This window comes from Geobacillus stearothermophilus ATCC 12980, from assembly GCF_030369615.1.
Lineage (GTDB): Bacteria > Bacillota > Bacilli > Bacillales > Anoxybacillaceae > Geobacillus > Geobacillus stearothermophilus.
Genome location: NZ_CP128494.1, coordinates 1 through 115,343 on the forward strand (window position 1 = coordinate 1; position 115,343 = coordinate 115,343).

General features: G+C 53.0%; 98 protein-coding genes, 14 tRNA genes, 10 rRNA genes, 1 other RNA gene and 3 other annotated features (1 of these 126 running past the window's edge). Of the genes, 119 read left to right on the top strand and 4 right to left on the bottom strand.

Annotation, left to right across the window (positions count from 1 at the left end):
- From dnaA to rrf (QSJ10_RS00060), 12 genes are all read left to right on the top strand, one after another.
- The gene (dnaA, locus tag QSJ10_RS00005; protein ID WP_033014241.1) at positions 1-1,350 is read left to right on the top strand and encodes a chromosomal replication initiator protein DnaA; all 1,350 of its coding nucleotides are present in this window, start codon (positions 1-3) and stop codon (positions 1,348-1,350) included.
- 171 nt (positions 1,351-1,521) lie between these two features.
- Positions 1,522-2,658 carry a DNA polymerase III subunit beta gene (dnaN, locus tag QSJ10_RS00010; RefSeq protein WP_033014240.1) on the top strand — a complete coding sequence of 379 codons (1,137 nt, stop codon included), beginning with the start codon at positions 1,522-1,524 and terminating at the stop codon, positions 2,656-2,658.
- 181 nt (positions 2,659-2,839) lie between these two features.
- Positions 2,840-3,061 (top strand): S4 domain-containing protein YaaA, encoded by a 222-nt coding sequence (gene yaaA, locus QSJ10_RS00015; protein ID WP_033011987.1) that lies wholly within the window; start codon positions 2,840-2,842, stop codon positions 3,059-3,061.
- Between the two features lie 11 nt (positions 3,062-3,072).
- Complete coding sequence (gene recF / locus QSJ10_RS00020) at positions 3,073-4,191, top strand: DNA replication/repair protein RecF (RefSeq protein ID WP_033014239.1); 1,119 nt, start codon at positions 3,073-3,075, stop codon at positions 4,189-4,191.
- Between the two features lie 45 nt (positions 4,192-4,236).
- Positions 4,237-6,159, top strand: a complete 1,923-nt coding sequence (gene gyrB, locus QSJ10_RS00025; protein WP_033014238.1) for a DNA topoisomerase (ATP-hydrolyzing) subunit B — start codon at positions 4,237-4,239, stop codon at positions 6,157-6,159.
- Between the two features lie 153 nt (positions 6,160-6,312).
- Entirely contained in the window at positions 6,313-8,796 is a 2,484-nt protein-coding gene (gyrA, locus tag QSJ10_RS00030) for a DNA gyrase subunit A (protein ID WP_033014237.1), read from the top strand.
- A gap of 346 nt (positions 8,797-9,142) precedes the next feature.
- The gene (locus tag QSJ10_RS00035; RefSeq protein ID WP_033014234.1) at positions 9,143-10,219 is read left to right on the top strand and encodes an HD-GYP domain-containing protein; all 1,077 of its coding nucleotides are present in this window, start codon (positions 9,143-9,145) and stop codon (positions 10,217-10,219) included.
- Between the two features lie 364 nt (positions 10,220-10,583).
- A 16S ribosomal RNA gene (locus tag QSJ10_RS00040) occupies positions 10,584-12,142 on the top strand.
- 322 nt (positions 12,143-12,464) lie between these two features.
- Positions 12,465-12,538: transfer RNA gene (locus QSJ10_RS00045), tRNA-Ile, on the top strand.
- Between the two features lie 8 nt (positions 12,539-12,546).
- Positions 12,547-12,622: transfer RNA gene (locus tag QSJ10_RS00050), tRNA-Ala, on the top strand.
- Between the two features lie 179 nt (positions 12,623-12,801).
- Positions 12,802-15,729 (top strand): 23S ribosomal RNA (locus tag QSJ10_RS00055).
- Between the two features lie 240 nt (positions 15,730-15,969).
- Positions 15,970-16,086, top strand: a 5S ribosomal RNA gene (gene rrf, locus QSJ10_RS00060).
- The 16S, 23S and 5S rRNA genes sit together here with 2 tRNA genes alongside, the layout of an rRNA operon.
- Before the next feature lie 104 nt (positions 16,087-16,190).
- Here the strand turns inward: rrf (QSJ10_RS00060) and QSJ10_RS00065 are convergent.
- Positions 16,191-17,180, bottom strand: a complete 990-nt coding sequence (locus QSJ10_RS00065) for a YaaC family protein (RefSeq protein ID WP_033014229.1) — start codon at positions 17,178-17,180, stop codon at positions 16,191-16,193.
- 127 nt (positions 17,181-17,307) lie between these two features.
- On the opposite strand from QSJ10_RS00065, the gene guaB reads away from it, so the two are divergent.
- The 5 genes from guaB to serS all read left to right on the top strand — a co-directional run bounded on the left by guaB (position 17,308) and on the right by serS (position 23,421).
- Positions 17,308-18,774, top strand: a complete 1,467-nt coding sequence (guaB, locus tag QSJ10_RS00070) for an IMP dehydrogenase (protein ID WP_033014228.1) — start codon at positions 17,308-17,310, stop codon at positions 18,772-18,774.
- A gap of 104 nt (positions 18,775-18,878) precedes the next feature.
- Positions 18,879-20,234, top strand: a complete 1,356-nt coding sequence (locus QSJ10_RS00075; RefSeq protein WP_053532450.1) for a D-alanyl-D-alanine carboxypeptidase family protein — start codon at positions 18,879-18,881, stop codon at positions 20,232-20,234.
- A gap of 129 nt (positions 20,235-20,363) precedes the next feature.
- Entirely contained in the window at positions 20,364-21,248 is an 885-nt protein-coding gene (pdxS, locus tag QSJ10_RS00080; protein WP_033008824.1) for a pyridoxal 5'-phosphate synthase lyase subunit PdxS, read from the top strand.
- A gap of 24 nt (positions 21,249-21,272) precedes the next feature.
- Complete coding sequence (pdxT, locus tag QSJ10_RS00085; RefSeq protein ID WP_033008825.1) at positions 21,273-21,863, top strand: pyridoxal 5'-phosphate synthase glutaminase subunit PdxT; 591 nt, start codon at positions 21,273-21,275, stop codon at positions 21,861-21,863.
- Positions 21,864-21,872: 9 nt separating this feature from the next.
- Positions 21,873-22,093 (top strand) — a binding site (T-box leader).
- A 53-nt stretch (positions 22,094-22,146) separates the two neighbouring features.
- Positions 22,147-23,421, top strand: coding sequence for a serine--tRNA ligase (serS, locus tag QSJ10_RS00090; RefSeq protein WP_033014225.1), 1,275 nt, complete (start codon positions 22,147-22,149; stop codon positions 23,419-23,421).
- 236 nt (positions 23,422-23,657) lie between these two features.
- On the opposite strand, the gene QSJ10_RS00095 is transcribed toward serS, so the two are convergent.
- Positions 23,658-24,944, bottom strand: a complete 1,287-nt coding sequence (locus QSJ10_RS00095) for a glycoside hydrolase family 18 protein (protein WP_053532451.1) — start codon at positions 24,942-24,944, stop codon at positions 23,658-23,660.
- 86 nt (positions 24,945-25,030) lie between these two features.
- On the opposite strand from QSJ10_RS00095, the gene tadA reads away from it, so the two are divergent.
- The 20 genes from tadA (at position 25,031) to rsmI (ending at position 41,542) form a co-directional block, all read left to right on the top strand.
- A complete protein-coding gene (tadA, locus tag QSJ10_RS00100) occupies positions 25,031-25,513 on the top strand; it encodes a tRNA adenosine(34) deaminase TadA (RefSeq protein ID WP_033014223.1) in 483 nt (160 codons plus the stop codon).
- A gap of 53 nt (positions 25,514-25,566) precedes the next feature.
- Positions 25,567-25,831: signal recognition particle sRNA large type (gene ffs / locus QSJ10_RS00105), an RNA gene on the top strand.
- A gap of 210 nt (positions 25,832-26,041) precedes the next feature.
- Positions 26,042-27,724, top strand: a complete 1,683-nt coding sequence (gene dnaX, locus QSJ10_RS00110) for a DNA polymerase III subunit gamma/tau (RefSeq protein ID WP_053532452.1) — start codon at positions 26,042-26,044, stop codon at positions 27,722-27,724.
- A 27-nt stretch (positions 27,725-27,751) separates the two neighbouring features.
- On the top strand, positions 27,752-28,075 hold the full coding sequence (locus QSJ10_RS00115; protein ID WP_375153663.1) for a YbaB/EbfC family nucleoid-associated protein: 324 nt from the start codon (positions 27,752-27,754) through the stop codon (positions 28,073-28,075).
- Between the two features lie 9 nt (positions 28,076-28,084).
- Positions 28,085-28,681, top strand: a complete 597-nt coding sequence (gene recR / locus QSJ10_RS00120; RefSeq protein ID WP_033008839.1) for a recombination mediator RecR — start codon at positions 28,085-28,087, stop codon at positions 28,679-28,681.
- 23 nt (positions 28,682-28,704) lie between these two features.
- Positions 28,705-28,929 carry a YaaL family protein gene (locus QSJ10_RS00125; protein ID WP_033008840.1) on the top strand — a complete coding sequence of 75 codons (225 nt, stop codon included), beginning with the start codon at positions 28,705-28,707 and terminating at the stop codon, positions 28,927-28,929.
- Positions 28,930-29,001: 72 nt separating this feature from the next.
- On the top strand, positions 29,002-29,268 hold the full coding sequence (locus tag QSJ10_RS00130) for a pro-sigmaK processing inhibitor BofA family protein (RefSeq protein ID WP_049625376.1): 267 nt from the start codon (positions 29,002-29,004) through the stop codon (positions 29,266-29,268).
- Positions 29,269-29,520: 252 nt separating this feature from the next.
- Positions 29,521-31,081 (top strand): 16S ribosomal RNA (locus tag QSJ10_RS00135).
- Positions 31,082-31,165: 84 nt separating this feature from the next.
- Positions 31,166-31,239: transfer RNA gene (locus QSJ10_RS00140), tRNA-Ile, on the top strand.
- An 8-nt stretch (positions 31,240-31,247) separates the two neighbouring features.
- Positions 31,248-31,323 (top strand) — tRNA-Ala (locus QSJ10_RS00145).
- 179 nt (positions 31,324-31,502) lie between these two features.
- Positions 31,503-34,430: ribosomal RNA gene (locus tag QSJ10_RS00150) — 23S ribosomal RNA — on the top strand.
- A gap of 230 nt (positions 34,431-34,660) precedes the next feature.
- Positions 34,661-34,777: ribosomal RNA gene (gene rrf, locus QSJ10_RS00155) — 5S ribosomal RNA — on the top strand.
- A gap of 119 nt (positions 34,778-34,896) precedes the next feature.
- The gene (locus QSJ10_RS00160) at positions 34,897-35,103 is read left to right on the top strand and encodes a sigma factor G inhibitor Gin (protein ID WP_033009017.1); all 207 of its coding nucleotides are present in this window, start codon (positions 34,897-34,899) and stop codon (positions 35,101-35,103) included.
- Positions 35,104-35,421: 318 nt separating this feature from the next.
- A complete protein-coding gene (locus QSJ10_RS00165; RefSeq protein ID WP_033014214.1) occupies positions 35,422-36,861 on the top strand; it encodes an aminotransferase class I/II-fold pyridoxal phosphate-dependent enzyme in 1,440 nt (479 codons plus the stop codon).
- A 20-nt stretch (positions 36,862-36,881) separates the two neighbouring features.
- Positions 36,882-37,556, top strand: coding sequence for a dTMP kinase (gene tmk, locus QSJ10_RS00170; protein ID WP_033009015.1), 675 nt, complete (start codon positions 36,882-36,884; stop codon positions 37,554-37,556).
- 37 nt (positions 37,557-37,593) lie between these two features.
- On the top strand, positions 37,594-38,586 hold the full coding sequence (gene holB / locus QSJ10_RS00175; RefSeq protein WP_033009012.1) for a DNA polymerase III subunit delta': 993 nt from the start codon (positions 37,594-37,596) through the stop codon (positions 38,584-38,586).
- A 13-nt stretch (positions 38,587-38,599) separates the two neighbouring features.
- A complete protein-coding gene (locus QSJ10_RS00180) occupies positions 38,600-39,427 on the top strand; it encodes a PSP1 domain-containing protein (protein ID WP_033009010.1) in 828 nt (275 codons plus the stop codon).
- 61 nt (positions 39,428-39,488) lie between these two features.
- The gene (gene yabA / locus QSJ10_RS00185) at positions 39,489-39,806 is read left to right on the top strand and encodes a DNA replication initiation control protein YabA (protein WP_044746534.1); all 318 of its coding nucleotides are present in this window, start codon (positions 39,489-39,491) and stop codon (positions 39,804-39,806) included.
- 62 nt (positions 39,807-39,868) lie between these two features.
- Complete coding sequence (locus QSJ10_RS00190) at positions 39,869-40,618, top strand: tRNA1(Val) (adenine(37)-N6)-methyltransferase (protein WP_044746533.1); 750 nt, start codon at positions 39,869-39,871, stop codon at positions 40,616-40,618.
- A 15-nt stretch (positions 40,619-40,633) separates the two neighbouring features.
- Positions 40,634-41,542 (top strand): 16S rRNA (cytidine(1402)-2'-O)-methyltransferase, encoded by a 909-nt coding sequence (rsmI, locus tag QSJ10_RS00195; protein ID WP_053532411.1) that lies wholly within the window; start codon positions 40,634-40,636, stop codon positions 41,540-41,542.
- 19 nt (positions 41,543-41,561) lie between these two features.
- Here the strand turns inward: rsmI and abrB are convergent, their stop codons facing one another.
- The gene (gene abrB / locus QSJ10_RS00200) at positions 41,562-41,855 is read right to left on the bottom strand and encodes a transition state genes transcriptional regulator AbrB (RefSeq protein WP_033009007.1); all 294 of its coding nucleotides are present in this window, start codon (positions 41,853-41,855) and stop codon (positions 41,562-41,564) included.
- Between the two features lie 394 nt (positions 41,856-42,249).
- Between abrB and metG the strand changes: the two genes are divergently transcribed.
- The 16 genes from metG (at position 42,250) to pth (ending at position 56,970) form a co-directional block, all read left to right on the top strand.
- Positions 42,250-44,199 (top strand): methionine--tRNA ligase, encoded by a 1,950-nt coding sequence (metG, locus tag QSJ10_RS00205; RefSeq protein ID WP_033014212.1) that lies wholly within the window; start codon positions 42,250-42,252, stop codon positions 44,197-44,199.
- Positions 44,200-44,336: 137 nt separating this feature from the next.
- Positions 44,337-45,107: a TatD family hydrolase gene (locus tag QSJ10_RS00210; RefSeq protein WP_033009004.1), complete on the top strand. Its 771-nt coding sequence runs from the start codon at positions 44,337-44,339 to the stop codon at positions 45,105-45,107.
- Positions 45,108-45,304: 197 nt separating this feature from the next.
- Positions 45,305-46,510 (top strand): G5 and 3D domain-containing protein, encoded by a 1,206-nt coding sequence (locus QSJ10_RS00215; protein ID WP_033014210.1) that lies wholly within the window; start codon positions 45,305-45,307, stop codon positions 46,508-46,510.
- Between the two features lie 258 nt (positions 46,511-46,768).
- Positions 46,769-47,332: a ribonuclease M5 gene (rnmV, locus tag QSJ10_RS00220; RefSeq protein ID WP_033009000.1), complete on the top strand. Its 564-nt coding sequence runs from the start codon at positions 46,769-46,771 to the stop codon at positions 47,330-47,332.
- Positions 47,325-48,206: a 16S rRNA (adenine(1518)-N(6)/adenine(1519)-N(6))-dimethyltransferase RsmA gene (gene rsmA / locus QSJ10_RS00225; protein ID WP_033008999.1), complete on the top strand. Its 882-nt coding sequence runs from the start codon at positions 47,325-47,327 to the stop codon at positions 48,204-48,206. The genes rnmV and rsmA overlap by 8 nt, the downstream gene beginning before the upstream one ends.
- A 92-nt stretch (positions 48,207-48,298) precedes the next feature.
- On the top strand, positions 48,299-49,195 hold the full coding sequence (yabG, locus tag QSJ10_RS00230; RefSeq protein WP_033014209.1) for a sporulation peptidase YabG: 897 nt from the start codon (positions 48,299-48,301) through the stop codon (positions 49,193-49,195).
- 182 nt (positions 49,196-49,377) lie between these two features.
- Entirely contained in the window at positions 49,378-49,635 is a 258-nt protein-coding gene (gene veg / locus QSJ10_RS00235) for a biofilm formation stimulator Veg (RefSeq protein WP_033008996.1), read from the top strand.
- A gap of 193 nt (positions 49,636-49,828) precedes the next feature.
- Positions 49,829-50,008, top strand: coding sequence for a small, acid-soluble spore protein, alpha/beta type (locus tag QSJ10_RS00240; RefSeq protein WP_196332690.1), 180 nt, complete (start codon positions 49,829-49,831; stop codon positions 50,006-50,008).
- 224 nt (positions 50,009-50,232) lie between these two features.
- Positions 50,233-51,105, top strand: coding sequence for a 4-(cytidine 5'-diphospho)-2-C-methyl-D-erythritol kinase (gene ispE / locus QSJ10_RS00245; protein WP_033008994.1), 873 nt, complete (start codon positions 50,233-50,235; stop codon positions 51,103-51,105).
- A 55-nt stretch (positions 51,106-51,160) separates the two neighbouring features.
- On the top strand, positions 51,161-51,982 hold the full coding sequence (gene purR, locus QSJ10_RS00250) for a pur operon repressor (protein ID WP_033014206.1): 822 nt from the start codon (positions 51,161-51,163) through the stop codon (positions 51,980-51,982).
- A gap of 47 nt (positions 51,983-52,029) precedes the next feature.
- Complete coding sequence (locus tag QSJ10_RS00255; protein WP_053532409.1) at positions 52,030-52,404, top strand: RidA family protein; 375 nt, start codon at positions 52,030-52,032, stop codon at positions 52,402-52,404.
- Between the two features lie 127 nt (positions 52,405-52,531).
- Complete coding sequence (gene spoVG / locus QSJ10_RS00260) at positions 52,532-52,822, top strand: septation regulator SpoVG (RefSeq protein WP_003247437.1); 291 nt, start codon at positions 52,532-52,534, stop codon at positions 52,820-52,822.
- A gap of 468 nt (positions 52,823-53,290) precedes the next feature.
- Complete coding sequence (glmU, locus tag QSJ10_RS00265) at positions 53,291-54,667, top strand: bifunctional UDP-N-acetylglucosamine diphosphorylase/glucosamine-1-phosphate N-acetyltransferase GlmU (RefSeq protein ID WP_033014205.1); 1,377 nt, start codon at positions 53,291-53,293, stop codon at positions 54,665-54,667.
- Positions 54,668-54,679: 12 nt separating this feature from the next.
- Complete coding sequence (locus QSJ10_RS00270) at positions 54,680-55,627, top strand: ribose-phosphate diphosphokinase (protein ID WP_049624439.1); 948 nt, start codon at positions 54,680-54,682, stop codon at positions 55,625-55,627.
- Between the two features lie 77 nt (positions 55,628-55,704).
- Positions 55,705-56,337 (top strand): 50S ribosomal protein L25/general stress protein Ctc, encoded by a 633-nt coding sequence (locus tag QSJ10_RS00275; RefSeq protein ID WP_033014203.1) that lies wholly within the window; start codon positions 55,705-55,707, stop codon positions 56,335-56,337.
- A gap of 60 nt (positions 56,338-56,397) precedes the next feature.
- A complete protein-coding gene (gene pth / locus QSJ10_RS00280; protein ID WP_053532408.1) occupies positions 56,398-56,970 on the top strand; it encodes an aminoacyl-tRNA hydrolase in 573 nt (190 codons plus the stop codon).
- Positions 56,971-56,977: 7 nt separating this feature from the next.
- On the opposite strand, the gene QSJ10_RS00285 is transcribed toward pth, so the two are convergent.
- Positions 56,978-57,856, bottom strand: coding sequence for an IS982-like element ISGsp1 family transposase (locus QSJ10_RS00285; RefSeq protein WP_289493442.1), 879 nt, complete (start codon positions 57,854-57,856; stop codon positions 56,978-56,980).
- 216 nt (positions 57,857-58,072) lie between these two features.
- Here QSJ10_RS00285 and fin point away from each other — a divergent pair, with 216 nt between their 5' ends.
- The 66 genes from fin to rpoB form a co-directional block, all read left to right on the top strand.
- A complete protein-coding gene (fin, locus tag QSJ10_RS00290; protein ID WP_033014201.1) occupies positions 58,073-58,303 on the top strand; it encodes an anti-sigma-F factor Fin in 231 nt (76 codons plus the stop codon).
- Positions 58,304-58,391: 88 nt separating this feature from the next.
- Positions 58,392-61,925 (top strand): transcription-repair coupling factor, encoded by a 3,534-nt coding sequence (mfd, locus tag QSJ10_RS00295; protein ID WP_033014200.1) that lies wholly within the window; start codon positions 58,392-58,394, stop codon positions 61,923-61,925.
- A 227-nt stretch (positions 61,926-62,152) separates the two neighbouring features.
- On the top strand, positions 62,153-62,689 hold the full coding sequence (gene spoVT, locus QSJ10_RS00300; protein ID WP_033014196.1) for a stage V sporulation protein T: 537 nt from the start codon (positions 62,153-62,155) through the stop codon (positions 62,687-62,689).
- Between the two features lie 320 nt (positions 62,690-63,009).
- A complete protein-coding gene (locus QSJ10_RS00305) occupies positions 63,010-64,566 on the top strand; it encodes a putative polysaccharide biosynthesis protein (RefSeq protein WP_049624442.1) in 1,557 nt (518 codons plus the stop codon).
- Positions 64,567-64,572: 6 nt separating this feature from the next.
- Positions 64,573-66,033, top strand: a complete 1,461-nt coding sequence (gene yabN, locus QSJ10_RS00310; protein WP_033008979.1) for a bifunctional methyltransferase/pyrophosphohydrolase YabN — start codon at positions 64,573-64,575, stop codon at positions 66,031-66,033.
- Positions 66,034-66,045: 12 nt separating this feature from the next.
- Positions 66,046-66,327, top strand: a complete 282-nt coding sequence (locus QSJ10_RS00315; RefSeq protein ID WP_033008978.1) for an RNA-binding S4 domain-containing protein — start codon at positions 66,046-66,048, stop codon at positions 66,325-66,327.
- Positions 66,328-66,689: 362 nt separating this feature from the next.
- Positions 66,690-66,995: a sporulation protein YabP gene (yabP, locus tag QSJ10_RS00320; RefSeq protein WP_033008977.1), complete on the top strand. Its 306-nt coding sequence runs from the start codon at positions 66,690-66,692 to the stop codon at positions 66,993-66,995.
- Entirely contained in the window at positions 66,992-67,624 is a 633-nt protein-coding gene (yabQ, locus tag QSJ10_RS00325) for a spore cortex biosynthesis protein YabQ (RefSeq protein ID WP_049624443.1), read from the top strand. The genes yabP and yabQ overlap by 4 nt, the downstream gene beginning before the upstream one ends.
- 16 nt (positions 67,625-67,640) lie before the next feature.
- The gene (locus QSJ10_RS00330; protein ID WP_049624444.1) at positions 67,641-68,012 is read left to right on the top strand and encodes an FtsB family cell division protein; all 372 of its coding nucleotides are present in this window, start codon (positions 67,641-67,643) and stop codon (positions 68,010-68,012) included.
- Between the two features lie 118 nt (positions 68,013-68,130).
- Complete coding sequence (locus QSJ10_RS00335) at positions 68,131-68,526, top strand: S1 domain-containing RNA-binding protein (protein WP_049624445.1); 396 nt, start codon at positions 68,131-68,133, stop codon at positions 68,524-68,526.
- Between the two features lie 167 nt (positions 68,527-68,693).
- A tRNA-Met gene (locus QSJ10_RS00340) sits at positions 68,694-68,770 on the top strand.
- Between the two features lie 11 nt (positions 68,771-68,781).
- Positions 68,782-68,853 (top strand) — tRNA-Glu (locus QSJ10_RS00345).
- Positions 68,854-69,057: 204 nt separating this feature from the next.
- Positions 69,058-71,535, top strand: a complete 2,478-nt coding sequence (spoIIE, locus tag QSJ10_RS00350; RefSeq protein ID WP_049624446.1) for a stage II sporulation protein E — start codon at positions 69,058-69,060, stop codon at positions 71,533-71,535.
- Between the two features lie 67 nt (positions 71,536-71,602).
- Complete coding sequence (locus QSJ10_RS00355; RefSeq protein ID WP_033014190.1) at positions 71,603-72,343, top strand: vWA domain-containing protein; 741 nt, start codon at positions 71,603-71,605, stop codon at positions 72,341-72,343.
- Positions 72,306-73,289: a serine/threonine protein kinase PrkT gene (gene prkT, locus QSJ10_RS00360; protein WP_033014215.1), complete on the top strand. Its 984-nt coding sequence runs from the start codon at positions 72,306-72,308 to the stop codon at positions 73,287-73,289. The genes QSJ10_RS00355 and prkT overlap by 38 nt, the downstream gene beginning before the upstream one ends.
- Before the next feature lie 90 nt (positions 73,290-73,379).
- Entirely contained in the window at positions 73,380-74,774 is a 1,395-nt protein-coding gene (tilS, locus tag QSJ10_RS00365) for a tRNA lysidine(34) synthetase TilS (protein WP_033008967.1), read from the top strand.
- 11 nt (positions 74,775-74,785) lie between these two features.
- Positions 74,786-75,331, top strand: coding sequence for a hypoxanthine phosphoribosyltransferase (gene hpt / locus QSJ10_RS00370; RefSeq protein WP_012820458.1), 546 nt, complete (start codon positions 74,786-74,788; stop codon positions 75,329-75,331).
- A gap of 94 nt (positions 75,332-75,425) precedes the next feature.
- The gene (gene ftsH / locus QSJ10_RS00375; protein WP_053532831.1) at positions 75,426-77,324 is read left to right on the top strand and encodes an ATP-dependent zinc metalloprotease FtsH; all 1,899 of its coding nucleotides are present in this window, start codon (positions 75,426-75,428) and stop codon (positions 77,322-77,324) included.
- Positions 77,325-77,455: 131 nt separating this feature from the next.
- The gene (locus QSJ10_RS00380) at positions 77,456-78,232 is read left to right on the top strand and encodes a type III pantothenate kinase (protein ID WP_033009019.1); all 777 of its coding nucleotides are present in this window, start codon (positions 77,456-77,458) and stop codon (positions 78,230-78,232) included.
- Between the two features lie 14 nt (positions 78,233-78,246).
- Positions 78,247-79,125: an Hsp33 family molecular chaperone HslO gene (hslO, locus tag QSJ10_RS00385; RefSeq protein ID WP_033014188.1), complete on the top strand. Its 879-nt coding sequence runs from the start codon at positions 78,247-78,249 to the stop codon at positions 79,123-79,125.
- Positions 79,126-79,211: 86 nt separating this feature from the next.
- Entirely contained in the window at positions 79,212-80,138 is a 927-nt protein-coding gene (gene cysK / locus QSJ10_RS00390) for a cysteine synthase A (RefSeq protein ID WP_033014187.1), read from the top strand.
- 118 nt (positions 80,139-80,256) lie between these two features.
- Entirely contained in the window at positions 80,257-81,678 is a 1,422-nt protein-coding gene (pabB, locus tag QSJ10_RS00395; RefSeq protein ID WP_033014186.1) for an aminodeoxychorismate synthase, component I, read from the top strand.
- A gap of 5 nt (positions 81,679-81,683) precedes the next feature.
- The gene (gene pabA, locus QSJ10_RS00400; protein ID WP_033014185.1) at positions 81,684-82,259 is read left to right on the top strand and encodes an aminodeoxychorismate/anthranilate synthase component II; all 576 of its coding nucleotides are present in this window, start codon (positions 81,684-81,686) and stop codon (positions 82,257-82,259) included.
- A 7-nt stretch (positions 82,260-82,266) separates the two neighbouring features.
- Positions 82,267-83,142 carry an aminodeoxychorismate lyase gene (pabC, locus tag QSJ10_RS00405; RefSeq protein ID WP_033014184.1) on the top strand — a complete coding sequence of 292 codons (876 nt, stop codon included), beginning with the start codon at positions 82,267-82,269 and terminating at the stop codon, positions 83,140-83,142.
- Entirely contained in the window at positions 83,139-83,993 is an 855-nt protein-coding gene (folP, locus tag QSJ10_RS00410) for a dihydropteroate synthase (RefSeq protein WP_033014183.1), read from the top strand. The genes pabC and folP overlap by 4 nt, the downstream gene beginning before the upstream one ends.
- On the top strand, positions 83,986-84,345 hold the full coding sequence (folB, locus tag QSJ10_RS00415) for a dihydroneopterin aldolase (RefSeq protein ID WP_287136198.1): 360 nt from the start codon (positions 83,986-83,988) through the stop codon (positions 84,343-84,345). The genes folP and folB overlap by 8 nt, the downstream gene beginning before the upstream one ends.
- A 1-nt stretch (position 84,346) precedes the next feature.
- Entirely contained in the window at positions 84,347-84,874 is a 528-nt protein-coding gene (folK, locus tag QSJ10_RS00420) for a 2-amino-4-hydroxy-6-hydroxymethyldihydropteridine diphosphokinase (RefSeq protein WP_033008956.1), read from the top strand.
- Entirely contained in the window at positions 84,826-85,047 is a 222-nt protein-coding gene (locus tag QSJ10_RS00425; protein ID WP_053532830.1) for a helix-turn-helix domain-containing protein, read from the top strand. Before folK ends, QSJ10_RS00425 begins: the two co-directional genes overlap by 49 nt.
- Positions 85,048-85,062: 15 nt before the next feature.
- Positions 85,063-86,061: a tRNA dihydrouridine synthase DusB gene (gene dusB / locus QSJ10_RS00430; protein ID WP_033014181.1), complete on the top strand. Its 999-nt coding sequence runs from the start codon at positions 85,063-85,065 to the stop codon at positions 86,059-86,061.
- Positions 86,062-86,391: 330 nt separating this feature from the next.
- Positions 86,392-87,876, top strand: coding sequence for a lysine--tRNA ligase (gene lysS, locus QSJ10_RS00435; protein WP_033008952.1), 1,485 nt, complete (start codon positions 86,392-86,394; stop codon positions 87,874-87,876).
- A 507-nt stretch (positions 87,877-88,383) separates the two neighbouring features.
- Positions 88,384-88,500, top strand: a 5S ribosomal RNA gene (gene rrf / locus QSJ10_RS00440).
- Between the two features lie 8 nt (positions 88,501-88,508).
- Positions 88,509-88,584 (top strand) — tRNA-Val (locus tag QSJ10_RS00445).
- Between the two features lie 150 nt (positions 88,585-88,734).
- Positions 88,735-88,810 (top strand) — tRNA-Lys (locus tag QSJ10_RS00450).
- Between the two features lie 14 nt (positions 88,811-88,824).
- A tRNA-Leu gene (locus QSJ10_RS00455) sits at positions 88,825-88,909 on the top strand.
- Between the two features lie 11 nt (positions 88,910-88,920).
- Positions 88,921-88,995, top strand: a tRNA-Gly gene (locus QSJ10_RS00460).
- Positions 88,996-89,010: 15 nt separating this feature from the next.
- A tRNA-Leu gene (locus QSJ10_RS00465) sits at positions 89,011-89,096 on the top strand.
- A gap of 3 nt (positions 89,097-89,099) precedes the next feature.
- Positions 89,100-89,173: transfer RNA gene (locus QSJ10_RS00470), tRNA-Arg, on the top strand.
- 4 nt (positions 89,174-89,177) lie between these two features.
- Positions 89,178-89,251: transfer RNA gene (locus QSJ10_RS00475), tRNA-Pro, on the top strand.
- Between the two features lie 12 nt (positions 89,252-89,263).
- Positions 89,264-89,336: transfer RNA gene (locus QSJ10_RS00480), tRNA-Ala, on the top strand.
- A gap of 204 nt (positions 89,337-89,540) precedes the next feature.
- Positions 89,541-91,099 (top strand): 16S ribosomal RNA (locus tag QSJ10_RS00485).
- 92 nt (positions 91,100-91,191) lie between these two features.
- A complete protein-coding gene (locus QSJ10_RS00490; RefSeq protein ID WP_162489997.1) occupies positions 91,192-91,335 on the top strand; it encodes a hypothetical protein in 144 nt (47 codons plus the stop codon).
- A gap of 157 nt (positions 91,336-91,492) precedes the next feature.
- A 23S ribosomal RNA gene (locus tag QSJ10_RS00495) occupies positions 91,493-94,420 on the top strand.
- 240 nt (positions 94,421-94,660) lie between these two features.
- Positions 94,661-94,777, top strand: a 5S ribosomal RNA gene (rrf, locus tag QSJ10_RS00500).
- A 274-nt stretch (positions 94,778-95,051) separates the two neighbouring features.
- Positions 95,052-95,513 carry a transcriptional regulator CtsR gene (gene ctsR / locus QSJ10_RS00505; RefSeq protein WP_033017268.1) on the top strand — a complete coding sequence of 154 codons (462 nt, stop codon included), beginning with the start codon at positions 95,052-95,054 and terminating at the stop codon, positions 95,511-95,513.
- A gap of 14 nt (positions 95,514-95,527) precedes the next feature.
- Positions 95,528-96,076, top strand: a complete 549-nt coding sequence (mcsA, locus tag QSJ10_RS00510) for a protein-arginine kinase activator protein McsA (RefSeq protein ID WP_033008611.1) — start codon at positions 95,528-95,530, stop codon at positions 96,074-96,076.
- Positions 96,077-96,080: 4 nt separating this feature from the next.
- Positions 96,081-97,172: a protein-arginine kinase McsB gene (mcsB, locus tag QSJ10_RS00515; protein WP_287136169.1), complete on the top strand. Its 1,092-nt coding sequence runs from the start codon at positions 96,081-96,083 to the stop codon at positions 97,170-97,172.
- On the top strand, positions 97,169-99,604 hold the full coding sequence (gene clpC, locus QSJ10_RS00520) for an ATP-dependent protease ATP-binding subunit ClpC (RefSeq protein ID WP_033017266.1): 2,436 nt from the start codon (positions 97,169-97,171) through the stop codon (positions 99,602-99,604). The genes mcsB and clpC overlap by 4 nt, the downstream gene beginning before the upstream one ends.
- A gap of 75 nt (positions 99,605-99,679) precedes the next feature.
- Positions 99,680-101,050, top strand: coding sequence for a DNA repair protein RadA (radA, locus tag QSJ10_RS00525; protein ID WP_033017265.1), 1,371 nt, complete (start codon positions 99,680-99,682; stop codon positions 101,048-101,050).
- A gap of 285 nt (positions 101,051-101,335) precedes the next feature.
- Complete coding sequence (locus QSJ10_RS00530) at positions 101,336-102,430, top strand: PIN/TRAM domain-containing protein (protein ID WP_033017264.1); 1,095 nt, start codon at positions 101,336-101,338, stop codon at positions 102,428-102,430.
- Between the two features lie 21 nt (positions 102,431-102,451).
- Complete coding sequence (gene ispD, locus QSJ10_RS00535) at positions 102,452-103,138, top strand: 2-C-methyl-D-erythritol 4-phosphate cytidylyltransferase (protein ID WP_033008621.1); 687 nt, start codon at positions 102,452-102,454, stop codon at positions 103,136-103,138.
- 14 nt (positions 103,139-103,152) lie between these two features.
- On the top strand, positions 103,153-103,635 hold the full coding sequence (gene ispF / locus QSJ10_RS00540; RefSeq protein WP_033008623.1) for a 2-C-methyl-D-erythritol 2,4-cyclodiphosphate synthase: 483 nt from the start codon (positions 103,153-103,155) through the stop codon (positions 103,633-103,635).
- 106 nt (positions 103,636-103,741) lie between these two features.
- Positions 103,742-105,211, top strand: coding sequence for a glutamate--tRNA ligase (gene gltX / locus QSJ10_RS00545; RefSeq protein ID WP_049624214.1), 1,470 nt, complete (start codon positions 103,742-103,744; stop codon positions 105,209-105,211).
- A 75-nt stretch (positions 105,212-105,286) separates the two neighbouring features.
- Positions 105,287-105,525: a binding site (T-box leader), on the top strand.
- A 57-nt stretch (positions 105,526-105,582) separates the two neighbouring features.
- Positions 105,583-106,260: a serine O-acetyltransferase gene (gene cysE / locus QSJ10_RS00550; protein ID WP_434543312.1), complete on the top strand. Its 678-nt coding sequence runs from the start codon at positions 105,583-105,585 to the stop codon at positions 106,258-106,260.
- A complete protein-coding gene (gene cysS / locus QSJ10_RS00555; RefSeq protein ID WP_033017262.1) occupies positions 106,238-107,647 on the top strand; it encodes a cysteine--tRNA ligase in 1,410 nt (469 codons plus the stop codon). Before cysE ends, cysS begins: the two co-directional genes overlap by 23 nt.
- Before the next feature lie 3 nt (positions 107,648-107,650).
- A complete protein-coding gene (locus QSJ10_RS00560; protein WP_033017259.1) occupies positions 107,651-108,073 on the top strand; it encodes a Mini-ribonuclease 3 in 423 nt (140 codons plus the stop codon).
- Positions 108,073-108,810 (top strand): 23S rRNA (guanosine(2251)-2'-O)-methyltransferase RlmB, encoded by a 738-nt coding sequence (gene rlmB / locus QSJ10_RS00565; RefSeq protein ID WP_033017258.1) that lies wholly within the window; start codon positions 108,073-108,075, stop codon positions 108,808-108,810. Before QSJ10_RS00560 ends, rlmB begins: the two co-directional genes overlap by 1 nt.
- A 3-nt stretch (positions 108,811-108,813) precedes the next feature.
- Entirely contained in the window at positions 108,814-109,326 is a 513-nt protein-coding gene (locus QSJ10_RS00570) for an NYN domain-containing protein (RefSeq protein ID WP_033008628.1), read from the top strand.
- A gap of 36 nt (positions 109,327-109,362) precedes the next feature.
- Positions 109,363-110,046, top strand: a complete 684-nt coding sequence (sigH, locus tag QSJ10_RS00575) for an RNA polymerase sporulation sigma factor SigH (RefSeq protein WP_230581421.1) — start codon at positions 109,363-109,365, stop codon at positions 110,044-110,046.
- Between the two features lie 297 nt (positions 110,047-110,343).
- Positions 110,344-110,526 carry a preprotein translocase subunit SecE gene (gene secE / locus QSJ10_RS00580; protein WP_033017257.1) on the top strand — a complete coding sequence of 61 codons (183 nt, stop codon included), beginning with the start codon at positions 110,344-110,346 and terminating at the stop codon, positions 110,524-110,526.
- 112 nt (positions 110,527-110,638) lie between these two features.
- The gene (gene nusG, locus QSJ10_RS00585) at positions 110,639-111,172 is read left to right on the top strand and encodes a transcription termination/antitermination protein NusG (RefSeq protein ID WP_033017255.1); all 534 of its coding nucleotides are present in this window, start codon (positions 110,639-110,641) and stop codon (positions 111,170-111,172) included.
- 241 nt (positions 111,173-111,413) lie between these two features.
- Positions 111,414-111,839 carry a 50S ribosomal protein L11 gene (gene rplK / locus QSJ10_RS00590; protein ID WP_044746824.1) on the top strand — a complete coding sequence of 142 codons (426 nt, stop codon included), beginning with the start codon at positions 111,414-111,416 and terminating at the stop codon, positions 111,837-111,839.
- Between the two features lie 181 nt (positions 111,840-112,020).
- Complete coding sequence (gene rplA, locus QSJ10_RS00595; RefSeq protein WP_033017251.1) at positions 112,021-112,722, top strand: 50S ribosomal protein L1; 702 nt, start codon at positions 112,021-112,023, stop codon at positions 112,720-112,722.
- 47 nt (positions 112,723-112,769) lie between these two features.
- Positions 112,770-112,933 (top strand) — a sequence feature (ribosomal protein L10 leader region).
- Positions 112,934-112,980: 47 nt separating this feature from the next.
- Positions 112,981-113,481 (top strand): 50S ribosomal protein L10, encoded by a 501-nt coding sequence (rplJ, locus tag QSJ10_RS00600; RefSeq protein ID WP_011229610.1) that lies wholly within the window; start codon positions 112,981-112,983, stop codon positions 113,479-113,481.
- Between the two features lie 54 nt (positions 113,482-113,535).
- Entirely contained in the window at positions 113,536-113,904 is a 369-nt protein-coding gene (gene rplL / locus QSJ10_RS00605; RefSeq protein WP_012820484.1) for a 50S ribosomal protein L7/L12, read from the top strand.
- A 112-nt stretch (positions 113,905-114,016) separates the two neighbouring features.
- Positions 114,017-114,619 carry a class I SAM-dependent methyltransferase gene (locus QSJ10_RS00610; protein ID WP_053532699.1) on the top strand — a complete coding sequence of 201 codons (603 nt, stop codon included), beginning with the start codon at positions 114,017-114,019 and terminating at the stop codon, positions 114,617-114,619.
- Between the two features lie 404 nt (positions 114,620-115,023).
- Positions 115,024-115,343: the 5' end (the start) of a DNA-directed RNA polymerase subunit beta gene (gene rpoB, locus QSJ10_RS00615; RefSeq protein ID WP_053532697.1), read on the top strand. 3,253 nt of this gene lie beyond the right edge of the window; the window shows 320 of its 3,573 coding nt (coding positions 1-320); the start codon lies at positions 115,024-115,026; the stop codon falls past the right edge of the window.

The window sequence follows — 115,343 nt, forward strand, 5'->3', positions numbered from 1 at the left end:
GTGGAAAATATCCATGATTTATGGGATCGCGTGCTTCAGGAAATTGAACGGAAAATCAGCAAGCCGAGCTTTGAGACTTGGCTCAAGTCAACGAAAGCCCACTCTTTGCGTGGTGACACGCTCGTCATCGTAGCCCCGAACGAGTTTGCTAGAGACTGGCTTGATTCCCGTTATTCCCATTTAATTGGGGAAACGATCTACGCCATTACCGGCGAAGAGCTGGCCGTCAAATTTATCATTCCGCCAAACCAGGCTGACGAAGAACTCGAGTTTCAACCGGCCAAAAAACAGCGGAAGCAGTACGAGGAAGCGAATGATTTCCCGCAAAGCATGTTAAATCCGAAATATACATTCGACACGTTTGTCATCGGCTCCGGCAACCGGTTCGCCCATGCTGCATCACTCGCGGTCGCCGAAGCCCCGGCCAAGGCGTACAACCCGCTTTTCATTTACGGCGGAGTCGGACTTGGAAAAACGCATTTGATGCACGCGATCGGCCATTACGTCATTGAACATAACCCGTCCGCGAAAGTTGTCTATTTATCTTCAGAAAAGTTTACAAACGAGTTTATTAACGCCATTCGCGACAACCGCCCGGACGATTTTCGCAACAAGTATCGAAACGTTGACGTTCTGCTAATCGATGATATTCAGTTCTTGGCTGGAAAAGAACAAACGCAGGAGGAATTTTTCCATACGTTTAACACGCTGCACGAGGAAAGCAAGCAAATCGTCATTTCAAGCGACCGGCCGCCTAAAGAAATCCCGACGCTTGAAGACCGCTTGCGTTCGCGCTTTGAATGGGGGCTGATCACCGACATCACGCCGCCTGATTTGGAAACGCGGATCGCCATCCTCCGAAAAAAAGCGAAAGCGGAAGGGTTTGACATTCCGAACGAAGTGATGCTTTATATCGCCAATCAAATCGATTCGAACATCCGTGAGCTCGAAGGCGCCCTCATCCGCGTCGTCGCCTACTCATCGCTTATCAATAAAGAAATCACGGCTGACCTGGCAGCGGAAGCATTGAAGGATATCATTCCGAGCGCGAAGCCCAAAGTGATCACGATCCAAGACATTCAGCGCGTTGTTGGACAGCATTTCAATATTAAGCTTGAAGACTTTAAGGCAAAAAAACGGACAAAATCGGTCGCGTTCCCCCGGCAAATCGCCATGTATCTCTCCCGCGAACTGACCGACTGTTCGCTGCCGAAAATCGGCGACGAATTTGGCGGCCGCGATCATACGACGGTCATCCACGCCCATGAAAAAATATCAAAGCTTTTGCAAACCGACACGCAGCTGCAGAAACATGTGAAAGAAATCCAAGAAAAGCTGAAGCAACTGTGAATAACCGCCGCCGTCTTACGCACAGCTTATCCACATGTGGGCAAGCTGTGCTTGCTTCGCTTTTCTTGGTTATCCACATACCAACAAGCCATACTACTAGTACTACGGTTTTTATTTTTTATATTTTTATAATTTATTTCCGATCACCATTAAAACGAGGAGGAACAGCAAGTGAACATCTCGATTGACCGTGAAGCGCTGACAAGAAGTGTCCAAGATGTGATGAAAGCTGTATCGACGAGAACGACGATTCCGATTTTGACAGGGATTAAACTGACAGCGACGGCCCTTGGGGTGACATTGACAGGCAGCGACTCCGATATTTCGATCGAGTCGTTCATTCCGCTTGAAAAAGAAGGTCGGCTGCTCGTTGATGTCAAAAGGCCGGGAAGCATCGTGCTGCAAGCTCGCTTTTTTGCTGAAATTGTCAAAAAGCTGCCGCAGCAAACTGTCGAGATCGAGACGGAAGACAACTTTTTGACTGTCATCCGCTCAGGCCACTCGGAATTCCGTCTCAATGGCTTAAATGCCGACGAATATCCGCGGTTGCCGCAAATTGAGGAAGAAAACGTCTTTCAAATTCCGGCTGATCTATTGAAGACAATCATCCGACAAACTGTTTTTGCTGTTTCAACATCGGAAACGCGCCCCATCTTGACAGGTGTCAACTGGAAAGTGGAGAATAACGAACTCGTCTGCACGGCGACAGACAGCCATCGTTTGGCGATGCGAAAGGTAAAAATTGAAGCAGGACATGCTGTGTCGTACAACGTCGTCATTCCGGGGAAAAGTCTAAACGAGCTGAGCAAAATTTTGGACGACGGCAGCGCTCCGGTTGATATTGTCATAACGGCCAACCAAGTGTTGTTTAAAGCGGAACATCTTCTTTTCTTTTCCCGGCTGCTTGACGGAAACTATCCGGAAACAGCCCGCCTGATTCCGACAGAAAGCAAAACAACGATGACCGTCAATGCGAAAGAGTTTTTGCAAGCGATTGACCGGGCATCACTGCTTGCAAGGGAAGGGAGAAACAATGTCGTGAAACTGACGACGCTCCCGGGAGGGCTGTTGGAAATTTCCTCGGTTTCTCCAGAAATCGGGAAAGTGACGGAACAGTTGCAGGCCGAATCACTTGAAGGGGAAGAGTTAAACATCTCGTTCAGCGCAAAATATATGATGGATGCACTCCGGGCCCTTGATGGCACCGATATTCAAATCAGTTTCACCGGGGCAATGCGCCCGTTCGTGCTGCGTCCGCTTTACACCGACTCGATGCTGCAGCTCATTTTGCCGGTAAGAACATATTGATGTATGTCGGAAACGCATAAAAGGCGATCTAGTCATGGACGCCGTCCTTTTCGCAATGCCTCCGATGGAGAGGATGGGGACAATTGCGTCCCATTCTCTTCATCGGCTTTCTTTGCGGGCGGGCGATGTTTTCGATAAAATAAAGGAATAGGCGACTTAGAGGAAAGCGAGCGATGAACGGATGGAACAAACGGTGACGATTAAAACGGAAACGATCACGTTAGGACAGCTGTTGAAGCTTGTGCAGTTAATTGATACAGGCGGCGCTGCGAAATGGTTTTTGCAGGAATACAACGTGCTCGTCAATGGCGAAAGAGAGACCCGGCGCGGGCGGAAGTTAAAAGACGGCGACCGGGTGGATGTGGAGCAAATCGGCACGTTTGTCGTTGTACGGGCAGAGTAGGTGAAGATCGGGTGTTTTTAACCGACTTAGTGTTAACGAACTACCGCAACTACGAACATGAAATGGTGAATTTCAGCCAAGGGGTCAACGTCATTCTCGGGGAAAATGCCCAAGGGAAGACAAACATGATGGAGGCCATTTATGTATTGGCCATGGCGAAATCGCACCGCACATCGAACGATAAAGACCTTATCCGTTGGAATGAAGAGTATGCTAAAATAGAAGGAAGAGCGGAAAAACGAAGCGGTTCTCTTGCCCTTGAACTGCTTATCTCAAAAAAAGGGAAAAAAGCGAGATGCAACCATATTGAGCAGCGACGGCTCAGCCAATATGTCGGGCAGTTAAATGTAGTCATGTTCGCTCCGGAAGACTTGAATCTGGTCAAAGGAAGTCCGCAAGTGCGGCGGCGGTTTATCGATATGGAAATCGGACAAGTATCCCCCGTTTATATACATGATTTGGGGCAATACCAAAAACTGTTGCAGCAGCGCAACCACTGCTTGAAGATGATGCAGACGCGCGAGAGGGGCGGCGAGGCGGTGCTTGACGTATTAACCGAACAGCTCGCCGTGCTGGCGGCGAAGATTACGTTGCGGCGCCGCCAGTTTTTATCGCTGCTTGAGCAGTGGGCGATGCCGATCCACCGTGAAATCAGCCGCGGAGCTGAACAACTCGGCATTCGGTATGAACCGTCGGTCGACGTATCAGAAAAGGCAGAATTGTCGAGAATAGTAGAAGCATACTGCGAAACGTTCGCTTCCTTGCGAAAACGGGAAATCGAGCGGGGAACGACGCTTGCCGGCCCGCATCGCGATGACATCGCGTTTATCGTCAACGGAAAAAACGTCCAAACGTTCGGTTCCCAAGGGCAACAGCGCACAACCGCGCTGGCGGTGAAACTGGCGGAAATTGAGCTCATCTTTTCCGAGTTAGGTGATTACCCCATTTTGTTGCTCGATGATGTGCTGTCCGAACTTGATGACTTTCGGCAAACCCACCTCTTAGATGCGATCCGAAAAAAAGTGCAAACTTTCGTGACCACAACGAGCATTGACGGCATTAAGCACGATATCATTCAAGAAGCGGCTATTTATCGAGTCCACTCCGGTTCGGTAGCTGCTCCTTCTTGACCGCAAAACGTTGAACGTTTGCAAAGAAAGCGTAGGTGATCTGGCATGACAATGGAACAACGGGTTGAGCGAGCGTACGACGCGAGCCAAATCCAAGTGCTCGAAGGCCTTGAAGCAGTTCGAAAGCGCCCGGGGATGTACATCGGCTCGACGGGGCCTAAAGGGCTGCACCACCTCGTTTGGGAAATCGTCGACAACAGCATTGACGAAGCATTAGCCGGCTATTGCACGGAAATTCATGTGACGATCGGAAAGGATAACAGCATCACGGTCGCTGACAACGGGCGCGGCATTCCAGTCGATGTGCATGAGGCAACCGGACGGCCGGCTGTTGAGGTCATCATGACCGTTCTGCACGCCGGCGGGAAGTTCGGCGGCGGCGGTTATAAAGTATCCGGCGGCTTGCACGGCGTCGGCGCCTCGGTCGTCAACGCCTTGTCGGAATGGCTGGAAGTTTACGTATACCGAGATGGGAAAATCCATTATCAAAAATACGAGCGGGGCAATCCGTGCACCGATCTGCAAGTCATCGGCGAGACGGACCGAACCGGGACGACGACCCGCTTTAAGCCGGATCCGGAAATTTTTACAGAAACGACCGAGTTTGATTACGAAACGTTGGCCGCCCGGCTGCGCGAGCTCGCCTTTTTGAACCGCGGCTTGAAAATCACCTTGACGGATGAACGGGTTGACAACCGGAAAAGTGAATACTTTTATGAAGGCGGCATCCGCTCTTACGTCCGCCATTTGAATCGGACGCGGGAAGTGTTGCACGAAGAGCCGATTTACATTGCCGGCGAGCGCGACGGCATCGCTGTCGAAATCGCCTTGCAGTACAACGACGGCTATACGAGCAACATTTATTCATTCGTGAATAATATCCATACGCACGAAGGCGGCACGCATGAATCCGGCTTTAAAATGGCGTTGACGCGCATCATCAATGACTACGCCCGCAAACAGCAAATTTTCAAGGACAATGATGCCAATTTGACGGGGGAAGATGTGCGGGAAGGGCTGACGGCCATTGTGTCAATCAAACACCCCTCCCCGCAATTTGAGGGGCAGACGAAAACAAAGCTCGGCAACAGCGATGCGCGCACGGTGACGGACGCTGTCTTTTCTGAACAATTTGAAACGTTTTTGCTCGAACACCCGACCATTGCCCGAAAAATTGTCGAAAAAGGGATGATGGCCGCCCGCGCCCGCCTAGCGGCCAAAAAGGCGCGCGAACTGACGCGGCGCAAAAGCGCGCTTGAAGTCTCCAATTTGCCGGGCAAACTTGCCGACTGCTCGTCAAGAGATCCGTCGATCAGCGAGCTGTATATCGTGGAGGGGGATTCGGCGGGCGGTTCAGCGAAACAAGGGCGCGACCGCCATTTCCAGGCAATTTTGCCGTTGCGTGGGAAAATTCTCAACGTTGAGAAGGCAAGAATCGACAAAATCTTGTCCAACAACGAAGTGCGGGCGATCATCACCGCTCTTGGCACCGGCATTGGCGAAGAGTTCGACATCTCAAAGGCGCGTTATCATAAAGTCATCATTATGACCGATGCGGACGTCGACGGCGCTCATATCCGCACGCTTCTTTTGACATTCTTTTATCGCTACATGCGTCAATTTATCGAGCACGGCTATGTGTACATCGCCCAACCGCCCCTTTATAAAATCGAACAAGGAAAACAAGTGCGCTACGCTTACAACGACCGCCAGCTCGAAAAAATTCTTGCTGAGCTGCCGGAACAACCGAAGCCGACAATCCAACGCTACAAAGGGTTGGGCGAGATGAACCCAGAGCAACTTTGGGAGACGACGATGAACCCGGAAAAGCGAACATTGCTTCAAGTCAGCTTGCAAGATGCCATTGACGCAGATGAAACGTTTGAAATTTTAATGGGCGACAAAGTCGAGCCACGCCGCCAATTTATCGAAGAAAACGCCCGTTATGTGAAAAACTTGGACATTTAGGATGAAAAGAGAGGGATGGGGCCGCCCTCCTCGCTTCTTTTTGCCGACGGGGCCAACCGGGGCGCAAACGAAGCGGCGCCCGCCGTCCGCCTATGTCTGCTCCCTGTAAAGGCAGACCGGGCCGAAGAAGGCTCAAAAGGGAGGTTTATATGAATGGCAGAACATGAACAATCGCGCATTCGCGAAGTCAATATCAGCCAGGAAATGCGCTCGTCGTTCCTTGACTACGCCATGAGCGTCATCGTTTCCCGCGCCTTGCCGGATGTGCGCGATGGGCTGAAACCGGTGCACCGCCGCATTTTATATGCCATGCATGACCTCGGCATGACCGCTGATAAACCGTATAAAAAGTCAGCCCGCATCGTCGGCGAAGTGATCGGGAAATACCACCCGCACGGCGACGCCGCCGTGTATGATACGATGGTGCGCATGGCGCAAGACTTCAATTACCGGTACATGCTCGTTGACGGGCACGGCAACTTCGGGTCGATCGACGGTGATGCAGCAGCGGCCATGCGTTACACGGAAGCCCGCATGTCGAAAATCGCCATGGAGCTGTTGCGCGACATCAATAAAGACACGATCGATTACCAAGATAACTACGACGGTTCAGAAAAAGAACCGGTTGTGCTGCCGTCACGGTTTCCAAACTTGCTTGTCAATGGTTCGTCAGGCATTGCCGTTGGGATGGCGACGAACATCCCTCCGCATCAGCTTGGCGAGGTCATCGATGCGCTGTTGGCGTTAAGCCGAAACCCGGAGATGACCGTTGCCGACTTGATGGAATACATTCCTGGTCCGGATTTCCCGACGGCCGGACAAATCATCGGCCGCAGCGGCATCCGCAAGGCGTACGAAACGGGACGGGGATCCATTACGTTGCGCGCCAAGGCTGAAATTGAGCAGCATGCCAATGGCAAGGAAACGATTATTGTAAGCGAACTCCCCTATCAAGTGAACAAAGCAAAGCTGATTGAACGGATCGCCGAATTGGTGCGCGAGAGAAAAATCGACGGCATCACCGATTTGCGCGATGAATCGGACCGGAGCGGAATGCGCATCGTTATTGAAGTGCGGCGCGATGCGAATGCGAAGGTCGTGTTAAACAACTTATACAAACATACCGCCTTGCAGACGAGTTTTGGAATCAACATGCTCGCCTTGGTGGATGGCGAGCCGAAAGTGTTGAACTTAAAAGAATGTTTGGAGCACTATTTGAACCACCAGAAAACGGTCATCCGCCGGCGAACTGCCTTTGAGCTGAAAAAGGCTGAAGCGCGCGCCCATATTCTTGAAGGCTTGCGCATTGCCCTTGACCATTTGGATGAAGTGATCGATCTCATCCGTCGTTCGCGAACGACAGAAATAGCGCGCGAAGGGTTGATGGAGCGGTTTTCGCTCAGCGAACGGCAGGCGCAGGCGATCCTAGATATGCGCCTGCAACGGCTGACCGGCCTCGAGCGGGAAAAAATTGAACAGGAGTATCAAGAGCTTCTCCGCCTCATCGCTGAGTTGAAAGCAGTGTTGGCTGACGAAGAGAAAGTATTGCAGATCATTCGCGATGAGCTGGCCGAAATCAAAGAGCGGTTTAACGACGAGCGGCGCACAGAGATCATTGCGGGGGCTGTCGAACAGTTTGACGACGAAGACTTAATCCCGCACGAACATGTCGTCATTACGCTCACTCATAAAGGATATATTAAGCGCCTGCCGTTATCGACGTATCGAAGCCAGAAACGCGGCGGCCGGGGCGTGCAAGGCATGCATACAGCCGAGGATGATTTTGTCGAACATTTGCTCGTCACTTCTACTCATGACAACGTGCTGTTTTTTACAAATAAAGGTAAAGTATACCAGGCGAAAGGCTATGAAATTCCGGAATTCGGACGCACCGCCAAAGGGTTGCCGATCATCAACTTGCTTGAGCTCGACAAGGATGAATGGATCAACGCCATGATTCCCATTGAAAATGAGTTTGATAATGAGCTTTATCTCGTGTTTGCGACAAAGCAAGGGATCGCCAAGCGCTCTCCGCTCTCAGCTTTCGCCCACATCCGCAACAATGGGCTCATCGCCATTCACTTGCGCGAGGGGGATGAGCTGATTTCCGTCAAGTTGACGGACGGTAAAAAACATTTGATTATCGGCACGAAAAGAGGAATGCTCATCCGTTTTCCAGAAACGGATGTGCGGACAATGGGCCGCAGTGCGACGGGAGTCAAGGCCATCTCACTCGATGACGGCGATGAAGTCGTTGGCATGGAAATCTTGGAAGACCATCATGATGTTCTTGTTGTGACGAAAAAAGGGTTCGGCAAACGTACCCCAGCTTCGGAGTATCGCGTGCAAAGCCGGGGCGGAAAAGGGTTGAAAACATGCAATGTCACGGAACGGAACGGTCCTGTTGTTGCAGTGACAACAGTCGTCGGCAATGAAGATTTAATGGTCATTACGACAGGCGGCGTGCTGATCCGCATTGCTGTCAGCGATATTTCCAGGACAGGGAGAATTGCCCAAGGCGTCAAGCTCATTCGCCTCTCGGACGAAGACGAACATGAGTGTGTAGCGACAGTTGCCAAAGTGCCAGAGGAAGAAAAAGAAGAGAGAGAGAGGAAGAAGGGCATCCCGCTTAATTGAATGGCGTTCCGCCTGCAGGTGCGGGGCGTCCTTTCGTTTGAAAATGCGTGCGTCTGTTTTTACGGCGAATCGGAAAGCGAAACGCGCTTATTGGGCTTTCCGATTGCGAAAGTGCTGTTATTGCAGCCTATAATAGATGCAACGAAATCGTTTAACATATCCTTGAAGGAAAAGTGGCTCATCCATTTTTGACTGTCGAAGGCAAGCCGTAGGCTTGCCTCCGTCACGCTAAGGCGTGACGGACAGTTGGATGAAATGACCGGTCAAAACGAAAAATGTTAAAGCTTTAAATTGCATCTATATAAATCGTGCTACGATAAAAACAAAAAGACGGGGGGCTACATGGATGGTTCGCGTGAAGCGCTCCCAGCTTCGCGAAGGCTGTGTGCTTGCTGAAGATGTAATCGGCAAAACGAAACGGCCGATTATGACAAAAAACACTATTATTACAACACCGTTGTTGCAAGTGCTTGAAAAATTTCTTGTAGAGGAAGTGGAGATTGAGCCGTTTCTCGCAAACGGCGAACCATTTTCGCCGGGGGATTCGGCCGCGGCGGAGGATCAACGGCCGCTCTCTTTATATTTAGAGACCGTCCGCCAATACAAGACATGGTTTCAATCTTGGCGGTCCGGCTTGCCGGTCGACATCAATGAAATAAGGGAAGCTGTCATTCCCCTTTTTGAACACATGACAGGCTGCAAGCGGGAATTGCTTGCGTTGCACCATTATGCGACAAAAGAGGAATATTTATATCATCACGCCGTCAGTGTAGGATTGCTCGCCGGCTTTTTAGCCATGGAGCTCGGGTATAGCCGCGGGGAATGCCACCAAGTCGTTTTAGCCGGCGTCTTGTCCGACTGCGGCATGGCAAAAATGAGCAAACAAATTTTAACGAAGCCGTCGGCGCTCACTGAAGTGGAGTTCCACGAAGTGAAGCAACATCCGATTCTCGGCTACCGCATGGTGCAGAAGATCACAGCGTTAAGCCATGGAGCGAAGCTAGCCGTTTTGCAACATCATGAGCGAAACGACGGCAGCGGCTATCCGCTCAAGTTAAAAGCGAAAAAAATTCACCCCTACAGCCAACTCGTCGCAACAGCGGATGTGTACCACGCCATGACGTCAGAGCGCTTGTATCGGCGCAAACAACCGCCGCTTCGGGCCATTGAAACGATGTTGCGGCAGCAAGCCGGCAGATTGAGCGCAGACGCCGTCGCTGTACTGTTGAACCGTCTCGTCGGCCTGCAAACAGGAGCCGTCGTCAAACTATCCAACGGTGAGACAGCCGAAGTCATGTCGATTCAGCCAGACGAGCCAACCCGGCCGGTTGTCAAAGCAGCGAGGACGGGACGATTGCTTCTGTTAAGCACTCAACATGATATATATATTGAGGAGGTTTTGCGTGCACCAATGGATGAATAGTCGACCGAAAAGGCCGGTGAAAAACAATCATTTTCTCTTGCTGCTGTTGTTCATTGCCGAAAGAGGAAGCGGATTTCAGCAGGTTTCTCAGCTTGAGAATAACGCATTTCGCATTGTTTTTTGAATTAAATTGCCAACCGTCCAAAAAATACCGTTGCATAAACAACATCAACATGATACAATAAACTTTGCTTGCGCCGGCAACAACGAAATAAAAAAACTATTGACTTTTCATCGCCCATCAGTTATTATGTAATAGCTGTCATCATTAAAGTAAAGATCAAGCTCCTTGAAAACTAAACAAAACGCAAGCGTCATGAAAAAAACTTCGGCTGCATTGGCCGAAGCAAAAGTCAATCAACTTTCTTTGGAGAGTTTGATCCTGGCTCAGGACGAACGCTGGCGGCGTGCCTAATACATGCAAGTCGAGCGGACCGGATTGGGGCTTGCCTTGATTCGGTCAGCGGCGGACGGGTGAGTAACACGTGGGCAACCTGCCCGCAAGACCGGGATAACTCCGGGAAACCGGAGCTAATACCGGATAACACCGAAGACCGCATGGTCTTCGGTTGAAAGGCGGCCTTTGGGCTGTCACTTGCGGATGGGCCCGCGGCGCATTAGCTAGTTGGTGAGGTAACGGCTCACCAAGGCGACGATGCGTAGCCGGCCTGAGAGGGTGACCGGCCACACTGGGACTGAGACACGGCCCAGACTCCTACGGGAGGCAGCAGTAGGGAATCTTCCGCAATGGGCGAAAGCCTGACGGAGCGACGCCGCGTGAGCGAAGAAGGCCTTCGGGTCGTAAAGCTCTGTTGTGAGGGACGAAGGAGCGCCGTTCGAAGAGGGCGGCGCGGTGACGGTACCTCACGAGAAAGCCCCGGCTAACTACGTGCCAGCAGCCGCGGTAATACGTAGGGGGCGAGCGTTGTCCGGAATTATTGGGCGTAAAGCGCGCGCAGGCGGTCTCTTAAGTCTGATGTGAAAGCCCACGGCTCAACCGTGGAGGGTCATTGGAAACTGGGGGACTTGAGGGCAGGAGAGGAGAGCGGAATTCCACGTGTAGCGGTGAAATGCGTAGAGATGTGGAGGAACACCAGTGGCGAAGGCGGCTCTCTGGCCTGCACCTGACGCTGAGGCGCGAAAGCGTGGGGAGCAAACAGGATTAGATACCCTGGTAGTCCACGCCGTAAACGATGAGTGCTAAGTGTTAGAGGGGTCACACCCTTTAGTGCTGCAGCTAACGCGATAAGCACTCCGCCTGGGGAGTACGGCCGCAAGGCTGAAACTCAAAGGAATTGACGGGGGCCCGCACAAGCGGTGGAGCATGTGGTTTAATTCGAAGCAACGCGAAGAACCTTACCAGGTCTTGACATCCCCTGACAACCCAAGAGATTGGGCGTTCCCCCTTCGGGGGGACAGGGTGACAGGTGGTGCATGGTTGTCGTCAGCTCGTGTCGTGAGATGTTGGGTTAAGTCCCGCAACGAGCGCAACCCTCGCCTCTAGTTGCCAGCATTCAGTTGGGCACTCTAGAGGGACTGCCGGCGACAAGTCGGAGGAAGGTGGGGATGACGTCAAATCATCATGCCCCTTATGACCTGGGCTACACACGTGCTACAATGGGCGGTACAAAGGGCTGCGAACCCGCGAGGGGGAGCGAATCCCAAAAAGCCGCTCTCAGTTCGGATTGCAGGCTGCAACTCGCCTGCATGAAGCCGGAATCGCTAGTAATCGCGGATCAGCATGCCGCGGTGAATACGTTCCCGGGCCTTGTACACACCGCCCGTCACACCACGAGAGCTTGCAACACCCGAAGTCGGTGAGGTAACCCGCAAGGGAGCCAGCCGCCGAAGGTGGGGCAAGTGATTGGGGTGAAGTCGTAACAAGGTAGCCGTACCGGAAGGTGCGGCTGGATCACCTCCTTTCTAAGGGGAAAAGCGAAGGCCGCCCGCCTATCGGCGAAACGCGCTGGAGGGCCTGCGAGGAGGCTGTTGCCGCCGCAGCAGGACCGAAGCGTCGCGAGCCGATGGCGGCCGGAGCTAGACAGTACGAAAAGCGGAGGCGAGCGTTTCGCTGCGATGGGCAAATGTTCTTCGCCTGCAAGGGTGCTTGCACCCGGAAGGCGAAGGTTATTTGACCCCGAGCGGCGGCGAGCCGGAGCTAGACAGAATTTCTTGACAAAACCTATCGGTTTGATTATAATGACGCTTGTCGTTTTGTTTAGTTTTGAGGGAACTTTCCCTCCATGGGCCTATAGCTCAGCTGGTCAGAGCGCACGCCTGATAAGCGTGAGGTCGGTGGTTCAAGTCCACTTAGGCCCATCGGTTGCGGGGCCTTAGCTCAGCTGGGAGAGCGCCTGCTTTGCACGCAGGAGGTCATCGGTTCGATCCCGATAGGCTCCACCACTTTTCTTGATTCGTTCCTTGAAAACTAGATAACCGGAAAAGCGGAGGCGAGCGTTTCGCCGCGATGGGCAAATGTTCTTCGCCTGCAAGGGTGCTTGCACCCGGAAGGCGAAGGTTATTTGACCCCGAGCGGCGGCGAGCCGACGCTAGACAATAAGGAAGAAGCCGAGAGCGCTGTAGGTTAAGCTAGAAAGGGCGCACGGTGGATGCCTTGGCACTAGGAGCCGATGAAGGACGGGGCAAACGCCGAAACGCTCCGGGGAGCTGTAAGCAAGCGTTGATCCGGAGATGTCCGAATGGGGGAACCCACTGTCCGTAATGGGGCAGTATCCATGCCTGAATCCATAGGGCATGGAGGGCACACCCGGGGAACTGAAACATCTTAGTACCCGGAGGAGAAGAAAGCAAACGCGATTCCCTGAGTAGCGGCGAGCGAAACGGGAACAGCCCAAACCAAGAGGCGTGCCTCTTGGGGTTGTAGGACCGCTCATTGTGGGAGTGAGAAAGGAACGGGGTAGACGAACCGGTCTGGAACGGCCGGCCAGAGAAGGTGACAGCCCTGTAGTCGAAACTTCGTTCCCTCCCGAGCGGATCCTGAGTACGGCGGGACACGGGAAATCCCGTCGGAAGCAGGGAGGACCATCTCCCAAGGCTAAATACTCCCTAGTGACCGATAGTGCACCAGTACCGTGAGGGAAAGGTGAAAAGCACCCCGGAAGGGGAGTGAAAGAGAACCTGAAACCGTGTGCCTACAAGTAGTCAGAGCGCGTTCATGCGTGATGGCGTGCCTTTTGTAGAATGAACCGGCGAGTGACGATGGCGTGCGAGGTTAAGCCGAAGAGGCGGAGCCGCAGCGAAAGCGAGTCTGAACAGGGCGAAAAGTACGTCGTCGTCGACCCGAAACCAGGTGATCTACCCATGTCCAGGGTGAAGGCCGGGTAACACCGGCTGGAGGCCCGAACCCACGCACGTTGAAAAGTGCGGGGATGAGGTGTGGGTAGGGGTGAAATGCCAATCGAACTTGGAGATAGCTGGTTCTCCCCGAAATAGCTTTAGGGCTAGCCTCGGGATGGAGAGTGTTGGAGGTAGAGCACTGATTGGGCTAGGGGCCCTCATCGGGTTACCGAACCCAGTCAAACTCCGAATGCCAACGACTTATGCCCGGGAGTCAGACTACGAGTGATAAGATCCGTGGTCGAGAGGGAAACAGCCCAGATCGCCAGCTAAGGCCCCAAAGTGCACGTTCAGTGGAAAAGGATGTGGAGTTGCAAAGACAACCAGGATGTTGGCTTAGAAGCAGCCACCATTTAAAGAGTGCGTAATAGCTCACTGGTCGAGTGACTCTGCGCCGAAAATGTACCGGGGCTAAACGTGCCGCCGAAGCTGCGGGATGACCGTTGGTCATCGGTAGGGGAGCGTTCTAAGGGCGTTGAAGCCAGACCGGAAGGACTGGTGGAGCGCTTAGAAGTGAGAATGCCGGTATGAGTAGCGAAAACAGAGGTGAGAATCCTCTGCGCCGAAAGCCTAAGGGTTCCTGAGGAAGGTTCGTCCGCTCAGGGTTAGTCGGGACCTAAGCCGAGGCCGAAAGGCGTAGGTGATGGACAACAGGTTGAGATTCCTGTACCACCTCCTTCCCGTTTGAGCGATGGGGGGACGCAGGAGGATAGGGCGAGCAGGCGGCTGGAAGAGCCTGTCCAAGCCGCAAGGCTGATCCGTAGGCAAATCCGCGGATTGTAAGGCCAAGCGGTGATGGCGACGGAGTCATCCGGAAGTCCCCGATTTCACACTGCCAAGAAAAGCCTCTAGCGAGGGAAGAGGTGCCCGTACCGCAAACCGACACAGGTAGGCGAGGAGAGAATCCTAAGGCGCGCGGGAGAACTCTCGTTAAGGAACTCGGCAAAATGACCCCGTAACTTCGGGAGAAGGGGTGCTCGTTTGGGTGAAGAGCCCGAACGAGCCGCAGTGAAAAGGCCCAAGCGACTGTTTATCAAAAACACAGGTCTCTGCGAAGCCGAAAGGCGACGTATAGGGGCTGACACCTGCCCGGTGCTGGAAGGTTAAGGGGAGCGCTTAGCGGAAGCGAAGGTGCGAACCGAAGCCCCAGTAAACGGCGGCCGTAACTATAACGGTCCTAAGGTAGCGAAATTCCTTGTCGGGTAAGTTCCGACCCGCACGAAAGGTGTAACGACTTGGGCGCTGTCTCAACGAGAGACCCGGTGAAATTATACTACCTGTGAAGATGCAGGTTACCCGCGACAGGACGGAAAGACCCCGTGGAGCTTTACTGCAGCCTGATATGGAATTTTGGTATCGCTTGTACAGGATAGGTGGGAGCCTAGGAAGCCGGAGCGCCAGCTTCGGTGGAGGCGGCGGTGGGATACCACCCTGGCGATATTGAAATTCTAACCCGCACCCCTTAGCGGGGTGGGAGACAGTGTCAGGCGGGCAGTTTGACTGGGGCGGTCGCCTCCCAAAAGGTAACGGAGGCGCCCAAAGGTTCCCTCAGAATGGTTGGAAATCATTCGGAGAGTGCAAAGGCACAAGGGAGCTTGACTGCGAGACGGACAGGTCGAGCAGGGACGAAAGTCGGGCTTAGTGATCCGGTGGTTCCGCATGGAAGGGCCATCGCTCAACGGATAAAAGCTACCCCGGGGATAACAGGCTGATCTCCCCCAAGAGTCCACATCGACGGGGAGGTTTGGCACCTCGATGTCGGCTCATCGCATCCTGGGGCTGTAGTCGGTCCCAAGGGTTGGGCTGTTCGCCCATTAAAGCGGTACGCGAGCTGGGTTCAGAACGTCGTGAGACAGTTCGGTCCCTATCCGTCGCGGGCGCAGGAAATTTGAGAGGAACTGTCCTTAGTACGAGAGGACCGGGATGGACGCACCGCTGGTGTACCAGTTGTCCCGCCAGGGGCACCGCTGGGTAGCTATGTGCGGACGGGATAAGCGCTGAAAGCATCTAAGCGTGAAGCCCCCCTCAAGATGAGATTTCCCACCGCGTCAGGCGGGTAAGATCCCTCGAAGATGACGAGGTCGATAGGTCCGAGGTGGAAGCGTGGCGACACGTGGAGCTGACGGATACTAATCGATCGAGGGCTTAACCTAACAAGAAAAGTGGAGGCCGCCTGCTTATCGGCGAGGCGCGCTGGAGGGCCTGTGAGCGGGCTTAGCCCGCCGCAGCAGGACCGAAGCGTCGCGAGCCGATGGCGGCCGGAACTAGACAGCGAAAAGCGCAGGCGAGCGGCGGCGAGCCGGAGCTAGACAATGAAAAGTGAAAGCGCCGCGGCTTCTTCCCGAAACGGTTATCTAGTTTTCAGGGAACGAATTCCTGACAATCTCATATGGCCTAGTGGTGATAGCGGAGGGGAAACACCCGTTCCCATCCCGAACACGGAAGTTAAGCCCTCCAGCGCCGATGGTAGTTGGGGCCAGCGCCCCTGCAAGAGTAGGTCGCTGCTAGGCGGAAAACAGAGCACCCCATTGTGCATGACGCGCAATGGGGTGTTTTTTATCAACCTGCGCTGGGAAGCCTTTACTCTCGCGTGTTCGTGCAGGTGGGAGGGCATTCAATCATTTGGCTTGGCCCAAAACTTATGCATTAAATATTCGTTTAGCAGCAGGGGCACTTTGTCCGCCGATATGGAAAGAAATTGAAGAATAAAAATGTACGCCTTGCTTGAGTAAGAGTGAAGAAGTTCGCTCCACCACTCTGTTTCGTAGCGGGAGATCATGCTCAAATTGTACAGCAGCAAATAATGGGCATGGATTTCCGGGAGCGCAAAGATTTTTTCCTTCTTCGTTGGGATATGGTATGTTCCGTTCGAATGGAATAAAAATGGCCCTTCCTTAATCGGCGATAGCGGCGATTCCATTTTGAAATAAAGAAATTCCCCTTCCTCCTTGGCGAATGTCAGCTGTTTTTCGTGCCCTTCCTCGCTCATGTACTGGATGAAGCGGAGCTGCGACATATGGTAATGGTCCAAAATCGCCTTCGGAATGGCCAGCATGGGCGGTGAAACCGTATGTACGACCGGCAACGACAATGGCTTTTTTCGTTCGCTTAAACAAAAAAATGTTTCGTGCAGTTCGCAGATTCGTTGCAACAGCATGCCCATGCGAAATTTTTCCCCCGCCTCTTGTTTCACATGAAACATTTTTTCAGAAAAATGAGTGAACAAACCGTTTTTTTGGATTTTGACTTCGTCATCTAAAAATTCATAGCCTTGTTTTTTGCGCTTTCTCGTTGACACTCCATGGGCTAAAACGGATGTCGATTCAGGATAGTCCGGATCGACGGTGAGCAGGCACGCCTTTATCAGCTGCACCATGCCATAAAACAAAAGAACCGGTTTAATGGACAATGGCGACTGCCTGGCGGCGGCATAAAAGTTTTGCCCATGCTCCAAATAATATAAAAATGGATAACAGTTTGTATAACTGCGCTGAACAGCGTCTTCCCGTTGTTGCTGTTTGTAGCATTGCAGCAAAAAGCGCTGGGCGACGTCAGCGGAGCGGAAAATAGAAAAGTTGACAGCTTTACCGGGATTTCCGAACATTTTTACCCCCCCTTGCCATGGAATTGTAAGAAGATAACTGAAAAGTTGGACATTTTTTTGATTCCTTGACAGTAGTTTAACCAGTTGTTAAGCTACTAATAATATTTCCGGACAAGGGGGAGAAAACATGTGGGAAGCGAAATTCGCAAAGGAAGGCTTGACGTTTGATGATGTTCTTCTCATTCCAGCAAAATCGGACGTGCTGCCGCGTGATGTTGATGTCACGACGAAATTAAGCGATACGCTCCAGTTGAACATCCCAATTATTAGCGCCGGCATGGATACAGTAACCGAAGCGGAAATGGCTATTGCGATGGCGCGTCAAGGCGGTCTTGGCGTCATTCACAAAAACATGTCGATTGAGCAACAGGCGGAACAAGTCGACAAAGTAAAGCGGTCAGAGCGCGGTGTTATTACGGATCCGTTTTTCTTAACGCCTGATCATCAAGTGTATGATGCGGAACATTTAATGAGCAAGTATCGCATCTCCGGCGTGCCGATCGTCAACAATGCCGAGGAACAAAAGCTTGTCGGCATTATCACGAACCGCGATTTGCGCTTTATTCAGGATTACTCGATTAAAATTTCCGAGGTAATGACGAAGGAGAACTTGGTTACAGCCCCGGTAGGGACTACGTTAGAAGAAGCGGAAAAAATTTTGCAAAAGCACAAAGTGGAAAAATTGCCTCTCGTCGATGAAAATGGAGTTTTAAAAGGGCTTATTACGATTAAGGACATCGAAAAGGTGATCGAGTTCCCGAATTCGGCGAAAGATGCGAAAGGGAGGCTGATTGTCGGGGCGGCCGTCGGGGTGACGGCGGACACGATGATTCGCGTCAAAAAGCTTGTTGAGGCAGGGGTTGATGTCATTGTCGTTGACACGGCGCACGGCCATTCGAAAGGCGTCCTAGAGACGGTGGCCAACATCCGCCGCCAATACCCGGACTTGAACATCATCGCCGGCAATGTCGCGACAGCTGAAGGGACGCGCGACTTGATTGAGGCTGGGGCGAACATTATTAAAGTCGGAATCGGTCCGGGGTCCATCTGCACGACCCGGGTTGTCGCCGGGGTTGGTGTGCCGCAAATTACGGCGATCTATGACTGCGCGACTGAGGCGCGCAAACATGGCGTCCCGATCATCGCTGACGGCGGCATTAAATACTCTGGCGACATCGTGAAGGCGATTGCCGCCGGAGCTCATGCGGTCATGCTCGGCAGTTTGCTCGCCGGCGTCTCGGAAAGCCCAGGCGAGACGGAAATTTACCAAGGCCGCCGCTTTAAAGTATACCGGGGCATGGGGTCGGTCGCTGCGATGGAGCGCGGCAGCAAAGATCGTTATTTCCAAGAAGACGCGAAAAAGTTTGTCCCGGAAGGCATCGAAGGGCGTGTGCCGTACAAAGGGCCGCTCGCCGATACGATTTATCAGCTTGTCGGTGGCTTGCGCGCCGGTATGGGCTATTGTGGAACGCGGAACTTGGATGAGCTGCGGGAGAAAACGCAATTTGTCCGCATGACGGGCGCAGGGCTTCGCGAAAGCCATCCGCATGACGTGCAAATTACGAAAGAAGCGCCGAACTACTCCGCGTTTTGATCAAGGCTGCGTCCATCAGCCTAACTTTGACGGAGACAGATTCTCCGTCTATTTTTTTGGCCGCCTGTATGTTACAATAACGGTTGTGTGAGGAGGGTTTCGATGTGAAGAGGAAACGAAAGTGGTTGTTTTGGCTGCTGTCTGTTTGTCTTTGCTTAACACTATGGCCGTTTCAACAGATGGCGAAGGCGGAAAGCGCTCCGCTTGACATCCGGGCGGACGCCGCGATTTTAGTGGACGCGAAGACGGGAAGAATTTTATATGAGAAAAACATTGATACGGTGCTTGGCATTGCCAGCATGACAAAAATGATGACCGAGTATTTGCTTCTTGACGCCGTTAAGGCGAAACGTGTCAAGTGGGATCAGACGTATACGCCGAGTGAGTATGTGTACCGGTTGTCGCAAGACCGGGCGCTGTCCAACGTTCCGCTGCGCAAAGATGGCAAGTATACAGTGCGCGAACTGTACGAGGCAATGGCCATTTATTCGGCCAATGGGGCTACGGTCGCGATTGCGGAAATCATTGCTGGGTCAGAGAAAAATTTCGTGAAAATGATGAATGAAAAAGCGAAACAGCTCGGGTTGAAAGATTATAAATTCGTGAATGCGACAGGGTTAAGCAACGAAGACTTAAAAAGATTCTACCTGGAAGGGACAAACTCGGATGAGGAAAATGTCATGTCTGCGCGAGCCATGGCCACCCTTGCCTACCGGCTGCTGAAAGACCATCCAGAGGTGCTGGAAACGGCGAGCATTCCCCATAAAATGTTCCGAGGAGGAACAGAGGACGAAATTAAAATGGACAACTGGAACTGGATGCTACCAGGGCTTGTGTACGGATACGAAGGGGTAGACGGGTTGAAAACCGGCTATACGGAATTTGCCGGCAACTGTTTCACCGGGACGGCGAAGCGGAACGGCGTCCGTCTAATTTCCGTCGTGATGAATGCCAAGGATGCAAGCGGAAAAACGACGAAAGAGGCGCGTTTTAAGGAGACAGAAAAACTATTTAACTATGGATTTCATCAATACTCGCTCCAAACGCTCTATCCGAAAGGGTATCAGCTGAAGGGGAAAGAGACGATTCCAGTCGTGAAAGGGAAGGAAAAAGAAGTTCGCGTCGCAACGGCGAAAAAGCTGTCTCTGCTCATCAAAAATGGCGAGGAAAAACAGTACAAGCCGGTTTATGTATTGGATCAGAAAAAAATGACGAAAGAAGGAAAATTGATCGCTCCGTTGAAAAAAGGAGAGACGGTCGGATATATGACGCTTGAATACAAAGGCAATGACTCGCTCGCGTTCTTAAGCCCGGACATGCAAAAAAACATCCGGGTGCCGCTCGTTACGACAACCGAGGTGGAGAAAGCCAACTGGTTCGTTCTCTCGATGCGTGCGATTGGCGGACTGTTTGCTGATTTATGGACAAGCGTTGCCAAAACGGTGAAAGGTTGGTTGTAACGCTGCTCCCCGGTTAAGGGGAGCTTTTTTCCATTGTGATTTTTGTAAAAATTGAGGTAAAATGAAACGGTGGAATCATCCTTTTGCGTATATAGCAAAGCATAAGGATAGGAACAGGGGGAATCAACGTTGGCATTGACAGGTACAGACCGCGTCAAACGTGGCATGGCGGAAATGCAAAAAGGCGGCGTCATTATGGACGTCGTCAATGCGGAGCAAGCGAAGATTGCTGAGGCGGCAGGGGCTGTCGCAGTCATGGCGCTCGAGCGCGTCCCGGCAGACATTCGCGCCGCTGGCGGTGTCGCGCGCATGGCTGATCCGACGATCATTGAAGAAGTGATGAACGCTGTATCAATCCCAGTCATGGCAAAAGTGCGCATCGGGCACTATGTGGAAGCGCGCGTCCTTGAGGCGCTCGGCGTCGACTATATTGACGAAAGTGAAGTATTGACGCCGGCTGATGAAGAGTTCCATATTGACAAACGGCAGTTTACGGTCCCATTTGTATGCGGTTGCCGCGACTTAGGAGAGGCCGCCCGCCGCATTGCTGAAGGGGCATCGATGTTGCGGACAAAAGGGGAGCCAGGGACAGGAAACATCGTCGAGGCCGTTCGCCATATGCGCAAAGTCAACGCGCAAATCCGCAAAGTTGTCAGCATGAGCGAAGACGAACTTGTCGCCGAGGCGAAACAGCTTGGGGCTCCGGTTGAAGTGCTGCGTGAAATCAAACGGCTTGGCCGCCTCCCGGTCGTCAACTTCGCCGCTGGCGGTGTCGCGACACCAGCTGACGCCGCGCTCATGATGCACTTAGGCGCCGACGGTGTCTTCGTCGGTTCGGGCATTTTTAAATCGGAAAATCCGGAAAAATACGCTCGTGCGATCGTTGAAGCGACGACTCATTATGAAGACTATGAGCTGATCGCCCATCTATCGAAAGGGCTGGGCGGCGCAATGCGCGGCATCGATGTCGCGACACTGCTGCCGGAGCATCGGATGCAAGAACGAGGCTGGTAAGCCGGACAAAGGAGCAAGATCACAATGAAAATAGGTGTACTTGGACTGCAAGGAGCTGTGCAGGAACATGTCCGCGCCATCGAGGCGTGCGGCGCCGAGGCGGTCGTCGTGAAGAAACCGGAGCAGCTTTCGGGACTCGACGGACTCGTGCTCCCGGGCGGCGAAAGCACAACAATGCGGCGCCTCATGGACCGGTACGGATTGATGGAGCCATTGAAGCAATTTGCCGCTGATGGCAAGCCGATGTTTGGGACATGCGCTGGGCTCATTTTGCTGGCGAAACGAATCGTCGGGTATGATGAGCCTCACTTAGGCCTGATGGATATTACGGTCGAGCGGAACTCGTTTGGGCGGCAGCGGGAAAGCTTTGAGGCGGAGCTGTCGATCAAGGGGGTTGGCGACGGGTTTGTCGGCGTCTTCATCCGTGCTCCGCACATTGTCGAGGTCGGCGACGGGGTCGATGTCCTCGCGACATACAATGACCGCATTGTCGCGGCCCGGCAAGGCCAGTTTCTTGGTTGCTCGTTCCATCCAGAGTTGACCGACGATCATCGATTGATGCAATACTTTCTCAACATGGTCAAAGAAGCGAAAATGACGTCAAGCCTTAAGTAAAGTGATCAAGCGAAAGCGATGAGAGGAACAAGCAGCAGACCCCCTTTCTTTCAGAGAGCCGGTGGGTGGTGCAAACTGGCAGGAAGCGCCTGTGAATCCATCCTCGAGCAAAACGTTGAACGCCAAAGCGGGTCAGTAGGCGTTTTCGGTAGCCGCCGTGAACGGCAAAAAGGGAAGGCATCGCAAGCCTTCAATAAGGGTGGCACCGCGGGGTCGCTCCCGTCCCTTTTGGGGACGGGGGCTTTTTTATGTATAATATTGAATGGAAAAGGAGGTAAAAGCCATGCTGGATGTGAAAATATTGCGCGCCCAGTTTGAAGAAGTGAAAGAAAAACTAATGCAGCGCGGCGGAGATTTGGCGAACATCGACCGGTTTGAACAGTTGGACAAAGAACGCCGCCGTTTGATTGCTGAGGTGGAAGAGCTAAAAAGCAAACGCAATGATGTGTCGCAGCAAATTGCCGCCCTTAAGCGCGAGAAAAAGGATGCGGAGCCGCTGATCGTCCAAATGCGCGAAGTCGGCGACCGCATTAAGCAAATGGATGAGCACATTCGCCAACTGGAAGAGGAACTCAACGCCCTGTTGTTATCGATTCCAAATATTCCGCATGAATCCGTACCGGTCGGCCAGTCGGAAGAGGACAATGTCGAAGTGCGGAGATGGGGGGAGCCGCGTTCGTTTTCGTTTGAACCGAAACCGCATTGGGATATCGCCGACCAGCTTGGTCTGCTTGATTTTGAGCGGGCGGCTAAAGTGACAGGAAGCCGGTTTGTGTTTTATAAAGGGTTGGGCGCCCGGCTTGAGCGGGCGTTAATCAACTTTATGCTTGACATCCATCTCGATGAATTCGGCTATGAAGAAGTACTGCCCCCCTATTTGGTGAACCGGGCAAGCATGATTGGAACCGGGCAATTGCCGAAATTTGCCGAGGATGCGTTTCATTTGGACAGCGAAGACTATTTTCTCATTCCGACAGCGGAAGTGCCGGTGACGAACTTGCATCGCGATGAAATTTTATCTGCAGATGATTTGCCGCTTTACTATGCAGCGTACAGCGCCTGTTTCCGCGCTGAAGCTGGTTCGGCCGGCCGCGACACAAGAGGGCTCATCCGTCAGCATCAGTTCAACAAAGTGGAGCTTGTTAAGTTTGTCAAACCGGAAGATTCATACGAGGAACTGGAAAAATTGACACGGCAGGCGGAAACGATTTTGCAGCGGCTCGGGCTTCCGTACCGCGTTGTCGCCTTGTGCACGGGTGATCTCGGCTTTTCAGCAGCGAAAACATACGATATTGAAGTATGGCTGCCAAGCTACGGCACGTACCGGGAAATTTCATCGTGCAGCAACTTTGAGGCGTTCCAAGCTCGCCGCGCCAACATCCGCTTCCGTCGCGATCCGAAAGCGAAACCGGAATACGTGCACACGTTAAACGGCTCAGGGTTGGCCATCGGCCGAACGGTCGCCGCTATTTTGGAAAACTACCAGCAAGAAGATGGATCGGTCATCATCCCAGAGGCGCTCCGCCCATACATGGGCAACCGGGACGTCATCCGTTAAAATCGTTGGTTGACTTTTCCCGGCAGCCGTGTTATAGTGAATGACGTTGGCGACGGAGAAAAAGAGGCGGCGGATGCCGGCCTCGAATGCTTCTCTGCCAAAGCGATAAAGAACAGTACTGACGCGCATAAGAGGAGATTGTCATCTGGAACGGCTGATCGGAATCGCCGTTTCCAGCCCTAAAAAAACCCGCCGGGAGAAAGGCGGGTTTTTTTATCTCTTTGGCGCGGGCGGCCTTATCTTTTGACGACTGCAAACTGGTCGGAAAGGAGCAGCCAGTTTTGCGGGAAATCGAAGCCCAGTTTCCAATAGCTGACTCCGCGCAGGCCAAGTTCTTTCACGAGATTGAATTTTGCCTGAATGGAGCGGGCGTCCTCAAACCATACTTCGTGCTCGCGCCCGTTTTCATCGCGGTAGCGAAAATGCGGCGCCTGCGCCTCGGTGTCGTATTCAATCGCGACGTTATACTTCGCGGCGAGGGCGATGGCCTGCTGCGGGCTGATGGCGCGGGCGTACGGTCCGCCCGGTACGTACGGCAGTGTCCAATCATAACCATACAAATTTTGCCCCATTAAAATCTTTCCGGGAGGCATTTCCGAGACGGCGTACTTGAGGACACGGCGGACAGGGCCGATGGGGGAGACCGGCATCGGCGGACCGCCGCTGTAGCCCCACTCATACGTCATTATGACGACAAAGTCGGCAATTTGTCCATGGGCGCGGTAGTCATGGGCTTCGTACCAACGTCCGCGCTGGGTGGCGCTCGTTTTTGGCGCCAGGGCGGTCGACATCATCCATCCTTCCCGTTCAAATCGCCGTTTCGCTTTGCGCAAAAACGCATTATACGCCTCACGGTCTTCCGGGCGCAAATATTCAAAATCAAAATGGATGTCGCGGAAGCCATACCGTCTGGCGGTGGCGACAATGTTGTCGAGTAGACGATTTTGCAGCGTTTCATTCGTCAAAATAAGCGCGCCCAGCTCGTCGCTGAACTGCCCGTTTTCAATGTTGGCGACAACCATCACGAGCGTGACGCGGTTGGCGCGGGCAATATCCGGAAAGTCGTCAAGCGGCGGCTCTTGCAATGTCGCGTCGCGCCGAATGGCAAAATAAAAGGGACTTAAATACGTTAAATGTGGAGCGGCTTCGCGGGCGCTTGCTTCCAACGCCGGACTGACGGTCGCACCGCGCGGTTCAATATAGGCGTTAAACTCCGCTCTCCGCTTGGCTCCGGGCGGAATGTAAAGACGCTGGCCGACCCGCAATGGCGCATTTAACGAGAGGCGGTTCACTTCCGCGAGACGCTGCATCGGAATGGAAAACCGGCGGGCAATCGACCATAAACTGTCTCCGGGTTGCACCCAATAAAAACGACCGACGATCGGAATCACGAGCGCCTGACCGACGACAAGACGGTCGGGATTTGGCAGCTTGTTCGCCCGAACAATGTCCTCGACCGTCGTTTCATATGCTTTAGCGATCCCGCTTAACGTTTGTCCTCTCTGTACGACATGGATCTGCATCGCTTGACCTCCTAGTTGCGTCTTCATTCTCCATATTTTATGATGGAAAAGAAAGAGAAATGACCGTTTGTGCAAAGGGGTATATGATGAGCAACGATGAGTATTACATGAAGTTGGCGATTGAAGAAGCAAAAAAAGCTGAACGGATCGGCGAAGTGCCGATCGGGGCCATCATCGTTCAAGACGGCCGCGTCATCGCCCGCGCCCATAATTTACGGGAAACGGAACAGCGCGCGATCGCCCATGCGGAGGTTTTGGCCATTGACGAAGCGTGCCGGGTGACCGGCTCATGGAGGCTTGAACGGGCGGTGTTATACGTGACGCTTGAACCGTGCGCCATGTGCGCGGGGGCCATCGTTCTTTCCCGCATTGAGCGGGTCGTATTTGGAGCTAGCGACCCAAAAGGGGGATGCGCCGGGACGTTAATGAACTTATTGCAGGAAAACCGGTTCAACCACCAGGCTGAGGTTGCAAGCGGCGTGTTGGCGGAGGAGTGTGGGGCGCTGCTGAGCGGTTTTTTCCGCCGATTGCGCGAACAAAAGAGAAATGTTGGCGGAAGTTCCAACTAAAATTCGGCCTGTGTACATTGCATTTTCCCTATAAACGCGCTATACTGATAGTGCCGTGCTAAGCGGGGAGGTAGCGGTGCCCTGTACTCGCAATCCGCTCTAGCGAGGCTGAATCCCTTCTCGAGGTTAGTCTGTTGTGAGGCCTGTCTCAAGTAAGTGGTGTTGACGTCTGGGTCCCGCGCAATGGGATTCCGTGAACCCTGTCAGGTCCGGAAGGAAGCAGCAGTAAGCGGATGCTCCCATGTGCCGCGGGGGCGCCTGGGCTGAGCCAACTGCTTGAGCAACGCTCGGGGCAGCTAATCGACAGAAGGTGCACGGCCTTACATAAGCAGCAAGAGGGTGTCCCAAAAGCAATGGGACACCCTTTCTTCATTGACAAGATGCAGAGGCAATTTGCTTCGGCAACACGATCATATTGTATCTCTTTTACATAGAGAGACGATCTTTTGGGACAGCCTCTTTTTATTTTAAAATAGGGCAGAACGTTATATAATAGTGGAGATGAGAGGAAGAGGAGGGCCGTTTTCCGTGGCATACCAAGCGTTATACCGTGTTTTTCGGCCGCAGCGTTTCGCGGACATGGTCGGCCAAGAACACGTGACGAAAACGTTGCAAAGCGCCCTGCTTCAACATAAAATATCGCATGCCTACTTATTTTCCGGACCGCGTGGGACAGGCAAAACGAGCGCGGCGAAAGTGTTCGCCAAGGCGGTCAACTGTGAACAGGCCCCGGCGGCCGAGCCGTGCAATGAATGTCCCGCTTGCCTCGGCATTACAAACGGAACGATTCCCGATGTGTTGGAAATTGACGCTGCTTCCAACAACCGCGTCGACGAAATCCGCGACATCCGTGAAAAAGTGAAATTTGCGCCGACCTCGGTTCGTTATAAAGTGTACATTATCGACGAAGTGCACATGCTGTCAATCGGCGCGTTTAACGCGTTGTTGAAGACGCTTGAGGAACCGCCCAAACACGTCATTTTCATTTTGGCCACCACCGAGCCGCATAAAATCCCGGCGACGATCATTTCCCGCTGCCAACGGTTCGATTTTCGCCGCATCCCGCTGGCCTCCATCGTTTCGCGGTTGAAATATGTGGCGAACGCCCAGGGCGTAGAAGCATCCGACGAGGCGCTGTCGGCTATCGCCCGCGCTGCCGATGGAGGGATGCGCGACGCGCTCAGTTTGCTTGACCAGGCGATTTCATTCAGCGATGGGAAGCTTCGGCTTGATGACGTGTTGGCGATGACCGGAGCGGCATCATTTGCCGCGTTGGCTGATTTCATTGCCGCCATTCATCGGAAAGATACAGCGGCTGTTTTGCAACAGTTTGAAGCAATGATGGCGCAAGGAAAAGATCCGAATCGTTTGGTTGAAGATTTGATTTTGTATTATCGCGACTTGTTGCTGTACAAAACGGCCCCTCATGTGGAAGGAGCCATCCAAATTGCGGTCGTTGACGAAGCGTTCACCTCGCTTTCGGAAGCGATTCCTCTTTCCGATTTGTACGGAGCGATTGAGCTGTTGAACAAAAGCCAGCAGGAGATGAAGTGGACGAACCACCCGCGTCTTCTCCTCGAAGTGGCGCTCGTCAAGCTTTGCCATCAGCCAGCGGCTGCTGCTCCATCGCCGACCGCTTCTGAACTTGGGCCATTGATCAAGAGGATTGAAACGCTGGAAATCGAGCTGCGCCGCCTAAAAGAGCAGGCGCCTGCCGTTCCGCCGGAGGCGCCTTCTGCGAAAAAAACGGCGAAAGCGGTGAAAACCGGGGGATATAAAGCACCGGTCGGCCGCATTTACGAATTGTTGAAGCAGGCGACGCATGAAGACTTAACCTTGGTGAAAGGCCGTTGGGCCGACGTACTTGATGCGCTGAAGCGGCAGCATAAAGTGTCGCACGCCGCTCTCTTGCAGGAGAGTGAACCGGTCGCAGCAAGCGCTTCAGCATTTGTGTTAAAGTTTAAGTATGAAATTCACTGCAAGATGGCGACCGACCCGGCGAGTTCGGTCAAGGAAAATGTCGAAGCAATTTTATTTGACCTGACGAACCGCCGTTTTGAAATGATCGCCATTCCGGAAGAGGAATGGGGGAAAATAAGGGAAGAATTTATCCGCAGCAAAGAAGCGAAAGCGGAAAAAATCCAGGAAGACCCGTTGATCGCCGAAGCGAAACGGCTGTTTGGCGAGGAATTGATTGAAATCAAAGAATAAACGAATTGAAGGAGGATGCCAACCATGATGCGTGGCGGAATGGGAAATATGCAAAAAATGCTGAAGCAAATGCAGAAGATGCAAAAAGAAATGCAAAAAGCACAGGAAGAGCTGGCAGAAAAAACAGTGGAGGGCACGGCAGGCGGCGGCATGGTAACGGTCATCGCCAACGGCCATAAACAAATTTTAGAAGTGAAAATTAAAGAAGAAGTCGTTGACCCGGACGATATTGAAATGCTCCAGGATTTAGTTTTGGCAGCGACAAACGATGCACTCAAAAAAGCTGATGAGCTGGCCAACGATATGTTGGGGCAGTTTACGAAAGGACTCAACATTCCAGGGCTGTTCTAGGGGGAAGCTATGCATTATCCAGAACCGTTATCCAAACTGATTGACAGTTTTATGAAATTGCCCGGAATCGGTCCAAAAACGGCCGCCCGCCTCGCGTTTCACGTGCTGGCGATGAAAGAAGACGTTGTGCTTGAATTCGCCAAAGCGCTCGTCGACGTAAAGCGGCATATTCATTATTGCACGATTTGCGGGCATATTACAGATGCGGACCCGTGCTACATTTGCAAAGACGAACGGCGCGACCGGACGACCATTTGTGTTGTCCAAGACCCGAAAGATGTCATCGCTATGGAGAGAATGAAAGAATACAATGGCTTGTACCATGTGCTGCATGGAGCCATTTCTCCGATGGAAGGCATCGGTCCGGAGGACATTAAGATCGCCGAGCTGCTGGCGCGGCTGCAGGATGAGACGATCCAAGAAGTGATTTTAGCGACTGACCCGAACATTGAAGGGGAAGCGACAGCGATGTATATCTCACGCCTGCTCAAACCAACAGGAATCAAGGTAACCCGCATCGCCCACGGTTTGCCGGTAGGCGGCGATTTGGAATATGCGGACGAAGTGACGTTGTCAAAAGCGTTGGAAGGACGCCGCGAACTGTAGAGAGAAAGAAGGTGGGGATCGGTTTGTTATGGCGGCGGAAGGGGAAGTTAAAAAGACAATTTGACGAAAAGTTGATGGCCGAACTGCAACAAGCAAGAGCGGAGTGGTTTGAACAAAAACAGCTCATTGAAAAAAGCGTTGACCCGTCTCGAGAGGTGCTGAGCGCGCTCCAACTGGCGGAGGCCAAGTATTTTTTTCTTCTCCGCGAAGCGAAGCACCGTCGTGTTACACTGAAGGAAGTGCGTTGACTTCCTTTTTTGTTCTTTTTTCCCCCAAGGTGCATATGCTTGTAGTACAAGCATAGAAGGGGGCATGAAACGTTGGAGCCGAAAGTGGTGATTACCGTATTGTCGGCGCTCATTGCCGTGTTGCTCGTTGTTGGCGCCCGCCTTAAGGCGCTTCGCTTTATCGGCCATGCCGCTATCCGCCTGATCGTCGGGGCGCTGGCGCTGTTTGCCATTAACGCGATCGGCGGGCAGTTCAGCATTCATATTCCGATTAATCTTATCACCTCGCTCGTTTGCGGATTTCTTGGCCTTCCAGGGGCTGCGGCATTAATTGTGATTGACCAATATATTCTGTCATGATTCATAATGAAAAGGCATCATCTAGTCAAAATGCCTTTTCATTTTTTTATGAAAAACTATTGACTTTTGTATAGATATAAAGTATATTAATAAACGTCGCTGTCCATAAAAAACATGTTGACAGCGAATTGAACAGTAATTATAATAATAAAAGTGCACAACACTAAATTGAAAGCTCCTTGAAAACTAAACAAAACGCAAGCGTCAAAAAAAACTTCGGCCGCATTGGCCGAAGCAAAAGCCAATCAACTTTCTTTGGAGAGTTTGATCCTGGCTCAGGACGAACGCTGGCGGCGTGCCTAATACATGCAAGTCGAGCGGACCGAACGAGGGCTTGCTCTTGTTTGGTCAGCGGCGGACGGGTGAGTAACACGTGGGCAACCTGCCCGCAAGACCGGGATAACTCCGGGAAACCGGAGCTAATACCGGATAACACCGAAGACCGCATGGTCTTCGGTTGAAAGGCGGCCTTTGGGCTGTCACTTGCGGATGGGCCCGCGGCGCATTAGCTAGTTGGTGAGGTAACGGCTCACCAAGGCGACGATGCGTAGCCGGCCTGAGAGGGTGACCGGCCACACTGGGACTGAGACACGGCCCAGACTCCTACGGGAGGCAGCAGTAGGGAATCTTCCGCAATGGGCGAAAGCCTGACGGAGCGACGCCGCGTGAGCGAAGAAGGCCTTCGGGTCGTAAAGCTCTGTTGTGAGGGACGAAGGAGCGCCGTTCGAAGAGGGCGGCGCGGTGACGGTACCTCACGAGAAAGCCCCGGCTAACTACGTGCCAGCAGCCGCGGTAATACGTAGGGGGCGAGCGTTGTCCGGAATTATTGGGCGTAAAGCGCGCGCAGGCGGTCTCTTAAGTCTGATGTGAAAGCCCACGGCTCAACCGTGGAGGGTCATTGGAAACTGGGGGACTTGAGGGCAGGAGAGGAGAGCGGAATTCCACGTGTAGCGGTGAAATGCGTAGAGATGTGGAGGAACACCAGTGGCGAAGGCGGCTCTCTGGCCTGCACCTGACGCTGAGGCGCGAAAGCGTGGGGAGCAAACAGGATTAGATACCCTGGTAGTCCACGCCGTAAACGATGAGTGCTAAGTGTTAGAGGGGTCACACCCTTTAGTGCTGCAGCTAACGCGATAAGCACTCCGCCTGGGGAGTACGGCCGCAAGGCTGAAACTCAAAGGAATTGACGGGGGCCCGCACAAGCGGTGGAGCATGTGGTTTAATTCGAAGCAACGCGAAGAACCTTACCAGGTCTTGACATCCCCTGACAACCCAAGAGATTGGGCGTTCCCCCTTCGGGGGGGGACAGGGTGACAGGTGGTGCATGGTTGTCGTCAGCTCGTGTCGTGAGATGTTGGGTTAAGTCCCGCAACGAGCGCAACCCTCGCCTCTAGTTGCCAGCATTCGGTTGGGCACTCTAGAGGGACTGCCGGCGACAAGTCGGAGGAAGGTGGGGATGACGTCAAATCATCATGCCCCTTATGACCTGGGCTACACACGTGCTACAATGGGCGGTACAAAGGGCTGCGAACCCGCGAGGGGGAGCGAATCCCAAAAAGCCGCTCTCAGTTCGGATTGCAGGCTGCAACTCGCCTGCATGAAGCCGGAATCGCTAGTAATCGCGGATCAGCATGCCGCGGTGAATACGTTCCCGGGCCTTGTACACACCGCCCGTCACACCACGAGAGCTTGCAACACCCGAAGTCGGTGAGGTAACCCTTACGGGAGCCAGCCGCCGAAGGTGGGGCAAGTGATTGGGGTGAAGTCGTAACAAGGTAGCCGTACCGGAAGGTGCGGCTGGATCACCTCCTTTCTAAGGATGTATTGACAAACTTTTCCGGTTTGATTATAATGACGCTTGTCGTTTTGTTTAGTTTTGAGGGAACTTTCCCTCCATGGGCCTATAGCTCAGCTGGTCAGAGCGCACGCCTGATAAGCGTGAGGTCGGTGGTTCAAGTCCACTTAGGCCCATCGGTTGCGGGGCCTTAGCTCAGCTGGGAGAGCGCCTGCTTTGCACGCAGGAGGTCATCGGTTCGATCCCGATAGGCTCCACCACTTTTCTTGATTCGTTCCTTGAAAACTAGATAACCGGAAAAGCGGAGGCGAGCGTTTCGCCGCGATGGGCAAATGTTCTTCGCCTGCAAGGGTGCTTGCACCCGGAAGGCGAAGGTTATTTGACCCCGAGCGGCGGCGAGCCGACGCTAGACAATAAGGAAGAAGCCGAGAGCGCTGTAGGTTAAGCTAGAAAGGGCGCACGGTGGATGCCTTGGCACTAGGAGCCGATGAAGGACGGGGCAAACGCCGAAACGCTCCGGGGAGCTGTAAGCAAGCGTTGATCCGGAGATGTCCGAATGGGGGAACCCACTGTCCGTAATGGGGCAGTATCCATGCCTGAATCCATAGGGCATGGAGGGCACACCCGGGGAACTGAAACATCTTAGTACCCGGAGGAGAAGAAAGCAAACGCGATTCCCTGAGTAGCGGCGAGCGAAACGGGAACAGCCCAAACCAAGAGGCGTGCCTCTTGGGGTTGTAGGACCGCTCATTGTGGGAGTGAGAAAGGAACGGGGTAGACGAACCGGTCTGGAACGGCCGGCCAGAGAAGGTGACAGCCCTGTAGTCGAAACTTCGTTCCCTCCCGAGCGGATCCTGAGTACGGCGGGACACGGGAAATCCCGTCGGAAGCAGGGAGGACCATCTCCCAAGGCTAAATACTCCCTAGTGACCGATAGTGCACCAGTACCGTGAGGGAAAGGTGAAAAGCACCCCGGAAGGGGAGTGAAAGAGAACCTGAAACCGTGTGCCTACAAGTAGTCAGAGCGCGTTCATGCGTGATGGCGTGCCTTTTGTAGAATGAACCGGCGAGTGACGATGGCGTGCGAGGTTAAGCCGAAGAGGCGGAGCCGCAGCGAAAGCGAGTCTGAACAGGGCGAAAAGTACGTCGTCGTCGACCCGAAACCAGGTGATCTACCCATGTCCAGGGTGAAGGCCGGGTAACACCGGCTGGAGGCCCGAACCCACGCACGTTGAAAAGTGCGGGGATGAGGTGTGGGTAGGGGTGAAATGCCAATCGAACTTGGAGATAGCTGGTTCTCCCCGAAATAGCTTTAGGGCTAGCCTCGGGATGGAGAGTGTTGGAGGTAGAGCACTGATTGGGCTAGGGGCCCTCATCGGGTTACCGAACCCAGTCAAACTCCGAATGCCAACGACTTATGCCCGGGAGTCAGACTACGAGTGATAAGATCCGTGGTCGAGAGGGAAACAGCCCAGATCGCCAGCTAAGGCCCCAAAGTGCACGTTCAGTGGAAAAGGATGTGGAGTTGCAAAGACAACCAGGATGTTGGCTTAGAAGCAGCCACCATTTAAAGAGTGCGTAATAGCTCACTGGTCGAGTGACTCTGCGCCGAAAATGTACCGGGGCTAAACGTGCCGCCGAAGCTGCGGGATGACCGTTGGTCATCGGTAGGGGAGCGTTCTAAGGGCGTTGAAGCCAGACCGGAAGGACTGGTGGAGCGCTTAGAAGTGAGAATGCCGGTATGAGTAGCGAAAACAGAGGTGAGAATCCTCTGCGCCGAAAGCCTAAGGGTTCCTGAGGAAGGTTCGTCCGCTCAGGGTTAGTCGGGACCTAAGCCGAGGCCGAAAGGCGTAGGTGATGGACAACAGGTTGAGATTCCTGTACCACCTCCTTCCCGTTTGAGCGATGGGGGGACGCAGGAGGATAGGGCGAGCAGGCGGCTGGAAGAGCCTGTCCAAGCCGCAAGGCTGATCCGTAGGCAAATCCGCGGATTGTAAGGCCAAGCGGTGATGGCGACGGAGTCATCCGGAAGTCCCCGATTTCACACTGCCAAGAAAAGCCTCTAGCGAGGGAAGAGGTGCCCGTACCGCAAACCGACACAGGTAGGCGAGGAGAGAATCCTAAGGCGCGCGGGAGAACTCTCGTTAAGGAACTCGGCAAAATGACCCCGTAACTTCGGGAGAAGGGGTGCTCGTTTGGGTGAAGAGCCCGAACGAGCCGCAGTGAAAAGGCCCAAGCGACTGTTTATCAAAAACACAGGTCTCTGCGAAGCCGAAAGGCGACGTATAGGGGCTGACACCTGCCCGGTGCTGGAAGGTTAAGGGGAGCGCTTAGCGGAAGCGAAGGTGCGAACCGAAGCCCCAGTAAACGGCGGCCGTAACTATAACGGTCCTAAGGTAGCGAAATTCCTTGTCGGGTAAGTTCCGACCCGCACGAAAGGTGTAACGACTTGGGCGCTGTCTCAACGAGAGACCCGGTGAAATTATACTACCTGTGAAGATGCAGGTTACCCGCGACAGGACGGAAAGACCCCGTGGAGCTTTACTGCAGCCTGATATGGAATTTTGGTATCGCTTGTACAGGATAGGTGGGAGCCTGGGAAGCCGGAGCGCCAGCTTCGGTGGAGGCGGCGGTGGGATACCACCCTGGCGATATTGAAATTCTAACCCGCACCCCTTAGCGGGGTGGGAGACAGTGTCAGGCGGGCAGTTTGACTGGGGCGGTCGCCTCCCAAAAGGTAACGGAGGCGCCCAAAGGTTCCCTCAGAATGGTTGGAAATCATTCGGAGAGTGCAAAGGCACAAGGGAGCTTGACTGCGAGACGGACAGGTCGAGCAGGGACGAAAGTCGGGCTTAGTGATCCGGTGGTTCCGCATGGAAGGGCCATCGCTCAACGGATAAAAGCTACCCCGGGGATAACAGGCTGATCTCCCCCAAGAGTCCACATCGACGGGGAGGTTTGGCACCTCGATGTCGGCTCATCGCATCCTGGGGCTGTAGTCGGTCCCAAGGGTTGGGCTGTTCGCCCATTAAAGCGGTACGCGAGCTGGGTTCAGAACGTCGTGAGACAGTTCGGTCCCTATCCGTCGCGGGCGCAGGAAATTTGAGAGGAGCTGTCCTTAGTACGAGAGGACCGGGATGGACGCACCGCTGGTGTACCAGTTGTCCCGCCAGGGGCACCGCTGGGTAGCTATGTGCGGACGGGATAAGCGCTGAAAGCATCTAAGCGTGAAGCCCCCCTCAAGATGAGATTTCCCACCGCGTCAGGCGGGTAAGATCCCTCGAAGATGACGAGGTCGATAGGTCCGAGGTGGAAGCGTGGCGACACGTGGAGCTGACGGATACTAATCGATCGAGGGCTTAACCTAACAAGAAAAGTGGAGGCCGCCTGCTTATCGGCGAGGCGCGCTGGAGGGCCTGCGAGCGGGCTTAGCCCGCCGCAGCAGGACCGAAGCGTCGCGAGCCGATGGCGGCCGGAACTAGACAGCGAAAAGCGGCGGCGAGCCGGAGCTAGACAATGAAAAGTGAAAGCGTCCCGGCTTCTTCCTGAAACGGTTATCTAGTTTTCAGGGAACGAATTCCTGACAACCTCATATGGCCTAGTGGTGATAGCGGAGGGGAAACACCCGTTCCCATCCCGAACACGGAAGTTAAGCCCTCCAGCGCCGATGGTAGTTGGGGCCAGCGCCCCTGCAAGAGTAGGTCGCTGCTAGGCGGAAAACAGAGCCCCCCATTGTGCATAACGCGCAATGGGGTGCTTTTTTTTACCCTTTATCGTCTACTAGTATAGAATGTTATCAGTGTGGGAAACATAGAGAATGGGAGGTGGAAAGCGTGGGGGCGCCGGTGATTGGGAAAAATCGACGTGAAAAAGTTTGTCTCGTTTGTGAGCAAGAAAAAGAGAAGGGCATTTTCCTTTTTGGCCATTTTCTTTGTATTGACTGCAACCAAGCGATTGTACAAACGAATACGGATGACCCAAATTACGCATTTTATGTGCAGAAGCTTCGGAAAATGGTTGCGTCGAAAATTTACTCATGAAGGCCTGTACAGGGCCTGTTTTTATTTTTCTTCGGGAAAAATGGCGGCCGCTGTCTGTTCATTTTCTTTCCGGCTGGTTCATGTTAATATTATTTTTAGCATTTCCCATCAGGCTGGCGAAACACAATGATTTCGGCCGACCCGTGTTTTGGGCTGCAAGGGAAGAGCTGTTTTGAAAAGGTTTCTCATCTTGGAAAAAGCACGTTTGGGGCCGATGGTTCAACCAATCATCAGCCTTCATACATATCGGGTGTCTGTGTACTTTTGGTGCATGCGGACGTTGCACTTCGTAAATGATGATTAGGAAAGAGGATCATGATGGATCAAGCGAAAACTCCTTTATATGATGCATTGGCACGGCATTGGGCCCGCCGCCCCGTGTCTTTCCATGTGCCGGGGCATAAGTATGGGGCGTTGTTTCCGCCGCAGGCAACGGAATTTTTTGCGCCGTTGCTGGCTCTTGATGCGACGGAGATCGGGGGGCTTGACGATTTGCATCATCCGGAATCGGTTATCGCTGAGGCGCAGTCATTGGCGGCTGAACTGTATGGGGCTGCTAAGACATTTTTCCTTGTCAACGGGTCAACAGCGGGCAATTTAGCGATGATTGCCGCTGTATGCGATAAAAATAAACAGAAAGTCATCGTACAGCGCAACTGCCATAAGTCAGTGATGCATGCGCTGCAAATCGCGGGGGCGGCTCCGATTCTCCTTTCCCCCGAATTTGACAGCGATGTACGCGTCGCCTCGCATGTTCGTGCCGAAGCTGTCAAGGAAGCGCTTGAGCTTCATCGCGATGCGGCGGCTGTTGTGTTGACCAATCCAAACTATTACGGGATGTCTATTGATGTAACGGACATCGTCCGCTTTGCCCATGAACGCGGCGTTCCCGTTCTAGTTGATGAAGCGCATGGCGCCCATTTTGCGGCTGGCCCGCCGTTTCCTCAGTCAGCGCTTGCCTGCGGCGCCGATGTCGTTATCCAGTCGGCGCATAAAACGCTGCCGGCGATGACGATGGGAGCGTTTTTGCATGTAAACAGCGAGCGGGTTGATCTTGAACGGTTGAAATATTTTTTGCAGTTGTTTCAGTCAAGCAGCCCGTCTTACCCGATTATGGCCTCGCTCGATTTGGCGCGGCGCTACGTCGCTCAGCTGACGGTGGACGATGTCGCGGCGATTGTCGCTGAAATTGACGGATTTAAGACAGCGCTTGATCGTATTAGCGGGGTGGCGGTCGTTTCCTCCCGTCAGCCCGGTGTTCAAACCGATCCGCTGAAGGTGACGGTGCAGACGCGCAGCTCGCTGACGGGCTATGAACTGCAGCGGCGTCTTGAGGAAGAAGGAGTGTTTGCCGAACTGGCTGATCCTTCCAATGTTTTGCTCATTTGCCCGCTTGCTGCCACTGGACGGTTGATGGAGGCGGCGGAGAAAATCAAATGGGCGTGGCGCGATCTGCCGGTTGAGGAAACGCCGCCGTTTGACTTCATCCCTTGCGTACATCCTCCGATGTCGACGGTGGTTCCATACGATGAGTTGCGCCATGTGCGGACAAAAGCCGTCGCGATCGAGGAGGCGGAAGGGTGCATAGCGGCGGAAACGGTTATTCCGTATCCACCCGGGGTGCCGCTCGTTTGGGTTGGGGAGCGGATTGACGGGCGCCATATTGAGCAGATTCGCCGTCTTCTCGGCCATCGGGCGCATATACAAGGAGGGAGCCGGCTTAGGCACGGGCAGCTGGTCGTCTATGAACTCGAATGAGAGAAAGGATGCCGTGAACGATGAACGGGTATTTTTTTTCGTTTGAAGGGCCGGAGGGGGCTGGAAAAACGACGATGGTCGGCAAGCTCGAATCGTTGTTGCGCAAGCGTGGATTTGACGTGATGGCGACGAGGGAGCCGGGCGGGGTGCGCATCGCCGAGGCGATTCGCGCCATTATTTTGAATCGCGATTATACGGAAATGGATGGACGGACGGAAGCATTGCTGTACGCGGCGGCCCGGCGCCAACACTTGCTCGAGAAGATCGTGCCGGCGCTTGAGGCGGGGCGCATTGTTCTTTGCGACCGGTTTGTGGACAGTTCGTTGGCTTACCAAGGGTTTGCCCGTGGGCTTGGCATTGAGGAGGTATGGAAAATTAACGAGTTTGCCATTGATGGATATATGCCATCGCTCACCATTTATTTCGATCTTGACCCAAAAATCGGGCTCGAACGGATTCGGAAACATACGGGGCGGGAGGTCAACCGGCTCGATCTCGAGGCGTTGTCTTTCCATACGAAAGTCAGGGAGGGGTACTGGAAGCTCGCCAAGCGGTTTGCCGACCGAATCGTGGTGATCGATGCGAGCCGGCCGCTCGATGTCGTGTTTGACGAGACGGCCGCGGCAGTGCTCGCCTGCCTGGAAGGAAGATCAAAGCGCGATTTCCATGAATCCGGCCGTGATGATTTGCCATAAACATGATAGAATAGAAGGTAAGAAATGAGAGAGAGTGATGGCGATGCGATGGGAGCAGCTGGCCAAGCATCAGCCGGTGGCGGCGAAAATGCTGCAAAGCGGCCTTGAAAAAGGGCGGATTTCCCATGCGTACTTGTTTGAAGGGCAGAGAGGGACGGGAAAAAAAGCCGCTAGCTTGTTGTTGGCAAAAAGCTTGTTTTGCTTGTCCCCGTCAGGAATCGCCCCGTGTTTGGAATGCCGCAACTGCCGGCGCATCGATTCCGGCAACCATCCGGACGTTCGGATGATCAGCCCGGATGGAGGGTCGATCAAGAAAGAGCAAATCGAATGGCTGCAACAAGAGTTTACAAAAACAGCCGTTGAGTCGGATAAGAAGATGTATATCGTCGAGCACGCCGATCAAATGACAGCCAGCGCAGCCAACAGCCTGCTGAAGTTTCTGGAGGAGCCGCATCCGGGAACGGTGGCCGTGCTGTTGACCGAGCAATATCACCGAATGTTAGGAACGATTATTTCCCGCTGTCAAGTTCTTTCTTTCCGACCGCTGCCGCCGGCGGAACTCGCGGCCCGGCTCATGGAGGAGCGCGTGCCGCCTTCGTTGGCGTTGCTGGCGGCCCACGTGACGAACAGCTACGATGAGGCGTTGGCGATCAGTCAAGACCGTTGGTTTGCTGATGCGCGAACGTTAGTGCTACAATTGTATGAGATGCTCGGCAAACCGGAGCTGCAGTTGCTGTTTTTCATCCACGATCGTGTGGTTCCGCACTTTTCGGAAAAACACCAGCTTGACCTTGGCCTCGATTTGCTTTTATATATATACCGCGATTTATTGCATATTCAGGTGGGACGGAGCGAGGGCGCCCTCTATCGCGACCATCTTGACCGCCTGCAGCAGTGGGCGCTTTCTTGCCCGCAGCGGCGGATTTTGGACAGCATGGAAGCGATTTTGCAAGCGAAAGCGCGTTTAAATACAACGAACATGAGCCAGGCGCTGTTGATGGAGCAGCTCGTTCTTCAATTAAAGCGGTAAAGGAGGGAGAGCGTTGTATACTGTCGTCGGTGTCCGCTTTAAAAAAGCGGGGAAAATTTATTATTTTGATCCAGGTGATTTCATCATTCCCGTCGGCGAATTTGTCATCGTCGAAACGGCACGCGGCATTGAATACGGAAAAGTCGTCGTCGCCAATAAACAAGTCGATGAAAACGATGTGGTGCTGCCGCTGAAAAAAGTGATCCGCGTCGCGAACGAAAAAGACAAATGGGTCGTTGAAGAAAATAAAAAAGCGGCGCGCGAGGCGTACGACATTTGTTTGCGCAAAGTGGAAGAGCACGGGCTGGAAATGAAGCTTGTTGATGTTGAATATACGTTTGACCGCAACAAAGTCATCTTTTATTTCACCGCCGATGGCCGCGTCGATTTCCGTGAGCTTGTCAAGGACTTGGCCTCGATTTTCCGGACGCGCATCGAGCTGCGGCAAATCGGGGTGCGCGATGAGGCGAAAATGCTTGGCGGCATTGGACCGTGCGGCCGCATGCTTTGCTGTTCGACCTTTCTTGGCGATTTTGAGCCGGTGTCGATCAAGATGGCGAAGGATCAAAACTTATCGCTCAACCCGACGAAAATTTCCGGGTTGTGCGGACGTCTCATGTGTTGCTTAAAATATGAGAGCGAGGAGTACGAAACAGCGAAAGAACAACTTCCTGATTTAGGGGAATATGTCGAAACGCCGTATGGCTTTGGCAAAGTCGTCGGGTTAAACATTTTGGAGCGGGTATTGCAGATCGAATTGCCGGAGCACGGGCGGGTCGTTGAATATACGCTCGATGAGCTGATGAAGAACGGGACGCTGTCCATTCGTGTCGCAGATTAATTTGGGGTGGGGCCATGTGGAAAAGGTAGACAAAAAAGAAGTGTTTCAATTGGTGGCCAATATGGAGGAGCAGCTGAGCCATTTTTACCGTGAGCTTGTGCAGCTGAAGCAACGCGTATCAGAACTTCTCGAGGAGAACCATCAGCTGCAGATTGAAAACGCCCATTTGCGCCGGCGGCTCGAGCAGATGTCGGAAGCATGGGATGAGGAGAAGAAAAAAGAAACGAAACAGGGCAAAAAGCTGCTTGACATTGGCGAAGGGTATGACAATTTGGCACGCCTTTACCAAGAAGGATTCCATATTTGCCACGTCCACTACGGAAGCGTTCGCACGGAAGGCGATTGTTTGTTTTGCTTGTCGTTTTTGAACAAAAAATAAAGGCAGTGCTCCCCTTTCCATTTCGGAAAGGTTATTTTTTTCTATGGAGGATTGTGCGCAAAATGGTGGAATTGTACGCAGATGAACGACTCGATTATTTGCTCAATGAGGAGCTTCGCATTATCCAAAGTCCGTCTGTGTTTTCCTTTTCCCTTGATGCCGTGCTGCTTGCCCATTTTGCCTACATGCCGATTCAAAAGGGGAAGATTGTCGATTTATGCACAGGCAATGGGGTCATCCCGCTGCTGTTAAGCCGGCGGACAAAGGGGAAGATTATCGGCATCGAAATTCAGGAGCGGCTTTGCGACATGGCGAGGCGGAGCGTCGCATACAACGGACTTGAAGGACAAATTGAAATCATACACGGTGACATTAAAGAGGCGCCGCAGCGCATCGGCTACAGCCAGTATGATGTTGTCACATGCAACCCTCCGTATTTTCCGACTGTTGGCCGAGAGGAGCTAAGCAAAAATGAACATTTTGCCATCGCCCGCCATGAAATTTACTGCACGCTGGAGGATGTCGTTCGTGTCAGCAGCCAGCTGCTGAAACAAGGCGGAAAGGCGGCGTTCGTCCATCGGCCTGGACGGCTGTCCGACCTTGTGACGTTTATGCGCCGATACCGGCTTGAGCCGAAACGGCTTCGGTTTGTATATCCAAAAGCGGGCAAAGAAGCGAACATGATTTTAATCGAGGGGATGAAAGATGCGAACCCGGACTTAAAAGTGTTGCCCCCGCTCATCGTGTATGGCGAGGATGATGAATATACCGAAGAAACGAAGCGCATTCTATACGGCATCATTTCATCGTAAAGGGGCGGGAGACGGATGCTTTGGCACCAAAAAAGCTTTGCTGACCGAGATAAACAAGGAACGCTGTACATCGTGCCGACGCCGATCGGCAATTTGGACGATATGACGTTTCGCGCTGTGCGGATCCTGCGGGAGGCGGACGTGATCGCTGCGGAAGACACAAGGCAGACGAAAAAGCTGTTGTCGCATTTCGACATTCATACGCCGCTCGTCAGCTACCATGAACACAATAAATATGCGAGCGGCCGGCAGCTTGTCGAATGGCTGAAAGAAGGGAAAACGGTGGCGCTGGTGAGCGACGCCGGCATGCCCGGCATTTCCGACCCTGGCTATGAGCTTGTTGCTGCTGCACTGGATGAACGGTGCCGCGTCGTGCCGCTTCCCGGAGCCAACGCGGCAGTGACGGCGCTCGTCGCCTCCGGGCTGCCAACGGAGCGTTTTTTGTTCGTCGGTTTTTTGGACCGGTCGAAAAAAGAAAAACGAGAGCAGCTGCTGTCGTTGAAAACAGCGCGGGAAACGTTGATTTTTTATGAGGCGCCCCATCGCTTGAAAGAAACGCTTTCTGTCATGTACGACGTGTTCGGTGAACGGCGCATTGCTCTTTGCCGTGAGCTGACGAAACGGTTTGAGGAATTCATCCGCGGCGATTTGAGCGAGGCGGTTGCTTGGGCCGAGACGGCGGACATCCGCGGCGAATTTTGCCTCATTGTCGAAGGGGCGCGCGGCGGTGAACATGAAGCCATGCAAGAGGAGGGGGCATGGTGGCAGCCGCTGTCGATTGTCGAACATGTCGACTATTATGTTCAAGAGCAGGGCCTTTCCGTAAAAGAAGCCGCAAAGCAGGCAGCGGCTGATCGGCATATGTCCAAACGCGACGTCTATCAACAGTACCATCAGCAGCAAGAAAAAAAAGAGTTTCTCTGAAACCAGAGAAACTCTTTTTTTACTCGTTGTCCGCCGCTTCTTGCAAATGCTGGCGGATTTCCTGCAGCAAAATTTCCGCGCCTTCGCGGCTTAAAATGATTTTGCCGCCCGCTAATTTAAAGTTGTCGTCCGATACTTCCCCCGTGACGACGCATGTCATATTCGGCTTATATTTTTTCAAAATGATGCGATCGTCATCGACGTAAATTTCCAATGCATCCTTTTCGTTAATGTCCAGTGTACGGCGCAACTCAATCGGGATGACGACACGGCCCAACTCATCGACTTTACGTACGATCCCCGTCGATTTCATCGTCTGCTCTCCTCTCCGCAATGATTTTTATCGTTTATTCGTCAATATTCGACAAATTTCCTACACCCTAATCATATCAGTGTTTCCATTATGCGTCAATCCTTTAATATGTAAAATTTTAAAAAAATGTATATTGTTATTGTGGAAAAAAGTTTGTGGTTGGGTATAAAGGAACATGAACCATTTTATTTGCCAAAACTCTATCCCTCTATAATAAATTCGCGGCGATTGCCCAAAATAAGGAGGTATTTTTGCCCATTTGCGTATATTTTTTTCGTCATGGAGAAATAGATGTTTTTGTACAATGAAAAAATTATGTAAAATAGAAGTAACGCCGCTCTCGTCCTCAGGACAGGGGCTTTTGTGCGCAACAGTACGAGGGAGGGCCTAACCGATGGAGAAAAAGACGTTTTATTTGACGACGCCGATTTATTACCCAAGCGACAAATTGCACATTGGCCATGCTTATACGACCGTGGCGGGGGATGCGATGGCTCGCTATAAGCGGCTGCGCGGCTATGATGTCATGTATTTGACCGGAACGGACGAACATGGGCAAAAAATTCAGCGCAAGGCGCAAGAAAAAGGGGTCACGCCGCAGCAATATGTCGACGACATTGTCGCCGGCATCCAAGAGTTGTGGAGAAAATTGGACATTTCATACGACGATTTTATCCGGACGACACAGGAGCGGCATAAAAAAATTGTCGAAAAGATTTTCGCCCGTCTTGTCGAACAAGGTGATATTTATTTAGGCGAGTATGAAGGCTGGTACTGCACGCCGTGCGAATCGTTTTACACCGAACGGCAGCTTGTTGACGGCAACTGCCCAGACTGCGGCCGGCCTGTTGAAAAAGTGAAAGAAGAGTCGTACTTTTTCCGGATGAGCAAATACGTCGACCGCCTGCTGCAATATTACGAAGAAAATCCAGATTTCATCCAGCCGGAATCGCGGAAAAACGAGATGATCAACAACTTCATCAAGCCGGGGCTCGAGGACTTGGCTGTATCGCGGACGACGTTTGACTGGGGCATTAAAGTGCCAGGTGACCCGAAGCACGTCATTTACGTCTGGATCGATGCGCTGGCCAACTACATCACAGCGCTCGGCTACGGTACGGACAACGATGAAAAGTTTCGCAAATATTGGCCGGCGGATGTCCATCTCGTCGGCAAGGAGATCGTCCGCTTCCATACGATTTACTGGCCGATCATGCTGATGGCGCTCGGCCTGCCGCTGCCGAAAAAAGTGTTCGGACATGGCTGGCTGCTGATGAAAGATGGGAAAATGTCGAAATCGAAAGGCAATGTCGTGGATCCGGTGATGATCATTGATCGTTACGGGCTTGATGCACTCCGCTACTATTTGCTGCGGGAAGTGCCGTTTGGCTCTGACGGGGTGTTTACGCCGGAAGGGTTTATCGAGCGCATCAATTACGATTTGGCCAACGATTTAGGCAATTTGTTGCACCGGACCGTCGCGATGATTGAGAAATATTTTGGCGGCGCGATTCCGCCGTACCGCGGCCCGAAAACGCCGTTTGACCGAGATCTTTCCGAAACGGCGCGCGAGGTTGTCCGTCAATATGAAGAGGCAATGGAGCGGATGGAGTTTTCCGTTGCCCTCTCCGCCGTTTGGCAGCTGATTGGCCGAACGAACAAATATATCGACGAAACGCAGCCATGGGTGTTGGCGAAAGAGGAAAGCAAACGGGAGGAACTTGCCTCTGTCATGGCCCATCTAGCCGAATCGCTCCGCTATACGGCGGTGTTGCTGCAGCCGTTTTTGACGCGCACGCCGGAGCGCATCTTCACCCAGCTCGGCATCAGCGACCGTTCATTGAAAGAGTGGGACAGCCTGTACGATTTCGGCCTTATTCCGGAAGGGACGAACGTGCAGAAAGGGGAGCCGCTCTTCCCACGCTTGGATATCGGCGTTGAAGTCGAGTACATTAAGGCGCATATGCAAGGCGGCAAACCGGCGGAAGCGGCCAAAGAGGAAAAACAAGCGGCTCGGGCGGAGGAAATCTCCATCGACGACTTTGCGAAAGTCGACTTGCGCGTCGCCGAAGTCGTGCACGCCGAGCGAATGAAAAACGCCGACAAGCTGTTGAAGCTCCAGCTTGATCTCGGCGGCGAGAAGCGGCAAGTGATTTCCGGCATCGCCGAGTTTTACAAGCCGGAGGAACTCATCGGCAAAAAGGTCATTTGCGTCGCCAACTTAAAACCGGCCAAGCTGCGCGGCGAATGGTCGGAAGGAATGATTTTGGCCGGCGGCAGCGGCGGCGGCTTTTCGTTGGCAACCGTCGACCAGCACGTGCCAAACGGCACAAAAATCAAATAATGCAACGAACGGATGAGGGGGTGTCGTCGTTGACACCTCCTTGTTGCTATTTTGTAATGGAAATGTTACTAAATTGTGACATACGTAACTAATTTCTATGCTACACTTAACATCAAGGTGGAAAAGAGGGACTTCGTATGCTTTTTGACACTCATGCTCATTTGAACGCCGTCCAATATGAGGAAGACTTGGAGCAAGTGATCGAGCGCGCCCGCGCTGAAGGAGTTTCGCACATCGTGGTTGTCGGGTTTGACCGGCCGACGATTGACCGGGCGATCGAGCTCGCTGAGCGATATCCGTTTATTTATGCAGCGGTCGGCTGGCATCCGGTCGATGCGATTGATATGACCGATGACGACTTGGAGATGATTGAACAGCTCGCCGCCCATCCGAAAGTGGTGGCCCTCGGCGAGATGGGACTCGATTACCATTGGGACAAATCGCCGAAAGACGTGCAGCAAGACGTTTTCCGCCGGCAAATCGCGCTGGCGAAAAAAGTGAAGCTGCCGATCATCATCCATAACCGTGAGGCAACAGCCGATATTTTAAAAATTTTGCAAGAGGAAAACGCTGCTGAAGTCGGTGGGATTATGCATTGTTTCAGCGGCAGCGTTGAGGTGGCCAAACAATGCATTGACATGAACTTTTTCATTTCCCTTGGCGGCCCGGTCACGTTTAAAAATGCGAAAAAGCCGAAAGAAGTGGCGAAAGAAATTCCGCTCCGCCATTTGTTAATCGAGACGGATTGCCCGTATTTAACGCCTCACCCTTTCCGTGGAAAACGAAATGAGCCGAGCTATGTCAAATACGTTGCCGAGGCCATCGCGGAAATTAAAAACGTTTCTTTTGCCGAAGTAGCGGAAACAACGGCGGAAAATGCCAAAAAATTGTTCGCCATCGACCGCTAAAATTAGGCGTCGAATAGCGGGGAGGCTTGTCGAAGGTGCGGCGAAGACGATAAAATTCTACAAATTCAGCCGATATGAACCAACCGCGTGTCGACAAGTCTTCCTTCCTTTTTCACTGAATTTTCCGCATAATAGAGTATGCTCGCGCGTACATGTTAGAGGGAGAGGGGATTTCAGAGGAAAAGGAGGCGTTTCCGATGTTGCCAAACAGGAGAAAGTGGCTGGACTTATGGAGGAAAAATGCGACCGTTACGGCGAGCGGATTTCTCGCCATCTCGGCAACCACAGGGGTGGCCGGCTACGAGATGGCCAAAGATGATGTAACACTCACGATCAACGGAAAAAAGCAGGAAATCTGCACTTATGCGAAGGATGTGGAGGAACTGCTTGAGGAACAAGGCATTCAGCCTCGCAAGGAAGATTACGTCTATCCGTCTCTAAATACACCGATCACCGACGATCTTCACATCATTTGGGAAGCAAGCAAAGAAGTGACATTGACGATCGATGGAAAAAAGAAAAAAATGTGGACGACGGCCGATACGGTCGGGGAATTGCTCCGTTCGCAACACGTGGCAGTCGGGCCGCATGACAAAGTGGCGCCGTCGCTTTCCGCCAAAGTTCAAAAAGGCATGAACATCGGCATTGAAAGGGCGTTTCCGGTTCGTCTAAATGTCGGCGGCAAACAGCAACAGGTATGGACCACTTCGACTACGGTCGCTGACTTTTTGAAACAGCAAGGGATCCCGTTGGGCCAATGGGACCGAATTGAACCTTCCTTGCAAGAAACAGTCAAAGCTGGGATGACGGTTTACATCGTTCGGATTAAAAAAGTCACCGATGTAGTGGAAGAGCCCGTCGACTTTGCCGTGGTGACGAAGCGGGACGATTCGCTGCCAAAAGGAGAGCGGCGCGTCATTGCACCCGGGGAAAAGGGAAAAATCGAAAAAACGTATGAAGTGACATTGGAAAACGGCAAAGAAGTGGCGCGCAAATTGCTGGCGACAAGAACGATAAAAGAGAGCAAACCGCGCATTGTCGCCATTGGCACTAAAACGGTGCACCCGGTTGCATCATCCGGCCGGCCGTCCTCGCGCGGCGCCGATCAAGCCGCGAAGGAGTTTTACGTCACCGCCACCGCCTATACCGCCTATTGTGAGGGTTGCTCAGGCATAACGAGAACAGGCATCAATTTGCGCCAAAATCCTTCCGTCAAAGTGATTGCCGTCGACCCGTCCATCATCCCCCTCGGGTCGAAGGTGTATGTGGAAGGATACGGATATGCTATTGCCGCTGACACCGGCTCAAGCATTCGCGGATATAAAATCGACGTGTTTTTCCCGGAACGGTCGGATGCGTTTGGTTGGGGCAGAAAGCGTGTCAAAATACGGGTGCTGCCATAGAAAGGCGATTGGAGAATGCAAGCGGAGGGGTTTTTCCCCTCTGCTTTTTTTCGCTATAATGGCATTGGGCCGCAACAATGCGCGTATTGCTCCATCTGTCTAATTAGACTTCTGATGCAGAAAAAAGTTTCAACAAAGTTGAAAAAATAAAATAGGGGCATGGAGCGGCGGCGGTTCGCTCTACCCTTTATTTTACCGGAAAGGAGGCATTGCAGAAATAGGAAAAATCGCTCATTCCGCTGTTTCTGCAATGATGGGATGAAGATTAAAGAAGTGATTGTCGTGGAAGGGAAAGATGATACAGCGGCGATCCGGCGCGCCGTTGATGCCGATACGATCGAAACAAACGGGGCGGCGGTGGGGGCGGAAGTCATCGAACGGATCAAGCTGGCGAAAGAGCGGCGCGGGGTGATCATCTTCACCGATCCCGACTTCCCCGGCGAGAAAATCCGCCGCACGATTGCCGAGCAAGTGCCGGGATGCAAACACGCCTTTTTGCCGCGCGAAGCCGCGAAAGCGAGAAGTGGGAAGGGCATTGGGGTCGAGCACGCTTCCCCCGACGACATTCGCCAGGCGCTTGCGAACGTGTATGAAGAGACAGCCGATTGGGAAGAAGAAATTACGTTTGCAGAATTGATTGAAGCCGGACTGGTTGGCGGGGAGATGGCGCGCCGGCGCCGGCAGCGGCTCGGGGAGGAGCTGAAAATCGGTTATGCCAACGGCCGACAGTTTCATAAGCGGCTGAAAGTGTTCCGCATTTCCCGAGACGCCTTTTACGCCGCGCTGGCGCAAGTGATGCGGGAGGAGGCGGGCGATGCATAAAGACATTGCAACACCGGGGCGGACGAAAGAAATTTTGGAGCGGTATGGTTTTTCGTTTAAAAAAAGCCTCGGACAAAACTTTTTGATTGACGCGAACATTTTGCGGAAAATTGTTGATGCTGCCGGCGTCTCCAGCGATACGGGGGCGATTGAAATCGGACCCGGCATCGGGGCGTTGACCGAACAGCTCGCACGGCGGGCAAAAAAGGTCGTCGCCTTTGAAATCGATGGCCGGCTGCTGCCGATTTTGGCGGATACATTGTCCCCCTACGACAATGTGCGCATTATTCACCAAGATGTGTTGAAGGCGGATTTGCATGCGGTCATTGCGGAAGAGCTGGCCGATGTGAACGACCGGATGGTGGTCGCTAACTTGCCGTATTATGTGACCACACCGATCATTATGAAGCTGCTTACCGACCGGCTCCCAATCCGCGGCATCGTCGTCATGCTGCAAAAAGAGGTGGCCGACCGCCTCGCTGCCAGGCCGGGAACGAAAGATTACGGCTCGCTGACGATTGCTGTGCAGTATTACACAGAGGCGGAAGTCGTGATGGCGGTGCCGCGCACCGTGTTTATGCCGCAGCCAAACGTCGATTCCGCCGTCATCCGGCTGACGAAACGGGCCCATCCGCCTGTCGCTGTTGAGGATGAGGATGTGTTTTTCCAAGTGGTGCGGGCGAGCTTTGCTCAGCGCCGCAAAACGCTGCTCAATAATTTAGTGAGCAGCTTGCCAGGCGGAAAAGAGAACAAAGAACAAATCGAACAGGCGCTTGCTGCGGTGGGCATCGATCCGCGCCGCCGCGGGGAAACGCTTCATATAACCGAGTTTGCCTCGTTAAGCAACGCATTGGCGCCGCTTTTTCGCCGTTGAGGCCGCAACAGTTGAAAACAGGCGTCTATCACCTATTGTCCGCGTCTGCATATCGTATGGATGACAACGATTATGCAATGGAGTGAGCGGTGATGGACGTCAAAATCGGCGATATTGTCGCCCGCAAGTCTTACCAATGCGACGTATTGTTCCGCGTCATTGACCTTAAAGAAAAGAACGGGGAATGGGAAGCCATTTTATATGGCGAGGACGTGCGGCTTGTGGCCGACGCCCCGTGCAGCGACTTGGTCATTATCGATGAGCGGGGGCAACAAGAACGAAAAAGGCGGGAAATCGAACTGATTGAACAGTCATACTGGCTGTTTCGCCAAGATTATCAGATGATCAAGCAAAAAGTCGAGTATCGGGCAACCGGCGGGTACCGGGTGGAGAAAGATTTTTTTCAAATTCCGGGATGCGTCCTTCATTTGGACGGCGACCCGTTATATTTGCGCAAATGCATGGATTTGTATGAACGGATTGGGGTGCCGGTGCACGGCGTTTACTGTGAGGAAAGCGAGATGCCGGAAAAAGTCGGCTCCTTGATTGAGCAGTTTCGTCCGGATATTTTAGTCATTACCGGTCATGACTCGTATTCAAAGTCAAAAGGGAAGCTTCATGATTTGAAAGCGTACCGCCATTCACGCCATTTTGTTCAAACAGTGAAAGAAGCGCGCAAAAAAGTGCCGCATCTCGATCAGCTCATCATTTTCGCCGGCGCCTGCCAATCGCATTTTGAATCGCTCATCCGCGCGGGGGCGAATTTTGCCAGTTCGCCGGCGCGGGTCAACATTCACGCCTTAGATCCGGTTTATATCGTTTCTCGTCTCAGTTTTACCCCGTTTACGGAAACGGTCGATGTGTGGGATGTGCTTCGCAACACGCTGACCGGGGAAAAAGGGCTGGGTGGAGTCGAGACGAAAGGTGTGCTCCGCACCGGGATGCCGTTTCGCCTGATCGAAGAACGGGGGGAAAACCGCCGCAATTGACGGGCGGTTTTTTTATGTCTTTCGCCATATTTTTTACAAAAAAGTTCCACAAGGTACATAAAAAGAAGGATATTGTAGAAAAATATTCATTGACAGCAATAAAAACACGCTGATATAATTTTTATTTTTTTGACTTTGAAGACCATCTTTGTTATAATTGCAAATAGTGAGGTGGATGACGAATGCCAAAAACTTTATCCGATATTAAAAAAGCGCTGGACTCTAATATCGGGAGACGTTTAACGTTGCGGGCCAACGGCGGACGCAGAAAAATGATCGAGCGTTGCGGCATTTTGGCGGAGACTTACCCATCGGTATTTGTCATTGAACTGGATCAAAAAGAAAACTCGTTTGAACGTGTATCGTTCAGCTACGCCGACGTGTTGACAGAGACCGTAAAGCTGACGTTTTGGGACGATGAGCAAGCAGGGGGGCAGTAGACAAATTTGTTTGCTGCTTTTTGTTTTGTCATAAATAGGCGGACATAAAGCCGCCTTCCCCACTTCATACTAAAACTGCCGCAGCCGCCTTTCATCTGCCCCATGACCAGGCGAGTCAGCCGGCTGTTGCGCCGGCGGGTTGCACAACGTTTCGCGCCTTAACGCCAACGAACATGGAAAGGGGTTGCTGACATTGGGTCGACGCCGCGGGGTTATGTCGCAACGCTTAAAAGAAGAGCTGGCAAAAGAGCTGGGCTTTTACGATGTCGTGCAGCGTGAAGGGTGGGGAGCCATCCGCGCGAAAGACGCAGGAAATATGGTAAGATTGGCGATTGAACAGGCGGAACGGCAGCTGGCCGGAAAAACGGAATAGCGCCGGCGGCGATGGCGCGCTGCGGCAAGGGTGCCCTAGCAGGGGCGCCCTTTTTACATATATCGTTTGGCGACGGCACCAGGACATGTTAATATGGTAAAATGGGTTGATGAAAAAAGCACGAATGTCACGCGGGAAAACGCTGAAAATAGGAAACAACGGGCGGATAGGCGGCTGGCCAGAAGCCGTTTATCATCAATGTGCGTGGAAGTAGGTGAAGATGAGTGAGGCTGTCGATCAAAGCGCCGGCAAAAATTAATTTATCACTTGATGTTCTTTATAAACGCCCCGATGGTTACCATGAAGTGAAAATGGTGATGACGACGATCGATTTGGCGGACCGCATTGAGCTTATTCCGCTGCCTGAGGAGGATGTGATCCGCATTGTGTCGCAAAACCGCTTTGTGCCGGATGATTGCCGCAATTTGGCGTACCAGGCGGCGAAACTGATGAAGGAGACGTTTTCGATCCGCCAAGGGGTGGCCATTTCGATTACGAAGCATATTCCGGTGGCGGCCGGCCTGGCAGGGGGAAGCAGCGACGCGGCCGCAACGTTGCGCGGGCTCAACAAGCTTTGGCAGCTCGGATTGACCGTCCGGGAATTGGCTGAGCTTGGTGCGCAAATCGGCTCGGATGTTGCGTTTTGCGTCTACGGCGGAACAGCTGTGGCGACCGGGCGCGGCGAAATCATCACCCCCATCCCGTCGCCGCCGCCATGCTGGGTGGTGTTGGCCAAGCCCCCAATTGGCGTGTCGACGGCCGATGTGTACCGAAATTTGCAGCTTGAGCATGTCTGCCATCCGGATGTCGATGCAATGGTGAAAGCGATCGAACGGCAAGATTATGAGGGCATTTGCCGGTTGGTCGGCAACGTGTTGGAGGAAGTGACCTTAAAAAAATATCCGGAAGTTGCGCATATTAAAGAGCAAATGAAACGGTTCGGAGCTGATGCGGTGCTGATGAGCGGAAGCGGGCCGACAGTGTTTGGGCTGATCGAGCATGATTCGAGAATGCAGCGGGTGTATAACGGACTGCGGGGCTTTTGCGATCAAGTGTTTGCGGTCAGGCTGTTGGGGGAGCGGCATTCGCTTGATTAAACACGTACATTTTTGTTAAAATAAATTTATAACATTCGGTTTTAGGAGGTCGGCTATGAAGCTTAGGCGAAGCGGCCGTTTAGTCGATATGACGCATTATCTTCTCGAACGGCCACATCAGCTCATTCCGCTGACGTTTTTTGCCGATCGGTACGAATCGGCCAAATCATCGATCAGCGAAGACTTGACGATTATTAAACAAACGTTTGAGCGGCAAGGAATCGGGACGGTTCGGACGCTGCCCGGCGCGGCCGGCGGCGTGCAATACATTCCGAAAATGGCTGCCGGGGAGGCGGAGGAAGTGATCGCCTATTTGTGCGAGCAATTGTCGCGCCCGGACCGGCTTCTTCCCGGCGGATATTTGTATATGACCGACATTCTTGGCGACCCCCGTATTATGAACAAAATCGGCCGCCTTTATGCGTCGATGTTTGCCGACCGTCCGGTGGATGTCGTTATGACCATTGCCACCAATGGAATTCCGCTCGCATATGCGATCGCCAATTTTTTGTATGTGCCGGTTGTGATTGTCCGCCATGACAATAAAGTGACGGAAGGGCCGATGGTGAGCATCAACTACGTATCCGGCTCGTCCAAACGCATCCAAACAATGGTTTTGTCGAAGCGCAGCCTGGCGGAGGGAGCCAACGTGCTGATTGTCGATGACTTCATGAAAGCGGGCGGCACGATCAACGGTATGGTCAGCTTATTGCAAGAGTTTAACGGCAACGTCTCCGGCATCGGTGTGCTCGTTGAGTCTGAGGAAGCAAAAGAGCGGCTTGTCGACGAGTACATCTCGCTCGTCAAACTGTTGGCGGTGGACGTGAAAGAAAAGCGGATCGCCGTCAAGGAAGGCAATTACAAAGCGTTTTTTTAGGCAGCCTGCTGCCTGATTATAAAACTTTAGAAAGGGGATTTCTTTCAATGAAAAAAGTGGAAACGACCAATGCGCCGCAAGCGATCGGCCCGTATTCGCAAGCGATCATCGTCAACAATATGGTTTACAGCTCTGGGCAAATTCCGCTCACTCCAGAGGGGGAAATGGTAAAAGGCGACATTCAGTCGCAGACGCATCAAGTGTTTCAAAATTTGAAAGCAGTGCTGGAAGCCGCCGGCGCCTCACTCGACACAGTCGTGAAAACAACCGTTTTTTTAAAAAGCATGGATGATTTTGCGGCCATGAACGAAGTGTACAGTCAATATTTCCCGAACCATAAACCAGCGCGTTCATGCGTTGAGGTGGCTCGGCTGCCGAAAGACGCCCTAGTTGAAATCGAAGTCGTTGCCCTCGTGCGATAAAGAGGGACGCATCCATCTTTTCCCTTGCTGAAATTTAGAAAAAATTTTTTGAAAAAGGAAGGAAATTGCCGAAAGGCGTGGAATTAATTACATCGAGTCTTATATAGGGGAAAAGGTGGTGAACATAATGGAAGTGACAGACGTAAGATTACGCCGCGTCAACACCGAAGGACGGATGAAAGCGATCGCCTCCATTACGTTGGACAATGAGTTCGTTGTCCATGACATCCGCGTCATTGACGGGAATAACGGCTTGTTTGTCGCGATGCCAAGCAAGCGTACACCGGACGGGGAGTTCCGCGATATCGCGCATCCGATCAACTCCGCTACGCGCGGAAAAATTCAAGAGGCGATCTTAGCTGAGTACCACCGCCTCGGGAAGCTGGAAGAAGAACTTGAAGAAGCGGGCGCTTCGTAAACATATGAAAAGGGGCTTAGGTGAAATTCACCAAGCTCCTTATTTTTTGCCAGCCGCATTGTTTCCTTGAAAAGTGCTGTTGATTCATATATATTCAATTATGGGCGAACTACTCCCACTTCGCTTTGCTTGAAGTGGGAGCTTCTCAGTTCCATGACGAAAGCCATTCTTTCGTCTCCCTGAGCGTCACTTCGGGTCGTCCCAACCCTGGTTCGACGATTTGGGGTTTTTTCGCGCCTTTGAATATGGTACGCATGGAAGGCTTCGCTTGTTTTCGCATTGAATGTTCTCCATGCAACCCGCTATATCTAGTTTACAAAGAACATGATATACATTGATTTGATTATGTGTTTTGGCTGATGCCACCGGCATTCCCCCGCTGGTCGTGGGGCTTCGTCTTTCACGCGCTTGAAGTGGGGGGATCTTCTCTTGGGACTATGATTAAAAGGATAATTGGAGGCTTTTCACATGAAGCGATATGCGGTCGTTTTGGCGGCCGGACAAGGAACGCGGATGAAGTCGAAGCAGTATAAGGTGCTTCATCCCGTTTGCGGCAAGCCAATGGTTCAGCACGTCATGGATCAAGTATCCAAACTTGGGGTGGAAAAAACCGTCACGGTCGTTGGATTTGGGGCGGAGCAGGTGAAAGAGCAGCTTGGCGCCCAATGCGAGTACGCATTGCAAGAGGAACAGCTTGGGACGGCGCATGCGGTGATGCAGGCAGCCCCATATTTGCAAGGTCTCGAAGGGGTGACGATCGTCGTCTGCGGAGACACGCCGCTCATCACCGCTGAGACGATGAAGGCGCTCGTCGAGCACCATTTGGCCGCCAAAGCGAAGGCGACGGTATTGACAGCCATCGCTGACGACCCGGCTGGATATGGCCGCATCGTTCGCAACAGTGCCGGCGGCGTTGAAAAAATTGTTGAACATAAAGATGCGAATGAAGAGGAACGGGCTATTCGCGAGATTAACACTGGAACGTATTGCTTTGACAACCAAACATTGTTTCAAGCGCTTATAAACGTGACAAACAACAACGCCCAAGGGGAATATTATTTAACCGACGTGATTGAAATTATCAAAGCGGGCGGCGGCACAGTATCCGCTTATCAGGCGCCGTCATTTGAGGAAACGATCGGGGTCAATGACCGCATCGCCCTTGCCGAGGCGGAGCGGATCATGCGCGAGCGCATTTGCCGCCGGCATATGGAAAACGGGGTTACGATCATCGACCCGGGCTGCACGTATATTTCCGCCGACGCGACGATTGGCCGTGATACGGTCATTTATCCCGGCACAGTCATCGAAGGCGAAACAGTGATCGGCGAGGATTGCACGATTGGACCGCATGCGGAAATTAAAAACTGTCATATCGGCCACCGCACGTCCATCCGCCATTCGGTCGCCCATGACAGCGAGATCGGCAACGATGTCACGATCGGCCCGTTCGCCCATATCCGTCCGCTGTCGAAAATTGATGACGAGGTGCGGATCGGCAATTTTGTCGAGGTGAAAAAATCGACGTTCGGCAAAGGAAGCAAAGCCTCGCATTTAAGCTATATCGGCGACGCGCAAGTCGGCGCCGATGTCAACCTTGGTTGCGGGTCGATTACCGTCAACTATGATGGCGTGCATAAGTATATGACCAAAATTGAAGACGGGGCGTTTATCGGCTGCAACGTCAACTTGATTGCCCCGGTTACGGTCGGCCGGGGCGCTTACGTCGCCGCCGGATCGACGATCACCGACGACGTTCCCGGCCGCGCCCTCGCCATCGCCCGCGCCCGGCAAGTCAATAAAGAACATTATGTTGATCGCCTGCCAGGCAAGAAAAAATCTTAATGGAGGTTTATCATGTCTGAATGCCAGCACCAACTAAAGTTGTTCGCCCTTAACTCGAACATGAGGCTAGCGAAAGAAATTGCGGAAGTCATGGGGATCGAGCTTAGCAAATGTTCCGTTTCCCGCTTTAGCGACGGGGAGATCCAAATTAACATTGAGGAAAGCATCCGCGGCGACGATGTATTTGTCATTCAATCGACGAGCGTCCCGGTCAATGAGCATTTAATGGAGCTGCTCATTATGATCGATGCGTTAAAGCGGGCGTCAGCGCGTACGATCAATATCGTCATCCCGTATTACGGCTATGCCCGCCAAGATCGGAAAGCGCGGGCGCGCGAGCCGATCACGGCCAAGCTGGTGGCGAACTTGCTTGAGACGGCCGGGGCGTCGCGCGTCATTACGCTTGATTTGCATGCCCCGCAAATCCAAGGGTTTTTTGATATCCCGATCGATCATCTAATGGGCGTGCCGATTTTGGCTGATTATTTTAAAAGCAAACAGTTGGATGACATTGTCGTTGTGTCCCCGGATCACGGCGGCGTAACGCGGGCGCGCAAACTCGCCGACCGTCTGAAAGCGCCATTGGCGATCATCGACAAACGCCGGCCGCGCCCGAACGCGGTGGAAGTGATGAACATTATTGGGCAAGTGAGCGGGAAAACGGCCATTTTGATTGACGACATTATCGACACGGCCGGCACGATTATGCTCGCGGCGAACGCTCTTGTTGAACATGGGGCGAAGGAAGTGTACGCGTGCTGCACCCATCCGGTGCTGTCTGGTCCAGCGATCGAGCGCATTCAAAGTTCCAAAATTAAGGAACTGGTCGTCACCAATTCGATTGCCTTGCCAGAAGAAAAGAAAATTGATAAAATTGTAGAGCTGTCGGTGGCGCCGCTCATTGCTGAAGCGATTACGCGCGTGTATGAAATGAAGTCTGTCAGCGTCCTGTTCGACTAACGCAAGAAAACATGTTTAGCCCTTCTTGTTTTAGGATAAAGTAGTCAATAGATTCTAATTCAGGAAGGTGAAGAAACATGGCGATTGTGTTGGAAGCGAAAGAACGCACAGACAAAAAACGTTCGACATTGCGGCGTATTCGTTCGCAAGGGGGCATTCCAGCGATTTTGTACGGCAAAAAAGTCGAAAACAAAATGATTTTTGTCAGCGCTGCTGAATTGGAGAAGGTGCTTCGTGAAGGTGGGCGCACGAGCTTGATAACATTGAAAGTCGGCGGCGACGACTATTCGGTGCTCTTGCGCGAGCTGCAGCGCGATCCGCTGCGCGGCGAGCTCCTTCACGCTGATTTTCAAGCGGTCGACATGTCGACAGAAGTCGATATTGACGTAGAAGTCCGATTGGTGGGCGAAGCGCCGGGGGTAAAAGACGGCGGCGTGTTGCAGCAAAACTTGCATGAGTTGTCGATCCGCGTCTTGCCGGCGAACATTCCGCCAGCGATTGAAGTGGACATCTCCGGTTTGCAAGTCGGCGATACCGTCACGGTTGGCGATGTGCAGACAGATGGAAAATTTGAAATTAACCATGAACCTTCCGAAGTGATTGCGACGATCTTGCCGCCGCAGCAGGAAGAGGAAATCCATAGCGGCGAGCAGCAAGAGCCGGGGCAGCCTGATGCCGAGGAAGGAAGAGAGACGACGCCAGAAAAGTGACAGACGTAACCGTTTCGGTTACGTCTTTTGTAGTATCATGCATAGAGAGGGGCGCAACGATTGAAGCTGTTTGTCGGGCTTGGAAATCCGGGCAAGGAATACGAGCAAACGCGGCACAACATCGGTTTTTTCGTCATTGATGAGCTGGCCAAACGTTGGGACGTTTCGTTGAAAACCGCCAAGTTCCGCGGCCTGTTCGGAACGGCGTCCGTTTCCGGCGAAAAAGTGGCATTATGCAAACCGTTGACATATATGAATTTATCAGGGGAATGTGTTCGCCCGCTCATCGATTACTATGGCATCGCCATTGAAGATGTCATTGTCATTTACGATGACCTCGATCTTCCGCCAGGAAAAATCCGCCTTCGCTTGAAAGGGAGCTCCGGCGGTCACAACGGTGTCAAATCGCTTATCCATCACCTCGGCACCGAGCAGTTTAAGCGCATTCGCATCGGCATCGGCCGGCCGGCCAGCGGGCAGCCGGTGGCGGATTATGTGCTCAGCCGTTTTACGGAGGAGGAGAAGCCGGCGGTCGCTGAAGCGGTTTTGCGGGCTGCCGATGCGTGCGAACAGGCGGTGGCGGCGCCGTTTACCCAGGTGATGAACGAGTTTAACAAGTACCCGTGGTGCTAGTTGAGCGTCAGCGCTCAACTAGCCCTAGTGTGACCAGGGAATACGCCAACAAGATGCCATCGAGTGCCACTTCAAACCCGGTAATGGAATTCGCTCGAATGTCGGTGATCCGGTATTGGTCTACGAGAATCGAAAACACCGTCTCGATGACTTTGCGTTTTTTCCTGATCCATTCTTCCCATGCCTTGGATGGGCCGTGCTTTTGATTGTGTCGAGACGGTGTCCAGAACGCGGCTTGGTGTTCTTCGTACAGCTTTTCTCGAAGAGCGTGGCTGATGTACCCTTTGTCCCCAAAGTTGTAGGGATGAGGGATTTGAGTCATCACCGTTTCAGCGGCTTTGACGTCGTGGCAGGACGCTTCCGTCACGACATAGCCCATGGCCAGCCCTTGATTGGTCACTTGAAGATGCAGCTTGAAACCGTAGTACCATTGCTTTTTGGAAGCACAATACCCCATATCCGCGATCCCTCGAAATCGCTTGACGCGCTGCATTCTTGCGGGATGGCACAACGGAAGAGGCAAGCTGTCGACGACCGCATAAGCATGGTGTTGGCCACGTTTCGCCAGCTCATGACGGATCCATTTGATGGCGAAACCAAGCGCCCCGCAGCGGCGGTTGTATCGGGAGCGTTCAAGAAACGAGCCGTTTGTGAACAAATTTCCCGTGACAAAACGATGCCAGGCTCGTTCGGAAGAAAAGCCCAGCAGCTTCCCCAAAAGGTGAACCGCCATGACCACTTCGTCTTCTTGCTTGACCAAGTGACGGTTGCGGCGATGAAGATACATTTGAATCAACGACAGTTGGGCAGAAACAAAACAGAAAATAGCGGCATATTGTTTTTGAAGTTTGGCTGGATCTGTAGTAAAATGAAAGTGCTCTTGCATGGGGGATCTCTCCTTTCGAATGTTGGGTGACACTTTCATTCTACTGGAGATCCGCCAGCAAGGGCTATTTTTATGCTTGATCAAGTTTATCTAGCACCACGGGTTAACAAGTGAATATTTTCCTCCAAACTGGTGCACAATGTGAGTACGGAAGGCATGGGGCGCCGGCTCCATCCGCCCTGCGGACGGAACAGCCCAGTGAGGAGGTTTGCTTCGATGGCATTGCATTACTATTGCCGCCATTGCGGCGCCAGAGTCGGAACTATTGAACAGGTATCCGTCTATAGCGAAAAGCTCGGATTCCACCATTTAACGGAAGAGGAACGGCTTGATATGATTTCGTACAAGCCGAACGGGGATATTCACGTCAAAACCATTTGCGAAGACTGTCAAGAAGCGTTGGCGCGAAATCCGGAGTGGCATCAATACGAAAAATTTATCCATTAGGCGCAGCTTTGGGCGACCAAAGCATTTTTATGTTTTGGCTGAACGTGGAAAGAGAAAGAAACTAGCATTGAGAGGAGGGAGAATAGGGGTGCTTTCATTGCATCGCTATTTAGCTGAGAACCAAGATGTTCGCACCATCATAGAAGGAATCCACGCCCGCCTGAAAGAACAGCTTGTCGCCGGGCTGTCGGGGTCGGCCCGGTCTGTTTTTGTTTCCACGCTTTATAAGGAAACGGGACGCCCGTTGCTCGTAGTGGCTTACAACTTGTTTCAGGCGCAAAAAATGTATGATGACCTCGTTTCGCTGCTCGGTCCGGACGAGGTGTTTCTGTATTCCGTCGATGAAGTGATCGCCGCCGAAATGGCAGTCGCCAGTCCGGAGCTGAAGGCACAACGCCTCGAAATTATGAACCATTGGGTGCAAGGCGGGAAGGGGATCGTCGTCTGTCCGGTCGCCGGCCTGCGGCGCTTGCTGCCGCCGCCATCGCTTTGGAAACAGTATTTGTTCACGTTCACGGTTGGACAAGAGCTGGATCTCGAGCAGTATAAACAGCGGTTTGTCCAAATGGGATACAAGCGGGTGGCAACTGTTTCCGCCCCTGGGGAGTTCAGCATCCGCGGCGGCATCGTGGATATTTATCCGCTCACGGCCGAGCTCCCGTACCGGATCGAGCTGTTTGATACGGAAATCGAATCGATTCGCACGTTCACCCCCGATGATCAGCGCTCGCACGGGCAAGTAGAGAGTATCGCCATCGGCCCAGCCGACGAAATCATTCTCGACGAGGGGACGCGGCAGCGGGGGATTGAACGAATTGAAGCCGGTTTGGCGGCCAGCCTCGAAAAAATGAAGGATGACGCCGCCAAGCAGCGGATGTACGAACAGATCCATGCCGAATTGGAACAGTTGCGCGAGGGCCGGGAAATCGAGCAACAATATAAATATATGTCCCTTTTCTATGAGAACGTTTCAAGTTTGCTAGATTATATGCCGGAAGACGGCGTGCTGCTGATGGATGAAATGAGCCGGTTGCAGGAGACGGCGGAGCGGCTCGACCGCGAAGAAGCGGATTGGTATACAAGCCTGCTTGACAGCGGGAAAATCATTCATGATGTGCCCATTTCACACTCACTTTCTGAATTGTTGAAAAAACATCGATTCCAGCGGGTTTATTTGTCCTTGTTTTTGCGCCATGCGCCTTATACCCATCCGCAAAATGTCGTCAATATTACGTGCAAGCAAATGCAAAACTTCCACGGACAAATGGCGCTTCTCCAGTCTGAAGTCGAGCGTTGGAAGAAAGCGAATTACGCCGTCGTCTTTTTGGCGCCGGATGCCGAACGGGCAAAAAGGCTGCAGTCAGTTTTGGAAGATTATGGGGTCGATGCAGCGCCGCTTCCGCCTGAGGCCGCACTGCTTTACGGCAAATGCCAACTTCTCGAAGGCGATTTAAATACAGGATTTGAGCTGCCGCTGCAAAAGCTGGCTGTCATTACGGAAGAGGAACTGTTTAAGAAGCGAGCGAAACGCCCGGTGCGCCGGCAAAAGCTGTCCAACGCCGAGCGGATTAAAAGCTACGCTGAACTGCAAGTCGGCGATTACGTCGTCCATGTCAACCACGGCATCGGAAAATATTTAGGCATCGAGACGTTAGAAATCAATGGAGTGCATAAAGACTACATCCATATCCAATATCAAGGCGGCGACACGCTGTACGTCCCGGTCGACCAAATGGATCAAGTGCAAAAGTACGTCGGTTCGGAAGGAAAAGAGCCGAAAATTTATAAGCTTGGCGGCTCGGAATGGAAAAAAGTCAAAAAGAAAGTGGAATCGTCTGTTCAAGATATCGCGGAAGATTTGATCAAGTTGTATGCCGAGCGCGAGGCGAGCAAGGGGTACGCGTTTTCGCCGGACACGGAAATGCAGCGCGAATTTGAGGCCGCGTTTCCATATCAAGAGACGGAAGACCAGCTCCGGTCGATTGAAGAAATTAAGCGCGATATGGAAAGCGAAAAGCCGATGGACCGCCTCCTTTGCGGCGATGTCGGCTACGGGAAAACGGAAGTGGCGCTGCGCGCGGCGTTTAAAGCCATTATGGACGGCAAGCAAGTCGCTTTTCTTGTGCCGACGACGATTTTGGCTCAGCAGCATTACGAAACGGTTCGTGAGCGGTTTCAAGGATTTCCGATTAACGTCGGGCTGCTCAACCGGTTCCGCACGAAAAAACAGCAGGCGGAGACGATCAAAGGGTTGAAAGACGGCACAATCGATATGGTCATTGGCACGCACCGGCTGCTGTCGAAGGATGTCAAGTTTAAGGATTTAGGGTTGCTCATCATCGACGAGGAGCAGCGGTTTGGCGTGGCGCATAAAGAAAAAATCAAGCAGCTGAAAGCGAATATCGACGTGCTCACCTTAACGGCGACGCCGATTCCGCGGACGCTTCATATGTCGATGATCGGCGTGCGCGATTTATCGATCATCGAGACGCCGCCGGAAAACCGGTTCCCGGTGCAGACGTATGTCATGGAATATACGCCGGAGCTTGTCAAAGAGGCGATTGAACGTGAGCTCGCCCGCGATGGGCAAGTGTTTTTCCTCTACAACCATATTGAAGACATCGACTTGAAAGCGGAAGAAATCGCCCAGCTTGTCCCGGAAGCACGCGTCACGTTCGCGCACGGGCGGATGTCAGAAACCGAACTTGAATCAACGATTTTAGCGTTTTTGGAAGGACAATATGACGTGCTCGTGACGACGACGATTATTGAGACAGGCGTCGATATTCCAAACGTCAATACACTCATCGTGTACGATGCCGACCGGATGGGGCTGTCGCAGCTGTACCAGCTGCGCGGGCGCGTCGGCCGTTCGAACCGCGTTGCCTACGCGTATTTCACCTACCGGAAAGACAAAGTGCTGAATGAAACGGCGGAAAAACGGCTGCAAGCCATTAAAGAGTTCACCGAGCTTGGCTCCGGCTTTAAAATCGCCATGCGTGACTTGTCGATCCGTGGCGCCGGCAATATTCTCGGCGCTGAACAGCACGGCTTTATCGACTCGGTCGGATTTGACTTATATTCGCAAATGTTGAAAGAGGCGATCGAAAAACGGCGCGGCTTGAAACGAGAAGACGAGCGGCCGGAAGTGACGATCGACGTGGAAGTCGACGCCTACATTCCGGATGCCTACATTTCCGATGGGCTGCAAAAAATCGAGATGTACAAGCGGTTTAAAGCGGTCGAGACGCTCGAAGATGTTGAAGCGCTGCGCGAAGAGATGGTGGACCGCTTCGGCGATTATCCGGATGCCGTCGCCTATTTGCTACAGATTGCCGAGATCAAAGTGCTGGCGAAACAGCTCGGTGTTGAATCGATTAAGCAACATAAGCAGCAAGTTGACATTCTATTCACTGAAGAAGCGTCGAAAACGGTGGAGATTCAGCGCTTGTCCGGCGTCGGCCGGCAGTACGGGCGCCTGTTTGGGTTTGGCATGGAGGGGGTGAAGCTGAAAATTGTGCTTTACATTAAGCAAATGAAAGCGCACGAGTGGCTGGCGATTTTATATGAGACGTTGAGGGAATTGTCCGGAGTGAAAAACGAAAAGTCGATCATCGCCTAGCTATAAAGAAAAAATGAGGCGTTATGTTCATTTTATACGTTTACGGTTTTGCTGATGTGGCGATAGTGAAGGATGGGCAATTTTACTAAAATGGCCAAAATCACTTTCATCGTGCATAGAACGTGGATTGTGAAGGATACTAATGACAACAATGGTGAATTCCCCATTACAACAGGGTTCATCGGAGTATCCTTCAAATCCTAGATGAAAGTGAGGGTATACAAGGCATGAAAGCAACCGGTATTGTTCGTCGGATTGACGACTTAGGCAGGGTTGTAATTCCGAAGGAAATTCGCAGAACATTACGCATTCGCGAAGGAGATCCGCTCGAAATATTTGTCGATCGCGATGGAGAGGTCATTTTGAAAAAATATTCGCCGATCAGTGAGCTCGGCGACTTTGCCAAGGAGTACGCCGAGGCGCTGTTTGACAGCCTCGGACAGCCGGTGCTCATTTGCGACCGCGACGTATTTATTGCCGTTGCCGGTGTTTCGAAAAAAGAATACATGAACAAAAGCGTCAGCCCGTTAGTGGAGAGAGCCATGGAAGATCGCAACTCCGTTCTCCATACGGAGGAGGGCGAGGTCGAGCTGGTCGACGGGATGACGGAAACGTTGAAGTCGTATACGATCGGCCCGATTGTGGCCAACGGCGATCCGATTGGAGCCGTCATCATTTTATCGCGCGAGAAAACGCTCGGCGAAGTTGAACATAAAGCAGTGGAAACAGCGGCCAGCTTTTTGGCCCGGCAAATGGAACAATAAATGGAACGCAAAAAGAGGGTGTCCCAAAAGATCGGGACACCCTTTTTGATCGGGCCGCACATTTATCGTTGATGGGAGAAGGTCGGGATCTTTTCCTTTCTGCTTTGTCTGCAATGGGGTTGCTATGTTGGTTGGTCCGTTCCCGTTCCGCTGGACTGAGGCCATGGCCGATGGGCGGCTCCCGCTTTTGTCTCATCGCCTGCATTGCGCTATAATATCGAGCGTAGCCGTTTGTTGCGGTAATGTTGACGGTTTGTGCGGCCAGTGCTCTTGATGGACTGTTCGCCATCTGGCGCCATACAAGCGGGAGGATAAGGGGCATGGGAAACGTATGGAAAGGTGCAGCTGCCTTGACTGCTGCCACTTTGCTTACGAAGCTGTTAAGCGCGCTCTACCGCATCCCGTATCAAAATATGGTCGGGGATGTCGGTTTTTATATTTACCAACAAGTTTACCCCATTTATGGAATCGTTGTCGCGCTGTCGCTGACCGGTTACCCGGTTGCCATTTCGAAGCTCATCGCTGAGCGGCTGGCGGCGCGGGACGAGGCGGGAGCGGCCGCTGTCGGCCGCATCGCGCTGCTGCTGTTGGGCGGGGCGGGAGCGGTGTTGTTTGCCGTGTTATATATAGGAGCCGGCGCCATTTCGTTATGGATGGGCGACAGGCAGCTTGAAGGGTTGGTGCGGGTGCTTTCATTTTCATGCTTATTCTTTCCGCTCATTGCGGTGTTGCGCGGCGTTTTTCAAGGGCGCCATGACATGGCGCCGACGGCAGTGTCCCAAGTCGGCGAGCAGACGGTGCGTGTGACGGCGATTTTAGGGTTGTCTTATTGGGCGATCAAGCGCGGCGCTGACGCCTATGCGTGCGGCATGGCTGCGGTCGGCGGGACGTTGGCGGGCATGGCGGCCGCGCTTCTCATCTTGCTCTTTTATCTGGTCCGGCGCGGACGGCAAAAACCGGCCGGGCATACGCCGCCCGGCTCGGTGCGACAGGCGGGATGGCATTTGCTTACAGTTGGAACGGTCATTTGTTTCACCAACATGGTGTTGACGCTTGTTCCGCTCGTCGACTCGTTTTTGTTCGTCCCGCTTCTCCAAGAAACCGGGCTGGAGTTGAATGAGGTGAAAGAGTTAAAAGGGGTGTACGACCGCGGCCAGCCGCTGATTCAGCTTGGCACGGCTGTCGGCACATCGCTTTCATTGGCGCTTGTTCCGTTCGTTTCCGGCATGCGGCGCGGGCGGGAGCCGTCCTTTCTGCACAGCATGTTGCCGATCCGGTTCGCCGCGGTCATCGGCGTCGGCGCTTCATCGGGGCTCATTTGCCTCATTCGCCCGATCAACACCATGCTGTTTGAAAACGACCGCGGTTCGTTGGTCCTTGCCGTCTTGTCCGCTTCTGTCTTTTTTGCGACGATGGCGTTGACTGCCTCCGCTTTATTGCAAGGAATGGGGAAAGAGTGGACAGCGGCGGCCGGCGTGGCGGCGGCTTTGGCAGGGAAAATCGTCCTTATGCGCTGGCTTGTGCCGTCGTTCGGCGCCCTTGGCGCCGCCTTGGCGACAACAGGGGCTTATGCGCTTATGGCAGGCTTCTTATACGTGCGTTTGCCGCGTGAATACCGGTCAGCGCGCGCGCGAGTATGCATATATCCAATTGTGAAGGCGGCTGTCGCCATGATGGCGGTGCTGAAGTTGTATACATGGTTAATGGACGCTTCAGGCGGGGGACGCCTATGGGCGTCCGCCGAGGCGCTTGGCGGCGTCGTTCTCGGCGCGGCTGTCTATATCGCATGCATCGTGAGGGGGAGTGTATTTTCCGAACAAGAGTTGTCCGCTCTCCCGTTCGTTCACAAATTTCATTTACGATTAGGAAGCAGGTGATCAGCGGTGAATACGATTTATATTTTCGGCCTTGGCGCCGGGGATGTGGAGCAGCTGACGGTCGGCGTGTATCGAAAGCTAAAAAAGGCGCATCCGCTTTTTTTGCGGACGAAGGAGCATCCGGCGGCCGAAGGGCTTCAAGAAGAGGGCATCGCGTTTACATCGTTTGATGATGTTTACGAAAAGCATGAGCAATTTGCTGATGTATATGAAGAAATTGCCGGCACTCTCATCGAGCAGGCAAAACACGGGGATGTGTTTTACGCTGTCCCTGGCCATCCGCTTGTCGCCGAACGGACGGTGCAGCTGTTGTTGGAAGCGGAGCAACGCGGCGATTGCCGGGTGGTCATCGAGGGCGGGCAAAGCTTTTTAGATGCGTTGTTTACAGCGGTGCGCATTGATCCAATCGAGGGGTTCCAGCTGTTGGATGCGACCGCTTTCCAAGGGGACGAATGGTCGCCATCGCTGCATGCTGTCTTTTGCCAAGTGTACGACCCGTTCGTCGCTTCGAATGTGAAACTGTCGCTGATGGAACAGCTTCCGGACGACTATCCGGTCTATATTGTGACCGCGGCCGGGACGAAGAGCGAACAAGTGAAGCAAGTGCCGCTCTATGAATTGGACCGTCAGGCGGCGCTTGACAATTTAACGAGCGTCTATGTGCCGCCGGTCAAGGATGAGCCGCTGCTATACCATCGGTTTGAAACGTTGCGCCGCGTCATCGCGACGTTGAGAGGGCCGCACGGCTGCCCGTGGGACCGGAAGCAGACGCATGCGTCGCTGAAGCGGTACTTGCTTGAAGAGGCGTATGAGTTGCTTGAAGCCATTGACGATGATGACGATGACCATATGGTCGAAGAGCTCGGTGACGTGCTGCTGCAAGTGATGCTCCATGCCCAGATCGGCGCTGACCGTGGGATGTTTTCGATTGATGACGTCATCCGGACATTGACTGCGAAGATGATTCGCCGCCATCCGCACGTATTTGGCGATGCGACGGCTGAAACAGCTGAGCAAGTTACAGCGAACTGGGAAAAAATTAAGGAGAAGGAAAAAGGGACCGGCCGGCCAGCGTCGATTTTAGCGGATGTTCCAAAAAGCCTGCCGGGGACGATGCGGGCGTATGAGCTGCAGAAAAAAGCAGCAAACGTCGGCTTTGACTGGGACGATGCCGCTCCCATTTGGGAAAAGGTAGAGGAAGAAATGGCGGAGTTCCGGGCTGAAGCTTCGGGCGGCCGCCGCGCGGCGCTCGTCAGCGAGTTCGGCGACGTATTGTTTGCGCTTATCAACCTTGCCCGCTATTATGATATTCAACCCGAAGAAGCATTGCAGATGGCGAACGACAAATTCGCCCGCCGCTTCGCCTACATTGAGGAGCAAGTGCGAAAAAGCGGCCGACCGATCACATCGTTCTCGCTCGCTGAGCTCGACCGCTTTTGGGAAGAAGCAAAAGAAAACGAACAGTAAGGGGGAAAGGGCATGCGCCTTGATAAATTTTTAAAAGTATCCCGCCTCATTAAACGCCGCACATTGGCAAAAGAAGTCGCCGACCAAGGCCGGGTGTGGATCAACGGCCACGTCGCGAAGGCAAGTTCAGATGTAAAAATCGGCGATGAACTGACGATTCAGTTCGGGCAAAAACGGGTAACGGTAAAAGTGACTAGTGTAAAAGAAACGGTGAAAAAAGAAGAGGCAGCCGAAATGTACGAGCTCGTTCGCGAGGAACGGACGGCCCCTGATCCGGATCAAGGCGGCGTTTAACGGATTTCCGAAAGACGTCTCCTGTCTCAGGGAGCGCGAAGGGCGAAGCCTAGTGAATAGGGGGAAGTGAATTTCGGCCGGCAATCGCCAATTGAATATCATTCGGTTCTTGTTCGAACGGGCGCCTTCGGAACGAAGGGAAGCGTCAAGGATTCCTGTGCAGGGCTGCCGTTCAGCGGAGCACGCACAAGGCGCTGGAAGCCCCCGCCTCTAAGTGAAGCGCAGGCGGTGGGGGTTCACTTTGTCCTTAAGGCTTGTTCTAAACGATCCCCCGCTGACATACATATGGTACAGACAGCGGATGAGAAACAACGGGCGGCCTAGCCGGCTTTCATTCTAAATCGGAAATGCGGGGGATGAACATGAACCGACATGAGGAATTTGGCGGAAACACGAACAAAGGCCCGGTCCAAGAACACGACGTGATCATGCGCGGCCGGCGCCTCCTTGACATTACCGGGGTCAAACAAGTGGAAAGCTTTGACAATGAGGAGTTTTTGCTTGAGACGGTCATGGGTTTTTTGGCGATCCGCGGGCAGAATTTGCAAATGAAAAACTTAGATGTCGACAAAGGCGTCGTTTCGATTAAAGGGCGCATTTTTGACCTCGTTTACTTAGACGATCATCAGGAGAAGGCTAAAGGATTCTTTAGCAAGTTGTTCAAATGACCATCACCACACAGTTCCTCACCATGCTCGCGATGATTGGCATGGGGGGCTGGCTCGGCATGGCGCTGGACACGTACAATCGGTTTCTCAACCGGCGTGAACGGGCGCACTGGCTCGTTTTCGTGAACGATGTACTGTTTTGGGCGGTGCAGGCGCTTCTCGTATTTTATGTGTTGCTGCTCGTCAACAATGGCGAGCTTCGCTTTTATCTGTTTTTGGCGCTGTTGTGCGGCTATGCCGCCTATCAAAGCCTGCTCCGTTCGTTGTACGTTCGGGTGCTGGAATGGCTCATTCAGCTGGCGGTCAGAACCGGAAACATCATCGCCCAGCTGTTCCGTTACATCGTGATCCGCCCGCTCGTTCTTCTCGGGCAAATGGCGCTTGCGCTTCTTTTGTTTGCCTGGCGGCTTGTGATATGGATGGGACGATTTTTGTTGCTTGCGGTTTGGAAAGCCGTTGTTCTTCTGTTTGCCCCGTTTCGTTGGACGGGCATCGCCGTTTGGCGGCGGATTCCGCCGTCCCGCCGGGCCTGGGTGGAAAAATTTTTTCGCCGTTTGAAGGGATTTGCTGGACAAATCAAGAATACACAAGAGAAAATAGGCATGTGGCTGGCGAAATGGCGAAAGTAAAAGAGGTGCAAAGGCAATGAACATGCCCAGGAGAACAAACGTGACGAAGCTGGCATCGACGTATGCGGCCGAGCAGGAGGAGAAACAGCGGAGGGCGTCGCGAAGACGGCGAATTTTGGCCATCCGTTTTGCCTTTTGGTCGTTGCTGTTGGCCGTGGTCGCCTCCGTCCTTGTCTATGCTTTGCACCTGCAGGCAAAGACGGTTGATGCGAAAAGGGCGGAAAAAGAAAGGTTGACCAAACAGCTTGCGGAACTGAAACGCCAGAAAAAGCAGATGAAAGAGGAAATGAAAAGGCTGCATGATGATGACTACATCGCTGAGCTGGCGCGAAAAAAATATTATTTGTCAAAGGATGGGGAAATTATTTTTGTGTTGCCCGAAAAGTAACAAATCCCTCCAATGCCCGTTCAATACGGGCATTCGTCATATTGACACTTATTTTTTTTATTCGCTATAATGAAATCAACACCATCTTTAAAGCGTTTTAAGGAGGAGCACTTTTTTTATGTCGATTGAAGTAGGCAGCAAGTTACAAGGCAAAGTCACAGGCATTACGAAATTCGGGGCGTTTGTGGAGCTGCCGGAAGGTGTGACAGGACTCGTTCATATCAGCGAGGTAGCCGATAACTACGTCAAAGATATCAACGACCATTTGAAAGTCGGCGACACGGTGTATGTCAAAGTCATTAACGTCGGCCAAGACGGAAAGATCGGCTTGTCCATTCGCAAAGCAAAGGATACGCCTTCTTCGCAGCGGCCGCGCCGGGCGCATGACCGCTCTGCGGCTGACAGCTTAGAGCAAAAAATCAGCCGTTTCCTGAAAGAGAGTGAAGACCGATTGGCGTCGTTGCGCCGCCATACCGAATCGAAGCGGGGAGGTCGTGGATCGAGACGCGGGTAACTTGCTGCTGAATGAATGCCGGAAAGATGACGAATAGGGGGACAACAAAGCATCCATGGTCATGGATGCTTCTTTGTTGGGTTTGGCGAAAGAAAGGATGTATTTTCCGGAACGATACATATTGACAATCGGTATGGGCTCCAGTATTATATTAAATGTTGCCACACGGCGGTGTAGCTCAGCTGGCTAGAGCGTACGGTTCATACCCGTGAGGTCGGGGGTTCGATCCCCTCCACCGCCACCAAAATTCAATATGGCCCGTTGGTCAAGTGGTTAAGACACCGCCCTTTCACGGCGGTAACACGGGTTCGAATCCCGTACGGGTCATCATCATTGACGAACGAGCATGCGCCATGAAGCGACATGCTCGTTTTTCGTTTTTGTCTGCTTCTGTCGGAACAAAAACGTTGCCTGCACATTGTCGGGAAAAACGTCGAACGATTTTTTATTTTTCTCCGTTGTTTTGACAAATTTTTGGCAATTTCAAATATATAATAGGGGGTAATAGAAAAGCAAAGGAGAGGATCGGGAATGGAAAGAGTAGAAAGAGGGACGTTGCGCCGTATTTCGGAAGTGCCGATTCATGACACGCAAGCGACCGTATCGCGTTGGATACGCCATGTGAAGCTGCGCCTTGGCCACTTGTTCGTCCATCAAGGATTTTTGCTTCTTCTCGTCGGCTTTTTGCTTGGACGAGCACTCATTTTGGCGAAGCTGACCCCGTTTGCGCTGCCGTTTTTCGTTTCCGTCTATATGTTGCGCCGTGACAAGGCGGCCTTTGCTTTGATTGCCCTAATGGCCGGCGCATTGACACTGTCGTTCGATGTTTTGCTGTTTGTCGGCGTTTCCATTTTCGGCTTTCTCTTTATTTACGGATGGGTGCGCAGGGTGATCAGCGAATCGTTAAAAATCGTCCCGTTCGTCGTCTTTGCGGTCTCATTGGCAGCGAAATGGCTGATCTCCTACTACTGGGTCGGGGAGCGGACGGTTTACGGGACGGCCATGGCGGTTGTCGAAGCCGGGCTTTCGCTTGTGCTTACACTGATTTTTATGCAAAGCATCCCTTTGCTGACGGTCCGGAAACACAAACATGCCTTGCGGGCTGAGGAAATCATTTCATTGATTATTTTGCTTGCCTCGATGTTGACAGGGATGATCGGTTGGTCGGCGTATGGCTTGTCGCTTGAGCATGTGATGTCGCGTTATCTCGTGCTGCTGTTCGCATTTGTCGCCGGGGCGGCGACCGGTTCGACTGTCGGAGTGGTCACCGGCCTCATTTTGAGCTTAGCGAACGTCGGCAACTTGTTGGAAATGAGCTTGCTTGCCTTCGCTGGGCTGCTCGGTGGGCTGCTTAAAGAAGGGCGAAAGCTTGGGGTCGCGTTCGGGCTTATCGTCGCGACGTTGTTAATGGGTTTATACGGGAATGGAAAGGCGGAGCTTGTGCCGACGTTGCTTGAATCAGGCATCGCCATTGTGCTGTTTTTGTTCACGGCCCACTCCTTGACAGAGAAAATCGCCAAATACATTCCGGGTACGGCCGAATATATCAATGAGCAGCAACAATACGTCCGCAAAATTCGCGACGTGACCGCCCAGCGCGTTTCACAGTTTTCGAACGTCTTCCAAGCATTGGCGGAAAGTTTTTCACCCGAACCATTGTCAGATGACAGTGAACATCAGGAGCGCGAAGAAGACTACTTTCTTGGCGATATTACGGGGCAAACGTGCCAAACGTGTTTCAAAAAGGCCCAGTGCTGGGTGACAAACTTTAGTACAACCTATGCGTATATGAAGCGAATGATGCATGAAGCCGAAGAAAAAACATTGGCGCACAACCATCAGCTGCTGCGCGAATGGGAGCGCCATTGCGTAAAAGCAGGCAAAGTCGTTGACGCGATGGAAAAGGAGATGGTCATTTATCAGGCGAATCGCAAACTCAAACAGCAAATTTATGAAAGCCGAAAACTCGTCGCCGAGCAGTTGCTGGGCATTTCCCAGGTGATGGACGATTTCGCCAAAGAAATGCAAAAGGAACAGGAAAACCATTATTTGCAGGAAGAGCAAATTTACCACGCTTTGCAAGAGTTTGGCATTGAAATCGGCCACGTCGATATTTACAGTTTGGAAAAGGGAAATATCGATATTGAAATGAGCATTCCGTATTGCGATGGGCGCGGCGAGTGCGAAAAACTGATCGCGCCGATGCTGTCGGACATTTTAGGGGAAACAATTGTTGTCAAGCGTGAAGAGTGCGCCGCTTACCCGAACGGCTACTGCCGTGTTGCCTTTGGTTCAACCAAAGCGTTTGTCGTGGAAACGGGAGTCGCGTTTGCGGCTAAAGGGGGCGAGCTCATTTCCGGCGACAGCTATGCGACGATTGAGCTTGGCACCGGCAAATATGCGGTTGCCGTCAGCGACGGCATGGGCAACGGCGAACGGGCGCACTACGAAAGCCGCGAGACGCTGCGCCTGCTGCAAAAAATTTTGCAGACAGGGATGGACGAATCGATTGCCATTAAATCGATCAATTCGATCCTGGCGCTGCGGACGACAGAGGACATGTATGCGACGCTCGATTTGGCCATCATCGACTTGCAAAACGCCGCGACAAAGTTTTTGAAAATCGGGTCGATGCCGAGTTTCATCAAGCGGGGCAACAAAGTGATCAAGGTAGAGGCGAGCAACTTGCCGATGGGGATCCTTAAAGAGGTCGAATTTGATGTCGTCAGCGAACAGTTAAAATCGGGCGACTTGCTCATCATGATGAGCGATGGGGTGTTTGAAGGGCCGATGAACGTAGAGAACCATGATGTATGGATGAAGCGAAAAATTCAAGAGTTAAAAACGAACGACCCGCAGGAAGTCGCTGATTTGATCATAGAAGAAGTGATCCGCCAATGCGGCGGGGAAATTGAAGACGATATGACGGTCGTTGTCGCGAAAGTGCGGCACAACACGCCAAAATGGGCGACGATTCCCGCGTATATGTATATGAAAAAGGCGCAGTAATGCGCGTATAAAAATGTTCCCTGGCGGCGATGATGGTAATACTTATTCGCCAAGGAGGGGAACGAACATGCGGAAAGGAACGTTGCGGCAAATTTTGTTGATTACGGACGGCTGCTCAAACCATGGCGAGGACCCGGCTGCGATGGCGGCATTGGCTCGCGAACAAGGCATTACAGTGAACGTAATCGGCGTGTTGGATCAAGACACGATTGACGAAAACGGACGGCGGGAAATTGAAGCGATCGCTGCCGCCGGCGGCGGCATGAGCCAAATCGTGTACGCGAAACAGCTGTCGCAGACGGTGCAAATGGTGACGCGCCAGGCGATGACGCAGACGCTGCAAGGGCTCGTCAATCGCGAGTTGAAACAAATCTTTGGTTCTGACGTTTCGCTTGAGGACTTGCCGCCGGACAAGCGCGGCCAAGTGATGGAAGTCGTCGATGAACTTGGGGAAACGGCCGCACTTGATGTGCTCATCTTAATCGATACGAGCGGAAGCATGAAGACGAAACTGCCGATGGTCAAAGAGGCGCTCCTTGACTTGTCGCTCAGTTTAAACGCTCGCATGGGCGAAAATCGCTTTTCTGTGTTTATTTTCCCGGGCAAACGGAATTACGCTGAGAAAATGATGGATTGGACGCCGAAAATTGAAGAGCTGTCCACCATCTTTCCAAAGCTTTCATCAGGCGGGCTGACGCCGACCGGACCGGCGTTGCGTGAAGCGATGGCCTATTTCGGCCGCAATCGGTCGCTAAGGAGTTGGATTCATGATGGCGATGAGCCATACATCGAAGGATCGTCTTGGTAATCTTCCGCCCGGCACGGTCATCACTGGCAAATGGCACGGCCATTCGTACCGGTTGCTGCGTCGGCTCGGCAGCGGGGCGAACGGCGTCGTCTATCTGGCGGAGAGCGGCCGCCGCCGCGTTGCGCTGAAACTGAGCGACGACTATGCGTCGCTAGCCTCGGAAATGAATATATTGCGCCGTTTTGCCAAGGTCCAGGGAGCCGCCCTCGGGCCTTCTTTGCTGGAAGCCGATGATTGGCAAAGCCCGTTTGCCCGGAGGGTGGTTCCGTTTTATGCCATGGAGTACATTGAAGGGGAGCAGTTCTCCGCTTTCGTCCGCCGGCGCGGAAAAGAATGGGCGCCGGTGCTGCTTATGCAGCTTTTGTCTGTGCTCGGACGGCTTCATGAAGAAGGATGGGTATTCGGTGATTTGAAGCCGGACAATTTGATCGTCACCGGGCCGCCGCCGTCCGTCCGACTGTTGGATGTCGGGGGGACGACGATGCAGGGGCGGGCGATCAAAGAGTTTACCGAGCTGTATGACCGCGGCTATTGGGGGCTCGGGTCGCGCAAAGCAGAGCCGTCGTACGATTTGTTTGCGGCGGCGATGGTGATGATTGCCGCCTGTTATCCGGGGCCGCTCGAGAAAAAAGGGAACGGGAGGGCGCAACTTTTGTCCATCATTGAAACGGATCGTTTTTTAGCCCAATATAAAGAAGTTTTGCAAAATGCGCTTGACGGCCGGTATGCGAAGGCCGAGGACATGCGCCGCGACTTATTAGCTGCCTCTTCCCGCCGCGTGGCGGCACACTATGAGGTCAAGACAGCAGCGGCCGCACCGAACCGCCGGTCGGGGCGGCGGGCCGCCAAGCGCCGCAAAACGGGCAGGGTTGCCGAAACGGTGCTGATCGCTGTTTTGCTGCTTGGCGCGTACGGTTTTTATATATACTGGCATCTGTCGATGTAACCTAGTAAAATAATAAAGAAACGGAAGTTTTGAGAAAATGGGGCGGTCGTGTTACGATGAAGCTAAAAGAGGGTAAAGAGGGTTTCGGCGATGATGGATAAAGTGCGCGCCTTTATTGACAGGCACGGACTGCTTTCAAAAGGGGCGACAGTCATTGTCGGCGTTTCCGGGGGCCCCGACTCGCTTGCTCTGCTGCACGTGTTTCTTTCGCTTCGCGATGAGTGGAAGCTTCGCCTTGTAGCGGCTCATGTCGACCATATGTTTCGCGGGCGGGAATCGGAAGAGGAGATGGAGTTTGTGAAACATTTTTGCGCCGAACACCGTATTTTATGTGAGACGGCGCAAATCGACGTTCCTGCTTTCCAGCGCCGCACGGGCCTTGGCGCCCAAGAGGCGGCGCGCAACTGTCGATACCGCTTTTTTGCCGAACTGGTGAAAAAACATCAAGCCCAGTATGTCGCTGTCGGCCATCACGGCGATGACCAAGTCGAGACGATTTTAATGCGGCTTGTGCGCGGCAGCACAGGAAAAGGATATGCCGGTATCCCCGTCAAGCGGCCGTTTCACGGCGGGTATCTCATCCGCCCGTTTTTAGCCGTCAGCCGGGCGGACATCGAGGAGTATTGCGAAAAGGCAGGGCTCGCCCCGCGCCGCGACCCAAGTAACGAAAAAGACGACTACACGCGCAACCGGTTCCGCCGCTATATTATTCCGTTGCTGAAACAGGAAAATCCGCGCTTGCATGAGCGATTTCAACAATATAGTGAAATGATGGCGGAAGATGAGCAGTTCTTGGAGGAATTGGCAATCGACGCGCTGAATAAAGTAATGGAAAAACAATATAATGAAGTTGTGTTGCATCTCCGCCCGTTTCTCGCATTGCCTCGGCCGTTGCAGCGTCGGGTGTTGCAGCTTTTGCTGCTTCGCCTTTACGACGCCGTTCCGGCGGCGTTGACTTTTGTACATATCGGTCATATACTGATGCTTTGCGAACGCGCCCGCCCTTCCGGACAAATTGATTTGCCAAAAGGGCTCAAAGCGATCCGCTCGTATGACCGCTGTTTGTTTACGTTTGGCGTCCAAAGCGGCGCTCCAAGCTATCAGCTTGACTTGCCGGTTCCAGCGCTATTGCCCCTCCCAACCGGTGGTGCAATCGTGAGTGAATTTAGGGAACACTATCCGAAGGGACGGCTGGGAAACGATTCGTTTGTGGTTGACCCCGATGCGGTGTCCCTTCCGCTTCGCGTGCGGACGCGCCGCGAGGGCGACCGAATGGTGCTGAAAGGGACGGGAGGCACGAAAAAAATTAAAGAGATTTTCATTGAAGCCAAAGTTCCGCGGACGGAAAGGGATGGCTGGCCGATCGTCGAAGATGCCGACGGCCGCATTCTCTGGGTGCCAGGGCTGAAAAAATCGGCTTTTGAAGCCGAAGACCGCGGGCAAGCCCGTTATATCCTGCTCCATTATGAGGCGATGAACAGCTAGGAGGAAAAAAGATGGGAATGAAAGACGATATTCAAAAAGTGTTGATCACTGAGGAGGAAATTCAGGCGAAAGTCAAAGAACTCGGCGGCTTGTTGACGAAAGAGTATGAGGGGCGTTTTCCGCTCGCCGTCGGCGTCCTCAAAGGGGCGATGCCGTTTATGGCCGATTTGCTCAAACATATCGATACATACTTGGAAATGGATTTTATGGATGTGTCAAGCTACGGCAATGCGACTGTTTCATCCGGTGAAGTGAAAATTGTCAAAGACTTAAATACATCGGTTGAGGGCCGCGACATTTTGATCATTGAAGACATTATCGACAGCGGATTGACGCTCAGTTATTTGGTGGATTTGTTCCGCTACCGGAAAGCGAATTCGATTAAAATCGTCACCCTCCTTGACAAGCCGTCGGGCCGGAAGGCGGATATTCAGGCTGATTACACTGGATTTACCGTCCCCGACGAATTCGTTGTCGGCTATGGCCTCGATTATGCTGAAAAATACCGCAACCTCCCGTTTATCGGCGTCTTAAAGCCAGAAGTGTACCAAAAGTGAAGCGATTGTCGTGCACCGGCCGAATTGTTTGTATTTAAGCAAATTTCTATGCTAGTATTGAGTATAGTGTGTTTCATATGGGAGGAGGCAAGAAATGAACCGGATTTTCCGCAACACCATCTTTTATTTGCTGATTTTCCTCGTCGTGATCGGCGTCGTCAGCTTTTTTAACGGCACGAACCAGCGAACTGAGCCGATGACGTACGATGCGTTTATCACTCATCTGGAAAACGGGGACGTTGAGTCGTTTTCCATTAAGCCGGAGCGCGGCGTATATGAAATCAAAGGCCAGTTGAAAACATATAGCGAAGGGCAGTACTTTTCCACCTACATCATGAACAGTGACAAAGTGCTTGACCGCATCGATGCGGCGGCGGCGCGGACGCGGGTGGAAGTTGTGCCTGCGGATGAAACGAGCGGATGGGTGACGTTTTTCACTTCCATCATCCCATTTGTTATTATTTTTATTTTGTTCTTCTTCCTTTTGAACCAGGCACAGGGCGGCGGCAGCCGGGTGATGAATTTCGGCAAAAGCCGGGCGCGGCTGTATACGGATGACAAGCGGAAGGTCCGTTTTCGCGATGTGGCTGGAGCGGACGAGGAAAAAGAAGAGCTCGTGGAAATTGTTGAGTTTTTGAAAGATCCGCGCAAATTCGCCGAACTCGGCGCCCGCATTCCAAAAGGGGTGTTGCTTGTCGGGCCGCCGGGGACCGGGAAAACGTTGTTGGCGCGCGCGGTTGCCGGGGAAGCGGGCGTGCCGTTTTTCTCGATCAGCGGGTCGGATTTCGTAGAAATGTTCGTTGGGGTTGGCGCTTCGCGCGTGCGCGACTTGTTTGAAACAGCGAAAAAGAACGCACCGTGCATCATTTTCATCGACGAGATTGACGCCGTCGGCCGCCAGCGCGGCGCCGGCCTTGGCGGCGGCCACGATGAGAGGGAGCAGACGCTCAACCAGCTGCTTGTGGAAATGGACGGTTTTAACGGCAATGAAGGCATCATTATTATTGCGGCAACAAACCGGCCGGACATTTTAGACCCGGCGCTGTTGCGCCCGGGCCGCTTCGACCGGCAGATTACCGTCGACCGGCCGGATGTGAAAGGGCGCGAAGCGGTGTTGCGCGTGCATGCCCGCAACAAGCCGCTCGATGAGTCGGTTGATTTGAAGGCGATCGCCATGCGCACGCCGGGATTTTCCGGCGCCGATTTGGAAAACTTGTTGAACGAAGCGGCGCTCGTTGCAGCGCGCCGCAACAAAAAGAAAATCGACATGAGCGACATCGACGAGGCGACCGACCGCGTCATTGCCGGACCGGCGAAAAAAAGCCGCGTCATTTCGGAAAAAGAGCGGCGGATCGTCGCGTTTCACGAAGCTGGGCATACGGTCATCGGCATGGTGCTTGCCGACGCGGAAATGGTGCATAAAGTGACGATCGTTCCGCGCGGCCAAGCCGGAGGCTATGCGGTCATGCTGCCGAAAGAAGACCGGTACTTTATGACGAAAGCCGAATTAATGGATAAAATCACCGGCCTGCTCGGCGGGCGCGTCGCCGAGGAAATCGTGTTCAACGAAGTGAGCACGGGGGCCCACAACGATTTTCAGCGGGCGACAAACATCGCGCGCCGGATGGTGACGGAGTTCGGCATGAGCGAAAAGCTTGGTCCGCTGCAATTCGGCCAACCGAGCGGGCAAGTGTTTTTAGGACGCGACTTGCATAATGAGCAAAATTACAGCGATAAAATTGCTTACGAAATTGACTTGGAAATCCAGCGCATCATTAAAGAGTGCTACGAAAAGGCGAAGCAGATTTTAACGCAGCACCGTGACAAACTGGATCTAATCGCCACAACGCTGTTGGAAGTCGAAACGCTTGATGCGGAACAAATTAAACATTTATTTGAGCACGGCACGCTGCCGCCCGACCGCAAAGGCCGCGATGAAGCAGGCAAGGGCGACATCGACGTGAAAATCAATATTCAAAAGAAAGAGGAGTAATCGATGTCTCTATTCAGAGGCATCTTTTTTTTAGCCGCGGCCCCGTAGGTTGGCGCTGTTTTTTCCGCGGGAAAATCAAGTATGATATGATAGAGAAAGGAACTTATTGAAGAAAAGTGGGGAATGAGGCCATGATTTTTGTGTTGGACGTCGGCAACACCAATACCGTGTTGGGGGTTTATGACGGCGATGAATTAAAACACCATTGGCGCATCGAGACGAGCCGGGCGAAAACGGAAGACGAGTATGGCATGACCATCAAGGCGCTCTTGAGCCATGTCGGCTTGCAGTTTTCCGACATCCGCGGCATCATCATTTCTTCGGTTGTGCCGCCGATTATGTTTGCCCTTGAACGCATGTGCTTAAAATATTTCCACGTAAAGCCGCTCGTTGTCGGACCGGGCATTAAAACCGGGCTGGACATTAAATACGATAATCCGCGCGAAGTGGGCGCCGACCGGATCGTCAATGCGGTCGCGGGCATCCATTTGTACGGCAGCCCGCTCATTATTGTCGATTTTGGCACGGCGACCACGTATTGTTATATTAACGAACATAAACAATATATGGGAGGGGCTATTGCCCCGGGAATTATGATTTCGACGGAGGCGCTGTTTGCGCGGGCAGCAAAATTGCCGCGCATTGAAATCGCCCGTCCGGACGATATCATCGGCAAAAATACAGTCAGCGCCATGCAGGCCGGCATTTTATACGGATATGTTGGACAAGTGGAAGGCATCGTGTCGCGCATGAAGGCGAAAAGCAAAGTTCCGCCGAAAGTCATCGCCACTGGCGGCCTTGCGCCTCTCATTGCCGGCGAATCGGACGTGATCGATGTCGTGGATCCGTTTTTGACGCTGACAGGCTTAAAATTGTTGTACGAGAAAAACACCGAGAAAAAAGGATGAAGGGTTTGGTGAAGATGGGAGATTACTTAGTCAAAGCGCTCGCCTATGACGGACAGGTGAGGGCGTATGCGGCAAGGACGACGGAGACGGTGGCGGAAGCGCAGCGCCGCCATCAAACGTGGCCGACCGCCTCGGCGGCGCTCGGACGGGCGCTGACGGCCGGCGTTATGATGGGAGCAATGTTAAAAGGGGATGAAACGTTGACCATCAAAATTGATGGCGGCGGGCCGATCGGCACGATTTTAATCGACAGCAATGCCAAAGGGGAAGTGCGCGGCTATGTGACCAATCCGCACGTGCATTTCGAGCTGAATGAACACGGGAAACTCGATGTCGCGCGGGCGGTCGGCAAAAACGGGATGCTGACGGTCGTCAAAGACCTCGGGCTGCGCGACTTTTTCACCGGTCAAGTGCCGATCATCTCGGGGGAGCTCGGTGAGGATTTCACTTATTATTTCGCTTCTTCCGAGCAAATCCCGTCGTCCGTCGGCGTCGGCGTGCTCGTCAACCCCGATTACACGATCCGGGCCGCGGGAGGGTTTATCATTCAATTGATGCCTGGAACGGAAGAACAAACGATCAGCCGCATTGAGGAGCGGTTGAAACAAATTCCGCCTGTGTCGCGCATGATTGAAAACGGCCTAACACCGGAGCAAATATTGGAACAATTAGGCGGCGGCGTCCGGGTGTTGGAGACGATGCCGGTGTCATTTGTCTGCCGCTGTTCGCGCGAGCGGATCGCGGATGCGCTCATCAGCCTGGGGCCAGGGGAGATTCAAGATATCATCGACAAGGAAGGGCAGGCGGAAGCGTCGTGCCATTTTTGCAATGAAACATACCATTTTGCGAAAGAAGAGCTCGAACAGCTGAAGCAACTTGCCGAAAAACGGTGAAAACGCGAAAATGATTGACAATTTCACTAATAGCTGATACATTGGAGATAAATTCGATAAAATTAATCGGGATTAGGGGTGGAACCATGGCACGCACAGTCAATTCTGTAACGGAACTGATCGGCGATACACCAGCCGTGAAACTAAATCGTATCGTCGATGAGGACAGCGCTGATGTTTATGTAAAATTGGAGTTCATGAACCCGGGCAGCAGCGTCAAAGACCGGATTGCATTGGCGATGATTGAGGCGGCGGAAAAAGAAGGAAAACTGAAGCCAGGCGATACGATCGTCGAACCGACAAGCGGCAACACCGGAATCGGGCTGGCAATGGTCGCGGCGGCGAAAGGATACAAAGCAGTGTTGGTCATGCCGGATACGATGAGCTTAGAGCGCCGCAACCTGTTGCGGGCGTATGGAGCTGAGCTGGTGCTCACGCCGGGCGCTCAAGGAATGCGTGGTGCGATCGAAAAAGCGGAAGAGCTCGCTCGCGAGCATGGCTATTTTATGCCGCAGCAATTCAAAAACGAAGCCAACCCGGAAATTCATCGTTTGACAACGGGCAAAGAAATCGTCGAACAAATGGGCGACCAGCTTGATGCGTTTGTGGCCGGCATCGGGACGGGCGGAACGATCACAGGCGCCGGCAAAGTGTTGCGTGAAGCGTATCCAAACATTAAAATTTATGCGGTTGAGCCGGCTGATTCGCCGGTCTTGTCGGGCGGCAAACCGGGCCCGCATAAAATTCAAGGAATCGGAGCCGGATTTATCCCAGATATTTTGGATACAAGCATTTACGATGAAGTCATTACCGTCACAACCGACGAAGCGTTTGCGGCTGCCCGCCGCGCCGCCCGCGAAGAAGGCATCCTTGGCGGCATTTCGTCCGGCGCTGCCATTCATGCGGCGTTGAAGGTGGCGAAAGAGCTCGGCAAAGGAAAAAAAGTGCTTGCCATCATCCCGAGTAATGGGGAGCGCTATTTGAGCACGCCGCTTTACCAATTCGAAGACTAAGCAGCTTTACTTTCGGCAGGGGTGACCCTGTCGAACTTTTTTATGTTTATGGGTGATATGAGCGCCGACTCATTGTACAATAAGGATAATGATGAGCGTCGTAAAGGGGTTGGCTGTGATGAAACAAAGACGAAGGCGGCTGAAGCGGACCATTCATTACAGCGGGCGGGATTGGTTTTATCAGTATGAGCAACTGGCATACGGCCGGCGGCACCACGTGTTGCTGGAGAGCGGACAAGGGGGAAGATACAGCATCATCGGCCTCAATCCGAGCGGGATCATTCGTGCCGCCGGGCATCAGCTGTCCATTATCTATCGTGGAAAAGAAACGGTGCTGAACGGGCCACCGCTCGAGTTGCTGCAGCAATGGTTTTCACAACGTGTGGCGCCGGGGGAGGGGGAGCCGCTCCCGTGCCAAGGCGGGTTGGTCGGCTATATCAGCTATGACGCCGCTCGTTATATCGAACGGCTTCCATCGCTGGCTGTAGATGATTTGCAGCTGCCGTCTATGCAGTTTTTTGTATTTGACGATGTGGCGATTTACGATCATCAAACCGATCGCCTTCATTTGCTCGCTTATGCAGATGAAGGGGAAGAAGGAGAAGCGGAGCGGCGGTTGGAGATGTATGAACGGCTGTGGCTTGAAGAGCGAAGCAGCCCGCCGGTTTGGCCGCCCGTTGTCTCATCGGCTTGTCCATCGGTTTCCATGACAAAGGAGCAGTTTATGGAAGCGGTCCGCCGCGTTCAACATTATATTGCAGCGGGCGATGTGTTCCAAGTTAATTTGTCGGTGCGCCAGTCCCGTCCGCTGTTGACCCACCCGTTCGCTGTGTACAAACAACTGCGGACCATTAACCCGTCGCCGTACATGGCGTATGTGCATACCCCTGAATGTCAAATTGTCAGCGGTTCGCCGGAGCTGCTCGTCCGCAAGCAGGGAGAACGGCTGGAAACACGCCCGATAGCCGGAACCCGCTCGCGCGGACGCACGGAAGCGGAAGACGGGCAAATCGCCCGCCAACTGCTAGCCAGCGAAAAAGAGCGGGCCGAGCACGCCATGCTCGTTGATCTTGAGCGGAATGACCTTGGGCGTGTCTGTGTCTATGGGACGGTGCGTGTCGATGAGTGGATGACGGTGGAAAAGTATTCGCATGTGATGCATATTGTTTCCCACGTATCCGGCATCATGGCTCCGGAACATGATGCGTTTTCTGTTATTCGTGCGATGTTTCCCGGCGGAACGATCACCGGCGCTCCGAAAGTGCGGACGATGGAAATCATCGAAGAATTGGAGCCGGTTCGCCGCGGTTTGTACACCGGTTCGATCGGCTGGATCGATTTTCAAGGGAATATGGAGCTAAACATCGCCATCCGCACGATGGTTGTGAAAAACGGGCTGGCCCATGTGCAAGCAGGCGCAGGCATTGTCATCGATTCCAACCCGGAGCACGAGTACAAAGAATGTTTGAAAAAAGCCGCTGCCCTCTGGAAAGCGAAAGAGCTGAGCGAAGCAGAGACTTTATTTCAGAGCATGAGGTGAGAAGGATGATCGTCATGATCGATAACTATGATTCGTTTACGTACAATTTGGTGCAATATTTAGGGGTTTTAGGCGAAGAGCTGTTCGTAAAGCGGAACGACGAAATTACGGTGGACGAGATTGAGCAGCTTCATCCCGATTTTATCATGATTTCCCCCGGCCCATGTACACCGAATGAGGCGGGAATCAGCTTGGCCGTTATCGATCGCTTCGCCGGCCGCATCCCGATTTTTGGCGTCTGCCTCGGCCATCAGGCGATCGCCCAGGCGTTTGGCGGCCGCGTCATCCGTGCCCCAAGGCTGATGCACGGGAAAACGTCGTCCGTTTACCATGACGGGGAAACGATTTTCCGCGGCGTGCCAAGCCCGTTTACAGCGACGCGCTACCATTCCCTTATCGTTGAGAAAGAGACGCTTCCAGACTGTTTCATCGTGTCGGCTTGGACGGACGAAGACGAAGTGATGGCCATTCGCCATAAAACATTGCCAATCGAAGGAGTGCAGTTCCACCCGGAGTCGATTATGACCAGCCATGGGATGCAGCTGCTGAAAAATTTTATTGATACGTACAAAAAGGCGTGATGGGCATATGTATGTGTATGTCAATGGGGAGATTGTCCCGTATGAGGAGGCGAGGGTTTCGGCGTTTGACCACGGTTTTTTATACGGGATCGGCTTGTTTGAGACGTTCCGCACGTATGAGGGACATCCGTTTTTGCTTGACGATCATTTAGCGCGGCTAAATCGCGGGCTTTCCGAGTTGCGCATCCAAAAGCAGGTAAGCCGTGCGGAGGCGCTCGGGATCATCGAGCGGTTGCTCAGGGCCAATGGTCTTCAGGACGCCTATGTACGTTTCAACGTCTCGGCTGGGGTTGGCGGTCTTGGCTTGTCGATGGAGCAGTATAGCCATCCAACGGTGATCGTCTATATGAAGCCGCTGCCGCCATCCGCCCCTCCAGAAGGGAAAGAAGGGGTCGTTTTAACAACGAGGCGGAACAGCCCTGAAGGCGATGAACGGTTAAAATCGCATCATTATTTAAACAATATAATTGGAAAGTGGGAGCTTGGCCGCCGTGTGGATGTGGAAGGCATTTTTTTAAATCGGGACGGGCAAGTAGCCGAGGGAATCGTTTCGAATATTTTTTGGGTCAAGGACGGCGTTGTCTACACCCCGGCGCCGTCTGTCGGCATATTAAACGGCGTTACGAGGCAGTTCGTCATCGCCTTGCTCGAACGGCTTCATATCCCGATTAAAGAGGGAGCGTATCCCCTGTCCCATTTGCAGGAGGCTGATGAGGTCTTTATTACGAATTCACTGCAGGAAATTGTGCCGCTTCACTGCATCGGCCGCCGCTCTTATAGCGGAAAACATGGCCCGGTGACCTGTGCGCTGCAACATCATTACCGCCGCTTTACCGATACATTATGGACGAGGAACGAACTGAAAGAAAGGATGAACGAATGATGGCAACGATGACGCGTTCCTTTGTATTAAAATGCCGCGGGCATGAGCTGGATTTGCGCCAAAAAACGTTGATCATGGGCATTGTCAATGTGACGCCTGACTCGTTTTCCGACGGCGGCCGGTTTTATGAAGTGGAAAAAGCGGTCGAGCATGCGAAACGGCTCGTGGCGGAAGGAGCCGACATCATTGACATCGGCGGTGAATCAACTCGTCCGGGGGCGGATCCAGTGCCGCTTGATGAAGAGCTACGGCGCGTCATTCCGGCAGTCAAAGCGATCGCCGATGCGGTGGACGTGCCGATTTCCGTCGACACGTATAAAGCCGAGGTCGCAAGGCAGGCCATTGAAGCGGGAGCGCATATCATCAACGACGTTTGGGGCGCCAAAGCCGATCCGGATATGGCCCACGTCGCCGCTTCGTACGGAGTGCCGATCATTTTAATGCACAACCGTCACGATATGGCATACCGCGATCTCATTTCCGACATGATCGCCGACTTGAAGGAGAGCATCCGTATTGTCAAACAGGCGGGAGTAAAAGAGGAAAACATTATTGTAGATCCGGGGATCGGATTTGCCAAAACGGTTGAACATAACCTGGAAGTGATGCGGCGTCTCGATGAGTTTGCTGCTTTGGGATACCCACTTTTGCTTGGCACATCGCGCAAACGGTTTATCGGCCATGTGCTCGATGTGCCGGTTGAGGAGCGGGTCGAAGGAACGGGGGCAACAGTTTGCCTTGGCATCGTGAAGGGGGCGCATATCGTCCGCGTCCATGACGTATTGCCGATCGCCCGCATGGCGAAAATGATGGATGCGATGCTCGGGAAAGGAGAGAGCGGCCATCGATAAAATTTATATTCAAGGTATGGAATTTTACGGTTATCACGGAGTGCTCCGAGAAGAAAACGTCCTCGGCCAGCGGTTTTTGGTCGATGTGGCCCTTGAGCTCGACTTGCGTCCAGCCGGCCGGAGCGACCGTCTCGAGCATACGGTGAACTATGCGGAAGTATACGAGCGCTGTCGGACGATCGTGGAAGAGAGGACGCTCGCCTTGATCGAAGCGGTTGCCGAGGCGATCGCGGATGAGCTGCTTGCCGCTTTCCCCGCCGTTCAGCGGTGCACGGTGAAAGTAATCAAGCCGAATCCGCCCATTCGCGGCCATTATCAGCATGTCGCCGTTGAAATCTACAGGGGGCGGTAAGGTGGAAAACATTGCGTATATTGCTTTAGGTTCCAACCTTGGAGATCGTGCGTACTATTTGCGTTCAGCCGTCGCGGCGCTTCATCGCCATAAGGGAATTTTTGTCACATCGGGTTCGTCCATCTATGAAACCGACCCGGTCGGTTACGTCAACCAAGACAAGTTTTTAAACATGGTGATTGAGGTGGCGACCGCTTTGTCGCCATTTGCTTTGTTTGACGTGACGCAACAAATCGAACAGGAATTTGGCAGGAAAAGGGAAACTCGCTGGGGGCCGCGCACGTTAGACCTTGACATTTTGTTGTACAATCATGAAAATATTGAGACAGAGCGACTTGTCATTCCGCATCCGCGCATGGCGGAGCGGGCGTTTGTTTTAATCCCATTGCTCGAGATCAATTCCCATTTGACAATACCGAACGTTTCGGAACCGTTAGCAGACATTATTGACCGACTACCCGACAAAAAAGGAGTTCGTGTATGGAAGCAGAAAGATGGGGAAGACGTATTCGCGCTTTTCGAAAGCTGAAAGGATATACACAAGAAAAGTTGGCCAAGGAACTCGGCATTTCCGTTTCGATTCTCGGCGAAATTGAACGGGGGAACCGGATGCCGTCCGACACGCTTGTCGGACAGATCGCCGAGCGGCTGAACGTATCGGTTGAGGAGCTGGCACCGCCAAATTTCGAATCAAACAGGTAGAAAGGAGGCGTTTTTATGTTTCGCATTGGTGATGTGGAAATTCAAAACCGTGTCGTCCTTGCGCCGATGGCAGGCGTGTGCAATTCGGCTTTCCGCCTGACCGTAAAGGAGTTCGGCGCCGGTCTTGTATGCGCAGAGATGGTGAGCGATAAAGGAATCGTATACAACAATGAAAAGACGTTAAATATGCTCTATATCGACGAACGCGAAAAGCCGCTCAGCTTGCAAATTTTCGGCGGTGAAAAGGAAACACTTGTCAAAGCAGCGAAATTTGTCGACAAAAATACAAATGCCGATATTATCGACATCAACATGGGCTGCCCAGTGCCGAAAATTACGAATTGCGATGCCGGAGCGAAATGGCTCCTCGACCCGAACAAAATTTACGATGTCGTCGCCGCCATTGTCGACGCCGTCGAAAAACCCGTCACGGTCAAGATGCGAATCGGTTGGGATGACCAACATATTTACGCTGTTGAAAACGCCCAAGCGGTCGAACGCGCCGGCGGCAAAGCCGTCGCCGTCCATGGACGGACAAGGGTGCAAATGTATGAAGGGAAGGCGAATTGGGACATCATTAAGCAAGTCAAAGAGGCCGTCAACATTCCAGTCATCGGAAACGGTGATGTCAAAACGCCGCAGGATGCCAAGCGGATGCTCGAAGAAACTGGGGTTGACGGCGTGATGATCGGGCGGGCGGCGCTCGGCAACCCGTGGATGATTTATCGCACGGTCCGCTATTTAGAAACAGGGGAGCTCATTCCCGAACCGACCCCAAGGGAAAAAATCGATGTCTGCCTGTTGCACTTGGACCGTCTGATCGCCCTTAAAGGCGAGTATATTGCGGTGAAAGAAATGCGCAAGCACGCGGCTTGGTATTTAAAAGGCATCCGCGGGGCGGCGAAAATCCGCAACGCCATCAACGAGTGCGAGACGCGGGACGAATTGACCGCGCTCTTGCTTCAAGTCGCCGAAGAAGCGGAAAGCCGGGCGGCGAACGCCGAAGCCGTTTAACGGATTTCCGAAAGAAGTCTCCCACCTCAAGGAACGCGAAGGGTGTAACCCAGTGAGTAAGTGGGAGATGAATATTGGTTGGCGTTAGCCAACGAATAGGATAGAATATGGCTAGAACGGACACCTTCGGAACGAAGGGAAGCGTAAAGGGTTCTGGTGTGTGGCTTACCGTTCGGCGAACACGCACAAGTCGCTTGAAGCCTTCACCTCTAAGCGAAGCGTAGGTGGCGGGTAGTTCACACAACGGAGATGACGTTCGTGCAGCGGAAGACTGCCAGCGGGTGCTGGCAGTATTTTTCGTAAAAAATCGCTAAATGGAGTGAATGAGGTATGAGCCATGAAGAATTGAACGACCAATTGCGCGTCCGCAGGGAAAAGCTGAAAAAAATTGAGGAATTGGGTGTCGATCCGTTTGGCAAACGGTTCGAGCGCACGCATAAAGCGGAAGAGCTGTTTGAACTGTATGGAGATTTGTCAAAAGAGGAACTCGAAGAGCAACAAATCGAAGTCGCCGTCGCCGGCCGCATCATGACAAAGAGAGGCAAGGGAAAAGCGGGCTTTGCTCACATCCAGGACGTGACGGGACAAATTCAAATTTACGTCCGCCAAGACGATGTTGGCGAACAGCAATACGAGCTGTTTAAAATCTCCGACCTCGGCGACATCGTCGGCGTGCGCGGCACGATGTTTAAAACAAAGGTCGGCGAACTTTCGATCAAAGTATCGTCGTATGAATTTTTAACAAAAGCGCTGCGTCCGCTGCCGGAAAAATACCACGGCTTAAAAGATATCGAGCAGCGCTACCGCCAACGCTACCTCGATTTAATTATGAATCCGGAGAGCAAAAAGACGTTCATCACCCGCAGTCTCATTATTCAATCGATGCGCCGCTATCTTGACAGCCATGGCTACTTGGAAGTCGAAACACCGATGATGCACGCCGTAGCAGGCGGTGCGGCGGCGCGCCCGTTCATTACGCATCATAATGCGCTCGATATGACGCTGTATATGCGGATCGCCATCGAGCTGCATTTGAAACGGCTCATCGTCGGCGGCTTGGAAAAAGTGTATGAAATCGGGCGCGTTTTCCGGAATGAAGGCATTTCCACCCGCCATAACCCGGAGTTTACGATGCTCGAATTGTACGAGGCGTATGCCGACTTCCGCGATATCATGAAATTAACGGAGAACTTGATCGCTCATATTGCCACGGAAGTGCTTGGCACAACAAAAATTCAGTACGGCGAACATCTTGTCGACTTGACGCCTGAATGGCGGCGCCTCCATATGGTCGATGCGATCAAGGAATATGTCGGCGTCGATTTCTGGCGGCAGATGAGCGACGAAGAGGCGCGGGAGCTGGCCAAAGAACACGGTGTCGAAGTCGCGCCGCACATGACGTTCGGCCATATCGTCAATGAATTTTTTGAACAAAAAGTAGAGGATAAACTGATCCAGCCGACGTTCATTTACGGCCACCCGGTCGAAATCTCGCCATTAGCCAAGAAAAACCCAGACGACCCGCGCTTTACCGATCGGTTTGAGCTGTTCATCGTCGGGCGCGAACATGCGAACGCCTTTACGGAACTAAACGACCCGATCGATCAGCGTCAACGGTTTGAGGAGCAGCTGAAGGAGCGCGAACAAGGAAACGATGAAGCGCATGAAATGGACGAAGATTTCCTCGAAGCGCTCGAATACGGCATGCCGCCGACGGGCGGACTCGGGATCGGGGTCGACAGGTTAGTCATGCTTTTGACCAATTCACCGTCTATTCGCGATGTATTGCTCTTCCCGCAAATGCGCCATAAATAACCACGATCGTCCCCTGTTGCGAACAACGGCAGGGGACAGTTTGTTATGAGAACTCGATTCAAGAAAAAGCCGGCTGCTGCCAGCCCCTAAGAAGGCCGGTGAAAAACAACGGATTCGTTTGGTTTTTGAGAAATCGAAAGGAACGAAGTTATAGTGTTGCAAAGTTTCTCAATTTGCCGCCCGTCCTAGACAAATGGAAAGATCTAAACCGGAAAATCGTTGATCATTACTATCGTCTTGGCAAATCATATTTGCATCATACACCACTCGCATTTGCCTATAAAACGTACCAACGATAATTTTCGTTCGACGATTGACTTTTAGTCATAGAATGTATATAATGAGCAATGTTGTTTTTGAGAACAAAACAAAAAACGAAATGAGTTGACAAGCTTTCTTCAGTGTGTTATATTATGATAGCACGTGAGACGTCAATAATGACGAACAAAAGGATATTGACAAGCAAACAAATTTGGTTATAATATAACTTGTCTGTTCTGTTGACTGCCTAGTGATGATAGCGGAGGGGAAACACCCGTTCCCATCCCGAACACGGAAGTTAAGCCCTCCAGCGCCGATGGTAGTTGGGGCCAGCGCCCCTGCGAGAGTAGGTCGTCGCTAGGCAACAGCGTGGAGGATTAGCTCAGCTGGGAGAGCACTTGCCTTACAAGCAAGGGGTCGGCGGTTCGATCCCGTCATCCTCCACCATTTATATACCATGAGCCATTAGCTCAGTAACGAGCGCTGCATCTTTGAGTTCGCTGCGAGTTGCCTCGGCGCACTGAGCTTCCTTGAAACAGCTAGTAGAGGAAGAGGCAGGTAGAGCTCATCAGTACGTAGAGTGTTATGATCAACTATGAGCCATTAGCTCAGTAGGTAGAGCATCTGACTTTTAATCAGAGGGTCGGAGGTTCGAGTCCTCCATGGCTCACCACCAACTATATATTTGCGGGTGTGGCGGAATTGGCAGACGCGCTAGATTCAGGGTCTAGTGCCCTTTACGGGCGTGGGGGTTCGAGTCCCTTCACCCGCATAATGATTTGGGCGGAAGTAGTTCAGTGGTAGAACACCACCTTGCCAAGGTGGGGGTCGCGGGTTCGAGTCCCGTCTTCCGCTCCATTTATTTGCCTGTTAGCCGGGGTGGCGGAATTGGCAGACGCACAGGACTTAAAATCCTGGGGTAGGTAACTACCGTGCCGGTTCGAGTCCGGCCCTCGGCACTTGCGCTCGTAGCTCAATTGGATAGAGCATCTGACTACGGATCAGAAGGTTAGGGGTTCGAATCCTCTCGAGCGCGTTAGCGGGAAGTAGCTCAGCTTGGCAGAGCACATGGTTTGGGACCATGGGGTCGCAGGTTCAAATCCTGTCTTCCCGATAGCGTCCGCATGGGGCCTTAGCTCAGCTGGGAGAGCGCCTGCTTTGCACGCAGGAGGTCATCGGTTCGATCCCGATAGGCTCCATTATCGTTCCTTGAAAACTGAACGAAACGAAGCGCGACGAAAAGCGGAGGTTCGCGGGTCGCCGCGACGGGCAAATGTTCTTCGCCTGCAAGGGTGCTTGCACCCGGAAGGTGAAGGTTATTTGACCCCGAGCGGCGGCGGACCGAAGCTGGACAATACGAAAAGCAGAGGTCCGCATTGGCCGAAGCAAAAGCCAATCAACTTTCTTTGGAGAGTTTGATCCTGGCTCAGGACGAACGCTGGCGGCGTGCCTAATACATGCAAGTCGAGCGGACCGGATTGGGGCTTGCCTTGATTCGGTCAGCGGCGGACGGGTGAGTAACACGTGGGCAACCTGCCCGCAAGACCGGGATAACTCCGGGAAACCGGAGCTAATACCGGATAACACCGAAGACCGCATGGTCTTCGGTTGAAAGGCGGCCTTTGGGCTGTCACTTGCGGATGGGCCCGCGGCGCATTAGCTAGTTGGTGAGGTAACGGCTCACCAAGGCGACGATGCGTAGCCGGCCTGAGAGGGTGACCGGCCACACTGGGACTGAGACACGGCCCAGACTCCTACGGGAGGCAGCAGTAGGGAATCTTCCGCAATGGGCGAAAGCCTGACGGAGCGACGCCGCGTGAGCGAAGAAGGCCTTCGGGTCGTAAAGCTCTGTTGTGAGGGACGAAGGAGCGCCGTTCGAAGAGGGCGGCGCGGTGACGGTACCTCACGAGAAAGCCCCGGCTAACTACGTGCCAGCAGCCGCGGTAATACGTAGGGGGCGAGCGTTGTCCGGAATTATTGGGCGTAAAGCGCGCGCAGGCGGTCTCTTAAGTCTGATGTGAAAGCCCACGGCTCAACCGTGGAGGGTCATTGGAAACTGGGGGACTTGAGGGCAGGAGAGGAGAGCGGAATTCCACGTGTAGCGGTGAAATGCGTAGAGATGTGGAGGAACACCAGTGGCGAAGGCGGCTCTCTGGCCTGCACCTGACGCTGAGGCGCGAAAGCGTGGGGAGCAAACAGGATTAGATACCCTGGTAGTCCACGCCGTAAACGATGAGTGCTAAGTGTTAGAGGGGTCACACCCTTTAGTGCTGCAGCTAACGCGATAAGCACTCCGCCTGGGGAGTACGGCCGCAAGGCTGAAACTCAAAGGAATTGACGGGGGCCCGCACAAGCGGTGGAGCATGTGGTTTAATTCGAAGCAACGCGAAGAACCTTACCAGGTCTTGACATCCCCTGACAACCCAAGAGATTGGGCGTTCCCCCTTCGGGGGGACAGGGTGACAGGTGGTGCATGGTTGTCGTCAGCTCGTGTCGTGAGATGTTGGGTTAAGTCCCGCAACGAGCGCAACCCTCGCCTCTAGTTGCCAGCATTCGGTTGGGCACTCTAGAGGGACTGCCGGCGACAAGTCGGAGGAAGGTGGGGATGACGTCAAATCATCATGCCCCTTATGACCTGGGCTACACACGTGCTACAATGGGCGGTACAAAGGGCTGCGAACCCGCGAGGGGGAGCGAATCCCAAAAAGCCGCTCTCAGTTCGGATTGCAGGCTGCAACTCGCCTGCATGAAGCCGGAATCGCTAGTAATCGCGGATCAGCATGCCGCGGTGAATACGTTCCCGGGCCTTGTACACACCGCCCGTCACACCACGAGAGCTTGCAACACCCGAAGTCGGTGAGGTAACCCGCAAGGGAGCCAGCCGCCGAAGGTGGGGCAAGTGATTGGGGTGAAGTCGTAACAAGGTAGCCGTACCGGAAGGTGCGGCTGGATCACCTCCTTTCTAAGGACGAAAAGCGGAAGCGCCGCGTTCGGCTCTCGAAGCCAAATGTTCTTCACCCGGAGGGGTGCTGGCACCCCGAGGGGGAAGGTTATTTGGCAGAAGAGAGCCAGGCGCTGGAGCTAGACAAGACGAAAAGCGAAGGCCGCAATGGCCAACTGTCGATACACAGCGCTTCTGTTTCGTTCAGTTTTGAGGGAGCGAGTCATGTTCTCTCAATGACAAAAATCGTTCCTTGAAAACTAGATAACCGGAAAAGCGGAGGCGAGCGTTTCGCCGCGATGGGCAAATGTTCTTCGCCTGCAAGGGTGCTTGCACCCGGAAGGCGAAGGTTATTTGACCCCGAGCGGCGGCGAGCCGACGCTAGACAATAAGGAAGAAGCCGAGAGCGCTGTAGGTTAAGCTAGAAAGGGCGCACGGTGGATGCCTTGGCACTAGGAGCCGATGAAGGACGGGGCAAACGCCGAAACGCTCCGGGGAGCTGTAAGCAAGCGTTGATCCGGAGATGTCCGAATGGGGGAACCCACTGTCCGTAATGGGGCAGTATCCATGCCTGAATCCATAGGGCATGGAGGGCACACCCGGGGAACTGAAACATCTTAGTACCCGGAGGAGAAGAAAGCAAACGCGATTCCCTGAGTAGCGGCGAGCGAAACGGGAACAGCCCAAACCAAGAGGCGTGCCTCTTGGGGTTGTAGGACCGCTCATTGTGGGAGTGAGAAAGGAACGGGGTAGACGAACCGGTCTGGAACGGCCGGCCAGAGAAGGTGACAGCCCTGTAGTCGAAACTTCGTTCCCTCCCGAGCGGATCCTGAGTACGGCGGGACACGGGAAATCCCGTCGGAAGCAGGGAGGACCATCTCCCAAGGCTAAATACTCCCTAGTGACCGATAGTGCACCAGTACCGTGAGGGAAAGGTGAAAAGCACCCCGGAAGGGGAGTGAAAGAGAACCTGAAACCGTGTGCCTACAAGTAGTCAGAGCGCGTTCATGCGTGATGGCGTGCCTTTTGTAGAATGAACCGGCGAGTGACGATGGCGTGCGAGGTTAAGCCGAAGAGGCGGAGCCGCAGCGAAAGCGAGTCTGAACAGGGCGAAAAGTACGTCGTCGTCGACCCGAAACCAGGTGATCTACCCATGTCCAGGGTGAAGGCCGGGTAACACCGGCTGGAGGCCCGAACCCACGCACGTTGAAAAGTGCGGGGATGAGGTGTGGGTAGGGGTGAAATGCCAATCGAACTTGGAGATAGCTGGTTCTCCCCGAAATAGCTTTAGGGCTAGCCTCGGGATGGAGAGTGTTGGAGGTAGAGCACTGATTGGGCTAGGGGCCCTCATCGGGTTACCGAACCCAGTCAAACTCCGAATGCCAACGACTTATGCCCGGGAGTCAGACTGCGAGTGATAAGATCCGTGGTCGAGAGGGAAACAGCCCAGATCGCCAGCTAAGGCCCCAAAGTGCACGTTCAGTGGAAAAGGATGTGGAGTTGCAAAGACAACCAGGATGTTGGCTTAGAAGCAGCCACCATTTAAAGAGTGCGTAATAGCTCACTGGTCGAGTGACTCTGCGCCGAAAATGTACCGGGGCTAAACGTGCCGCCGAAGCTGCGGGATGACCGTTGGTCATCGGTAGGGGAGCGTTCTAAGGGCGTTGAAGCCAGACCGGAAGGACTGGTGGAGCGCTTAGAAGTGAGAATGCCGGTATGAGTAGCGAAAACAGAGGTGAGAATCCTCTGCGCCGAAAGCCTAAGGGTTCCTGAGGAAGGTTCGTCCGCTCAGGGTTAGTCGGGACCTAAGCCGAGGCCGAAAGGCGTAGGTGATGGACAACAGGTTGAGATTCCTGTACCACCTCCTTCCCGTTTGAGCGATGGGGGGACGCAGGAGGATAGGGCGAGCAGGCGGCTGGAAGAGCCTGTCCAAGCCGCAAGGCTGATCCGTAGGCAAATCCGCGGATTGTAAGGCCAAGCGGTGATGGCGACGGAGTCATCCGGAAGTCCCCGATTTCACACTGCCAAGAAAAGCCTCTAGCGAGGGAAGAGGTGCCCGTACCGCAAACCGACACAGGTAGGCGAGGAGAGAATCCTAAGGCGCGCGGGAGAACTCTCGTTAAGGAACTCGGCAAAATGACCCCGTAACTTCGGGAGAAGGGGTGCTCGTTTGGGTGAAGAGCCCGAACGAGCCGCAGTGAAAAGGCCCAAGCGACTGTTTATCAAAAACACAGGTCTCTGCGAAGCCGAAAGGCGACGTATAGGGGCTGACACCTGCCCGGTGCTGGAAGGTTAAGGGGAGCGCTTAGCGGAAGCGAAGGTGCGAACCGAAGCCCCAGTAAACGGCGGCCGTAACTATAACGGTCCTAAGGTAGCGAAATTCCTTGTCGGGTAAGTTCCGACCCGCACGAAAGGTGTAACGACTTGGGCGCTGTCTCAACGAGAGACCCGGTGAAATTATACTACCTGTGAAGATGCAGGTTACCCGCGACAGGACGGAAAGACCCCGTGGAGCTTTACTGCAGCCTGATATGGAATTTTGGTATCGCTTGTACAGGATAGGTGGGAGCCTGGGAAGCCGGAGCGCCAGCTTCGGTGGAGGCGGCGGTGGGATACCACCCTGGCGGTATTGAAATTCTAACCCGCACCCCTTATCGGGGTGGGAGACAGTGTCAGGCGGGCAGTTTGACTGGGGCGGTCGCCTCCCAAAAGGTAACGGAGGCGCCCAAAGGTTCCCTCAGAATGGTTGGAAATCATTCGGAGAGTGCAAAGGCACAAGGGAGCTTGACTGCGAGACGGACAGGTCGAGCAGGGACGAAAGTCGGGCTTAGTGATCCGGTGGTTCCGCATGGAAGGGCCATCGCTCAACGGATAAAAGCTACCCCGGGGATAACAGGCTGATCTCCCCCAAGAGTCCACATCGACGGGGAGGTTTGGCACCTCGATGTCGGCTCATCGCATCCTGGGGCTGTAGTCGGTCCCAAGGGTTGGGCTGTTCGCCCATTAAAGCGGTACGCGAGCTGGGTTCAGAACGTCGTGAGACAGTTCGGTCCCTATCCGTCGCGGGCGCAGGAAATTTGAGAGGAGCTGTCCTTAGTACGAGAGGACCGGGATGGACGCACCGCTGGTGTACCAGTTGTCCCGCCAGGGGCACCGCTGGGTAGCTATGTGCGGACGGGATAAGCGCTGAAAGCATCTAAGCGTGAAGCCCCCCTCAAGATGAGATTTCCCACCGCGTCAGGCGGGTAAGATCCCTCGAAGATGACGAGGTCGATAGGTCCGAGGTGGAAGCGTGGCGACACGTGGAGCTGACGGATACTAATCGATCGAGGGCTTAACCTAACAAGAAAAGTGGAGGCCGCCTGCTTATCGGCGAGGCGCGCTGGAGGGCCTGCGAGCGGGCTTAGCCCGCCGCAGCAGGACCGAAGCGTCGCGAGCCGATGGCGGCCGGAACTAGACAGCGAAAAGCGCAGGCGAGCGGCGGCGAGCCGGAGCTAGACAATGAAAAGTGAAAGCGTCCCGGCTTCTTCCTGAAACGGTTATCTAGTTTTCAGGGAACGAATTCCTAACAACCTCATATGGCCTAGTGGTGATAGCGGAGGGGAAACACCCGTTCCCATCCCGAACACGGAAGTTAAGCCCTCCAGCGCCGATGGTAGTTGGGGCCAGCGCCCCTGCAAGAGTAGGTCGCTGCTAGGCTAAGCAGAAAGCACGCCTTTTTCTTCATTAGGAGAAAAAGCGTGCTTTTTCGTTTATCTGACCGAGAAGCGTTTTACTGGGCGAAAAAACGGATATTCTATAGATAGTCTCCCTTGTTTCGGTAGCCCTTGCAATTTTTCGTCATACATTGTATAGTAAAAGCAAGGTCAAATATAGTCAAAGTCAACAAGATGGCGGTGATGCTTCTTCCCAAGGAATGCCCGTTTATTATTGGGCAGGGAGCAGCTTGGTTGTGAGGAAGGTGGGAGGTAGAGTGCCAAACATTTCCGACATTATCGAGCAATATTTGAAGCAAGTACTCAATATGAGCGACCAAGACATCGTTGAAATTAAACGAAGTGAAATTGCTAATAAATTCCGATGTGTTCCCTCGCAAATCAACTATGTCATCAACACGAGATTCACGCTCGAGCGCGGATATATTGTTGAAAGCAAGCGCGGTGGCGGCGGCTATATCCGCATTATGAAAGTAAAGACGAAAAGCGAGGCGCAGCTGATTGACCAGTTGCTCGAGCTGATCGACCACCGCATCAGCCAGTCGAGCGCCGAAGATGTGATAAAACGACTTATGGAAGAAAAGGTGATTTCGGAGCGGGAAGCGAAAATGATGTTGAGCGTGATGGATCGCTCCGTTTTATATATCGATTTGCCCGAGCGGGATGAACTGCGGGCGCGCATGTTAAAGGCGATGCTGACGTCGCTAAAGTATAAGTAGGGGAGGGGAAGGCATTGATTTGCCAAGAATGCAAGCAACGCCCGGCGACGATGCATTTTACGAAAATAGTCAACGGGGAAAAAACGGAATTTCACCTTTGCGAGCAATGCGCCAAAGAACATGGTCATACGTTTATGCTCTATGGCCATGACGACTTTCCGCTCAACAATTTGTTAGCGGGGCTTCTCAACTTTCAAGCTCCGATGAAAGAAGTGACGGCCAATGCGTTCCCGAATCCGGATTTGCTTCAATGCGAGACGTGCCAAATGACATACCACCAGTTTACGCAAATTGGGCGGTTCGGTTGCGCCGACTGCTATCGGACGTTTGCCCGTTACCTTCCGCCGATTTTAAAACGGCTTCATAGCGGAAATACTGCTCATTCAGGGAAAATTCCGAAGCGAAAAGGCGGCGTCCTCCATTTGCGGAAGCAGCTGGCCACGTTGAAACAAAAGCTTCAGGAATTAGTTGCCCGCGAGGAATTTGAGCGGGCGGCCGAGGTGCGCGACCAGATTCGTTCGTTAGAGGACGAACTTCGCCGACGTGGAGAGGGGGAGATGTAGCGGTATGTCATTTGGAAAGTTTTTCAACACAGCGGTCAGCGCTTGGATGAGCCAGGAGGGGCCGAATTCGGACATCGTGTTGAGCAGCCGCATCCGGCTGGCGCGCAATATTGTTGATTTTCGTTTCCCAACGCTGTTTAGCAGCGAAGAGGCGAAACAAATCGTTGCCTTGTTTGAGCGCGCGTTCGTCCATCGTCCGTATGGGGAAGCGGGACGGTTTGAACTGTTGAAAATGTCGGAGCTTCAACCGATTGAAAAACGGGTATTGGTGGAAAAGCACTTAATCAGCCCGCATTTGGCTGAAGATTCGCCGTTTGGCGCCTGCCTGCTTTCGGAAAATGAGGAAATCAGCATTATGATCAACGAGGAAGACCATATCCGCATTCAGTGTCTGTTTCCAGGGCTTCAGCTTGCCGAGGCGCTTGAGGCGGCGAGCGAGTTGGATGATTGGATTGAAGGGCATGTCAACTATGCGTTCGATGAACGGCTTGGTTACTTAACGAGCTGTCCGACGAACGTCGGAACGGGGTTGCGGGCGTCGGTGATGATGCATCTTCCGGCGCTGGTGCTGACGCAGCAGATCAACCGCATCATCCCTGCCATCAACCAGTTGGGACTCGTCGTCCGCGGCACGTACGGGGAAGGAAGTGAGGCTTTAGGGGACATTTTCCAAATTTCGAACCAAATTACGCTCGGAAAATCAGAAGAAGATATTGTCGCTGATTTGCATACGATCGTTGAGCAGCTCATCGCCCAAGAAAGGGCGGCTCGCCAGGCATTAGTGAAAACGTTGGGCATACAATTAGAAGACAAGGTATTCCGTTCATACGGCATATTGGCCAACTGCCGCGTCATCGATTCGAAGGAGGCGGCGCAATGCCTGTCGGATGTGCGTTTAGGGATCGATTTAGGATATATCAAAAACGTCTCGCGCAACATTTTAAATGAGCTGATGATTTTGACGCAGCCAGGATTTTTGCAACAATATGCCGGAGGGGTGCTTCGCCCTGAGGAACGGGATGTCCGCCGGGCGGCGTTGATTCGGGAACGCTTAAGGATGGAAACACGAAGAAAGATGGAGGGTGATGAACGATGATGTTTGGCAGATTTACGGAACGGGCGCAAAAAGTGCTGGCGTTGGCGCAAGAGGAAGCCATCCGCCTCGGCCATAACAATATCGGAACCGAACATATTTTGCTTGGGCTGATCCGTGAGGGGGAAGGAATCGCTGCTAAAGCGCTCATGGCGCTTGGACTTGACCCGGATAAAATCCAAAAAGAAGTCGAATCGCTCATCGGCCGCGGCAATGAAGTGTCCCATACGCTCCATTACACGCCGCGGGCGAAAAAAGTGATCGAGCTGTCAATGGACGAAGCGAGGAAACTTGGCCATTCGTATGTCGGCACGGAGCATATTTTGCTTGGCTTGATCCGCGAGGGGGAAGGCGTGGCCGCTCGCGTGCTGAACAACCTCGGGGTGAGCTTGAACAAGGCGCGCCAACAAGTGTTGCAACTGCTCGGCAGCAATGAATCGGTATCGGGCCACGGCGGTGGGGGGGCTTCGCATGTAAGCACGCCGACGCTTGACAGCCTTGCCCGCGATTTGACGGCGATTGCCCGCGAAGGGCGGCTTGATCCGGTCATCGGCCGCAGCAAAGAAATTCAGCGTGTTATTGAAGTGTTGAGCCGACGGACAAAAAACAACCCGGTGCTCATCGGTGAACCGGGGGTTGGAAAAACAGCGATCGCGGAAGGATTGGCCCAGCAAATCGTCAACAACGAAGTGCCGGAAACGCTGCGCGACAAACGGGTCATGACGCTCGATATGGGGACGGTCGTCGCCGGGACGAAATACCGCGGCGAATTTGAAGACCGGCTGAAAAAAGTGATGGACGAAATTCGCCAGGCGGGCAATATCATTTTGTTCATCGATGAACTCCATACGTTAATCGGCGCTGGCGGAGCCGAAGGGGCCATCGACGCGTCGAACATTTTAAAGCCGGCCTTGGCGCGTGGAGAATTGCAATGTATCGGTGCGACAACGCTTGATGAATACCGCAAATACATTGAGAAAGATGCTGCGCTCGAGCGCCGCTTCCAGCCGATTCACGTCGATGAGCCGACAGTTGAAGAGTCGATTCAAATTTTAAAAGGGCTGCGCGACCGGTATGAAGCGCATCATCGCGTCTCGATTTCCGATGAGGCGATCATTCAGGCAGTCAAACTTTCCGACCGGTATATTACCGACCGGTTCCTGCCGGATAAAGCGATCGACTTGATTGATGAAGCTTGCTCGAAAGTGCGTCTCCGTTCGTTCACGGCGCCGCCGAAACTGAAAGAACTGGAGCAAAAGCTTGAAGAAGTGCGAAAAGAGAAAGATGCGGCCGTGCAAAGCCAAGAATTTGAAAAAGCGGCGTCGCTGCGTGATATGGAGCAGCGGCTGCGTGAAGAGCTTGAAGAAACGAAACGTGCGTGGAAAGAAAAACAAGGCCAAGAAAATTTGGAAGTGACGGTCGAAGACATTGCCGCGGTCGTCTCGAGTTGGACCGGGATTCCGGTATCGAAGCTGGCCGAGACGGAAACCGAGCGGCTGTTGAAACTGGAAGAAATTTTGCATTCGCGCGTCGTCGGCCAAGACGAGGCGGTCAAAGCGGTGGCCAAAGCGGTGCGCCGCGCCCGGGCTGGCCTCAAAGACCCGAAACGCCCGATCGGTTCGTTCATTTTCCTCGGCCCGACCGGCGTCGGGAAAACGGAATTGGCCCGTGCATTGGCCGAGGCAATGTTTGGAGATGAAGATGCCCTCATTCGCATCGATATGTCCGAGTATATGGAAAAACACTCGACATCGCGGCTCATCGGTTCGCCGCCGGGGTATGTCGGCTACGAAGAAGGCGGTCAGCTGACCGAAAAAGTGCGTCGCAAGCCATACTCGGTCGTTCTGTTGGATGAGATGGAAAAAGCGCATCCGGACGTGTTTAACATCTTGCTGCAGGTGCTCGAAGACGGGCGGTTGACTGACTCGAAAGGGCGGACGGTTGACTTCCGCAACACGATCATCATTATGACATCGAACGTCGGCGCGGATGCTTTGAAGCGGAACAAGTATGTCGGCTTTAACATCCAGGATGGAAACCAGCAATACAAAGACATGAAAAGCAAGGTCATGGATGAGCTGAAAAAAGCGTTCCGTCCGGAGTTTTTGAACCGGATCGATGAAATTATCGTCTTCCATTCGCTTGAAAAAGACCATCTAAAACAAATTGTCCGTCTGATGGCTGATACGCTGGTGAAACGGCTGAAAGAGCAAGATATTGACCTTGAATTGACGGAGGCGGCGATTGAGAAAATCGCTGCTGAAGGTTTCGATCCGGAATACGGGGCTCGCCCGTTGCGCCGCGCTTTGCAAAAACATATTGAAGACCGTTTGTCCGAAGAACTGTTAAAAGGCACGATCGCCAAAGGACAAAAAGTCGTCGTTGATGTGAAAGATGGGGAATTTGTCGTATTGGCAAAACAGGCCGTGATGTGATGAAAAAAGGTATGCGGCACGATGCTGCCCATACCTTTTTTCCATATGGAACACAAGAGAGAAAGGGTTAGTTCAATGGCGAAAAAGAAGACGAAATTTGTTTGCCAAGAGTGCGGATACGAATCGGCGAAGTGGCTCGGCCGCTGCCCGGGATGCCAAACGTGGAACTCATTCGTCGAGGAAATCGAGCCGGTCAGAACCGCTGTGCGTGGGGCATTTCTCCATTCGGAGCCGTCCGGGTCCGCTAAACCGGTTCCGATTACTGCCGTTGCCGCGGTGCAAGAGCCGCGCATCGAAACGAACAGTGCAGAGTTCAATCGCGTGCTCGGTGGGGGGATCGTCAAAGGGTCGCTCGTCTTAATCGGCGGCGACCCCGGCATCGGCAAGTCGACGCTGTTGCTGCAGGCCTCAGCGCAACTGGCGGCTAGGCATACAGTGTTGTATGTATCGGGCGAGGAATCCGTCAAACAGGTAAAACTGCGCGCTGGGCGCCTTCGCGCCGAGTCCGATCATCTGTATGTGTTAGCGGAGGCGAATTTGGAATATATTGTATCAGCGATTGAAACGATTCAGCCCTCCTGTGTCGTGATTGATTCAATCCAGACGGTGTACCGGACGGATATTACGTCAGCGCCGGGCAGTGTCGCCCAAGTGCGCGAGTGCACCGCTGAGTTGATGAAAATCGCCAAAACAAAAGGCGTCGCCATTTTTATCGTCGGCCATGTGACGAAAGAAGGGGCGATCGCCGGGCCGCGCATTCTCGAGCATATGGTCGATACCGTCCTTTATTTTGAGGGGGAGCGGCATCATACGTACCGCATTTTGCGGGCGGTGAAAAACCGCTTCGGTTCGACGAATGAAATCGGTATTTTTGAAATGCGCGACATCGGGCTGCGGGAAGTGGAAAATCCGTCCGAAGTGTTTTTGGAAGAGCGATCGCACGGGGCGGCGGGTTCGACGGTGGTGGCGGCCATGGAAGGGACGCGCCCGGTTCTGGTGGAAATTCAAGCGCTCGTTTCGCCGACAAGCTTCGGCAACCCGAGGCGGATGGCGACCGGCCTCGATCATAACCGCGTGTCGTTGCTTATGGCCGTATTGGAAAAGCGGGTCGGGCTGCTGTTGCAAAACCAAGATGCCTATTTGAAGGTGGCGGGCGGAGTGAAGCTTGATGAGCCGGCCATTGACCTAGCCATCGCCGTCAGCATCGCCTCAAGCTTTCGCGATCGGCCGACCAATCCGACCGACGTCATTATCGGTGAAGTCGGGTTGACCGGGGAAGTGCGGCGTGTCTCCCGCATTGAACAGCGTGTGCAAGAGGCTGTCAAACTAGGTTTTTCCCGTGTCATTGTACCGAAAAACAATTTGGCAGGTTGGCAGCCGCCGGCAAGCGTTCAGGTGATCGGCGTTTCCCATGTGGCTGAGGCGCTCGAGCATACGATGATTTGAATGCTTTCTTCGGGGGAACGGGCAAATAGGAAACGGCTGGGGGCGCTCGCTAAAGCATCCTCTTGCTCCGCCCCGATCATGTTTTGCATGAAATGACCGAACTTTTTGTTTCGAACAACGTAAATATATATAGGGGGGCAACGTCCTTCCGCTGTGCACAGGCGTCCAGCGCGAATTGTTACAAGCGGATGTCGAATGTTCAAAAATGGTTAAAAATTGGGTTTCGGTTGGTTTCAAACATTGGAAACTGTTTATAATGTTAGATAGGGAGGTGAAGATGAGCCGATGGTCAAACGTGTCGTACAACTATTTTTTTTCGCCGTAGGCGGAACGCTGGGCGCCATGTTTTTGCCTGATTTGCTTGCGCTGTTGAATGTAAGCGACATGCCGCTCATCCATAATTCCTATACGTTGGCGGTGTTGGGCGCTGTTCTTTTCTTTTTGTTGACGTTTTGGCTTGTGGATTATGTTGTGGACATGGTGCGCTGGGTCGAGGAAACATTGGTAAGGGCGCCTGCTGCTGACGTGCTGTTTGGCAGCCTCGGGCTGATTTTTGGTCTTATTATTGCGTTTTTGGTCGTCATGCCGCTGCAATCGTTTCGAATTCAAGTGTTGAACACGGTGCTGCCGATTTTTTTGACGATCTTGCTTGGCTATTTAGGGTTTCGTGTCGGCTTAAAGAAACGGAATGAGCTGATGAACTTATTTTCTCTTTCCAATCGAATGACAAAGAAAAAAGGCGGAGAAACCGAGAACGAGGCGCCGAAAGGTGGAGCGGTGAAAATTTTGGACACAAGCGTCATCATCGATGGGCGGATCGCGGACATTTGCCAAACCGGGTTTTTGGAAGGCCCGCTTGTCATTCCCCGTTTTGTGTTAGAGGAGCTCCAGCATATCGCCGACTCCTCCGATGTGCTGAAGCGAAACCGCGGCCGCCGCGGCTTGGATATTTTAAACCGCATTCAAAAAGAGATGGCGATGAAGGTGGAAATTCATGAGGCCGACTTCAGCGATGTGCAAGAAGTCGACAGCAAGCTCGTCAAACTAGCCAAACAGCTTCAAGGCGTCGTCGTCACAAACGATTTCAACTTGAACAAAGTGTGTGAGCTGCAAAACGTGCGCGTCCTTAATATCAACGATTTGGCTAATGCCGTCAAGCCGATCGTCCTGCCGGGCGAGGAGCTGAATGTGCATGTCATTAAGGACGGAAAGGAACATAACCAGGGCGTTGCTTACTTGGATGACGGAACGATGATTGTTGTCGAAGACGGCAAAGAATATATCGGCAAACGGGTTGACGTCCTAGTCACCAGCGTGTTACAAACATCTGCGGGGAGAATGATTTTTGCCAAGCTGAAGCTGTTGCAAAAAGCGCTGTAAACAGAACAGGGGAAACGTCCAATGAACTACGAAGCGATTGTCTTGGCGGCCGGACAAGGAAAGAGGATGAACGCCGGTATGAATAAGCAGTTTATTGAACTAGGCGGCGAACCGCTCATCGTCCGGACGCTGAAGGTGTTCGACCGCGATGAACGGTGCGCCCGCGTCGTGCTTGTCGTGAATCCGGCGGAGCGAAGCCGCTTTGAGCAACTTGTCGTTCGTTTTCGTATCAAAAAAGTGGCAGCGTTCGCTGAGGGCGGCGAGGAGCGGCAACATAGCGTCTATAACGGGCTGCAGGCGTTAGAGGGACGGGGCATTGTCCTGATCCACGACGGCGCCCGCCCGTTTATTCACGTCCGCCATTTGCATGAGCTGGCGGATGCAGCCGCCCGATACGGGGCAGCGGTCCCGGCTGTGCGGGTGAAAGACACAATCAAAAAAGTGGACGGTTTGTTTGTCGAACAGACGATTGATCGTTCCAGCTTGTGGGCGGTGCAGACGCCACAAGCTTTTCGTCTGTCTTTGATCGCCGAGGCGCATGAGGCTGCGAAACGGGAAGGCTATCTTGGCACGGACGACGCCAGCCTCGTCGAGCGGCTCGGCAAGCCGGTGAAAATTGTAGAAGGGGACTACCGCAACATTAAACTGACGACTCCGGAAGACATTTTGTTTGCCGAGGCGATTTTAGCGAGCCGCGTCGCAGAGTAAACGGAGGTGAAGACATGTTTCGCATCGGACAAGGGTTTGACGTTCACCAGCTCGTTGAAGGGCGTCCGCTTATCATTGGCGGCGTACATATTCCGCATGAGAAAGGGCTGCTCGGCCATTCGGATGCCGATGTGCTGCTCCACGCGGTGGCGGACGCGTGCCTTGGAGCGATTGGCGCCGGCGATATCGGACGGCATTTTCCTGATGATGACCCGCGCTATAAAGACGCGGACTCAACCGAATTGTTGGCGCACGTATGGACGCTCGTCCGGAAGGAAGGGTATGCATTGGTGAACGCCGACTGTACGATTATCGCTCAAAAGCCGAAAATGGCTCCGTACATTGAGGAGATGAAAGCCGTGATCGCCCGCCTGCTTGAAGCCGAGCGCACACAAGTGAACGTCAAGGCGACGACAACGGAAAAACTCGGGTTCACCGGGCGCGGGGAAGGCATTGCCGCCCAAGCGGTCGTGTTGCTTAAAAAGAGCGGGGAGTAAGGCGCAACCGTTAGGCGCCGAATGGGGCGAGCCGTCCGTTTTGAACTTTGCCGCGATAAACGGTACAATAAGGGTACAAGTTTGGATGAAAGTGGAGGGTTGGACGATGGCAAAAGATGTGCGCGTGCGCTATGCGCCGAGCCCGACCGGCCATTTGCATATCGGAGGGGCGCGGACCGCGCTGTTTAACTATTTGTTTGCTCGCCATCACGGCGGAAAAATGATCGTCCGCATCGAGGATACGGATATCGAACGGAACGTGGAAGGCGGCGAACAGTCGCAGCTCGAAAACTTACAATGGCTCGGCATCGATTATGACGAGTCCGTTGATAAAGATGGCGGCTATGGTCCGTACCGCCAGACGGAGCGGCTTGATATATACCGGAAGTATGTGGACGAACTGCTCGAGCAAGGACATGCGTACAAATGTTTTTGCACGCCGGAAGAGCTTGAGCGGGAGCGGGAGGAGCAGCGTGCGGCCGGCATCGCCGCTCCGCAATACAGCGGCAAGTGCCGCCGTTTGACGCCGGAACAGGTCGCGGAACTTGAGGCGCAAGGCAAGCCGTATACGATCCGCCTCAAGGTGCCGGAAGGGAAAACATACGAAGTCGACGATCTGGTGCGCGGCAAAGTGACGTTTGAATCGAAAGATATCGGCGATTGGGTCATTGTGAAGGCGAACGGTATTCCGACGTACAACTTTGCCGTCGTCATCGACGACCACCTTATGGAGATCAGCCATGTGTTCCGCGGTGAGGAGCATTTGTCCAACACGCCGAAGCAGCTGATGGTGTATGAATATTTTGGCTGGGAGCCGCCGCAGTTTGCCCATTTGACGTTGATTGTCAACGAACAGCGGAAAAAGTTGTCCAAGCGCGATGAGTCAATCATTCAGTTCGTGTCGCAATACAAAGAGCTCGGCTATTTGCCGGAAGCGATGTTCAACTTTTTCGCCCTCTTAGGCTGGTCGCCGGAAGGGGAGGAAGAAATTTTTTCGAAAGACGAGCTCATCCGCATCTTCGACGTTTCGCGGCTGTCAAAGTCGCCGTCGATGTTTGACACGAAAAAGCTGACATGGATGAACAATCAATACATCAAAAAACTCGATTTGGACCGGCTCGTCGAATTGGCTTTGCCGCATTTGGTGAAAGCCGGGCGCTTGCCGGCGGACATGAGCGACGAACAGCGGCAGTGGGCGCGCGATTTAATCGCACTGTATCAAGAGCAAATGAGCTACGGGGCGGAGATTGTTCCGTTGTCCGAGTTGTTCTTTAAGGAAGAAGTCGAATACGAAGATGAGGCGCGCCAAGTGCTCGCCGAAGAACAAGTGCCCGACGTGCTTTCGGCCTTTTTGGCCCATGTGCGGGACCTCGACCCGTTTACAGCCGACGAAATTAAAGCGGCGATTAAGGGGGTGCAAAAGGCGACCGGACAAAAAGGGAAAAAGCTGTTTATGCCAATTCGCGCCGCGGTGACCGGGCAAACGCACGGGCCGGAGCTTCCGTTTGCCATTCAGCTGCTCGGCAAACAAAAAGTAATCGAGCGGCTCGAGCGGGCGCTGCAAGAAAAATTTTAGCGGAATAGGTGTGCACGTTTGCGTAGTGCGTGTGGTATAATAATACAAAGTTTATCGGTTGAACAAGCGCATAGTGAAAAAGCGTTGACGAGGAGAAGTAGGAAACGCCGTCATCCCAGAGAGAGTCGCCTTGGCTGGAAGCGGCTTATGCCCGGCGTTATCCGAAATGCGCCTCGGAGTCTCCTTTCGAACCGGAACAGAGACGTTCTGCAGTAGAGAGGAGCGGAGCCTCTCCGTTATCGGACTCGAGCGAGTGAAACGGCGTTTTCCCGTTTCGCTAAACAGAGTGGAACCGCGCCAAAAGCGTCTCTGTGTCTTCGGCACAGGGACGCTTTTTTATTCAAAACAACTTAGAGGGATGGAGGGAGGACATGATGTTTAAAACGTTAAAAGAGGATATTGAGGTCATTTTTGAACAAGACCCGGCGGCAAGAAGCTACCTGGAAGTCATTTTAACGTACTCCGGCCTGCATGCCATTTGGGCGCATCGGATCGCTCATGCGCTTTACAAACGGAAATTTTACTTTCTTGCCCGGTTGATTTCGCAAATCAGCCGCTTTTTCACCGGCATTGAAATTCATCCGGGCGCCAAAATCGGCCGCCGCTTTTTCATCGACCACGGCATGGGTGTGGTGATCGGCGAAACGTGCGAAATCGGCGACAATGTCACGGTCTATCAAGGGGTCACATTAGGAGGGACAGGGAAAGAAAAAGGGAAGCGGCACCCGACGATCAAAGACAACTGTTTGATCGCTGCCGGCGCGAAAGTGCTCGGGTCGATTACGATCGGCGAAAACTCGAAAATTGGCGCCGGGTCGGTCGTGTTAAAAGACGTGCCGCCCAACTCAACCGTCGTTGGCATTCCGGGCCGCGTGGTTGTGCGTGATGGAGTGAAAGTGAAAAAAGATTTGAACCACACCGACCTGCCAGATCCGATCGCTGACCGGTTCCGGGAGCTTGAAGAGGAGATCGTCCGGCTGAAAAGCGAGTTGGAGGCATTGAAACAGCAAGAAAGGAAGAGCGAGTATGAGCAGCATCCGGCTTTATAATACGTTGACGCGAAAAAAGGAACCGTTTGAGCCGCTTGAGCCCAACAAGGTCAAAATGTATGTATGCGGTCCTACCGTTTACAACTATATCCATATCGGGAACGCCCGGGCCGCCATCGTCTTTGACACGATCCGCCGCTATTTGGAGTTCCGCGGCTACGACGTGACGTACGTATCCAATTTTACCGATGTCGACGACAAACTGATTAAGGCGGCCCGCGAGCTTGGCGAAAGCGTTCCGGCGATTGCCGAGCGGTTTATCGAGGCGTATTTTGAAGACATTCAGGCGCTTGGCTGCAAAAAGGCGGACATCCACCCGCGCGTGACAGAAAATATCGGGACGATTATCGAATTCATCCAAGCGCTCATCGACAAGGGGTATGCGTACGAGGTGGATGGCGACGTCTACTACCGGACGCGCAAGTTTCCCGGTTACGGCAAGCTGTCGCACCAATCGATCGATGAATTGCAGGCTGGAGCGCGCATCGAAGTCGGCGAGAAAAAAGACGACCCGCTCGATTTCGCCCTTTGGAAAGCGGCGAAAGAAGGAGAGATTTGTTGGGACAGTCCATGGGGGAAAGGGCGGCCGGGTTGGCATATCGAATGCTCGGCGATGGCGCGCAAATATTTAGGCGATACGATCGATATCCACGCCGGCGGCCAAGATTTGACGTTCCCGCACCATGAAAACGAAATCGCCCAGTCAGAGGCTTTGACCGGCAAACCGTTTGCGAAATATTGGCTGCACAACGGGTATTTAAATATTAACAACGAAAAAATGTCGAAGTCGCTTGGCAACTTCGTGCTCGTCCACGATATCATCCGGCAGATTGACCCGCAAGTGCTGCGCTTCTTTATGTTGTCGGTGCACTATCGCCATCCGATCAACTACAGCGAAGAGCTGCTCGAGAGCGCCCGGCGCGGGCTCGAACGCTTAAGGACGGCATATGGCAACTTGCAGCACCGGCTCGGAGCGAGCACGAATTTAACCGACGACGATGACAAATGGCTGTCGCGCATCGCTGCGGTCCGCGAATCGTTCATCCGCGAAATGGACGACGATTTCAACACGGCGAACGGCATTGCGGTTCTATTTGAGCTGGCGAAACAAGCGAACTTGTATTTGCAGGAAAAGACGACATCGGAAACCGTTATTGGCGCCTTTTTGCGTGAATTTGAACAGTTGATGGACGTGCTTGGCCTCGATCCAAAGCCAAAGCAAGAAGAGCTGCTTGATGAGGAAATCGAGGCGCTGATCCAACAGCGCAACGAAGCGCGGAAAAACCGCGATTTCGCGCTGGCTGACCGCATTCGCGACGAGTTGAAGGCCAAAAACATTATTTTGGAAGATACGCCTCAAGGGACAAGATGGAAACGGGGATCATAAGCAATGGCGCAGTTTGAGACCGTTCATGATGTCAAACAATTAAATGGCTTGGCGCTCGCCTATATTGGCGATGCGGTTTATGAAGTGTACGTGCGCCGCCACTTGCTGGCGATGGGCAGCGTACGGCCGCACGAGCTGCATCGGCGGGCGATCCGCTACGTGTCGGCCCGGGCGCAAGCAAGAGTCATTTTAACCTTGCTTGATGAAGGCGTGTTGACGGAAGAGGAGCAAGCCATCGTCCGCCGCGGCCGCAACGCGAAATCAGGCACGATTCCGAAAAATACGGATGTGCAGACATACCGGCACAGCACCGCGTTCGAAGCGTTGATCGGCTATCATTTTTTACAGGACAACGGCCGGCGGGTCGACGAGTTAATCGGCCGTTCATTTGCGATTATTGAAAGGGAAGAAAGGGCGTTGGAATGATGGATTACATTATCGGCAGAAACCCGGTCATCGAGGCGCTCAAATCCGGGCGCGACATCAATAAAATCTGGATCGCGGAAGGAGCGCAGCGCCACGCCGTCGAGCCTGTCCTCGAATGGGCGAAGCGGCGGGGCGTGCTCGTCCAATATGTTCCGAAGCGCAAGCTTGACCAAATGGTTGACGGGGTGCACCAAGGGGTGATCGCCCAGGCGGCCGCATACCGCTATTACGAGGTCGACGATTTGTTTGCCCGCGCCGCCCGACGGGAAGAAGCGCCGTTTTTCCTCATTTTGGACGAAATCGAAGACCCGCATAACTTGGGCGCCATTATGCGCACCGCAGATGCGGTCGGAGCGCACGGGCTCATCATCCCGAAACGGCGGTCGGTGGGGTTGACGCCGACCGTAGCGAAGGCGTCAACCGGAGCGATCGAGCACGTTCCGGTCGCGCGCGTGACGAACTTGGCGCGGACGATCGACGAGCTGAAAGAGCGGGGCGTTTGGGTGGCTGGCACCGATGCAGACGCCAAAGATGACTACCGCTTCCTTGACGGCACGATGCCGTTGGCGCTGGTCATCGGCAGCGAGGGAAAAGGCATCAGCCGGTTAGTGCGGGAAAAGTGTGATTTCTTGTTTCGGCTGCCGATGCGGGGGCACGTCACTTCGCTCAACGCTTCTGTCGCCGCCAGTTTGCTCATGTACGAGGTGTACCGAAAGCGGTATCCGCTAGGGGAATAGCCGATGAACGTTTTAATTGTCGACGGTTACAACATCATCGGGGCATGGCCGGCGCTGCGCCGGCTGAAAGAGGAAGGCGATCTGGCAGCGGCAAGGGATTTGTTGATTGACAAACTGGCCGATTACAAAGGGTTCACCGGGGATCACGTCGTGGTCGTGTTTGACGCCCATCTCGTGCAGGGAAACGAGAAAAAGTATAAAAACTACGATATCGATGTCATTTTTACAAAGGAAAATGAGACAGCGGACGAACGGATTGAGCGGTTGGCGAAAACGCTCATCAACGCGCGCACCAAAGTGTATGTCGCGACATCGGATTATACGGAACAATGGACGGTGTTCGGTCAAGGCGCCTTGCGCAAATCGGCGCGCGAACTTCTGCACGAAATCGAAGAGGTGGAGCGGGATATTTCAAAAAAGTTGCAGTCAATGAAGCAGCATACACCGACCTTGAAAGTGCCGCTCAATGACAGAGTTGCCGAAATTTTTGAAAAATGGCGGAGAGGGCAAAAATGAGCGGTTGACGCTGTAAAAATTTGCACTGTATAATAAATGTTAGCGATTGATGCGGTCGGGGGGATCAGCGTGGGGGAATGCTTAAAAGTAGACAAGCCAAAGGATTATAAACATTTAGAGGATGAACAGCTTGTTACACTTGTTCACGAAGGGGATGGAGAAGCGCTTGATTTTTTGATCCACAAATACCAAAACTTTGTGCGCGCCAAAGCCCGCTCATACTTTTTAGTCGGGGCTGACCGCGAGGACATTGTGCAGGAAGGGATGATCGGGCTGTACAAGGCAGTCCGCGATTTTAAGGGGGACAAGCTCTCTTCATTTAAAGCGTTTGCAGAACTATGCATCACGAGGCAAATGATTACCGCGATTAAAACCGCGACCCGCCAAAAGCACATTCCGCTCAACTCTTACGTTTCCTTGGACAAGCCGATTTACGACGACGAGTCGGACCGGACGCTGATGGACGTGTTGTCCGGCACGCAGGTGACCGACCCGGAAGAGCTGATTGTCAACCGCGAGGAAGTTGACGATATTGAGCTGAAAATGGCGGAATTGCTCAGCGATTTGGAGCGGAAAGTGCTCGCGTTGTATTTGGACGGGCGCTCGTACCAAGAAATTTCCGAAGAGTTAAACCGCCATGTCAAATCGATCGACAACGCCTTGCAGCGCGTCAAACGGAAGTTGGAGAAATATTTGGAATATCGGGAAATCAGTTTGTAGGCGGTGCATCGGCCGATGGCCGAACGGAGGCCAAAAGATGGCATTGACAGCGGAAATGCTGATATGATAAATTTTTATGGACATCTCGCGGGAACGGTCAAACGTTTATGTTAACGAGCAACGTTGGCTCGCGCGCAATGCGGGAGCCGAAACTGCACGGCTGCAAAACAGGCCGGTTGCCTTGGTGCAGGCGCTTGGCGGCCAACAAGTTTTGTTCGATGAGCAACAATCATACCGTCCATCGCGAGACGAAGCAGGCGGTGGGGACAGTTTTGATCAATCGTGGAGGTACGAGGGATGCAGCGAGTAATCAACTTTTTCAAAGAAGTCGTGCGGGAGTTGAAAAAAGTGAGCTGGCCGAGCCGGAAAGAACTAGTGAACTATACGGGAATCGTATTGGCTACGGTGGCGTTTTTCACCATCTTTTTCGCCGTTGTCGACCTCGGCATTTCGCAGTTGATTCGCCTTGTATTTGAATAAGCGGGCGGATGATATGCTATAATGAAAGATAATCGTGCGAACATGGAACCCGGAAACGGGTTTTTGTTTTGCGCAGAAAACAAAATGAAAACCGCCCTAGGGAGGCTCGCTGATGGAGAAAAACTGGTATGTCGTCCATACATATTCGGGATACGAAAATAAGGTGAAAGCCAATTTGGAGAAACGCGTTGAATCAATGGGAATGCAAGACAAGATTTTCCGTGTTGTCGTCCCGGAAGAAACGGAAACGGACATCAAAAACGGCAAACGGAAAACGACGAAAAAGAAAGTGTTCCCCGGTTATGTGCTTGTCGAAATGATCATGACCGACGATTCGTGGTACGTCGTGCGCAACACGCCGGGCGTGACCGGATTTGTCGGTTCGAGCGGGGCTGGTTCGAAACCGACGCCGCTCATGGAGGAAGAAGTCAAAATGATTTTGAAGCGGATGGGCATGCCGCTTACTGAGATTGATGTCGACTACGAGGTGAATGAAACGGTCCGGATTAAAGAAGGGCCGTTTGCCAACTTCACTGGAAAAATTGAGGTGGTTGACCTCGACAAACATAAGGTGAAGCTGCTTGTCGATATGTTTGGCCGCGAAACACGGGTGGAATTGGAGTTTTCGCAAATAGAAAAAATCTAATGGAAAAGAACTTGCAATCGTTGTTGAAAAGTGATACTATTTTAAAGTCAGTATGTCTTGAATCTTAGACAAGGCATGCAGCGATGAACTTATACGTGCTGTATAAGGGAGCGAACGTGCTTGATGCGCTAATCCTCCCGGCCGAAACGGGAGATATGAAAGCGGCTCGTCAGATCGGAGCCGGATGGAGTGGGAGGGGCAATCCCTAATACCACATCACGGACTTAAGGAGGTGTGTCTCGTGGCGAAAAAAGTAATCAAGATCGTCAAACTGCAAATTCCTGCAGGGAAAGCAAATCCGGCGCCGCCAGTAGGTCCTGCGTTAGGTCAAGCCGGTGTTAATATTATGGCGTTTTGCAAAGAGTTTAATGCCCGTACCGCTGACCAGGCAGGCTTGATCATTCCGGTTGAAATTACGGTTTTTGAAGACCGTTCGTTTACATTCATCACGAAAACGCCGCCGGCCGCTGTACTGTTGAAAAAAGCGGCGGGCATCGAATCGGGCTCCGGCGAACCGAACCGCAACAAAGTAGCGACGATCAAACGTGACAAAGTGCGCGAGATTGCTGAATTGAAAATGCCGGATTTGAATGCAGCGAGCATTGAAGCAGCCATGCGTATGATTGAAGGCACGGCTCGCAGCATGGGCATTGTGATTGAAGACTAAAGCCGGTGCGTCGTTTGTAGGGGAGGTTGCGTCATTGGGCAACCTCTCTCTCCATGAACAAAAACAGCAAGACGGGCCTGATGAATGGGCATCTGTCCGCTTCTTCGTTTTCGAAAGAAGCGAAGAACGTTCAATGTGGGAGGTTTTTCCGCTAAAACCACAACCGAGGAGGATTTTTCACATGCCGAAAAGAGGAAAGAAATACTTAGAAGCATTGAAACTCGTCGACCGCTCCAAAGCATACCCGATTGCTGAAGCAATCGAGCTCGTGAAAAAAACGAACGTCGCGAAATTTGATGCGACGGTGGAAGTTGCGTTCCGGTTGGGCGTTGACCCGAAAAAAGCGGACCAACAAATTCGCGGCGCTGTCGTCCTGCCGCACGGCACGGGGAAAGTAGCGCGCGTGTTAGTGTTCGCAAAAGGGGAAAAAGCGAAAGAAGCAGAAGCAGCTGGCGCTGACTATGTCGGCGATACAGAATACATCAATAAAATCCAGCAAGGCTGGTTTGACTTTGACGTCGTTGTTGCCACGCCGGATATGATGGGCGAGGTCGGGAAACTCGGTCGTATTTTGGGTCCGAAAGGGTTAATGCCAAACCCGAAAACCGGCACGGTCACGTTTGACGTTGCGAAAGCTGTGCAGGAGATCAAAGCTGGTAAAGTGGAATACCGCGTTGATAAAGCCGGCAACATTCATGTGCCGATCGGCAAAGTATCGTTCGACAACGAGAAACTGGCCGAAAACTTCGCCGCCGTCTACGAGGCGATTTTGAAAGCCAAACCGGCGGCAGCGAAAGGGACATACGTCAAAAACGTGACGATTACGTCAACGATGGGTCCTGGCATTAAAGTGGACCCGACGACGGTGGCTGTTGCACAGTAACGGTTGACTTTCTGCGTCGAGTCTGATAAAATGCCATTTGGCTGAACAAACGAATATCATTTATACCGTAGACAGTAGGTGCCTGTTTGAGGCTTAATTTCCTACCGAGGTATGTGGACGATAGAACAGCGCGCCCTGCGTCGGGGACGAGCGGCGGTGCGTTGAACGACACCTCCATGTCTACGCGGCATGGAGGTTTTTTATTGAGCAGACGGTATAAGTGGTATTCTCTCATTTTCCTTACAGGAGGTGCAGGACGTGTCGAGCGCGATTGAACTGAAAAAACAAGTGGTTGCCGAGATTGCGGACAAATTCCGCGCCAGCAAGGCAACCGTCATCGTCGATTACCGCGGCCTGAACGTGGCGGAAATGACCGAGTTGCGCAAACAGCTGCGCGAGGCAGGCGTCGAGTTTAAAGTGTACAAAAACACCTTGACCCGTCGGGCGCTCGCGGAAGTCGGCCTGGAAGGACTGGATGAAGTGTTCACCGGTCCAAATGCCATCGCCTTCAGCAATGAAGATGTCGTGGCGCCGGCAAAAATTTTAAGCGAGTTTGCGAAAACGCATGAAGCATTGGAAATCAAAGGCGGCGTCATCGAAGGGAACATCGCCAGCAAAGAAGAAATCGATGCGTTGGCGAAACTCCCGTCCCGCGAAGGGTTGCTTTCGATGTTGCTTAGCGTTCTTCAAGCCCCGATCCGCAACTTTGCGCTTGCGATTAAAGCGGTGGCTGACAAGCAAGAGGAACAAGGCGCGTAATGGCTCATCGATATGTGCTTAACAATCATTCAGAAAACAAAGGAGGAAGTTGTGATGACGAAAGAACAAATCATTGAAGCAGTGAAAAATATGACCGTATTGGAATTAAACGAATTGGTGAAAGCGATCGAGGAAGAATTCGGCGTAACAGCTGCGGCTCCGGTTGTTGTCGCGGGCGGCGCAGCAGCCGGCGCTGAAGCAGCGGCAGAAAAAACGGAATTCGACGTCATTCTTGCCGACGCCGGCGCGCAAAAAATCAAAGTCATCAAAGTCGTTCGCGAAATCACTGGCCTCGGCCTGAAAGAAGCGAAAGACTTGGTCGACAACACCCCGAAGCCGATCAAAGAAGGCATTGCGAAAGAAGAAGCAGAAGAAATCAAAGCAAAACTCGAAGAAGCTGGCGCGAAAGTCGAAATCAAGTAATGGCTGCGCCATTGAAAAAAGAGGCTTGCCCGAAGCAAGGGACGGCCTCTTTTTTGTTACACTATATATACGGAAGGCAGTGCAGCCTGTCGACAAGGAGGAGGGGATGATGATGAGCGAGCATTATTACTCAGTCAATCCGACGTCGGAGCGAAACCCGCAAACGTGGACGTTTACGCTCCGGGGGCATGAATTTCGCTTTACAACCGACAGCGGAGTGTTTTCAAAGCGCGAAGTCGACTTTGGCACACGCCTGTTAATTGAAACGTTCGAGGAGCCGGGAGTGGCTGGGGATTTGTTGGATGTCGGCTGCGGATATGGGCCGATCGGGCTTGCCTTGGCCAAATCGTTTCCAAACCGGCGCGTTCACATGATTGATGTCAACGAGCGGGCGCTCGAACTGGCGCAGGAAAACAAGCAGGCAAACGGGATTGACAATGCGGTGATTTACAAAAGCGATCTTTTTTCGGAAGTCGGAGAACAGCGATTTGCAGCGGTCGTCACCAATCCGCCGATCCGGGCTGGCAAACGGGTCGTTTACGCGATTTTTGAACAAAGCCGGGACCACTTGCTTGACGGCGGGGAGCTATGGGTCGTCATTCAAAAAAAACAAGGGGCGCCATCAGCGCTTGAAAAGCTGAAAGAACTGTTTCCGTTTGTTGAGGTGGCTTCCAAGAAAAAAGGATATTATATCATAAAGGCAAAAAAATGTTGACACTCTTTTTTGGTTGTGGTAGCATTATAAAATGCTAAATATGCACATTTCCCACATGAGGGGATGACGTATATTTTTGGATATGATGGAAAAAATGATAAAATCAATATACAGCTAAACATATGGTTTTCTACTGGATAGAAACCATTTTCTTTTTTTCTCCATCCAACGCCTGGTTTCCTCGCACCGGGAGCGTGTGAAATCCCCTTACCGAAACGGCGGCGTCATAGCTGAACCGTTTCCGTCCGGATGGCGGGGGCCAGCCGCATGCATGCCTAGCGCTTTGCCCCGGAATGGCGGAGCGGCCGACGGCCTTGGCGGCATATGCCGCCAAGGCGGCTGGATCAATGCGATGTTCCGCTTCCGGTTTTCACTAATGTCTACATTTGAGGGGTGAATCACTCTTGACAGGCCGACTAGTTCAATACGGGCGACACCGCCAACGCAGAAGCTATGCACGCATCAGCGAAGTGCTGGAATTGCCGAACTTGATCGAAATTCAAACGTCCTCCTACCAATGGTTTCTCGATGAAGGGCTGCGGGAAATGTTCAAGGAAATTTCCCCGATTGAAGACTTTTCCGGCAATCTCTCGCTTGAATTTATCGACTATAGTTTAGGAGAACCGAAATATACGGTCGAAGAGGCGAAAGAACGCGACGTTACATATGCGGCGCCGCTTCGCGTCAAAGTTCGCTTGATTAATAAAGAAACGGGCGAAGTGAA

Coding starts and splice junctions, on each gene's coding strand:
- QSJ10_RS00215 (WP_033014210.1), top strand. CDS start 45,305: ATGTTGCCAAACAGGAGAAAGTGGCTGGACTTATGGAGGAAAAATGCG.
- QSJ10_RS00285 (WP_289493442.1), bottom strand. CDS start 57,856: ATGCAAGAGCACTTTCATTTTACTACAGATCCAGCCAAACTTCAAAAA.
- QSJ10_RS00610 (WP_053532699.1), top strand. CDS start 114,017: ATGAGCGAGCATTATTACTCAGTCAATCCGACGTCGGAGCGAAACCCG.
- hpt (WP_012820458.1), top strand. CDS start 74,786: ATGGGAATGAAAGACGATATTCAAAAAGTGTTGATCACTGAGGAGGAA.
- lysS (WP_033008952.1), top strand. CDS start 86,392: ATGAGCCATGAAGAATTGAACGACCAATTGCGCGTCCGCAGGGAAAAG.
- secE (WP_033017257.1), top strand. CDS start 110,344: ATGCAGCGAGTAATCAACTTTTTCAAAGAAGTCGTGCGGGAGTTGAAA.
- guaB (WP_033014228.1), top strand. CDS start 17,308: ATGTGGGAAGCGAAATTCGCAAAGGAAGGCTTGACGTTTGATGATGTT.
- QSJ10_RS00115 (WP_375153663.1), top strand. CDS start 27,752: ATGCGTGGCGGAATGGGAAATATGCAAAAAATGCTGAAGCAAATGCAG.
- QSJ10_RS00380 (WP_033009019.1), top strand. CDS start 77,456: ATGATTTTTGTGTTGGACGTCGGCAACACCAATACCGTGTTGGGGGTT.
- QSJ10_RS00335 (WP_049624445.1), top strand. CDS start 68,131: ATGTCGATTGAAGTAGGCAGCAAGTTACAAGGCAAAGTCACAGGCATT.
- abrB (WP_033009007.1), bottom strand. CDS start 41,855: ATGAAATCGACGGGGATCGTACGTAAAGTCGATGAGTTGGGCCGTGTC.
- gyrA (WP_033014237.1), top strand. CDS start 6,313: ATGGCAGAACATGAACAATCGCGCATTCGCGAAGTCAATATCAGCCAG.
- rnmV (WP_033009000.1), top strand. CDS start 46,769: ATGAAGATTAAAGAAGTGATTGTCGTGGAAGGGAAAGATGATACAGCG.
- QSJ10_RS00210 (WP_033009004.1), top strand. CDS start 44,337: ATGCTTTTTGACACTCATGCTCATTTGAACGCCGTCCAATATGAGGAA.
- rplL (WP_012820484.1), top strand. CDS start 113,536: ATGACGAAAGAACAAATCATTGAAGCAGTGAAAAATATGACCGTATTG.
- QSJ10_RS00275 (WP_033014203.1), top strand. CDS start 55,705: ATGGCGATTGTGTTGGAAGCGAAAGAACGCACAGACAAAAAACGTTCG.
- ispD (WP_033008621.1), top strand. CDS start 102,452: ATGAACTACGAAGCGATTGTCTTGGCGGCCGGACAAGGAAAGAGGATG.
- ftsH (WP_053532831.1), top strand. CDS start 75,426: ATGAACCGGATTTTCCGCAACACCATCTTTTATTTGCTGATTTTCCTC.
- QSJ10_RS00065 (WP_033014229.1), bottom strand. CDS start 17,180: ATGTTCGGAAATCCCGGTAAAGCTGTCAACTTTTCTATTTTCCGCTCC.
- yabG (WP_033014209.1), top strand. CDS start 48,299: ATGGACGTCAAAATCGGCGATATTGTCGCCCGCAAGTCTTACCAATGC.
- QSJ10_RS00355 (WP_033014190.1), top strand. CDS start 71,603: ATGCGGAAAGGAACGTTGCGGCAAATTTTGTTGATTACGGACGGCTGC.
- rlmB (WP_033017258.1), top strand. CDS start 108,073: ATGGATTACATTATCGGCAGAAACCCGGTCATCGAGGCGCTCAAATCC.
- gyrB (WP_033014238.1), top strand. CDS start 4,237: ATGACAATGGAACAACGGGTTGAGCGAGCGTACGACGCGAGCCAAATC.
- tmk (WP_033009015.1), top strand. CDS start 36,882: ATGAACGGGTATTTTTTTTCGTTTGAAGGGCCGGAGGGGGCTGGAAAA.
- dusB (WP_033014181.1), top strand. CDS start 85,063: ATGTTTCGCATTGGTGATGTGGAAATTCAAAACCGTGTCGTCCTTGCG.
- QSJ10_RS00425 (WP_053532830.1), top strand. CDS start 84,826: ATGGAAGCAGAAAGATGGGGAAGACGTATTCGCGCTTTTCGAAAGCTG.
- clpC (WP_033017266.1), top strand. CDS start 97,169: ATGATGTTTGGCAGATTTACGGAACGGGCGCAAAAAGTGCTGGCGTTG.
- recR (WP_033008839.1), top strand. CDS start 28,085: ATGCATTATCCAGAACCGTTATCCAAACTGATTGACAGTTTTATGAAA.
- ispF (WP_033008623.1), top strand. CDS start 103,153: ATGTTTCGCATCGGACAAGGGTTTGACGTTCACCAGCTCGTTGAAGGG.
- spoVT (WP_033014196.1), top strand. CDS start 62,153: ATGAAAGCAACCGGTATTGTTCGTCGGATTGACGACTTAGGCAGGGTT.
- QSJ10_RS00530 (WP_033017264.1), top strand. CDS start 101,336: ATGGTCAAACGTGTCGTACAACTATTTTTTTTCGCCGTAGGCGGAACG.
- spoIIE (WP_049624446.1), top strand. CDS start 69,058: ATGGAAAGAGTAGAAAGAGGGACGTTGCGCCGTATTTCGGAAGTGCCG.
- hslO (WP_033014188.1), top strand. CDS start 78,247: ATGGGAGATTACTTAGTCAAAGCGCTCGCCTATGACGGACAGGTGAGG.
- QSJ10_RS00165 (WP_033014214.1), top strand. CDS start 35,422: ATGGATCAAGCGAAAACTCCTTTATATGATGCATTGGCACGGCATTGG.
- cysK (WP_033014187.1), top strand. CDS start 79,212: ATGGCACGCACAGTCAATTCTGTAACGGAACTGATCGGCGATACACCA.
- tilS (WP_033008967.1), top strand. CDS start 73,380: ATGATGGATAAAGTGCGCGCCTTTATTGACAGGCACGGACTGCTTTCA.
- pabB (WP_033014186.1), top strand. CDS start 80,257: ATGAAACAAAGACGAAGGCGGCTGAAGCGGACCATTCATTACAGCGGG.
- radA (WP_033017265.1), top strand. CDS start 99,680: ATGGCGAAAAAGAAGACGAAATTTGTTTGCCAAGAGTGCGGATACGAA.
- QSJ10_RS00315 (WP_033008978.1), top strand. CDS start 66,046: ATGCGCCTTGATAAATTTTTAAAAGTATCCCGCCTCATTAAACGCCGC.
- prkT (WP_033014215.1), top strand. CDS start 72,306: ATGGCGATGAGCCATACATCGAAGGATCGTCTTGGTAATCTTCCGCCC.
- nusG (WP_033017255.1), top strand. CDS start 110,639: ATGGAGAAAAACTGGTATGTCGTCCATACATATTCGGGATACGAAAAT.
- QSJ10_RS00560 (WP_033017259.1), top strand. CDS start 107,651: ATGGCGCAGTTTGAGACCGTTCATGATGTCAAACAATTAAATGGCTTG.
- glmU (WP_033014205.1), top strand. CDS start 53,291: ATGAAGCGATATGCGGTCGTTTTGGCGGCCGGACAAGGAACGCGGATG.
- yabQ (WP_049624443.1), top strand. CDS start 66,992: ATGACCATCACCACACAGTTCCTCACCATGCTCGCGATGATTGGCATG.
- fin (WP_033014201.1), top strand. CDS start 58,073: ATGGCATTGCATTACTATTGCCGCCATTGCGGCGCCAGAGTCGGAACT.
- yabP (WP_033008977.1), top strand. CDS start 66,690: ATGAACCGACATGAGGAATTTGGCGGAAACACGAACAAAGGCCCGGTC.
- QSJ10_RS00035 (WP_033014234.1), top strand. CDS start 9,143: ATGGTTCGCGTGAAGCGCTCCCAGCTTCGCGAAGGCTGTGTGCTTGCT.
- QSJ10_RS00255 (WP_053532409.1), top strand. CDS start 52,030: ATGAAAAAAGTGGAAACGACCAATGCGCCGCAAGCGATCGGCCCGTAT.
- rsmA (WP_033008999.1), top strand. CDS start 47,325: ATGCATAAAGACATTGCAACACCGGGGCGGACGAAAGAAATTTTGGAG.
- sigH (WP_230581421.1), top strand. CDS start 109,363: ATGTTAGCGATTGATGCGGTCGGGGGGATCAGCGTGGGGGAATGCTTA.
- QSJ10_RS00570 (WP_033008628.1), top strand. CDS start 108,814: ATGAACGTTTTAATTGTCGACGGTTACAACATCATCGGGGCATGGCCG.
- yabA (WP_044746534.1), top strand. CDS start 39,489: ATGGAGGAGCAGCTGAGCCATTTTTACCGTGAGCTTGTGCAGCTGAAG.
- QSJ10_RS00305 (WP_049624442.1), top strand. CDS start 63,010: ATGGGAAACGTATGGAAAGGTGCAGCTGCCTTGACTGCTGCCACTTTG.
- spoVG (WP_003247437.1), top strand. CDS start 52,532: ATGGAAGTGACAGACGTAAGATTACGCCGCGTCAACACCGAAGGACGG.
- rsmI (WP_053532411.1), top strand. CDS start 40,634: ATGCTTTGGCACCAAAAAAGCTTTGCTGACCGAGATAAACAAGGAACG.
- rplA (WP_033017251.1), top strand. CDS start 112,021: ATGCCGAAAAGAGGAAAGAAATACTTAGAAGCATTGAAACTCGTCGAC.
- pabC (WP_033014184.1), top strand. CDS start 82,267: ATGTATGTGTATGTCAATGGGGAGATTGTCCCGTATGAGGAGGCGAGG.
- QSJ10_RS00190 (WP_044746533.1), top strand. CDS start 39,869: ATGGTGGAATTGTACGCAGATGAACGACTCGATTATTTGCTCAATGAG.
- mcsB (WP_287136169.1), top strand. CDS start 96,081: ATGTCATTTGGAAAGTTTTTCAACACAGCGGTCAGCGCTTGGATGAGC.
- folP (WP_033014183.1), top strand. CDS start 83,139: ATGATGGCAACGATGACGCGTTCCTTTGTATTAAAATGCCGCGGGCAT.
- pabA (WP_033014185.1), top strand. CDS start 81,684: ATGATCGTCATGATCGATAACTATGATTCGTTTACGTACAATTTGGTG.
- pdxT (WP_033008825.1), top strand. CDS start 21,273: ATGAAAATAGGTGTACTTGGACTGCAAGGAGCTGTGCAGGAACATGTC.
- QSJ10_RS00330 (WP_049624444.1), top strand. CDS start 67,641: ATGAACATGCCCAGGAGAACAAACGTGACGAAGCTGGCATCGACGTAT.
- holB (WP_033009012.1), top strand. CDS start 37,594: ATGGCGATGCGATGGGAGCAGCTGGCCAAGCATCAGCCGGTGGCGGCG.
- QSJ10_RS00095 (WP_053532451.1), bottom strand. CDS start 24,944: ATGCAGATCCATGTCGTACAGAGAGGACAAACGTTAAGCGGGATCGCT.
- metG (WP_033014212.1), top strand. CDS start 42,250: ATGGAGAAAAAGACGTTTTATTTGACGACGCCGATTTATTACCCAAGC.
- veg (WP_033008996.1), top strand. CDS start 49,378: ATGCCAAAAACTTTATCCGATATTAAAAAAGCGCTGGACTCTAATATC.
- cysE (WP_434543312.1), top strand. CDS start 105,583: ATGATGTTTAAAACGTTAAAAGAGGATATTGAGGTCATTTTTGAACAA.
- serS (WP_033014225.1), top strand. CDS start 22,147: ATGCTGGATGTGAAAATATTGCGCGCCCAGTTTGAAGAAGTGAAAGAA.
- tadA (WP_033014223.1), top strand. CDS start 25,031: ATGAGCAACGATGAGTATTACATGAAGTTGGCGATTGAAGAAGCAAAA.
- gltX (WP_049624214.1), top strand. CDS start 103,742: ATGGCAAAAGATGTGCGCGTGCGCTATGCGCCGAGCCCGACCGGCCAT.
- cysS (WP_033017262.1), top strand. CDS start 106,238: ATGAGCAGCATCCGGCTTTATAATACGTTGACGCGAAAAAAGGAACCG.
- yaaA (WP_033011987.1), top strand. CDS start 2,840: ATGGAACAAACGGTGACGATTAAAACGGAAACGATCACGTTAGGACAG.
- QSJ10_RS00270 (WP_049624439.1), top strand. CDS start 54,680: ATGTCTGAATGCCAGCACCAACTAAAGTTGTTCGCCCTTAACTCGAAC.
- purR (WP_033014206.1), top strand. CDS start 51,161: ATGAAGCTTAGGCGAAGCGGCCGTTTAGTCGATATGACGCATTATCTT.